General features: G+C 72.5%; 107 protein-coding genes (3 of these 107 running past the window's edge). 50 read left to right on the top strand and 57 right to left on the bottom strand.

Annotated features, from left to right (window positions below; translation table 11 throughout):
* Positions 1-242, top strand: partial view of an alpha/beta hydrolase gene (locus NE235_RS01765; protein WP_252798872.1) — the 3' end only. It extends 649 nt beyond the left edge of the window; the window shows 242 of its 891 coding nt (coding positions 650-891); the start codon falls outside the window, past its left edge; the stop codon is at positions 240-242.
* Between the two features lie 100 nt (positions 243-342).
* On the opposite strand, the gene NE235_RS01760 is transcribed toward NE235_RS01765, so the two are convergent.
* Both NE235_RS01760 and NE235_RS01755 read right to left on the bottom strand, forming a co-directional pair.
* Positions 343-894, bottom strand: a complete 552-nt coding sequence (locus NE235_RS01760; RefSeq protein WP_252798871.1) for a methylated-DNA--[protein]-cysteine S-methyltransferase — start codon at positions 892-894, stop codon at positions 343-345.
* 27 nt (positions 895-921) lie between these two features.
* Positions 922-2,391, bottom strand: a complete 1,470-nt coding sequence (locus NE235_RS01755) for an AlkA N-terminal domain-containing protein (RefSeq protein WP_252798870.1) — start codon at positions 2,389-2,391, stop codon at positions 922-924.
* Positions 2,392-2,564: 173 nt separating this feature from the next.
* On the opposite strand from NE235_RS01755, the gene NE235_RS01750 reads away from it, so the two are divergent.
* Positions 2,565-3,293 (top strand): DedA family protein, encoded by a 729-nt coding sequence (locus NE235_RS01750; protein ID WP_252798869.1) that lies wholly within the window; start codon positions 2,565-2,567, stop codon positions 3,291-3,293.
* Positions 3,294-3,297: 4 nt separating this feature from the next.
* Here NE235_RS01750 and NE235_RS01745 read toward each other — a convergent pair whose 3' ends face one another.
* Positions 3,298-3,798 (bottom strand): universal stress protein, encoded by a 501-nt coding sequence (locus NE235_RS01745; RefSeq protein ID WP_252798868.1) that lies wholly within the window; start codon positions 3,796-3,798, stop codon positions 3,298-3,300.
* 6 nt (positions 3,799-3,804) lie between these two features.
* A complete protein-coding gene (locus NE235_RS01740) occupies positions 3,805-5,118 on the bottom strand; it encodes an SLC13 family permease (RefSeq protein ID WP_252798867.1) in 1,314 nt (437 codons plus the stop codon).
* Positions 5,119-5,174: 56 nt separating this feature from the next.
* Here NE235_RS01740 and NE235_RS01735 point away from each other — a divergent pair, with 56 nt between their 5' ends.
* Entirely contained in the window at positions 5,175-5,942 is a 768-nt protein-coding gene (locus NE235_RS01735) for an SDR family NAD(P)-dependent oxidoreductase (protein ID WP_252798866.1), read from the top strand.
* Between the two features lie 27 nt (positions 5,943-5,969).
* Here the strand turns inward: NE235_RS01735 and NE235_RS01730 are convergent, their stop codons facing one another.
* Positions 5,970-6,536, bottom strand: coding sequence for a TetR/AcrR family transcriptional regulator (locus NE235_RS01730; protein WP_252798865.1), 567 nt, complete (start codon positions 6,534-6,536; stop codon positions 5,970-5,972).
* A 100-nt stretch (positions 6,537-6,636) separates the two neighbouring features.
* Between NE235_RS01730 and NE235_RS01725 the strand changes: the two genes are divergently transcribed.
* Positions 6,637-7,521, top strand: a complete 885-nt coding sequence (locus NE235_RS01725; RefSeq protein ID WP_252798864.1) for an SDR family NAD(P)-dependent oxidoreductase — start codon at positions 6,637-6,639, stop codon at positions 7,519-7,521.
* A gap of 24 nt (positions 7,522-7,545) precedes the next feature.
* Here NE235_RS01725 and NE235_RS01720 read toward each other — a convergent pair whose 3' ends face one another.
* Entirely contained in the window at positions 7,546-8,307 is a 762-nt protein-coding gene (locus NE235_RS01720) for an SDR family oxidoreductase (RefSeq protein ID WP_252798863.1), read from the bottom strand.
* A gap of 153 nt (positions 8,308-8,460) precedes the next feature.
* Here NE235_RS01720 and NE235_RS01715 point away from each other — a divergent pair, with 153 nt between their 5' ends.
* Positions 8,461-9,333 (top strand): helix-turn-helix transcriptional regulator, encoded by an 873-nt coding sequence (locus tag NE235_RS01715; RefSeq protein WP_252798862.1) that lies wholly within the window; start codon positions 8,461-8,463, stop codon positions 9,331-9,333.
* Between the two features lie 78 nt (positions 9,334-9,411).
* On the opposite strand, the gene NE235_RS01710 is transcribed toward NE235_RS01715, so the two are convergent.
* Positions 9,412-10,377, bottom strand: coding sequence for a helix-turn-helix transcriptional regulator (locus NE235_RS01710; RefSeq protein WP_252798861.1), 966 nt, complete (start codon positions 10,375-10,377; stop codon positions 9,412-9,414).
* 175 nt (positions 10,378-10,552) lie between these two features.
* Between NE235_RS01710 and NE235_RS01705 the strand changes: the two genes are divergently transcribed.
* Together NE235_RS01705 and NE235_RS01700 are read left to right on the top strand one after the other, a co-directional pair.
* Positions 10,553-11,002 carry a carboxymuconolactone decarboxylase family protein gene (locus NE235_RS01705; RefSeq protein ID WP_252798860.1) on the top strand — a complete coding sequence of 150 codons (450 nt, stop codon included), beginning with the start codon at positions 10,553-10,555 and terminating at the stop codon, positions 11,000-11,002.
* A gap of 169 nt (positions 11,003-11,171) precedes the next feature.
* Positions 11,172-11,777, top strand: coding sequence for a YdeI/OmpD-associated family protein (locus tag NE235_RS01700; protein WP_252798859.1), 606 nt, complete (start codon positions 11,172-11,174; stop codon positions 11,775-11,777).
* Between the two features lie 106 nt (positions 11,778-11,883).
* On the opposite strand, the gene NE235_RS01695 is transcribed toward NE235_RS01700, so the two are convergent.
* From NE235_RS01695 to NE235_RS01680, 4 genes are all read right to left on the bottom strand, one after another.
* A complete protein-coding gene (locus NE235_RS01695) occupies positions 11,884-13,017 on the bottom strand; it encodes a PucR family transcriptional regulator (protein ID WP_252798858.1) in 1,134 nt (377 codons plus the stop codon).
* A gap of 67 nt (positions 13,018-13,084) precedes the next feature.
* Positions 13,085-14,278 carry a YncE family protein gene (locus NE235_RS01690; RefSeq protein ID WP_252798857.1) on the bottom strand — a complete coding sequence of 398 codons (1,194 nt, stop codon included), beginning with the start codon at positions 14,276-14,278 and terminating at the stop codon, positions 13,085-13,087.
* A gap of 127 nt (positions 14,279-14,405) precedes the next feature.
* Complete coding sequence (locus NE235_RS01685) at positions 14,406-14,822, bottom strand: ATP-binding protein (protein ID WP_252798856.1); 417 nt, start codon at positions 14,820-14,822, stop codon at positions 14,406-14,408.
* Positions 14,819-15,070, bottom strand: a complete 252-nt coding sequence (locus NE235_RS01680) for a hypothetical protein (protein WP_252798855.1) — start codon at positions 15,068-15,070, stop codon at positions 14,819-14,821. The genes NE235_RS01685 and NE235_RS01680 overlap by 4 nt, the downstream gene beginning before the upstream one ends.
* Before the next feature lie 159 nt (positions 15,071-15,229).
* Here NE235_RS01680 and NE235_RS01675 point away from each other — a divergent pair, with 159 nt between their 5' ends.
* The 3 genes from NE235_RS01675 (at position 15,230) to NE235_RS01665 (ending at position 17,080) form a co-directional block, all read left to right on the top strand.
* Positions 15,230-16,084, top strand: a complete 855-nt coding sequence (locus NE235_RS01675) for a helix-turn-helix domain-containing protein (RefSeq protein WP_252798854.1) — start codon at positions 15,230-15,232, stop codon at positions 16,082-16,084.
* On the top strand, positions 16,081-16,266 hold the full coding sequence (locus NE235_RS01670) for a DUF397 domain-containing protein (RefSeq protein ID WP_252798853.1): 186 nt from the start codon (positions 16,081-16,083) through the stop codon (positions 16,264-16,266). The genes NE235_RS01675 and NE235_RS01670 overlap by 4 nt, the downstream gene beginning before the upstream one ends.
* A gap of 238 nt (positions 16,267-16,504) precedes the next feature.
* On the top strand, positions 16,505-17,080 hold the full coding sequence (locus NE235_RS01665; protein ID WP_252798852.1) for an AAA family ATPase: 576 nt from the start codon (positions 16,505-16,507) through the stop codon (positions 17,078-17,080).
* Between the two features lie 222 nt (positions 17,081-17,302).
* Here NE235_RS01665 and NE235_RS01660 read toward each other — a convergent pair whose 3' ends face one another.
* From NE235_RS01660 to NE235_RS01650, 3 genes are all read right to left on the bottom strand, one after another.
* Positions 17,303-17,866, bottom strand: coding sequence for a dihydrofolate reductase family protein (locus NE235_RS01660; protein ID WP_252798851.1), 564 nt, complete (start codon positions 17,864-17,866; stop codon positions 17,303-17,305).
* Positions 17,867-17,984: 118 nt separating this feature from the next.
* Positions 17,985-18,779, bottom strand: a complete 795-nt coding sequence (locus tag NE235_RS01655; RefSeq protein WP_252798850.1) for an ATP-grasp domain-containing protein — start codon at positions 18,777-18,779, stop codon at positions 17,985-17,987.
* Positions 18,776-19,405: a TetR/AcrR family transcriptional regulator gene (locus NE235_RS01650; RefSeq protein ID WP_252798849.1), complete on the bottom strand. Its 630-nt coding sequence runs from the start codon at positions 19,403-19,405 to the stop codon at positions 18,776-18,778. The genes NE235_RS01655 and NE235_RS01650 overlap by 4 nt, the downstream gene beginning before the upstream one ends.
* A gap of 150 nt (positions 19,406-19,555) precedes the next feature.
* Here NE235_RS01650 and NE235_RS01645 point away from each other — a divergent pair, with 150 nt between their 5' ends.
* Positions 19,556-20,500 (top strand): alpha/beta fold hydrolase, encoded by a 945-nt coding sequence (locus NE235_RS01645; protein ID WP_252798848.1) that lies wholly within the window; start codon positions 19,556-19,558, stop codon positions 20,498-20,500.
* Positions 20,501-20,616: 116 nt separating this feature from the next.
* On the opposite strand, the gene NE235_RS01640 is transcribed toward NE235_RS01645, so the two are convergent.
* On the bottom strand, positions 20,617-20,886 hold the full coding sequence (locus NE235_RS01640; protein WP_252798847.1) for a helix-turn-helix domain-containing protein: 270 nt from the start codon (positions 20,884-20,886) through the stop codon (positions 20,617-20,619).
* Positions 20,887-20,975: 89 nt separating this feature from the next.
* On the opposite strand from NE235_RS01640, the gene map reads away from it, so the two are divergent.
* Positions 20,976-21,794, top strand: coding sequence for a type I methionyl aminopeptidase (gene map / locus NE235_RS01635; protein ID WP_252798846.1), 819 nt, complete (start codon positions 20,976-20,978; stop codon positions 21,792-21,794).
* Between the two features lie 23 nt (positions 21,795-21,817).
* Here the strand turns inward: map and NE235_RS01630 are convergent, their stop codons facing one another.
* The gene (locus NE235_RS01630; RefSeq protein ID WP_252798845.1) at positions 21,818-22,771 is read right to left on the bottom strand and encodes a helix-turn-helix domain-containing protein; all 954 of its coding nucleotides are present in this window, start codon (positions 22,769-22,771) and stop codon (positions 21,818-21,820) included.
* A 109-nt stretch (positions 22,772-22,880) separates the two neighbouring features.
* On the opposite strand from NE235_RS01630, the gene NE235_RS01625 reads away from it, so the two are divergent.
* Entirely contained in the window at positions 22,881-23,912 is a 1,032-nt protein-coding gene (locus tag NE235_RS01625) for a saccharopine dehydrogenase family protein (protein WP_252798844.1), read from the top strand.
* A 33-nt stretch (positions 23,913-23,945) separates the two neighbouring features.
* Here NE235_RS01625 and NE235_RS01620 read toward each other — a convergent pair whose 3' ends face one another.
* Together NE235_RS01620 and NE235_RS01615 are read right to left on the bottom strand one after the other, a co-directional pair.
* Positions 23,946-24,275: an STAS domain-containing protein gene (locus NE235_RS01620; RefSeq protein WP_252798843.1), complete on the bottom strand. Its 330-nt coding sequence runs from the start codon at positions 24,273-24,275 to the stop codon at positions 23,946-23,948.
* A complete protein-coding gene (locus tag NE235_RS01615) occupies positions 24,275-28,486 on the bottom strand; it encodes a SpoIIE family protein phosphatase (RefSeq protein ID WP_252798842.1) in 4,212 nt (1,403 codons plus the stop codon). The genes NE235_RS01620 and NE235_RS01615 overlap by 1 nt, the downstream gene beginning before the upstream one ends.
* Positions 28,487-28,657: 171 nt before the next feature.
* Here NE235_RS01615 and NE235_RS01610 point away from each other — a divergent pair, with 171 nt between their 5' ends.
* The 4 genes from NE235_RS01610 (at position 28,658) to NE235_RS01595 (ending at position 31,699) form a co-directional block, all read left to right on the top strand.
* Positions 28,658-28,840 carry a hypothetical protein gene (locus tag NE235_RS01610; RefSeq protein WP_252798841.1) on the top strand — a complete coding sequence of 61 codons (183 nt, stop codon included), beginning with the start codon at positions 28,658-28,660 and terminating at the stop codon, positions 28,838-28,840.
* Positions 28,837-29,184 (top strand): STAS domain-containing protein, encoded by a 348-nt coding sequence (locus tag NE235_RS01605; protein ID WP_252798840.1) that lies wholly within the window; start codon positions 28,837-28,839, stop codon positions 29,182-29,184. The genes NE235_RS01610 and NE235_RS01605 overlap by 4 nt, the downstream gene beginning before the upstream one ends.
* Before the next feature lie 77 nt (positions 29,185-29,261).
* Complete coding sequence (locus NE235_RS01600; RefSeq protein ID WP_252798839.1) at positions 29,262-29,855, top strand: TetR/AcrR family transcriptional regulator; 594 nt, start codon at positions 29,262-29,264, stop codon at positions 29,853-29,855.
* Positions 29,852-31,699 (top strand): alpha/beta fold hydrolase, encoded by a 1,848-nt coding sequence (locus NE235_RS01595; RefSeq protein WP_252798838.1) that lies wholly within the window; start codon positions 29,852-29,854, stop codon positions 31,697-31,699. The genes NE235_RS01600 and NE235_RS01595 overlap by 4 nt, the downstream gene beginning before the upstream one ends.
* A 43-nt stretch (positions 31,700-31,742) precedes the next feature.
* Here the strand turns inward: NE235_RS01595 and NE235_RS01590 are convergent, their stop codons facing one another.
* The 3 genes from NE235_RS01590 to NE235_RS01580 all read right to left on the bottom strand — a co-directional run bounded on the left by NE235_RS01590 (position 31,743) and on the right by NE235_RS01580 (position 34,784).
* A complete protein-coding gene (locus NE235_RS01590; RefSeq protein ID WP_252798837.1) occupies positions 31,743-32,297 on the bottom strand; it encodes a carboxymuconolactone decarboxylase family protein in 555 nt (184 codons plus the stop codon).
* 257 nt (positions 32,298-32,554) lie between these two features.
* Entirely contained in the window at positions 32,555-33,499 is a 945-nt protein-coding gene (locus tag NE235_RS01585) for an MBL fold metallo-hydrolase (RefSeq protein ID WP_252798836.1), read from the bottom strand.
* A gap of 19 nt (positions 33,500-33,518) precedes the next feature.
* Positions 33,519-34,784, bottom strand: a complete 1,266-nt coding sequence (locus tag NE235_RS01580; protein ID WP_252798835.1) for an MFS transporter — start codon at positions 34,782-34,784, stop codon at positions 33,519-33,521.
* Positions 34,785-34,916: 132 nt separating this feature from the next.
* Between NE235_RS01580 and NE235_RS01575 the strand changes: the two genes are divergently transcribed.
* The 3 genes from NE235_RS01575 (at position 34,917) to NE235_RS01565 (ending at position 37,123) form a co-directional block, all read left to right on the top strand.
* On the top strand, positions 34,917-35,126 hold the full coding sequence (locus NE235_RS01575) for a hypothetical protein (RefSeq protein WP_252798834.1): 210 nt from the start codon (positions 34,917-34,919) through the stop codon (positions 35,124-35,126).
* On the top strand, positions 35,113-36,492 hold the full coding sequence (locus NE235_RS01570; protein ID WP_252798833.1) for an amidase: 1,380 nt from the start codon (positions 35,113-35,115) through the stop codon (positions 36,490-36,492). Before NE235_RS01575 ends, NE235_RS01570 begins: the two co-directional genes overlap by 14 nt.
* A 79-nt stretch (positions 36,493-36,571) precedes the next feature.
* A complete protein-coding gene (locus NE235_RS01565) occupies positions 36,572-37,123 on the top strand; it encodes a TetR/AcrR family transcriptional regulator (protein ID WP_252798832.1) in 552 nt (183 codons plus the stop codon).
* On the opposite strand, the gene NE235_RS38550 is transcribed toward NE235_RS01565, so the two are convergent.
* Positions 37,032-37,511 (bottom strand): FAD-dependent oxidoreductase, encoded by a 480-nt coding sequence (locus tag NE235_RS38550; protein ID WP_406567523.1) that lies wholly within the window; start codon positions 37,509-37,511, stop codon positions 37,032-37,034. The two genes, NE235_RS01565 and NE235_RS38550, sit on opposite strands and share 92 nt — an antisense overlap.
* 943 nt (positions 37,512-38,454) lie before the next feature.
* Here NE235_RS38550 and NE235_RS01560 point away from each other — a divergent pair.
* Complete coding sequence (locus NE235_RS01560) at positions 38,455-38,619, top strand: hypothetical protein (protein ID WP_252798831.1); 165 nt, start codon at positions 38,455-38,457, stop codon at positions 38,617-38,619.
* Positions 38,620-38,870: 251 nt separating this feature from the next.
* Here the strand turns inward: NE235_RS01560 and NE235_RS01555 are convergent, their stop codons facing one another.
* The 3 genes from NE235_RS01555 to abc-f form a co-directional block, all read right to left on the bottom strand.
* Positions 38,871-40,007, bottom strand: a complete 1,137-nt coding sequence (locus tag NE235_RS01555) for an epoxide hydrolase family protein (RefSeq protein ID WP_252798830.1) — start codon at positions 40,005-40,007, stop codon at positions 38,871-38,873.
* A gap of 121 nt (positions 40,008-40,128) precedes the next feature.
* Positions 40,129-41,010 (bottom strand): arylamine N-acetyltransferase family protein, encoded by an 882-nt coding sequence (locus NE235_RS01550; RefSeq protein ID WP_252798829.1) that lies wholly within the window; start codon positions 41,008-41,010, stop codon positions 40,129-40,131.
* Positions 41,011-41,211: 201 nt separating this feature from the next.
* A complete protein-coding gene (abc-f, locus tag NE235_RS01545; protein ID WP_406567522.1) occupies positions 41,212-42,822 on the bottom strand; it encodes a ribosomal protection-like ABC-F family protein in 1,611 nt (536 codons plus the stop codon).
* Between the two features lie 132 nt (positions 42,823-42,954).
* On the opposite strand from abc-f, the gene NE235_RS01540 reads away from it, so the two are divergent.
* Entirely contained in the window at positions 42,955-43,557 is a 603-nt protein-coding gene (locus NE235_RS01540; RefSeq protein WP_252798827.1) for a TetR/AcrR family transcriptional regulator, read from the top strand.
* Between the two features lie 32 nt (positions 43,558-43,589).
* Here NE235_RS01540 and NE235_RS01535 read toward each other — a convergent pair whose 3' ends face one another.
* Positions 43,590-44,225: a TetR/AcrR family transcriptional regulator gene (locus NE235_RS01535; protein WP_252798826.1), complete on the bottom strand. Its 636-nt coding sequence runs from the start codon at positions 44,223-44,225 to the stop codon at positions 43,590-43,592.
* Positions 44,226-44,297: 72 nt separating this feature from the next.
* On the opposite strand from NE235_RS01535, the gene NE235_RS01530 reads away from it, so the two are divergent.
* Both NE235_RS01530 and NE235_RS01525 read left to right on the top strand, forming a co-directional pair.
* Positions 44,298-45,230, top strand: a complete 933-nt coding sequence (locus tag NE235_RS01530) for an ATP-binding cassette domain-containing protein (protein WP_252798825.1) — start codon at positions 44,298-44,300, stop codon at positions 45,228-45,230.
* Complete coding sequence (locus tag NE235_RS01525; protein WP_252798824.1) at positions 45,220-45,957, top strand: ABC transporter permease; 738 nt, start codon at positions 45,220-45,222, stop codon at positions 45,955-45,957. The genes NE235_RS01530 and NE235_RS01525 overlap by 11 nt, the downstream gene beginning before the upstream one ends.
* Here NE235_RS01525 and NE235_RS01520 read toward each other — a convergent pair.
* On the bottom strand, positions 45,938-46,915 hold the full coding sequence (locus NE235_RS01520) for an EamA family transporter (protein WP_252798823.1): 978 nt from the start codon (positions 46,913-46,915) through the stop codon (positions 45,938-45,940). The genes NE235_RS01525 and NE235_RS01520 overlap by 20 nt on opposite strands.
* Before the next feature lie 91 nt (positions 46,916-47,006).
* Between NE235_RS01520 and NE235_RS01515 the strand changes: the two genes are divergently transcribed.
* From NE235_RS01515 to NE235_RS01505, 3 genes are all read left to right on the top strand, one after another.
* Entirely contained in the window at positions 47,007-49,799 is a 2,793-nt protein-coding gene (locus NE235_RS01515) for a hypothetical protein (protein ID WP_252798822.1), read from the top strand.
* 309 nt (positions 49,800-50,108) lie between these two features.
* Complete coding sequence (locus tag NE235_RS01510; protein WP_252798821.1) at positions 50,109-50,888, top strand: alpha/beta fold hydrolase; 780 nt, start codon at positions 50,109-50,111, stop codon at positions 50,886-50,888.
* A gap of 648 nt (positions 50,889-51,536) precedes the next feature.
* Positions 51,537-52,292, top strand: a complete 756-nt coding sequence (locus tag NE235_RS01505) for a nuclease-related domain-containing protein (protein ID WP_252798820.1) — start codon at positions 51,537-51,539, stop codon at positions 52,290-52,292.
* A gap of 45 nt (positions 52,293-52,337) precedes the next feature.
* Here NE235_RS01505 and NE235_RS01500 read toward each other — a convergent pair whose 3' ends face one another.
* From NE235_RS01500 to NE235_RS01490, 3 genes are all read right to left on the bottom strand, one after another.
* Entirely contained in the window at positions 52,338-53,537 is a 1,200-nt protein-coding gene (locus NE235_RS01500) for an acyltransferase family protein (protein ID WP_252798819.1), read from the bottom strand.
* 109 nt (positions 53,538-53,646) lie between these two features.
* A complete protein-coding gene (locus NE235_RS01495) occupies positions 53,647-54,435 on the bottom strand; it encodes a methylated-DNA--[protein]-cysteine S-methyltransferase (RefSeq protein WP_252798818.1) in 789 nt (262 codons plus the stop codon).
* Entirely contained in the window at positions 54,432-54,998 is a 567-nt protein-coding gene (locus NE235_RS01490; RefSeq protein WP_252798817.1) for an RNA polymerase sigma factor, read from the bottom strand. The genes NE235_RS01495 and NE235_RS01490 overlap by 4 nt, the downstream gene beginning before the upstream one ends.
* A 178-nt stretch (positions 54,999-55,176) precedes the next feature.
* Between NE235_RS01490 and NE235_RS01485 the strand changes: the two genes are divergently transcribed.
* Positions 55,177-55,629: an ester cyclase gene (locus tag NE235_RS01485; protein WP_252798816.1), complete on the top strand. Its 453-nt coding sequence runs from the start codon at positions 55,177-55,179 to the stop codon at positions 55,627-55,629.
* Between the two features lie 250 nt (positions 55,630-55,879).
* On the opposite strand, the gene NE235_RS01480 is transcribed toward NE235_RS01485, so the two are convergent.
* The gene (locus NE235_RS01480) at positions 55,880-56,083 is read right to left on the bottom strand and encodes a DUF3040 domain-containing protein (protein ID WP_252798815.1); all 204 of its coding nucleotides are present in this window, start codon (positions 56,081-56,083) and stop codon (positions 55,880-55,882) included.
* A 128-nt stretch (positions 56,084-56,211) separates the two neighbouring features.
* Complete coding sequence (locus tag NE235_RS01475; protein WP_252798814.1) at positions 56,212-57,777, bottom strand: glycoside hydrolase family 10 protein; 1,566 nt, start codon at positions 57,775-57,777, stop codon at positions 56,212-56,214.
* Between the two features lie 76 nt (positions 57,778-57,853).
* On the opposite strand from NE235_RS01475, the gene NE235_RS01470 reads away from it, so the two are divergent.
* Positions 57,854-58,957 (top strand): site-2 protease family protein, encoded by a 1,104-nt coding sequence (locus NE235_RS01470; RefSeq protein ID WP_252798813.1) that lies wholly within the window; start codon positions 57,854-57,856, stop codon positions 58,955-58,957.
* Here the strand turns inward: NE235_RS01470 and NE235_RS01465 are convergent.
* Positions 58,902-59,858, bottom strand: coding sequence for a DMT family transporter (locus NE235_RS01465; protein ID WP_252798812.1), 957 nt, complete (start codon positions 59,856-59,858; stop codon positions 58,902-58,904). The genes NE235_RS01470 and NE235_RS01465 overlap by 56 nt on opposite strands.
* 103 nt (positions 59,859-59,961) lie before the next feature.
* Between NE235_RS01465 and NE235_RS01460 the strand changes: the two genes are divergently transcribed.
* The 4 genes from NE235_RS01460 (at position 59,962) to NE235_RS01445 (ending at position 64,643) form a co-directional block, all read left to right on the top strand.
* Complete coding sequence (locus NE235_RS01460; protein ID WP_252798811.1) at positions 59,962-60,852, top strand: LysR family transcriptional regulator; 891 nt, start codon at positions 59,962-59,964, stop codon at positions 60,850-60,852.
* Positions 60,853-60,862: 10 nt separating this feature from the next.
* Positions 60,863-61,870 carry an Rv2578c family radical SAM protein gene (locus tag NE235_RS01455; RefSeq protein ID WP_252798810.1) on the top strand — a complete coding sequence of 336 codons (1,008 nt, stop codon included), beginning with the start codon at positions 60,863-60,865 and terminating at the stop codon, positions 61,868-61,870.
* 373 nt (positions 61,871-62,243) lie between these two features.
* Positions 62,244-63,584, top strand: coding sequence for a glycosyl hydrolase family 8 (locus NE235_RS01450; RefSeq protein ID WP_252798809.1), 1,341 nt, complete (start codon positions 62,244-62,246; stop codon positions 63,582-63,584).
* 198 nt (positions 63,585-63,782) lie between these two features.
* On the top strand, positions 63,783-64,643 hold the full coding sequence (locus NE235_RS01445) for an aldo/keto reductase (protein ID WP_252798808.1): 861 nt from the start codon (positions 63,783-63,785) through the stop codon (positions 64,641-64,643).
* A gap of 106 nt (positions 64,644-64,749) precedes the next feature.
* Here NE235_RS01445 and NE235_RS01440 read toward each other — a convergent pair whose 3' ends face one another.
* On the bottom strand, positions 64,750-65,664 hold the full coding sequence (locus NE235_RS01440) for a Gfo/Idh/MocA family protein (RefSeq protein WP_252798807.1): 915 nt from the start codon (positions 65,662-65,664) through the stop codon (positions 64,750-64,752).
* Between the two features lie 204 nt (positions 65,665-65,868).
* Between NE235_RS01440 and NE235_RS01435 the strand changes: the two genes are divergently transcribed.
* Complete coding sequence (locus NE235_RS01435) at positions 65,869-67,845, top strand: putative Ig domain-containing protein (RefSeq protein ID WP_252798806.1); 1,977 nt, start codon at positions 65,869-65,871, stop codon at positions 67,843-67,845.
* Between the two features lie 85 nt (positions 67,846-67,930).
* Here the strand turns inward: NE235_RS01435 and NE235_RS01430 are convergent, their stop codons facing one another.
* Together NE235_RS01430 and NE235_RS01425 are read right to left on the bottom strand one after the other, a co-directional pair.
* Positions 67,931-68,758, bottom strand: a complete 828-nt coding sequence (locus tag NE235_RS01430) for a YceI family protein (protein WP_252798805.1) — start codon at positions 68,756-68,758, stop codon at positions 67,931-67,933.
* Positions 68,755-71,148, bottom strand: a complete 2,394-nt coding sequence (locus tag NE235_RS01425; RefSeq protein ID WP_252798804.1) for an MFS transporter — start codon at positions 71,146-71,148, stop codon at positions 68,755-68,757. Before NE235_RS01425 ends, NE235_RS01430 begins: the two co-directional genes overlap by 4 nt.
* Positions 71,149-71,654: 506 nt before the next feature.
* Between NE235_RS01425 and NE235_RS01420 the strand changes: the two genes are divergently transcribed.
* Together NE235_RS01420 and NE235_RS01415 are read left to right on the top strand one after the other, a co-directional pair.
* Positions 71,655-73,337, top strand: a complete 1,683-nt coding sequence (locus NE235_RS01420; protein WP_252798803.1) for a hypothetical protein — start codon at positions 71,655-71,657, stop codon at positions 73,335-73,337.
* Between the two features lie 183 nt (positions 73,338-73,520).
* Positions 73,521-74,651: a sulfite oxidase gene (locus NE235_RS01415; RefSeq protein ID WP_252798802.1), complete on the top strand. Its 1,131-nt coding sequence runs from the start codon at positions 73,521-73,523 to the stop codon at positions 74,649-74,651.
* Here the strand turns inward: NE235_RS01415 and NE235_RS01410 are convergent.
* The gene (locus NE235_RS01410; protein ID WP_252798801.1) at positions 74,645-76,249 is read right to left on the bottom strand and encodes an FAD-dependent oxidoreductase; all 1,605 of its coding nucleotides are present in this window, start codon (positions 76,247-76,249) and stop codon (positions 74,645-74,647) included. The genes NE235_RS01415 and NE235_RS01410 overlap by 7 nt on opposite strands.
* Before the next feature lie 178 nt (positions 76,250-76,427).
* Here NE235_RS01410 and NE235_RS01405 point away from each other — a divergent pair, with 178 nt between their 5' ends.
* Positions 76,428-77,195: an alpha/beta hydrolase gene (locus tag NE235_RS01405; RefSeq protein ID WP_252798800.1), complete on the top strand. Its 768-nt coding sequence runs from the start codon at positions 76,428-76,430 to the stop codon at positions 77,193-77,195.
* On the opposite strand, the gene NE235_RS01400 is transcribed toward NE235_RS01405, so the two are convergent.
* Complete coding sequence (locus NE235_RS01400; RefSeq protein ID WP_252798799.1) at positions 77,185-79,995, bottom strand: FAD-binding and (Fe-S)-binding domain-containing protein; 2,811 nt, start codon at positions 79,993-79,995, stop codon at positions 77,185-77,187. The genes NE235_RS01405 and NE235_RS01400 overlap by 11 nt on opposite strands.
* A gap of 601 nt (positions 79,996-80,596) precedes the next feature.
* Between NE235_RS01400 and NE235_RS01395 the strand changes: the two genes are divergently transcribed.
* The 3 genes from NE235_RS01395 (at position 80,597) to NE235_RS01385 (ending at position 85,100) form a co-directional block, all read left to right on the top strand.
* On the top strand, positions 80,597-82,279 hold the full coding sequence (locus NE235_RS01395; protein ID WP_252798798.1) for a phosphodiester glycosidase family protein: 1,683 nt from the start codon (positions 80,597-80,599) through the stop codon (positions 82,277-82,279).
* A gap of 186 nt (positions 82,280-82,465) precedes the next feature.
* Positions 82,466-83,890 carry a serine/threonine-protein kinase gene (locus NE235_RS01390; protein ID WP_252798797.1) on the top strand — a complete coding sequence of 475 codons (1,425 nt, stop codon included), beginning with the start codon at positions 82,466-82,468 and terminating at the stop codon, positions 83,888-83,890.
* Between the two features lie 145 nt (positions 83,891-84,035).
* Entirely contained in the window at positions 84,036-85,100 is a 1,065-nt protein-coding gene (locus tag NE235_RS01385) for an ABC transporter permease (protein ID WP_252798796.1), read from the top strand.
* A gap of 17 nt (positions 85,101-85,117) precedes the next feature.
* Here NE235_RS01385 and NE235_RS01380 read toward each other — a convergent pair whose 3' ends face one another.
* The 4 genes from NE235_RS01380 to NE235_RS01365 form a co-directional block, all read right to left on the bottom strand.
* Positions 85,118-85,588 (bottom strand): MarR family winged helix-turn-helix transcriptional regulator, encoded by a 471-nt coding sequence (locus tag NE235_RS01380; RefSeq protein WP_252798795.1) that lies wholly within the window; start codon positions 85,586-85,588, stop codon positions 85,118-85,120.
* A gap of 118 nt (positions 85,589-85,706) precedes the next feature.
* On the bottom strand, positions 85,707-87,167 hold the full coding sequence (locus tag NE235_RS01375) for an MFS transporter (RefSeq protein WP_252798794.1): 1,461 nt from the start codon (positions 87,165-87,167) through the stop codon (positions 85,707-85,709).
* Positions 87,168-87,295: 128 nt separating this feature from the next.
* Positions 87,296-88,240: a DUF523 and DUF1722 domain-containing protein gene (locus NE235_RS01370; RefSeq protein WP_252798793.1), complete on the bottom strand. Its 945-nt coding sequence runs from the start codon at positions 88,238-88,240 to the stop codon at positions 87,296-87,298.
* Between the two features lie 200 nt (positions 88,241-88,440).
* A complete protein-coding gene (locus tag NE235_RS01365; protein ID WP_252798792.1) occupies positions 88,441-88,992 on the bottom strand; it encodes a TetR/AcrR family transcriptional regulator in 552 nt (183 codons plus the stop codon).
* Between the two features lie 93 nt (positions 88,993-89,085).
* Between NE235_RS01365 and NE235_RS01360 the strand changes: the two genes are divergently transcribed.
* Positions 89,086-89,826, top strand: a complete 741-nt coding sequence (locus NE235_RS01360; protein ID WP_252798791.1) for an SDR family oxidoreductase — start codon at positions 89,086-89,088, stop codon at positions 89,824-89,826.
* 30 nt (positions 89,827-89,856) lie between these two features.
* Here the strand turns inward: NE235_RS01360 and NE235_RS01355 are convergent, their stop codons facing one another.
* From NE235_RS01355 to NE235_RS01305, 11 genes are all read right to left on the bottom strand, one after another.
* Positions 89,857-92,442, bottom strand: a complete 2,586-nt coding sequence (locus NE235_RS01355) for an ATP-binding protein (protein WP_252798790.1) — start codon at positions 92,440-92,442, stop codon at positions 89,857-89,859.
* A 184-nt stretch (positions 92,443-92,626) separates the two neighbouring features.
* Complete coding sequence (locus NE235_RS01350) at positions 92,627-93,073, bottom strand: gas vesicle protein K (RefSeq protein WP_252798789.1); 447 nt, start codon at positions 93,071-93,073, stop codon at positions 92,627-92,629.
* Complete coding sequence (locus tag NE235_RS01345) at positions 93,070-93,318, bottom strand: gas vesicle protein (protein WP_252798788.1); 249 nt, start codon at positions 93,316-93,318, stop codon at positions 93,070-93,072. Before NE235_RS01345 ends, NE235_RS01350 begins: the two co-directional genes overlap by 4 nt.
* Positions 93,315-94,106 (bottom strand): GvpL/GvpF family gas vesicle protein, encoded by a 792-nt coding sequence (locus NE235_RS01340; protein WP_252798787.1) that lies wholly within the window; start codon positions 94,104-94,106, stop codon positions 93,315-93,317. The genes NE235_RS01345 and NE235_RS01340 overlap by 4 nt, the downstream gene beginning before the upstream one ends.
* The gene (locus NE235_RS01335; protein ID WP_252798786.1) at positions 94,099-94,581 is read right to left on the bottom strand and encodes a gas vesicle protein; all 483 of its coding nucleotides are present in this window, start codon (positions 94,579-94,581) and stop codon (positions 94,099-94,101) included. The genes NE235_RS01340 and NE235_RS01335 overlap by 8 nt, the downstream gene beginning before the upstream one ends.
* On the bottom strand, positions 94,578-95,015 hold the full coding sequence (gene gvpO / locus NE235_RS38025) for a gas vesicle protein GvpO (protein WP_252798785.1): 438 nt from the start codon (positions 95,013-95,015) through the stop codon (positions 94,578-94,580). Before gvpO ends, NE235_RS01335 begins: the two co-directional genes overlap by 4 nt.
* Before the next feature lie 34 nt (positions 95,016-95,049).
* Positions 95,050-95,292 (bottom strand): gas vesicle protein GvpG, encoded by a 243-nt coding sequence (locus NE235_RS01325; protein WP_252798784.1) that lies wholly within the window; start codon positions 95,290-95,292, stop codon positions 95,050-95,052.
* Between the two features lie 3 nt (positions 95,293-95,295).
* Positions 95,296-96,081, bottom strand: a complete 786-nt coding sequence (locus NE235_RS01320) for a GvpL/GvpF family gas vesicle protein (protein WP_252798783.1) — start codon at positions 96,079-96,081, stop codon at positions 95,296-95,298.
* A gap of 1 nt (position 96,082) precedes the next feature.
* On the bottom strand, positions 96,083-96,484 hold the full coding sequence (gene gvpJ, locus NE235_RS01315) for a gas vesicle protein GvpJ (RefSeq protein WP_252798782.1): 402 nt from the start codon (positions 96,482-96,484) through the stop codon (positions 96,083-96,085).
* A 23-nt stretch (positions 96,485-96,507) separates the two neighbouring features.
* A complete protein-coding gene (locus NE235_RS01310; RefSeq protein ID WP_252798781.1) occupies positions 96,508-97,800 on the bottom strand; it encodes an SRPBCC family protein in 1,293 nt (430 codons plus the stop codon).
* Between the two features lie 6 nt (positions 97,801-97,806).
* The gene (locus NE235_RS01305) at positions 97,807-98,514 is read right to left on the bottom strand and encodes a hypothetical protein (RefSeq protein ID WP_252798780.1); all 708 of its coding nucleotides are present in this window, start codon (positions 98,512-98,514) and stop codon (positions 97,807-97,809) included.
* A gap of 458 nt (positions 98,515-98,972) precedes the next feature.
* Between NE235_RS01305 and NE235_RS01300 the strand changes: the two genes are divergently transcribed.
* From NE235_RS01300 to NE235_RS01270, 7 genes are all read left to right on the top strand, one after another.
* Entirely contained in the window at positions 98,973-99,605 is a 633-nt protein-coding gene (locus NE235_RS01300; protein WP_252798779.1) for an Hsp20/alpha crystallin family protein, read from the top strand.
* A gap of 363 nt (positions 99,606-99,968) precedes the next feature.
* On the top strand, positions 99,969-101,384 hold the full coding sequence (locus tag NE235_RS01295; RefSeq protein WP_252798778.1) for a PP2C family protein-serine/threonine phosphatase: 1,416 nt from the start codon (positions 99,969-99,971) through the stop codon (positions 101,382-101,384).
* 324 nt (positions 101,385-101,708) lie between these two features.
* On the top strand, positions 101,709-102,362 hold the full coding sequence (locus NE235_RS01290; RefSeq protein ID WP_252798777.1) for a class I SAM-dependent methyltransferase: 654 nt from the start codon (positions 101,709-101,711) through the stop codon (positions 102,360-102,362).
* 210 nt (positions 102,363-102,572) lie between these two features.
* The gene (locus NE235_RS01285; protein ID WP_252798776.1) at positions 102,573-103,160 is read left to right on the top strand and encodes an ATP-binding cassette domain-containing protein; all 588 of its coding nucleotides are present in this window, start codon (positions 102,573-102,575) and stop codon (positions 103,158-103,160) included.
* Positions 103,150-104,382, top strand: coding sequence for an ABC transporter substrate-binding protein (locus NE235_RS01280; RefSeq protein WP_252798775.1), 1,233 nt, complete (start codon positions 103,150-103,152; stop codon positions 104,380-104,382). The genes NE235_RS01285 and NE235_RS01280 overlap by 11 nt, the downstream gene beginning before the upstream one ends.
* The gene (locus NE235_RS01275) at positions 104,379-106,037 is read left to right on the top strand and encodes an ABC transporter permease subunit (protein WP_252798774.1); all 1,659 of its coding nucleotides are present in this window, start codon (positions 104,379-104,381) and stop codon (positions 106,035-106,037) included. Before NE235_RS01280 ends, NE235_RS01275 begins: the two co-directional genes overlap by 4 nt.
* Positions 106,034-108,064: a hypothetical protein gene (locus NE235_RS01270; RefSeq protein ID WP_252798773.1), complete on the top strand. Its 2,031-nt coding sequence runs from the start codon at positions 106,034-106,036 to the stop codon at positions 108,062-108,064. Before NE235_RS01275 ends, NE235_RS01270 begins: the two co-directional genes overlap by 4 nt.
* 49 nt (positions 108,065-108,113) lie before the next feature.
* On the opposite strand, the gene NE235_RS01265 is transcribed toward NE235_RS01270, so the two are convergent.
* The gene (locus tag NE235_RS01265; protein ID WP_252798772.1) at positions 108,114-108,701 is read right to left on the bottom strand and encodes a hypothetical protein; all 588 of its coding nucleotides are present in this window, start codon (positions 108,699-108,701) and stop codon (positions 108,114-108,116) included.
* 970 nt (positions 108,702-109,671) lie between these two features.
* The gene (locus NE235_RS01260; RefSeq protein ID WP_252798771.1) at positions 109,672-109,866 is read right to left on the bottom strand and encodes a CsbD family protein; all 195 of its coding nucleotides are present in this window, start codon (positions 109,864-109,866) and stop codon (positions 109,672-109,674) included.
* 147 nt (positions 109,867-110,013) lie between these two features.
* Here NE235_RS01260 and NE235_RS01255 point away from each other — a divergent pair, with 147 nt between their 5' ends.
* Positions 110,014-110,661: a spermine/spermidine synthase domain-containing protein gene (locus tag NE235_RS01255; RefSeq protein ID WP_252798770.1), complete on the top strand. Its 648-nt coding sequence runs from the start codon at positions 110,014-110,016 to the stop codon at positions 110,659-110,661.
* 76 nt (positions 110,662-110,737) lie between these two features.
* Here NE235_RS01255 and NE235_RS01250 read toward each other — a convergent pair whose 3' ends face one another.
* Complete coding sequence (locus NE235_RS01250) at positions 110,738-111,055, bottom strand: ArsR/SmtB family transcription factor (protein ID WP_252798769.1); 318 nt, start codon at positions 111,053-111,055, stop codon at positions 110,738-110,740.
* Between the two features lie 155 nt (positions 111,056-111,210).
* Here NE235_RS01250 and NE235_RS01245 point away from each other — a divergent pair, with 155 nt between their 5' ends.
* Positions 111,211-112,156 carry the 5' portion of a zinc-dependent alcohol dehydrogenase family protein gene (locus tag NE235_RS01245; protein ID WP_252798768.1) on the top strand. The gene runs 89 nt beyond the window's last position, so the window shows 946 of its 1,035 coding nt (coding positions 1-946); the start codon lies at positions 111,211-111,213; the stop codon falls past the right edge of the window.
* Positions 112,135-112,156 carry the end of a MarR family winged helix-turn-helix transcriptional regulator gene (locus NE235_RS01240; RefSeq protein WP_252798767.1) on the bottom strand. Its footprint extends 569 nt past the window's final position, so only the last 22 of its 591 coding nucleotides appear in the window; its start codon lies beyond the right edge, outside the window; its stop codon occupies positions 112,135-112,137. The two genes, NE235_RS01245 and NE235_RS01240, sit on opposite strands and share 111 nt — an antisense overlap.

Raw genomic sequence — 112,156 nt, 5'->3', positions numbered from 1 at the left:
GCCCGCTGTTCGCGGACCTGCACGGCCTGCCGACCACGTTGATCCAGGTCGGTTCTGACGAGGTGCTGCTGGACGACTCCACCCGGCTTGCGGCAAGGCTCGTGGCCGCCGACGTGTCGGTGACGCTGGACGTCACCGCGCAGGCGACGCACGTCTTCCAGTCATTCGCCGCCTCGTGGGACGAGGCCGACGCGGCGATGACCCGCGCGGCCACGTTCGTCCGCACGACGCTCGGGCCGTGAGTGGCAAGCCACCCGCCCGACGACGGCCGAGGTGGCCGCCGGATGCCCGCCACCCCCATCCGAACGGTGGGCGGCGGTAACTTACGCCCGCACCGGCTCGCTAGCGCCCTTGGCCGTTCGGTCGTTGGTCAAGGGCTGCGTCCGGGACGGGCAGCGGCGCCATCGGCGCGGCGCCGGCGCGCCGTTCGAAGGCCAGCAGGTGCCGTTTGCGGTGCAGGCCGCCGCCGTAGCCGGTGAGGTCGCCGGTGGAGCCGACGACGCGGTGGCACGGCAGGATGATGCCGATGGGGTTCTTGCCGTTGGCCAGCCCGACGGCGCGGGCGGCGGTGGGCCGGCCGATCCGCTCGGCCAGTTCCCCGTACGAGACGGTTCCCCCGAAGGGGATCTCCCGCAGCGCCGCCCACACCCGCCGCTGGAACGCCGTGCCGGCCGGCGCGAGCGGCAGGTCGAAGACGGTGCGCCGGCCGGCGAAGTACTCCTCCAGCTGGCCGATCGCCGCCCCGAACGGCGCGGGGTCGCGCTCGCCGAAGGTGTGCTGCTCCGGCCGGTACCGCTGCCGGTCCATGTACAGGCCGGTCAGCGCGCCGCCGGCCGCGACGAGGGTCAGCGGGCCGACCGGACTGTCCATCACCGTGTGGACGCGGGGGGACATCGAGCTCCTCTCAGGTCAGGTCTCAGCTCAGGCGGGCATCCGGTTGACGGCGTGCTCACCGGTCGCCCACAGGTACTGCACCGCGTACGCCCGCCAGGGGCGCCAGGCGGCGGCGTGCCGGGTCAGGGCCGCGGGGGTCGCCGGCAGGCCGAGCGCGCGCGCCGCCCCGCGCACTCCCAGGTCGGTCGGGGTGAAGGCGTCCGGGTCACCGAGGGCACGCATCGCGATGGTCTCGACGGTCCAGGGTCCCAGCCCGGGCAGCTCCGCCAGCAGCGCGCGGGCCCGTCCCCAGTCGCTGCCGATGCCCAGGTCGATCTCCCCGCCGGCCAGCGCGCCGATCAGCGTGGTCAGCGTCGTACGGCGGGCGCGGGGAAACGCCAGCGTCTCGGGGTCCAGGCTCGCGAGCGCGTCCGCGCCGGGGAACAGGTGGGTCAGGCCGCCCTCGGGGTCGTCGACGGGTTCGCCGTGGGCGGTGACCAGCCGGGCCGCGTGCGTACGGGCCGCCGCGGTCGACACCTGCTGGCCGAGGACGGCGCGTACGGCGAACTCGGCCGGGTCGACGGTGCGCGGCACCCGGCGGCCGGGTTCCTTGTCCACGTGCGGGGCCAGCACCGGGTCGGCGCGCAGCAGGTCGTCGACGGCGACCGGGTCGGCGTCCAGGTCCAGCAGCCACCGGCACCGGCTGATCGCGATGGACAGATCCCGCAGGTCGGCCAGGTGCAGCCGGCAGGCGATGTGGTCCGGGGTGGGCCGCAGCGCGACGACGCCGTGCCCGTGGGGCAGGCGCAGGGTGCGGCGGTACGCGCCGTCGCGCCACTCCTCGACGCCGGGCACCCCGGTCGCCGCCAGGTGACCGAACAGGTTGTCCGGGCACAGCGGCGCGCGGAACGGCAGCCGGACCGACAGGGCCCCGGACGCGGCGGCGGGATGCCCGCGGGAGACACGGTCGCGCAGTTCGGTGGGGGACATCGCGAACACCTGCCGCACCGTGTCGTTGAACGCGCGGACGCTGGCGAAGCCGGAGGCGAACGCCACATCGCTCATCGGCAGCGAACTCGTCTCGATCAGCAGGCGGGCGGTCTGGGCGCGCTGCGCGCGGGCGAGCGCGAGCGGGCCAGCACCGAGTTCGGCGCGCAGCTGGCGTTCGACCTGGCGGGTGCTGTAGCCGAGCCGGGCGGCCAGGCCCGGCACGCCCTCCCGGTCGATCACGCCGTCAGCGATGAGCCGCATCGCGCGGGCGACCAGGTCCGCGCGTTCGTTCCACTGCGGGGAGCCGGGGCTGGCGTCCGGGCGGCACCGCTTGCACGCCCGGAATCCGGCCTGCTGGGCGGCCGCGGCGCTGGGGAAGAACCGCATGTTCTGCGGCTTGGGCGGCACCACCGGGCAACTGGGCCGGCAGTAGATGCCGGTGGTCAGCACCGCGGTGAAGAACCATCCGTCGAATCGGGCGTCCTTGGACTGCACGGCCCGTACGCAGCGCTCCACGTCCTCATGCATGCGACAAGCATCCCCGGTGCGCAGCGCGTCGCGCTCGCAGAATTGCGACATCATCGTGCGGCCGCCCGGGTCCGGACGCCGGCGGCCGCAGCACGGGGACCTCACCATCAACGATCTGATGAGGGGGTTGCGCGCACGCGGGGATCTCCCCGGGCGCCGACTACCATCTGAGGATGCCGACCACGGGGGCACGCCCGCGCCCCGCCCTGCCCTGGACCGGGCGGCCCGGGCGCGCCGACCTCATCTGCTGGGCCGGGATCGCGTTGAGCGGCCTGTACGCCCTGGCCCTCATCCCGCTGCGCCCGGTGCTCATCGGCCGGAACCCGGTGCTGCTGGAGCTGCTCACCGGCAGCATGACCTCGATCGTCACCGCGGGGGCGTTCGCCCGCGTCGGCGAGGCGCCCCTGGTCCTCGCGGTGGCCGCCGCCGTCCCCGGCATGATCATGTTCGACCCGTTCTTCTGGTGGGCGGGCCGCAGGTGGGGGCGCGGCATGCTCACGCTCGTGGCCGGGCAGGGCGGCCGGGGCGACCGGATGATCGCGCGGGCCGAGCGCCTCGGTCACCGGCTCGGCTGGATCGGCGTCGTCATCGCCTACTACCTACCCGTCCCGACCGCGCTGCTGTTCGTCATGGCGGGCTGGACGGGGATGCGCCTGGTGACGTTCGTGCTGCTCGACACGGTCGCCGCGCTGCTGTGGATCGGCATGCTCATCGGCCTGGGCTACTTCCTCGGCCAGGACGCCGTCGACGTCGCCAAGGCGATCTCCCACTACGGCACGTGGGCCTCGATCGCCCTGGTCGCCGGTGTGCTGGTCGTCCGCGGCCTGCGCGGCCGCCGCGCCGCCGGGTCCGCTCCGGCCGCCGAGCCGGCGGACCGCGCGGAGGCCGCCGCGGACCGCTGATCCCTCAGCGCGGCGCCGGAGGCGCTGGAGGATGAGGCGGCAGGGAGTCCAGGCCCGGTGGCGGCTCGGGCCACACCAGCAGCACCCGGCAGGGCGCGTGGTCGACGACGAACCGCGTCGGCGGGGCGAGGCTGCGCGGTCCGAGCCGGTCGCGGGCGCCGTCGCGGGCGCAGATGAGCAGGTCGGCGTCCTCCGCGGCCCGTACGACCTCGTGTTCGAGGCGGCCCCGCCGGGGCTGCCGGGCCGCGTCCCGGCCGAGCCGCGCGGCGGCGGCCTCCAGCAGGTCGGCCGCGGCGGCCTGCGAGAGCGCCTCGAGCCGGACGCCGGGGTCGCGATCGCGGCGGCCCCGTCCGAGCAGGCCGGTGTAGGCGTGGTGGGCGGTCGCGGCGACCTTCTCGTCCGTCACGTGCAGTAGCGTCAGGCCGGCCCCGGCGGGCGCCAGGTCCCGGGCGGCGTCGACGGCGGCCTCCCAGGTGCCCTCCGCGACCCAGACGATCACCTTCACGCCCGATCACCCTCCGATCGTCGCCAGCACTCCCCACAGTGCCACGGTCGCGGCCACCAGCGTGGCCGGGACGGTCACCAGGCCCAGCCGGGTGAACTCCCCCAGCCCCGGCTCGGCGTTGTGCTCGCGCAGAATCCGCCGCCACAGCAACGTCGCGAGGGAACCGACGTACGTGAGGTTCGGCCCGAGGTTCACGCCGATCAGCACCGCGAGCACCGGCCCCGGCCCCTCGGCGGCCACCAGCGGCAGCAGGGCCAGCACGGCGGGCAGATTGTTGATCAGGTTGGCCAGCAGCGCCGCCAGGGCGGCCACCGCCAGCAGCGCGAGCAGGCCCGACCCGTGCGGCAGGACCCGGCCGGCCACATGGTCCAGGCCGTTCACCACCACCGCCTTGACGACCACGCCCAGCGCCAGCACGAACAGGCAGAACAGCGGACCGGCCGACGTCACCACCTCGCGGACGGTGGTCCGCCGCCGCCGCAGTGCCCGGGCCGCCAGCACCAGCGCGCCGCCCAGCGCCGCCCACGCCGGGTTCACCTCCGCGAAGGAGGTCACCACGAACCCCGCCAGCGTCAGGCCCAGCACCACGACCGTGAACACCGGCACGCGCGGCCGCCCGACCGGCCGCTCCCGGCCCGCGGCGACGGCCAGATCGGCGCGGAAGAACCAGCGCAGCACCGCGTACTCCACCGCGATGACCACCAGCCACGGCACCGCCATCAACCCGGCGAACCGCGCGAACGACAGCCCGCTGGCCGCGAACGCCAGCAGGTTCGTCAGGTTCGACACCGGCAGCAGCAGCGACGCGGAATTGGCCAGGTGGGTGCAGGCGTACACGTACGGGCGGGGCCGTACCCCGACCCGCGCGGCGGTCGCGAACACCACCGGCGTCAGCAGCACGACCGTGGCGTCCAGGCTCAGCACCGCCGTGACCAGTGACGCGACGGCGAACACCCCGGCCAGCAGCCGCACCGGCCGCCCGTGGCAGGCGCGCGCCACCAGGTCCCCGGCCGCCGTGAACAACCCCTCGTCGTCGCACAGCTGCGCCAGCGCCAGCACGGCCGCCAGGAACCCGATCACCGGCAGCAGCGTGCGCGTCTGCGCCCACGCCTGCGCCGGGGACACCGCGCCCACGGCGATCGCCGCCCCGGCGGCGGGCACCGCCGCCACGGCCTCCGGTAGCCCGCGCGGCCGGGCGACGGCGAACACCAGCACCGCCAGCAGCAGGACGACCGCGAGGGTCTCGGCGACGACGGTATGCAGCGCGGCCTCCCGAAGACGAACGGCACGGCCCGCACCGGAACCGTCTCCGCAGGCCACCAGCATCTCACCTGGTGATCACCGGGTCCGGCCAGGGCCCGGTAGCGTTGCGCCCCGTGACGACCTACCTGGAGGACCTGTTCTCCCTCGACGGCCGTGTCGCGTTGGTCACCGGCGGCAGCTCGGGCATCGGCCACGCCATCGCCACCGCCCTGAGCCGCGCCGGCGCGCGGGTCGTTCTCATCGCCCGCCGCGAGCCCGGACTCCGCGACACCGCCGCCGAGCTGGAGGCCCACGGCCGCCCCGCCGCGTACGTCACGGCCGACCTGGCCGAGCGCGCCGAGGTGCGCCGGGCGGCGGACGAGGCGGTCGCGCCGTTCGGCGAGCCCGACATCCTCGTCAACTGCGCGGGGATCAACCTGCGGCCTCCGATGGACGAGCTCGACGAGGCGGCCTGGGACGCGACGATCGCCGTGAACCTCGACGCGCCGTACCTGCTGGGCCGCAGGTTCGGGCCGGGGATGGCACGCCGGGGACATGGCCGGATCATCAACATCGCCTCCCAGCAGTCCTTCCGCGCCTTCGCCAACAGCGGCGCCTACGGTGCGTCCAAGGGCGGGCTGGTCGCGCTGACCCGCTCCCAGGCCGAGGCGTGGTCTCCCCACGGCGTGTGCGTCAACGCGCTGGTGCCCGGTTTCGTCGTCACGCCGCTGGTCACCCATGTCCCCGCCGACCGGCAGGAGGCGATGGCCGAGCGCACCCTCATCGGCCGTAACGGCCTGCCGGGCGACTTCGCCGGCGCGGCGGTGTTCCTCGCGAGCGCCGCGTCCGCCTACGTCACCGGCCAGGCCCTCTTCGTCGACGGCGGCTTCTCCGCCCACTGACGGGCGTACGCGGCGCGGCGGCCGGGGTCAGGACAGGAGGGCGGCGACCGCGTCGACGACGACCTGCCGCCGGGCCGCGGTCGAGTGGCCGGCGACGACCGCGTCGAACTCGGGCACGTTGGAGCTCCAGAAACCCGACAGGTGGATGACCAGCCCGAGCAGCACGTCCGCCGGGAAGTGCGCCGGCAGCACTCCCCTGGCCTGCGCGTCGGCGACGGCCTGGACCTTGGCCTCGTTGCTCGCCAGCACGACGGACAGCAGGTCACCGGTGCCGGCGCGCTCGAGCCGGTACCAGGTGGCGATCCGCTGCACCCACGGGCGCCGCTCGTAGGAGTCGAACAGCCGGCCCGCGTACTCCGGGAGGTTCTCCGCGTCGATCGGCACCGCGTCGACGGTCTCCCGGCACATGGCGTCGAAGACGGCGTCGAACAGCCCGTCCTTGCTGCCGAAGTAGTGGTAGATCTGCGCCTTGTTGCTCTGGGCGGCGGCCGCGATCCGCTCGACCCGCCCGCCCGCGATGCCGTAGGCCGCGAACTCCTCCCGGGCCGCCTTCAGCAATCGTCTCCGGGTGGCCTCCGCGTCTCTGCTTCCCACGAGCGCCATCCTAACTGAACGTTTAGTTGACAAGCGCGCCGGAGCGGGCTTGGCTGTAACTAATCAAACGGTTAGTTAGTTCGCTTTGTCGGGAGACCTGATGTCCTCGTCCTCTGTTCCGTCCCTCGTCTTCCTCGTCAGCGGGGCCTCACGTGGCCTCGGCCGCGAGATCGTACGCGCCGCCCTCACCGCCGGGCACCGCGTCGTCGCCGGAGCCCGGCAGACGTCCGCGCTGGACGACCTCGCCGCCGAGCACGGCGAGCGGCTCACCGTCGTCCCCCTCGACGTCACCGATGACCGGGCCGCCGAGGCCGCGGTGGCCACCGCCGCCGACCGGTACGGCCGGCTGGACGTCCTGGTCAACAACGCCGGCTACGCCAACGTCGCCTCGATCGAGGACGCCGACTTCGACGACTTCCGCGCCCAGGTCGACACCAACCTGTTCGGCGTCGTCCGGCTGACCCGCGCGGCGCTCCCGCTGATGCGGGAGCAGCGCGCCGGGCACATCATCCAGGTCTCCTCCGTCGGCGGCCGGCTGGCCACCCCGGGCCTGGGCGCCTACCAGACCGCCAAGTGGGCCGTCGGCGGCTTCTCGTCGGTGCTCGCCGGCGAGGTCGCGCCCCTCGGCATCAAGGTGACCGTCCTGGAACCGGGCGGCATGCGCACCGACTGGGCCGGGTCGTCGATGCGGATCGACCCGATCCGTCCCGAGTACGCCGAGACCGTGGGCCGCATGGCCGCCATGCACGGTGACGGGCGGGTCACCATGGCCAGTGACCCCGCCAAGGTCGCGCGGCTGGTGCTCGAGGTCGTCGCGCTGGAGGAGCCGCCGCTGCGGCTGCTCGTCGGCCCGGACGCCTACGCCTACGCCACACGGGCCGGCCGTGACCTGCTGGCCGAGGACGAGCGCCGGCGTCACCTGAGCGAGTCGACGACGGCCGACGACGCCACGGCCCGCCACCTGGACCCGCTCGCCCGGCACTGAGCACGACCGGAGCGGACGGCCCGCCTACCGACGGCCCGGGAGGCTCGCGAGCGCCTGCGACCGCTGGGCGACCAGCTCGTCGTAGGTGCCGTCGCGCTCGGCCCACCGGTGCATCAGCACACCCTTGACGAGGATCTCCCGCGGAGTGGGATCGGCCCGGAGCAGGTCCATCACCTCGGTGGCGAACTCGCCCAGGTCGAGCGCGCGCGGGTTGAGCTTCGCCTGCTCCGGCGTGGTGGCGACGGCCGGGGGAACGAGTTCGGACACCTCGACGCCGGTGCCGTCCAGTTGCGCGCGCAGCGCCTCGGAGTAGGCGTGCACGGCGGCCTTGGAGGCGGCGTAGGTCGGCATGAGCGGGAACGGCAGGAATCCGATGCCCGAGGAGACCGTGATGATCGTGCCGGCGCCGCGCCCGATCAGGTGCGGGGTGAACGCGTCGATGACGCGGATGGTACCGAGGAGATTGGTGTCGATCGTCTCCTGCGCGGCGCTGAAGTGCGCGGGATCACGCAGGTCCTCGGGGACCCCGGTCCCGGACATCGTCACGACCGTGTCGAGGCCCGGGTGGTCCCGCAGGATCGTGTCGCGGGCGCGGTCGACGCTGCCCTGGTCGGTCACGTCGATGGGAACGGTGGCGAACCCCTCGGCCGCGAGCTCGTCGAGCAGGTCGGTCCGCCTGCCGCCGACGATGACGGCGCTGCCGGCCGCGGCGAAGCGGCGGGCGAGTTCCCGGCCGATTCCCGAGGTGGCGCCGGCGATGAAGACGGTGCGATCGGTGATGTCCACTGCTGACTCCTGGTGAATTCCTGTGGGTGACGCCCTCAGTCAGGGTGACGCCCTCAGTGTTCGCCCGATCTCCGGCCGGAGGCAGTACCCCCGCCTTCCCGGGTCCTGTCAGGGCCCCCTCAGCCACGGGAACCCTGAACTACGCTGCGGAACATGAGCGACGACCGCGCCAACCCGCTCGGCGACTACCTCCGCGCCCGGCGGGCACTGGTCACCCCGGAGCAGGCCGGGCTCCCGGCGGGCGCGAATCGCCGTGTCCCCGGGCTCCGCCGCGAAGAGGTCGCCATGCTCGCGGGCATCAGCGCCGACTACTACCTGCGGCTGGAACGCGGCCGCGACAAGAACCCCTCACCACAGGTCCTCGAATCCCTCGCGCGGGTCCTGCGCCTCGACGAACTCGAGCAGGAGTACCTCCTCGGCCTGGCCGCCGCGCGCCCGAGACCACCGCGGCGCCGCAGGCCCGAACGCGTGCCCGCACGGCTGCACCAGCTCCTGGCGAGCGTGCAGGTCCCCGCGTTCGTGGAAGGACGCGCGTTCGACGTACTCGCCTCCAACCGGCTCGCGGTCGCGCTCTCCCCGCGCCTCCAGCCCGGCTACAACCGGCTCCGATCGTTGCTCCTCGACCCGGAGGAGCAGGCGTTCCACCAGGACTGGGCACGCTCCGCGGAAGGCTTCATCGCCGCCTTCCGCAAGTCCATCGGCGACGACATCGACGACCCGCGGTTCGTGGAACTGGTCGGCGAGCTCGCCCTGTCCAGCGAGCGGTTCCGTACTCTGTGGGCACGCCACGACGTCCGCGGCCTCGACGGCGGCACCACCACCGTGAACCACCCCGTCGTCGGCGAGCTGCACCTGCACCGGGACAAGCTCCCCGTGGACGACCTGCTCCTGGTCCTCTACTACGCCGACCAGGGCAGCGAGAGCGATGAGAAGCTACGCCTCCTCGCCTCCATGGCCGAGACCGCCCACCTCGGGGCCCCGGTCGCCCTGGCCGAAGAACCAACGGACATCGCCGGCCCGCGCTGACGCGGGATCTCGGCATCCGTCTTCCCCGTCGTCTCGGTCCGGCCGAGGACGACGCGGTGATGCCTCATGGTGGCCGTGTCAGCCATCGGCGGGTGTTCGGTTGTCCTCGAGGAGTTGCCGTGTGCGGGTGAGGAACGCCTGGCGGACCTCCTCTGGGTGCAGGATCCGGAGTGGCCGGCCGAGGCTGAGCAGGTAGCGGGCCAGGCCGTCGGCGTCCGGCCCGCCGATGTCGATGATCGTGGCGTCATCGCCGTCCGGGTGGTGGACGCCGACCGTGGGGGGTACCAGCCTACGGGCCTCATCGGCCGGTACGGCCAGGCGGACGGTCACCCGCACCGGGTAGGGCCTCAGCGCGATGCCCGTGCCGACCATCTGTGCCGGATCTGGCGGGTCGGGCAGGGCAGTGGCCTGCCCGGTGGCCGTGGCATCGATGATGCGATCGGTACGGAAGGTGCGCCAGTCCTGCCGCGTCAGGTCGTAGGCGAGGAGATACCAGCGGCGGCCGGTGTAGATGAGCCGGTAGGGGTCCACTCGGCGGGTGGACGTCGTTCCGGCCCCGTCGCGGTAGGTCAACCGGGTGCGTTCGCCTCGCCGGCACGCGGTGGCCAGGTCGAGCAGCAGCGCGGGGGAGATCTGGCCGTCGTCGGGTCGTACGGTGTGGGTGAACGCGGCGTCCAGCTCGCCGAGCCGGTCGGCGATCCTGGCCGGCAGCACCTGGCGAAGTTTCAGCAGCGCCGACAGGGCTGCCTGATCGCTGCCGGAGACTCCGCTGAAGGCGGCGGTGCGCAGCCCGACAGCGACCGCGAGGGCCTCCTCCTCGTCGAGGATCAGCGGCGGAATGCTGGTTCCGGACCCGAGGTGGTAGCCGCCCCATGGGCCCATCTCCGATTCGATGCCGTAGCCGAGTTCACGAAGCCGGGCGATGTCCCGGCGCACCGTCCGTTCGGTGACATCCAGCTGGGCGGAAAGCTCAGCGCACGTCCAGGACCGCCGCGTCGACAGCAAAGACAGCAGACGCAGCAGCCGCGCCGAGGTGTTGACCACGGCTGACAGTCTGCTCGATGACCAGGACCGTTTCTGACCGGGTCATACCGTAACGTCGCCGGCGCGGCCGAGAACTCCTCGGCCGAAGAGTCCATCACCACGACGATGACCTCCACCAAGGCGCGTTAGATGACGGGCCTGGGTGGGCGCACGTGACCGACGAGGAGCAGGACCCATGGAAGCACGCATGAAGAGCCTGGCGAGTCCGGACCTGATCACAGGGATCCAGCATCTCCACAAGGCGATTCACGCCGGGGGCGTCGACCCGCTCGTGCTCGAGTTGGTCCATCTGCGGGCCAGCCAGATCAACGGCTGCAGCCCGTGTGTGTTCGCCGGCGTCCAGTCGGCGAAGAAGCTCGGAGAGACCGAGGAGCGGCTGCACAGCGTGGTCACCTGGCGCGAGACCCCGTTCTTCACCGAGGAGGAGCGGGCGGCGCTCGCGCTGGCCGAGGCCGCCACCCGGATCCAGGACGGCGCGCCGGGCGTGACCGACGAGATCTGGGACGCCGCCGCCACCTACTTCGACGAGACCCAGATGTCCGCGATCATCCTGAACATCGCAATCACCAACTTCTTCAACCGGATCAACCACACGATCCGGGAGCAGGCCGGCAAGACCTGGTGAAAGCGGGCGGGCGTCATTCGTCCAGAGGCCGCGGGGGCGACGTGACGAAGGACGTGGTCGGCCGGCTCCACCGCTGACCGATCCCGCGCCACTTCCGGCAGGTCCCCGCCCTGGGCTCCCCCCTTCGGGTGACCGCCGACGACCATCCTCCAATGATCATCAGGGGTACATGACGATGAGCGACGAACTACCGGAACTGACCGTCACCGATGCCCAAGCCTGGCGGGAGTGGCTCAGCAGGCACCACGACAGCTCGGCAGGGGTGTGGCTGGTCCTCGCCAAGAAGAACACGACCCGGCCCACCAGCCTGACCTATGACCAGGCACTCGACGAAGCCCTGTGCCACGGCTGGATCGATAGCCGGCTACGACGGCGGGATGAGATCACCTTCTGCCAGCGCTTCACCCCTCGCGGAGGGAGAAGTCCCTGGTCAGCGCGGAACGTTTCCATCGTCACCCGTCTGATCAGCGAGGGCCGGATGCATCCGGCCGGAATGACCGAGGTCGAACGCGCCAAGGCCGACGGCCGCTGGGACACGGCCTACGCGGGACAAGCCGACATCGAAGTACCAGCCGACCTGGCCGCCGCATTGGCCGCGAACCCCCAGGCACAAGCGATGTTCGACATCCTCACCTCCCAGAACCGCTACGCCGTTCTCTTCCGGATCGCGAACGCCAAACGCGCCGAGACCCGAGCCCGCCGTATCACCCAGTTCGTTGACATGCTCGCCCGCGGCGAGACGATCCACCCGCAAAAGCGCGCCCTCGGCAGTTGAATGCGGGCCCACTCCTCGGTGCTGACGCCGAAGAAGCCGACGTTCTCGCCGTGGGCCGGGGAGATGGGGGCCGGTAGTTCATCCGGCACATCCCGGCCGCCGGGCCTCAGCCCCGCGGCTCCGGGAACCGGCCGAGCCACGCCTGCAGCGCCCACCGCCACCGCAGCGCGCCGGTGAGGGCCTCCCCCGGCGGGACCGGATCGGCGAAGCCCGTCAGCGCCGCCAGGCGGCGCAGCCGGTGCTTGACCGTGTTCGGATGCACATGCAACGCGGCGGCGGTCTGGTCGGCGCGGCCCCCATGGTCCAGGTACACCACGGCCGTCTCCGCCAGCAGCCGGTGGAACCCGTCCTCCGGATCCAGACCGGCCAGCTGCTCACGGGCCAGCAGGTCACCCAGCGCCGGGTGGGCGTCCAGCGCCACCGGAACCGCCAGCGCCGTCAGCTCCCACACCCCCTCCAGCCCCCGCCGCCGCGCCGAGGCCAGCGCGCTGCGGCCCAGCCGGTACACCTCGGCCAGCTCCCCCGGCCGTACCGCCGGCCCGGCCACCACGAGCGTCGCGGCGGCACCCGGCGGCCGGGTCGTCACCGCGCACAACCGCCCGTCCACCAGCCCTGACACCCCGTCGGCCAGGCCCAGCGCGGCCTCGACCCGCCGCGCCTCCCGCGGATCGCCGACATCGGTGAGCAGGCAGTGGTAACGCCGCCGCACGTCCAGGCCCGCGTCGACGGCACACGACACCGGCCCGCCGCCCAGCAGGTCCCGCAGCGCCTGCACCCGCGCGGCGTGCGCGGAGTGCGCCAGGCTCAGCTCCGTCTCCCGGAACGCGTGGATCAGCCGGTTCTGCAGCCCGTTCGCGTACGCGTCGAGCTCCATGAGCTCATCGATCAGCCCGTCGAGGGACACCCCCGCCGACCGGGCCTCGTTCAGCAGCCGCGTCATCACATGCGAGCGCGCCGCCTGGAACCCGTCCAGCAGCGCCGCCAGCGGCACCCCCTGCAGCGCCCGGTCGGTGGCCAGCCGGTCCGCGACCCGCGCGTCGTCCTCGTTCAGCCCCGACTCGTCGATGAACGCCGCCGACACCACCGCCAGCAGCGCCGCGATGTGCCGCCGGACCTCCTGCACCGGCAGCGCCGCGATCGGCGGGGACTGCGCGCGGGCCGCCGCCACGACCGCCTCCAGCGTCCGCGGGTCGGCGCGCATCTTCTCCATGAGGCGGCGGAGCACGGCGCGTTCGGTCATCGTCGTCTCCCGGTACGGCGCTGGGCGGCACGAGAGAAGATCTCCCGTGCCGCCCAGTGTGGACCGATCAGCCCGCCGGCGTGAGGGCCGCGATCGCCTCCGGCGCCGCCTGCCCGATCCGCTCCCGCTGCGGGAACGTCCCGACCGGCACCCGCGCGACCTCCGTCGCCGTCGCGTAGTCCACCACCGACACGGCGTTCGCCTTGCTCAGCGACACGAAGCAGCGTGTGCCGTCGACGCTGCTGGTCCCCCAGTACGGCAGGCTGTCCGTCGGGTAGTTCACGAACCCCTTCGTCGACAGGTCCGCGGTGTCGACGATCGCGGTGTAGTCGTCGATCGTTCCCACGTCGCACAGCTTCGCGCCGTCACCGGACAGCGCCAGGCCGTGGTGCGCGGAGTTCTGCGGGTAGTCGTCCGGCTTCAGCGCCTTACCGTGCGCGCTGTAGGGCATCGTGACCGTCGCGACGGTCTTCGACCGCGCCAGGTCGTACTTGATGAAGCCGTTCAGGTAGGACTGCTGGGCGTAGAAGGTGTTGCCGTCCGGCGCGATGAGGTTCGGCCGGATGCCGTGCGGGAGGTTCCAGGTCTTGACGACCTTGAGCGTGGCCGCGTCGACCTTCGTCAGCCGGAAACTCCCCTTGAGCAGCTCCAGCGCCTGCGGCAGCGACGTCACCCCGATGCTGGAGTTGTAGATGTACTTCCCGTCGGCGGTGTAGTCGTTCTGATGCGGGTACGTCCCCGTGCCGAACCTGCCGGTCACCGCCCCGGTCGCGGTGTCCAGCACCTCGGCGACCTGCGCCGTCGTCGCGGAGATGACGTACCTCCTGCCGTCCGGGGACAGCGCCGCGTGGTCGGCGTGGAAGCCGTCCAGCCGGGTGTGCCACAGCTGCCGCCCCGACACCAGGTCGAACGCCGCCGCGTCGTCGAGGTTGCCGCGCGACACGTACAGCGTCCTGCCGTCCGGGGACAGCTGCACGTCGTCGACGAACCGGTCACCACCCTCGATGCCCTTGACCGTCTCGTACCCGGCCCGCTGGATCGGGTCCATCTCGTCGAGCCGCTGCTGCAGATCCCCGATCACGTTGAACGACCCGAGATTCTGGTACGTGCGCCCGTCGATGAAGCTGACACTGCCGGACTGGCTGTTGCCGACCAACAACACGTCCCGCAGCCCGGCCGCACCGGCCGAACCCGCCGGAACGGACAGTGCCGCGGCCGTCGCCGCGCAGACCACCAGGGCTTTGACTCTCCTGCCGGACATCTCGTCTCCTCACGAACCGCCGTCGCCCGAAACGGGAGTGCGCCTAAGTCTGAGTACGAGGCGCGCCCCCGCACAGATCGCCGCCGCCAACGTCGCGAGGCCCCGATGTCGCCCATCGACAACCGGCTCACCCGCCGGGGAACTCGGCCCAGACGACCGTACGGTCCCCGTCCTCCCGGTAGCCCCACCGCCGCGCCAGCGCGTCGACGATCCGCATCCCGCGCCCGCTCTCCCCGCCGCCCTCCGCTTCGAGCCGCGGGCGCGCCCCGCCGGCGCCGTCGTCGGTGACCTCCAGCCGGTACGCGCCCCGGTCGGCGAGCAGCACCACCATCACCCGCCCTCCCTGGCCCCCCGACGCGGTGTGCGCGACGGCGTTGCAGACCGTCTCGCTGCCCACCGTGACCAGGTCGTCCAGGACCGGATGGCCGCAGGGCAGCAGGTCCCGCAGGAACGCGCGGGCGTACGCGACGGACCGCCGCCGCCCCGGCAGCGTGATCTGGCCCAGCACGACCGGCCCCTCGGTCGCCTCCCCCACCTCGGTCACGCCGCGACCGCCGCCGCGATCCGCCGGGCCGCCTCCGGCACCGACGCGGCGTCCAGCTCGGTGCCGCGCCACAGCAGCCGCCACCGGTCCGGCCGCGGCACCGCCAGCACCGCCTCCTTGCGGCCGCCCCGGCCCAGCACCCACAGCACCGCCTCACCGCGCCCGGGTACGACCAGCAGCGACGTCACGGGGGTGCCGCGCAGCTCCCACGCCAGCCGGACCAGTAGCGCGTACCGTGTGTTCGACATCTGCACCCGAAGGCTCCCTTCTCGTGTCGGACACTTACGGTCACCACCGGCCGCGGCATGCCGCAACATCCACTGACCTGGGACGAACTTTCACCGGGCGAACATTCTCCCCAGCGCGTTCCGCATACAGAGGAACACCGTGAGTGACATGGTGGGCGCATGCCCTCCCGGAACGTCCCGTCCGTACGCCTGCGCCGCATCGGCTCGGCGCTGCGCAAGGCCCGCGAGGACAGCGGGCTGACCATCGACACCGCCTGCCGCCGCTATGGCCGCTCCAAGAGCTGGCTCAGCACCCTGGAGAACGGCCTGCACTCCATCGACCCCCAGGAGCTCGCCGACCTGCTGGACTTCTACGGAGTCCCCGCCGGCCCCCTCCGCGAGTCCCTCCTCCACCTCGCCACCCGCGACCCCAGCAGAAACTGGGTGCGCGTACGAGAGGGCCGAATCTCCGCCGCCGCCCTGGACCTCGCCAGCCTTGAGGAGGATGCGGAACTCATTCGTACGTTTCAGCCGTCCCTGGTGCCCGGCCTCCTGCAGACCCCTGAATATTCGCGAGCACTCATGGCGGTGGGGCCGACCCGGCCACCGCGCAATACCAGGGCGCTAGTGGCTTTCCGCCTAGCGCGGCAGGAGGTTCTGGCGCGACCAAATCCGCCTCGTTACTTAACCGTCATAAGCGAATCAGTGCTTCACCACCCGGTGGGAGGGCGTGGCCTTATGCGGGCTCAGCTGTGCCGTCTTGCTGAGGCCGCGCGAGCCGGTCAGGTGGCTCTGCATGTGCTGCCGAACTCCGCTTCCGCCCATCTCTGGATGGCTGGGCCGTTCCATCTGCTGTCTCTGCGGCCTCCCGGATGCCTCACGGTGTCAGTCGTTGATCAGTTCACCAAGAGTCTCTTCATCGAGGACGAGGCGGAGATCGCCCTACACGAGGAAATCTTCTCTCTGCTTCTGGACGTTTCAATGGAGCAAGACGCTTCTCTAGAGCTAATCGAACGGCTAGCGTCCGCATTATGAGCACTCCTGAGCCGACGAACGCCACATGGCGCAAGAGCCCTCACAGCGGCGGCAACGAGGGCAGTTGTGTCGAGGTCGCCGGTGTGTGGCGGAAGAGCAGCCGCAGCGGTGGTGACGAAGGTGAGTGTGTCGAGGTTGCCGCGTGGCCGGCCTGGCCACGCGGCAGTAGCACCCGCCAGTGATCACGGCGTCGTGACCTCGCAGGCGGGTGCCTTAGCCGCCGGTGTTGCCAGGTCGATGACCGGTTCGCCGGGTTTGGCGTGTCACTGACGGCGTCGGAGTGGCCGTATCGACGGCACGGACGCACGGTTCGAGGTCCGGCCAGGCGAGTCTCCACGCGCCGGTCGTGGATCGCCCGGGATGTCCTCTGCCGCGCCGCGTTCCAGCGCCCGCCGGAGGGTGCGGATGCGACGATGCGGTATGACCGAACCGACTCTGACCGTGGTGAGCGGAGCGCCCGGGACCGGGAAGACCACTCTGGCGCATCGGCTCGCCCGGGAGCTGGGTTGCCCCGCGGTCGTCCGTGACGAGATCAAGCAGGGCATGGTGCTGGCCGCTCCGGGATACGACCCGTCCGGGGACGACCCGCTCAACCTGCCGGCCTCCGTCGTGTTCTTCGACGTGCTGAGGACCTTGCTGACGGGCGGGGTGACCGTGGTCGCCGAGGCGGCCTTCCAGGACCGGGTCTGGCGCCCGAGACTGGAACCCCTCGCCGGGCTCGCCGACATTCGCGTCATCCGCTGCACCACCGCGGCCGCCACCGCCCACGACCGGATCGCCCGGCGCGTCGACGCCGATCCCCATCGGTCCGCGCATGGAGACCGCGAGCTCCTCGCGGCGATCGCCGGCGGGCGGCGCTCCATCGATTCCTTCGTCCCGATCTCCCTGGAGGTTCCCACGCTGACCGTGGACACCGGTGACGGCTATCGTCCGGGCATCCCGGAGATCGTCGCCTTCGCCCGAGGGGTGGTCCGGGATGCCCGCAGACCCTCCTGAGCGGTCCGCGGCCCGCCGACCCAGGAGCCCTGACGGCAGCGGCCCGCAGAGCGCCTCCATCCGGAATCCGCAGTCCGGCCACTGCTACGCCCTGCGAGGGTCCGATCCCGGAACATGTCCGGCACGGTCACCCGGTATGTGAAGTTCGACCGATCGGCCATTGATTCCGGGACCGCGGCGAGCCATATGATTCAGCGGCTGCGCGTGCTGGTTGCCCCCGCCCTAGCGGGCCACGCGGTAGCGGAGGTAGATGACCTTTGAGCTGAAGGTACGGGTCTCGACGAGTTCGAGATCCACCCGGCGCTCGTGCTGTGGGAAGAACGGTATGCCCCCGCCGACCAGCACCGGGTAGACCCTGACCCGGTACTCGTCGATCAGGCCCAGCGCGGCCGCCTCGGCGGCGAGGGTCGCGCCACCGATCGCGATGTCGCCCGTCCCCGGTTCGGCTCGCAGCCGCTCGATCTCCTCCGCCAGGCCGCCGGCGGCGAGGCGGGCATTGCCCTGCACGGCCGGCAGCGTGGAGGAGAACACCACCTTCGGGAGCGGCTTCCAGAGCGCGGTCCACTCGAGCATCGAGTCGTCGAGCGATGGATCCTGGTCGGCGGTCTCCCAGTACAGCATCGTCTCGTACAACCGTCGTCCCATCAGGTGGACGCCGACCCCGCGTATCTCGTCGATGGCGAAGCGGAAGACCTCCTCGTCGGGCGCCGTCCAGTCGAAGCCGCCGTCCGGCCCGACGATGTAGCCGTCGAGTGAGACGCTCATCGAAAAGGTCACGCTGCGCATGAAGAGTCCTCCTCCGTAACGGGTTCGACGGTACGACCGCCGGACGCCGCGAAACTCATCGCGGTTCGCGCACGTCCGGCCGGGCGGTACGGCCGGCGTACCGCCCGGCCGGGCCGGCTCATGAGCCGCGGCCGGTCCGGGGCCGGGCGGAGGATCGTACGAAGGGCCGGTCGGCGGCGCGTAGGTCGCGGGCGGGTCCGGCGGCCCGCAGGACGACGTCCAGGACGCGGCCGGCGTCCGCGGCGTAGGCGTTGCTGAACCAGGCCTCGTTGGCCTCGACGACGGCGAACCGGCCGCTGCCGACGAGGGTCCCGATGTCGATGACCACGGCGCTGGGGACCCCGTCGGCCAGGTGGTCCAGCAGTTCGGCGCCGAAGCCGAGCGCGGGGTGGCCCGGCGGCAGCGGTGCGCTGTCGAGCATTCCGGCGACCGCGTAGCGGCTCGCGGCGCGCACCCGGCCGTCCAGGACGTGGAGCCGGTACTCCTCGGCGAAGGCGACCGGCTCGGCGGACAGCACGGGCAGGTCGGCGGGAAGTCCCGCGGGCAGAGCGGTGCCGTCCGGGCGCACCGCGGCGGGGAACGACTTGCCGGCGGCCGGCTTGACGAACCGGGGGACGCGGTGCCGCCGGGCCCGCCCCAGAGTGGTCAGCTCGACGTGCCGGCCGGTGAAGTACGGCGGCAGGGCCGCGAGCAGATCCGGAGGCGGGTCCAGCAGCGCCGTGTCCAGCGCGGACGCCACCGCGTCGGCGAAGCGCTCGCCGCCGTACAGGTGGGCGCGCCCTTTGAGGGCGGCCGGGATCGGAGGACCGGGCAGGGTGCGCACGTCCATCCCCCGCCACGCGGCGGCCTCCGCCAGGAGCCGGGCCGTGGTGGTCGCGCGCGGCGGCAGTAGGAACGACCGGCGGGTGCTCATCCGGCGTCGCCTGACGTGGCCGGCCGGTCGTGCCCGGCCGCCGCATGGGCGAGGGTGTCCGCCACGGTCGTGCAGGCGAGCCGTGCCACGGCGCGCAGTTCGGGGTCCGGGGTGCCGGCGCGGCTGAGCACGGCCAGCGACTGGTTGACGGCGACGACGAACGTGGCCAGGTCGTCGAGCACGCCGGGGGCGGCCGGGGAGTCCGCCAGTGCCGCGCGTACTCGCCGGCGCTGGGCGTCGAGCAGGGCGCGCACGCAGGCGCCGCTGCCCTCGTCGAGCATCGGCGCCTGCGCGGCGGACTGGGCGATGAGGCAGCCCGAGGGGACCGACGGATCGGCGATGCGGGCCAGGACGACGTCGAAGAACGCCTCGACCGCGCGTACCGGGTCACCGGGGTGTCCCGTGAGCGCCTGCTCGTACCGGGTGCCGTAGGTTTCGGCGTAGCGGTCGAGGCACTGGCGGAAGAGCGCGTCCTTGCCGCCGAAGGTGTTGTAGAGCGAGCCGCGGCCCAGGCCGGTGGCGATGCCCAGGGCGTCCAGCGAGGCGTCCGCGTACCCGCGCTGCCAGAACACGCGCATCGCCTGCTCCAGCGCCGTGCCGACGTCGAACTGCTTGCGGCCGGACATCTCGCACCTCCCGCCTCATGTGGGCGTGGTGGATCCTATCCCCTTCTTGGACTGGTCGGTACAGGAATCTTTGACCGATCAGTACAAGATGGTCTAGCGTAACGGCTCCGCCTCCCCGGCCCGGGGAGGGCGATGGTGAAAGGGACCCCCATGAGCTCGTCCGCGACCCATCTGCCCGCGCCCGACGGCCCCGGTTCCGCCTTCCGGGCGCCGGGCCTTCCGCCCGGCTTCAGGGACGTGTTCACCAGCCGGTACGTCGACACCGGGGAGCTGCGCCTGCACGCGGTCACCGGAGGCGAAGGGCCCGCCCTGCTGCTCCTGGCCGGCTGGCCGCAGACCTGGTACGCCTGGCGCCTCCTGATGCCGGCGCTGGCCCGGGACTTCCGGGTCGTCGCGGTCGACCCGCGCGGAGTCGGGCTGTCGGACAAACCCGTGGACGGATACGACACCGGCACCCTCGCCGCCGACATGGTGGCGCTGATGGCCGGGCTCGGGCACCGGCGGTTCGCCATGGTCGGCCACGACATCGGGATGTGGACCGCCTACGCCGTGGCCGCCGATCACCCGGACCGGCTCGACCGTCTGGCCGTCGCCGAGGCCGTGATCCCGGGATTGTCCCCGTCACCGTCGCTGTTCGGCGGCGCGGAGGCCAACGACCGGCTCTGGCACTTCGCCTTCAACCGCCTCGCCGAGGTGAACGAACAACTCGTCAGGGGACGGGAGGATCTCTACTTCGGCCACCAGTTCGCCGCCAAGGCCGCGCGGAGGCTGCCCGACCACGCCGTCAGGCACTACGTCGACGTCCTCGCGTCGGACCCGGAGGCGCTGCGTGCCAGCTTCGCGTGCTACCGCGCGCTCGACACGACCATCGCCCAGAACCGGCGGCGCGGGACACGACGGCTCACCCTGCCCGTCCTGACGATCGCGGGAGCGGAGAACTCCGGCGAGCTCGTCGGCGACACCATGAGGCTCGCCGCCGACGACGTGACGAGCCTGGTCATTCCCGGCTGCGGTCACTATCCCCCCGAAGAGGCCCCCGAGGCGATGCTGACGGCGCTGACCGCCTTCCTGGCCCCGTACCGCGATCACTCCTAGGGGTGGACGCGGACCGGGGGCCGCTCCCGCGTGTCAGGCGGAGGTGAGGCGGGTCCGCGTCGAGGCCCCGGCGAGCGGAGCGGTCCGGACGGTACGCCCGGGACGGGCGGCCGTCGCTACGAGACGACCTCCAGCGGCAGGTCGCTGCCGCGCCAGGTGGCCGCCAGCTCCTCGACCGGCACGTTGAGCGCCTCGCCGAGGCAGACGATCGTGCCGAATCCGGGGGACGGCAGCCGTCCCGTCTCGATCTTGCGCAGGGTCTCCGGTGAGATGCCGGCCGCGTGCGCGACCTCCGCCAGGTCGCGTCCCGCTCGCGCGTGGCGCAGCAGGGCGCCGAGACGTCTGCCGGCTTCGATCTGCTCCGGGGTGAGCGGTTGGCGGACCATGCCCCCAGGATAGGGCTGGTATTACTATACCGGCAAGTGTTAGAGTTTCCGGTATTACTATACCGGAAACTCTGTGACGCGAGGTAACCGTGATCGACCTGAAGACGCCTGCGGAGATCGAACGCATGCATGTGACCGGGCGTTTCGTCGCCGAGGTCCTCACCGAGGTCGGCCGGCTCGCCGACGTGGGGGTCAACCTCCTGGACCTGGAACACCACGTGCGCGGCATGATCAAACGGCGTGGGGCGGAGTCGTGCTACTGGGACTACGCGCCGTCCTTCGGGCGCGGCCCGTTCCGCAACGTCATCTGCCTGTCCGTCAACGACGCCGTCCTGCACGGCCTGCCGCACGACTACATTCTGCGCGACGGGGACGTCCTCAGCGCCGACCTCGCGGTGACCATCGACGGCTGGGCGGCCGACTCGGCGCGCACGATCATCGTCGGCACCCCCGCCGAGGAGGACCTGCGGCTCATCCGCGCCACCGAGGATGCACTGGAGGCCGCGATCCAGGTGGCACGCCCGGGCAACCGCCTCGGTGACATCTCCGCGACCATCGGGGCGGTGGCCGCCGACTACGGATACCCGGTCAACACCGAGTTCGGCGGCCACGGCATCGGCCGCACCATGCACGAGGAGCTCCACGTCCCCAACAAGGGCCGGGCCGGCCGCGGCATGAAGCTCCAGCCGGGACTGACCCTCGCACTCGAACCCTGGCTGGCGCGCACCACCGACCGGATCGTCTACGACCCCGACGGCTGGACCATCCGGTCGGCCGACGGCTCACGCACCGCCCACTCCGAGCACACGATCGCCATCACCGAGGACGCCCCGCTGGTGCTCACCCGGCGCGAAGCGGAGAACCCGGCGACGCGGACCGGAACCGCGCAGGCCACGGAGAACGCCTGATCATTCAGCCGGCCTGCTGATCCTCACGGGCCGGTGCCGGGCCGCGCGCGGAAGGTGCGGCGGTAGGTGTCCGGAGGCACGCCGACCGTGCGGTTGAAGTGCCGGCGCAGCGTCGTGGCGGTGCCCATGCCGGTGGCCGCCGCGATCGCCTCGACACTGTCATCGGTGGTCTCCAACAGTTCCTGGGCGTAGCGGATCCGCTGCGTGAGCAGCCACTGCAGCGGCGTCGTACCGGTCACCGCCCGGAACTGACGGCCCAGGTTCCGCGCGCTCATCCGCGCCCGGCGCGCCAGGTCCTCCACGGTCAGCGGCTGATCCAGCCGCTCGATCACCCAGGGGAACAACTCGCCCAGGGGGTGACCGTCCGGCGCCGGCACCGGGGCGGTGACGAACTGGGCCTGCCCGCCGTCCCGGTGCGGCGGCACGACCAGCCGCCGGGCCACCGCGTTCGCGACCGACGAACCGTGGTCGCGGCGGACCAGGTGCAGGCACAGGTCCATCGCGGCGGCCTTCCCCGCCGAGGTCAGCACGCTGCCGTTGTCCACGTACAGAACGTCCGGATCCACCTCCACCCGCGGATGGCGGGCGGCCAGGACATCGGTGTGCGTCCAGTGCGTCGTCGCGCGCCGCCCGTCCAGCAGCCCGGCGGCGGCCAGCACGAACGCGCCCGTGCACAGGGACGCCACCCGCGCGCCGGCCTCATGCGCCGCGCGCACCGCCTCCACCAGGGCGGCGGGCGGGTCCTCATCGACGTCCGCCCAGCCCGGGACGATCACGGTGTCGGCGTGCGGGAGCCGGTCCAGCCCCTCGTCGGGCTCCACCCGGAACCGCCCCGCCCGCACGGCGCCCGGCCCGCAGACGACGAAGTCGTACCAGGAACCGGCCAGGCCGGCAGGGCCGTTCCCGAACACCTCGTACGCCAGGGACAGCTCGAAGTGCAGCATCCCATCGGTGACGGCCAGCGCAACCCTATGCATGTCCGGAATTGTACGGGTGATGGCGTTCCGGACACTCGTGGGGAGACGCCCGTCCCCGCCAGGATGTCCACACCAGACCACAAAGGACCATCCGCGTACGGGAGAGATCATGGGAGCAGGGCCCACGGTGACGGTGTTCGGCGCGTACGGGCACACCGGGCGATTCGTGGTGACGCGGCTACGGGAACGCGGGTTCGTCCCGGTTCTGTCCGGCCGCGACGCCCTCCAGCTGAAGACACTGGCCGAAGCGGAGGACGGACTGGAGTACCGCCCCGCGTCGGTCGGCGACCCCGCCTCCCTCGACCGCGCCCTGGCCGGCGCGGCGGCCGTCATCAACTGCGCCGGGCCGTTCGCCGACACGGCCGCACCCGTGATCGAGGCGGCCCTGCGCGCCGCAATCCCCTACGTCGACGTGGCGGCCGAGATCGAGGCCAACGCCGACACCTTCGCGCACTTCACCGACCGCGCCCGCGCCGCCGGAGCCGTGATCGTCCCCGCGATGGCCTTCTACGGCGGCCTCGGTGACCTGCTGGCCACCGCCGCGATGGGCGACTGGACGACGGCCGACGAGGCCCACATCGCCTACGGGCTGAGCGGCTGGCACCCCACCGCCGGGACGCGCGCCTCCGGCACCGTCTCCCGGCGGCGGCGCGACGGCCGTCGCGTCCGTTACGCAGGCGGGCGGCTGGAGTACCGCCACGACGACCCGCCCACCCTGGAATGGCCCTTCCCCGGCCCGATGGGCCCCCGCGCCGTCATCGGGGAGTTCTCCATGGCCGACGTCGTCACCATCCCCAGCCACCTGCCCATCCCCGACGTGCGCACCTACATGACCGTCGAGGCCGCCAAGGACATCGCCGACCCCGACACGCCCGCACCCGCCGCGGTCGACGAGCAGGGACGATCCGCGCAGACCTTCCTCGTCGACGTCGTCGTACGCTCCGGCGGCCGGGAACGGCGCGCCGTGGCACGAGGCCGCGACATCTACGCCGTCACCGCGCCCCTCGTCGTCGAGGCCGTCGACCGGATCCTCACGGGACGGACCAGGGCGACCGGTGTCGCCTCCGCCGGCGAGATCTTCGACGCGCCCGAGTTCCTGCGCGCCCTGTCCCCCCACATCTCCCTGGACCTGCGCGCGTAAGCCGGCGGGCCGCCCACCCGGCGCGGGACCGGCTCAGGACGCCGGGTCCGCCGGGTCCGCCGGGTCCAGGCCCCGGACCGTCGTCAGGTCGGTGAGCCCGCAGATCGTCAGGACCGGCCCGAGCAGCGGCGTCGCGATCACCTCGATACGGTCGGCGTAGGACAGCAGGATGCTCAGCCCCGCACTGTCGAGGTACTCCACCTCGGTCAGATCCACGATCAGCGGCCCTCCCGAGTCCCCCAGCGCGGACGTCACGGCACTGGCGAGATCGGCGCTGTTGCTCATGTCGATCTCACCGGCGGCGTTCAGGACGGGCGTGCCGTCCGCTCGACGGGCCGGGGTCAAGGTCAGCGGGGTTGTCATCAGGCGATCCTGGTCTGCATGTCGACGGTGGTGCCGTCGGGGCCGGGGGTGACGGTGACGTGCTGCATCATGGCGCGCATCAAGGCGAACCCGCGGCCACGATGGGCGTTGGCCTCGGGTTCGGGAGTCTTCCAGCGGCCGCTGTCGGTGATGGTCAGGCGCATCCGATCCACCAGCGCCTCGGCACGCATGTACACGACGTCACCGGGCGCGTCACGGTGACCGTGCTCGATCGCGTTCGCGCACGCCTCACCCGCGGCGACCAGCACGTTCTGCACCATCTGCGGCGGCAGGTCGCACTTGGTGAGCCAGCTGCGCAGCGCCCTGCGGACCGGCGCCAACTGCGTCGCCTCCGCGGGGAAGGTCATCTCCAGCGGAGCCGGATGCCGGTACAGCAACAGGGCGACGTCATCGTCATACCCCCCGGCGGGCGCCAGCCGCGTCATCACCTGACTGGCCAGCACGTCGATCCCGGTGTCCCGGCCCTCCTGCACCGCCTCACCGGCCATGCCGATGCCCTCGGTCAACGGCCGGCGGCGGCGTTCCACCAGACCGTCGGTGTACAGCAGCAGCGTCGCGCGGGCCGGCAGGACATGCCCGGCGTACGGCCGCGCGCTGCCGGGACGCACGGCCAGGGGCGCGGACCGGCCGCCCTCGAGCAGGTGCAGCGCGCCGTCGGGGTACACGACGATGCCGGGCGGATGCCCGGCGCTGGAGTAGGCCAGGTGACCGGTCTGCGGGTCGAGGATCCCGCAGAACACGGTCGTGCACATCGCGCCGGGGACCCCGGCGGCGAAATGGTCCAGCGCGGTGAGGACCTGATCGGGCTGGGGATCCTGCAGCAGCAGCGCCCGGCAGGCGCTGCGCAGCTGCCCCATGACCGTCGCGGCCTGCAGGCCACGCCCGACACAGTCACCGACGACGATGCCGATCCGCCCGTCCTGCAGCGGCACCGTGTCGTACCAGTCACCACCGACCTCCAGGGGACGAGCCGCGGGCTCGTAGCGGACCGCGAACCCCTCCGGCAGGTCGGCCGGGCCGAGGATGGAACGCTGCAGGGCGATCGCGGTCTCCCGCTGCTGGTCGATCTGGTGCGCGCGGACCAGGCCCTGCGCGAGGTGACCGGCCAGCAGCGACAACAGCGTCTGATCCTGGCCGGTGAACGGGCGGTGACCGTCCAGGTCCAGCCACAGCACCATCGGGCCATGCGGGTGCTCGAGGCCGACACCCGCGGCCGTACCGGCGGCGTTCGTCGCCGGCGCCAGGGACGGGCCCTCCCGCAGCCCCGCCAGCGCGGCCCGATGCTGCTCCGTCAGCGCCTCCCAGGCGACGTCCCCGCCCGTCGCGGTCACCACCGGCGCGCCACCCGCGCCCGGGAAGACGACGGCCAGGGCACGGCCGGCACGCCAGAGCGCCCGCACCTCCTCCAGCGCACCGGTCAGCGCCTGATCGAGGCTCGCCGCCTGCGACAGGCGCAGGCTCAGCGCCGCCACCGCCGTCTCCCGCTGAATGGCATAGTGCTCGGCCGTGACGTCACGGAAGGTGCCCACGGTCGCGCGCTGCCCGGTGTCGAGGTCCTGAACCTGGTTGAACGCGACACTGATCCACATCCGGTGCCCGTCCCGGTGCGTCACCGGCACCGTGTAGATGCCGCGCTCCTCCGACACCACCCCCGCGAACGCCTCCGCCACCAGCCGGTGGGCCTCCGGATCGTCCTCCGCGTCGGGCCACCACGGGTGGATCGGCGCGTACGGCAGGCCCTCGGCATCGAACCCCAGGATCTCGGTGAACGCCGCGTTGATCTCCACGACGGCGCCCTGCTCGTCGCAGACGAAGAACGCCTCCTGCAAAGACTCGACCAGGGCCGTACGCCAGCGGGCGTGATGGTTGCGCAGGCGGGCCAGCTCGACGTTCGCCCGCACCCGCGCCAGCAGCTCCGCCGCGGAGAACGGCTTGACCAGATAGTCGTCCGCGCCGGCCTCCAGACCCTCGATCGAGGCCTCCTGCCCCGCACGCGCGGACAACAGCAGCACCGGGACGCTCGCGGTCCGTGGATCCTCACGCAGCGCGGCGACCAGCTGCAGCCCGTCCAGGCGCGGCATCATCACGTCACTGACGACCAGGTCCGGGGCGTCGGCCCGCGCGGCCTCCAGCGCGGCCTGCCCGTCCTCGACCGCGGTGACCTCGTGCCCGGCGCCGCGCAGCAGACGCGTGAGGTACTCCCGCATGTCGGCGTTGTCGTCGGCGACCAGCACCCGCGCCGGCATGCCACGGCCCGGCAGCCCGCCCGCCGTCTCCTCACCGGTGCCGTGCCCGACCTCCTCGGAGGCCGGCGGCGCCGCGCCGTCGTCCCGCGAGTCCGAGGGCAGCCAGCGCAGAGCCTCGTGGAGGAACGGGTCGGCGGTGGCCGGCACCGTCGCCGTCGCGTCCCCGGCGATGAGGGCGTCGGACGGCAGATGAGCGTGCCCGAACGGCAGCCGCACGGTGAACGTGGTACCCCGGCCCTCGGCGGAGGCCGCGCCGATCGTGCCGCCGTGCAGGCCGACCAGCTCCCTGACCAGCGCCAGCCCGATACCGCTGCCCTCGTTCGACCGCGAACGGGCCTTCTCGATCCGGTGGAAACGCTCGAACAGCCGCGGGATCTCCTGGGCGGGCACGCCGATCCCCGTATCGGCGACCATGACGACCGCGTGATCGTCCTCCACGCCCACCCGCACCCGGATCGAACCGTCGAAGGTGAACTTCAGCGCGTTGCTCAGCAGATTGAAGACCACCTTCTCCCACATGCTCCGGTCCACGTACACCGGCTCGGGCAGCGGGACACAGTCCACCGTGAAGTCCAGCCCCGCCTTCTCGATCGCGGAACGGAACACACTCGCCAGCTCGGCGGTCACCGCCGCCAGGTCCACCGGCTCGTACCGGGCCCGCATCCGGCCCGCCTCGATACGCGAGAAGTCCAAGAGCGTGTTGACCAGCTTGCCCAGCCGCAACCCGTTACGCCGGATGACCTCCAGCTCCTCACGGACCTGCGGGTCGGCGGCACCCAGCCTGCCGCGCAGCTCGTCGACCGGACCCATGATCAGTGTCAGCGGGGTACGGAACTCATGACTGATGTTGGAGAAGAACGCCGTCTTCGCACGGTCGAGCTCGGCCAGCTCCTCCGCCCGCCGCTGCTGCGCCTGATAGCTACGGGCACTGGCGATACCCGCCGCGACATGCCCGGCGGCCAGCTCGATGAACCCCCGATAACCCTCGTCCAGCGGACGGTACCGGTTCAACGCGGCGACCAGGAAACCGTACGGCGCGCTGCCCTGCTGCAGCAGCGGCACCACCAGCGCGTGCGCCGGCGGCTCCGGCCAGCCCCCGGCCGGCAGCCCGGTGAACGGGGCACCATCGAGGGCCACCAGCGCCGACTCCCCCCGCGCCAGCGCCGCCGCCGGCCACACACCACCCGCGTCATCGACCGGAACCGTCGCCGGCGCGGCCGGATGCCCGGCCCCGATCCCCGTCGCCGCCGCCAACCGCGCGGACCCCTCATCGCCGAACAGGTACACCAGCGTGAACGGCAGATCCCGCAGGTTCCCCCCGAGCTGACGGCCGGCGAACGCCAGCATCTCCTGCTCGGTGCGGACCACACTCGGATCCGAGCCCAGATCACGCAGCGTCGCCATGCGGCGCTCGCCGATGACCCGCTCGGTCTCCTCACTGACCACGCACAGCATGCCCACCACCGCACCCGCGTCGTCACGCAGCGGACTGTAGGAGAACGTGTGGTAACTCTCCTCCGGGTACCCCGAACGCTCCAGGAACAGCAGCAGCGCCTCGTCCCAGGTCGCCTCCCCCGTGGTCAGCACCGTGCCGATCCGCGGGCCGATGTCGTCCCAGATCTCCGCCCACACCTCATGCGCCGGCCGGCCCAGCGCCCAGGGGTACTTACGGCCCAGCGTGTCCCGCCGGTAGGCCGCGTTACAGAAGAACGTCAGCTCCGGACCCCACGCCATCCACATCGAGAACCGCGACGACAACAGGATGCTGACCGCGGTCCGCAGACTCTGCGGCCAGCCCTCCGGCGGACCGAGCGGCGTCGCCGCCCAATCCACCACGGCCAGATCCCGCCCGACCTCCCCGTCGACGAAGAACACGTCGGCCCCCGCCGCCACGGGCCCGGACCCGGCGTCCTCCACCGGCCCGGTGGGCCCCCCATCGCTCATCGCCTTCTCCCTCGCCACGACCCCGTGCCGGCGGATCCTGCCACAGCCCCCGCCGGGACCTGAGGCGGGGGACACTCCGGCGGCTTCCGTAGGATAGGCCAACCAACCCCCGGCCGTTTCGTCCGGATCTTCTGCCCGGGACGCATTCACACAGGTAGGAGAGCGACACCGATGGACACCGCACCCGCCACGGCGTCGCGCGACCGCGACACCGACGAGCGGCGGCGACCGGCCGCGGTCCACCGCTACCAGGCCCTGAACGTCGACGACGGCGCCCTGAACCGCATCACCGCCCTGCTGGCCCTCTCCGTGCCCGACCGTCCCACCACCGTCCCCGTACAGGAGAACCGGTGACCGACCGCGTCCTGACCGCCACCACCCACGCCCACCCGGCCGGCCCGACCGTGGTCACCGTCACGGGCGAGCTCGACTACTACACCGCCGCGCACCTCCGGCAGGCCCTGCAGGAGACCGCCTTCGCCGCCGAAGGCGTCATCATCGACCTGACCGACCTGACCTACTGCGACTCCACCGGCATCACCGTGCTGGTCACCGCGTACCACCGCGCGCAGGCGAGCAAGGCCCCCCTCGCGCTGGTCGGCCTCAACCCCGACCTGAACCGCGTCTTCGGCATCGTCGGGCTCCACGACGTCTTCACCTCCTACCCCACGGTCGACGAGGCGGTCGCCGCGCTGTAACCCGTCCCGGCCCACGCACAGGCCCTCCGTGCCCGGCCGGCGGCCACAAAATATGTAGACTGGTCTATTATCGCCGCATGGCCGGAACCAAGGGAGCCGAGACCAGCGCACGGCTGGTCGAATCGATGCTCGAACTCATCCAGCGCCACGGATACAGCGGCACAGGGCTCAACGCCGTGGTCGAACACGCCGGCGCGCCTAAAGGATCGCTGTACTTCCACTTCCCCCAGGGCAAGGAGGCCCTCGGAGAGCAGGCCGTCGGACTCGCCGCCGCCCGCTTCGGCACCCTCCTCAGCGACTCCGCACTACCGTCGGCGACACCGGGCGAGGTCGTCCGCCACGTCATCGACGTGCTCGCCGGAATGCTCACCGACAGCGACTTCACACTCGGATGCCCCGTCTCCGTGGTGACCCTCGAGATGGGAACGCACAGTCAGCGGCTCCGGGACGCCTGCGCGGACGCCTTCGAGTCCTGGATCGCGCCCCTGACCGAGTACCTGGTCGCCCACGGCCGGCCACGCCCCGCCGCCCGCTCCACGGCGACGGCCGCCGTCAGCATGGTCGAGGGCGCGATGATCGTGTCGCGCGCCCAGCGCTCGGCCGAACCACTGCGCTGCGCCGCCGAGACCCTCGCCACCCTCCTCGACCAGAGCACTAAGGCCGCGTCATGAACGCCGTGAACACGAACACGCCGAACACGAACGCCGCGGACCGGCACGCGCTGGTCTTCGGCGCGACCGGCTTCATCGGACGCCACCTGGTCCTCGCGCTCGGCCGCGCCGGCGTCCGGGTGAGCACGGCCACCCGGAACCCCGCCTCCCACCGGCGGCTCACCCGATGGCTGCACGAGCACGGACACGACACGACCCCGGCCGACCTCCGCACCGACTTCACCGACCCCGCACTGATCCAAGGCGACCACCAGGACGTCACCGAGATCTACAACTGCGCCGGCGCCTACCGCTTCGGGATGTCGGCGGACGAGGCCCGCCACGCCAACGTCGACAGCGTCCGCGCGATCGTCGCCTTCGCGGCCCGGCTGCCACACCTGCGCCGCCTCGTCCACGTCTCGGGATACCGCGTGGGCGGACAGGACCCCGCCCCATGGAACGAACAGCGCAGACGGGAGACCTACCAGGCCCTCGGCGCGTACGAGGCGTCGAAGGTCGAAGCGGACGCCGTCTTCCAGGCGGAGGCGAACCGGCTGAACGTCCCCTGGTCCATCGTCAACCCCGCCAGCGTCATCGGCGACAGCGCCACCGGCGAGTCCGACCAGTACCTCGGGCTCGCCTCCACGCTGAAGGACCTCTGGCACGGCTCCCTCGCAGCGGTACCCGGCAACGCGCGGACGTTCGTACCCGTCATCGCCGTCGACCACCTCGCCCGGTTCATGACCCTCCTCCCACTGGACGACGACGCCGAGCACACCGCGTACTGGCTGCTGGACGACGACACCCCCGCCCTGCCCTCCCTGCTCGCCCTCGTCGCCGAGCACTACCGGGTCACAACACCCCGCGCACGGATCCCGGTGGCCCTGCTCAAGCGCCTGCCACCACGACTCACCAAGGCCGACCCGGAGACCCTGACATTCCTGTCCGAAGACCGCTACCCCACCACCTCGGCGCACGCCTTCGCCGCCCGCCACGGGCTGACCATGCCGGACACCGCCCCGACGATCCACCGCTGGGCCGACCACCTGGCCGCGCACCGCTTCGGAGACGCCCCCACCGGCGACCGCCGATTCATCACGACCGGCGGCGTACGGACCTTCGAACTCGGCGAACCGGGCACACCCACGGTGGTGCTCCCGGGCCTCCCGGTCAACGCCGACACCTGGGCGCCGGTCATCACGGCCATGGACCACGCCCGCGCCGTCGACCTGCCCGGGCTGGGAATGAGCGCGGGACACCACGGCGACTGGCCGGCCTGGCTCACCGCGCTGGTGACCGAGACCGGCGCCCGCCACCTGGTAGGCCACTCCATCGGCGCCGCGGCCGCCGTCGAAGCCGCCGCCGCCCATCCCGGCACGGTCGAGCGGCTCACCCTCGTAGCACCGTTCTTCCTGCAGGCACGCCCCGCCCGCCCGGCCCGCTGGACGCCGCTGACCCGCTGGTACCTGAGCCGCGTCACCCCCGAAGCGCTGACCGACCGGCTCACCGGGGGCACGGCGCCCGCGACCGCGCTCCGCTCGAGCGTGACCGATCTGCGCCGCGGCGCGGCGGCCACCACGGCCGCCCGGCTCCTGGCCGCCACCGCGCAGCCGCGATGGCGTGAGGAGCTCCAGGCCACGCTGCGACGGTACCCAGGACGCGTGCACATCATCGTGGGCTCGGACGATCCGCTTACCCCCGAAGGGCGAGCCCTGGTGGACACGCTTCCCCGGGTCACCGTGACGACCATCCCCGGCGCGGGCCACCACCCGCAGCTGACCCACCCGGACGATTTGGCCCGGGCCGTCCGCGAACACGCCACCTCCCCGACCACGCCTGGCGGCCTGAAGATCACGAACGCCTGAGGACGCTCGCCGGTGTGAAGAGCCTGAACCGGCCCGGGCCGGTTCAGGCGGCGTGCCCGCTCCACGCGAACGGCTGGAGCGGCTCATCCAGCGGAGCGTCCGTCATCCGGTTGGCCAGAGTCGACATCGTGTACGCGCCGATGCCGAGGACGACCTCCAGGGCGTTCTGCCGCGTGTAGCCATGACCGAGGAAGTCCCGCATGTCCTGCGGGGAGACCGCGCCCGAGGTGGCGAGCACCGCCAGCGTGAAGCACCGCATCGCCTCCAGCCGCGCGTCCTCCAGCGGGCGGCTCTCGCGCAGCGCCGCGATGAGGCCGGGGTCCGCGCCGAGGGAGGTCAGCTTGGCCGAGTGCAGGGCGACACAGGCGTGACAGCCGTTCCGGGTGGCCATCGTCATGACCAGCACCTCCCGGGCGAGCGGGTGGAGGGAAGTGCTCTCGAACAGGCCGTTCGCCCGCAGGAAACCGTCCAGCAACTGCGGCGAGGTGGCGAGCCGGGTGACGGCCGCGGGCAGGTAGCCGAAGTTCTTCGCGACGGCCTCCATGGAACGGCGGGCCGCGGGCGGCGCGGACTCGATCGTGTGGTCGACGAACGTCATGAAGGATCACTCCTCAGATAGACAATGCGGTTGTCTAGACCGTAAACCAGGTTGACGGTTGCAAACACCTGGAATCGCACGGCACGTTCTCGTTCCATTGCTCCCCACGGGCCGTCCCCACCTTGCACGTGAACACCGGTGACGGCTACGAGCCGGGCCTCCCGGAGATCGTCGCCTTCGCCGGAGCAGGGAGCCCGGGACGGCCCCGGACTCCCGGCTCTGCGCCAGGGGCGCAGCCCGCGTGAGCGATGCCCGTTTCAGTGCACGCCCTGGTCGGTGCGGCCATGGACCGGGGGGACCGGTATCAGGCGGTGGCCGTCCTCGTGGCCGACCACGCGACCGGCGGTAGGCGGTGGGAAGTGGGTGCCGAGGACCAGGGTGTTCGTGCCCGCGAGCGCGTCGAGCAGGGAGCGGCGGGTGGCCTCGGCCTGTTCCGGGTCGATGTCGACGCAGCTGCCGATGGCGGGGTGGGCGAACTGGACGGGGTGGTGGACGCAGTCGCCCGTGATCAGCGCCGTTTCGCCGTGACTGCTCAGCTGCACGGAGATGTGACCGGGGGTGTGGCCAGGCGTGGACAGCAGGCGCAGGCCGGGGGCGACCTCGGCACCGTCGGCGGGTACGTCGACGAGGTCGAGCATCCCCGCGTCATCGACCGGGTGCACCGAGTCGCGGAACATCTGTCGTCGCGGCTCGTCCATGTCGTAACCGGCCCAGAACTCCCACTCGACCCGGGAGGCGACATAGCGGGCGCGGGGGAAGGTGGGTACCCATACGCCTTGCTCTTCGCGGGTGTTCCAGCCGACGTGGTCGGTGTGCAGATGGGTGAGGATGACCAGGTCCACGGACTCCGGGGAGAAGCCCGCGTCACTGAGGCGCGCGAGGTAGTCGGTCCTCAGGTCGTGCCACGCCGGGTTCGCCCGCGTCTTGCCGTTGCCGATGCCGGTGTCCACGAGGACGCGGAGCCCGCCCACCGAGAAGGCGAAACTGTGGCTGTCGATGCGCAGGATGCCCCGGTCGTCGGCGAAGTGGGGACGCAGCCAGTTCTGGCGTGTGACCACGTCCGGGATGGCGTCGGGCAGCAGCCAAGGGCCGGTCGCGGGCGGCAGCGGGATCTCGTCGACACGGTGGACGGTGATGTCGCCCACAGCCCATGAGGCGGTGGTGGCGGCGTCGTTGGATTCCTTGAGCGGTGGTGTCCGCATGCTCTGTCGGTTCCTTCTTTCATCGGGATTCATCGATCGGGCTCCGTCGTGAGACCGTGAGCGCCGCCACCGCCACGATGGCGAGGAGGGCGGCCGCCGCGGCGTAAGTGTGGGATGCCGTCCCCAGCCCGTACCGTCCAGCGGCGGCACCCGCGGCGATGGCGGGAAGGCTCATCGACAGGTAGCTGAGCACGTAGTAGGCGGCCAGGGTCGCGGCGCGGTCTCGTTCGGAGAGCGCGGTGAGCGTGATGCGCAACGCCCCTTGGGACACGGCGCCGAAGGCGATGCCGGCCATGGCCGCCCCACCGAACAGGGCGGGCAGGCCGCCACCGTGCAGACTTCCGACAGTCAGCGCCGCGGCGGGTACGACGGCCGCGCATCCGGCCGTCGCCGCGACGGCCGGCGCCGTACGCCGCACCGTCCACACGGTGAACGCCGCCATGGCGGTGACGGTGAAGAAGATCATGCCGCCGGCCGCCCCGGGGCCGCCGGGGGACACCAGGCGGACCAGCGCCGGCCCGAGAGAGGAGTAGAAGCCGCCCAGCGCCCAGACCGCGGCGATCCCGGCGCCCGTGAGCCGCAGGGCGCGGCGGGCCGAGGACGGGACGGACAGGTGCGGGCGCAGAGAGCGCCACGCGCCGGCGTGCCGGTGGGCCGTCTCCGTGGTGAACGCGACCGCGACGGCCTGGGCGGCGAACAACGCCGCCAGCAGCACGTACACGGTCACCGTGGGATCCGGCGCGAGGCGGATCAGAAGCGTCGAGGCGAGCACGCCGACGGCCATGCCCGCTACGGGGGCGATGCCGTTGGTCAGGGCGGACCTGCCCGGGCGCGCGGGATCTTCAAGGTCGAGCAGGGCGGCGCCCGCCGCACTGGTGGCCGCGGCCGTGGCCGCTCCCTGCAGGATCCGGGCGGCGATCAGCGCGTTGGAACCGCCCGCTGCGGCGAGCAGCGCCATGGCCGCGGCCGCCAGCACCAGCGCACCCCCCAGGACGGGACGCCGCCCCAGGTGGTCGGAGAGCGCTCCGGTGATCAGCAGGACCAGCAGCAACGTCAGGGAGTAGGCGCTGAACACCAGCGTGATGGTCAGGGCGGACAGACCCCACTGATGCTGGTAGTGGGGGTAGAGCGGCGTCGGCGCGCTGGACGCGGCCAGGAGGGCGACCAGGATCGAGGTGTCCAGGACGAAGGACGCGCGGTGCGCCCGCCGGGTACGGTTCGCCCGTCGGGTGCGGACCGGTGAGCCGCCGCACCGTGCAAGCGCGCCTGGTGAGGCGCTGGACATGAGACTCCTCCACGAGACACAAAAGCTAAGCGTTTGCGTTAGGTCACGTTAATTCCTATCGTGGGCTAACGCAAACGCTTAGCTTTTGGTGGAGCATCGCATCCCGCTCCGGCTTGAACAGGAGGAACCTTCGTGTCCGCCACTGAACTGACGCCGCCAGAGGCCGCCCGATGGGCTGCCCGCGCCGGGCTCCCCCTGGCGGGCGACCGCCACAGCCAGGTCGCGGTCATCGCCGACCACATCCACTCGGTCGTCTCGGTCCTGCAGGAACTGGATTTCGGAGACACCCCGCCCGCCGCCGCGTACGGGATGGGAGAGGAGAACCACGATGCAGCCGTATGAGCTGTCCCTCGCCGCCGCCGCGGACGCGATACGAACTCGGCGCGTGTCCCCTGTCGAGCTGGTGGACTCGGTGCTCGACCGCATCGAGCAGGTGGAGCCGCGCCTGCGGGCATACGTCACGGTGACGGCGGAACGGGCACGCCGATCCGCACGCGAGGCCGAACGCGACGCCGCGGCCGGTCGCCTCCGTAGCCCGCTCCACGGGATCCCGGTGGGGCTGAAGGACCTGATCGACGTCGCCGACACGGCGACCACGGCGAGTTCCCGCGTACGAGCCGGTCACCGCGCGGAGACCGACAGTGCGGTCGCCGCGCGCCTTACGGCGGCCGGCGCCGTCCTGGTCGGCAAGACCCACACCCACGAGTTCGCCTACGGACTCACCACGCCACAGACGCACAACGCCTGGGACCGGGACCGGATCGCCGGCGGCTCCAGCGGCGGATCGGCCGTCGCCGTGGCGGCGGGTACCGCGACCTTCGCCCTGGGAACCGACACCGGTGGTTCGATCCGGGTGCCGGCCGCGCTGAACGGAGTGGTCGGCCTCAAGCCGACGTACGGCCTCGTTCCCCGACGCGGCGTGACATCACTGTCCTGGTCCCTGGATCACGTCGGCCCCATCACGCGCACCGTCGAGGACGCGGCCCTCGTACTGCCCATCCTGACCGGGCATGATCCTCGCGACCCCGCCGGCCTGCCGGACCGTCGGCCGCCCTCCGAGGGCGATCTGTCGGGACTGCGCGTCGGTGTGCCGCGCAACTACTACTTCGACCGCGTCGCCCCCGACGTCGAGGCCGCGGTCCGGCGCGCCATCGACCGGCTCGAGACCCTCGGTGCACGGCTCGTCGAGGTCGAGATTCCGATGACCCGCTACATCCAGGCGATCCAGTGGGGACTGATGGTTCCCGAGGCCACCGCCTACCACGAGAGGACCCTGCGGGAGGCCGCCGGACTGTACGCGGCGGACGTCCGCGTCCTCCTCGAAGCGGGCGCGCTGATGACCGCCGGGGACTACCTGCGCGCCCAGCGGGCCCGGACGCTCATGCGGCGGACGTGGACGCGGATGCTGCAGGAGGTCGACGTGATCGCCGCGCCCGCGGTGCCGGCGACCGCGGTACGGGCCGGCGAAGAATCCCTCACCTGGCCCGATGGCACGGTCGAGAGTGTCTCCGACGCCTACGTGCGCCTCTCGGCCCCGGCCAACATCACCGGGGTGCCCTCACTCTCCCTGCCGGTCGGCCACGACCGGCAGGGGATGCCGATCGGCATGCAGGTGCTCGGACGGCCCTTCGGAGAGGCCGCGCTCTTGCGCGTGGGCCACGCGTACGAACGGACCGAGCCCGCCCGCGAACTCGCGCCGGTGGCGTGAGGTCGCCCGTGCGCCGGCCGCCCTCCACCGGCCGGCGCCGCACACTTAGAAGCTACGTCTTTGCTTTAGAGTGGAAGACATGAGTCGCACGATGGTGCGTCCCGGCGGGCGCAGCGCCAGGGTCCAGCACGCGGTGCACACCGCCGTACGCGAACTCGAGGCCGAAGTGGGCCGCGACGCGCTGACGGTGCCACTGGTCGCCGCACGCGCCGGTGTCACTCCGTCGACGATCTATCGTCGCTGGCGGGACCTGCAGCAGTTGCTGTCGGACGTGGCGGTCGAGCGCCTGCGGCCCGACGCGGCACCGGAGGACCGGGGAGATCTGGCGTCGGATCTTGAGGCCTGGGCCGAGCAGTTCCTCGACGAGATGGCCTCTCCCCCGGGCCGTGCCTACATCCGCGACGCCCTGCTCGGCGATCCGGACGGCAGCAATGCCGGCCAGTGCTCGGCATACGCCGCCGAGCAGGTCGGCGTGGTCCTGGCCCGCGCGGCCGAACGCGGGGAGAAGGCCCCGGACGTCGAGTCGGTCATCGACCACGTCATCGCACCGATGATGTACCGCATCCTGTTCCGCCCCGGTCGGCTGGACGCCTCGTACGCGCGGCGGCTCGTGGCGGACCTCCTCGCGTAGACGGCCCGCTCAAGGGGCTAGGGAGGTTCGGTTCTAGCGCCGCGATCTCGCTGCGCCCCACCCAGCGTCGGCCTGGACCCAGTCCTGCGCCCTTCCCAGGGAGTTTCGAGACATCGCCCCATGCCAGTGAGCCCGTCCAGCGCACCCTCACCCCGGGCAGCTCTCCTTCAAGGCGCCGGTAGTCGGCCAGGACCATCCCACGCAGGTCCTCGGCCCCGCCGGGCCAATCACCGCCCGAGCCGCCGATCCACGCAAACGAATCGCCGGTCACTCCCGCTGCCGATGACGGTACCCGGTCGATCAAGGTCACCGGCAGACCCCGAGTCGCCAAGTGGTAGGCCACCGAGGCACCTACGATTCCCGCACCCACGACGGCAATTGGTGACATGCGCTCCTCTTCCCATACGGGGCCTACTCCTGCTCGGGAGGCGTGAACCACTCACTTAGCGGAACGAACGGCACGCGCAAGTCCCTCTTCCCAGGGCGTCATGTCGTCTTCGAGATTTCCGAAGCCGATCTGTGCATCCGCGGCTGTGCCGTGCAGCTCGGACCCCACCCGACGGTCGTTGCCCCTTTCCGGCTTACTTGGCCTGCCCCCTTACCCCCGGTGGGCGGTTGCTGTCGAAGCCGCGGTTTCTCTTTGTTGAGGGTGTATGAAGTACTTCTATGAGTTAGTTTTGCATTAAGCGACGACCTTTACGCAGTAAGGCTAGGGAAGTGCTGAAGGATCGTGTTCACCGACCCGCCTCTCGGCTCAGCGTGAAGGGCACGTCGGGGTCCGGTTAAGACCAGGATGACCCGTCCCCCGCAGGGGACCATCCATGGATGTGAGCCATACACCCGGCACCGGGGCCTCCCCTCCCCCAGACGCCGTGGTCGCCGCCGGAGTCGTCGACCGGCCCGGGGTCCGTCCCTGAGACGGCCGCGCGCCGGCGGTCCCCCAAATGATCAGCCGCGTCGAGGCCGGTGGTCACGGCCCGGAACTCCTGAAAGCCCGGCGAGCCGCAAGGTAGGCCGCTGGTGATCGATGCTGGGGAGCTACGTCAATCCACGCGCCGAACAGCCCGTCCAAGGGCATGTTCGGTCGCCGGATATCCGGTTTCCCCGAGGGGTGCGGGCCTCGGTTCGGGGATGTCGGGGAATCTTCTGATCCCGACACTGTCAAGTGTCGGCTCAGCCGCTGCCCAGCGCAGTCCACCCGGCGATAGGCCGGGTCGCATAAGACGACGCATAAGACGACTGTGAAGGTCCCGGCTACAGCCGTTCCACGACGAGTGTCGGCCGAAAGACCGGGTGCGGACGGTCGGCGCGGTGGTGTGTTATCCGGGGGTATGGCGATCGAGTTGGGCAAGCCGGGCGTCAACGGGTTGAGCGAAACTGTGGGCGTCCTGCGGCAGTGGCAGTACGACGGCGCGCCGTGGCAACTGCATCCGGGGGATCTAGGCTGGTTCTGGCGGTTCGGTGCGGAGGCGACGGCCGCGGCGGTCCGGACGTGAAGCCGGGACGGACGGATTCTCGCCATCGGGCTACTAGATGGCTACGGCACGACGATCACCATCGCCGCAGCGGCCGCACTCCAGGAGTTGGGTTCGTCGAGCGCGCTCGCGTACACCCCGAGCTCCGATGTCGGCGCCGTCGCCACCTACGAATCAGCCGGTTTCCAACCACTCCCCGAGATCCGGGACCAATACCGGAACGCCAAGGCCGAGGATCTTCGTCCGTGAGGTCCCCCTGCTGGGCACGAACGTCAGCGGAGGGTGCGGAAGAAGGCCCGGATGTCGTCGACGAGCGGGCCGGGGGCCTGGAGGGAGGCGAAGTGGCCGCCGGTGTCGAACTCCGACCAGTGTGTGATGGTGTTGGACAGCTCCGCCAGCCGGCGGATCGCCCGGTCGCCGAGGAACGTGGCGACCCCGGTCGGCACGCCTGAGGGAGCGGGGCGGCCCCAGCCGTCCGCCATCAGCTCGCGGTACAGCCGTGCGGCGGAGGCCGCGGTCGAGGTAAGCCACAGCGCGGTGACGTCGGTCAGCACCGCATCCCGGTCGGCGAGCGGCTGCCGGGTCCGGGTCGGATCATGGTCGACGAACCATTCGAGGTTCCAGGCCAGCTGGCCCACCGGCGAGTCGTTGAGCGCGTACGCGACGGTCTGCGGACGCGTCGCCATCTGCGTGGCGTAGCCCGAGTGGGCGTACCACCATGCCTGGTTCGCCCGCGCCTGCTCGCGTTCGTCGTCCGAGAGCAGGTCCAGTTCCTGCGGACCGGTGGCAGTCGAGGCGTTGACCAGCGCGTTGACGTGAACACCGATGACGGCGTCCGGGGCGACCCGGCCGAGTTCCGGCGAGACGATCGAGCCGAAATCGCCACCTTGGGCGCCGTAACGGTCATAACCGAGGCGCCGCATCAGCTCGGCCCAGGCCCGCGCGACGCGGTTGCTCCCCCACCGCTTCTCCCGGGTGGGCCCGGAGAACGCGAACCCGGGCACGGACGGTGCCACGACGTGGAACGCGTCGGCGGGGTCCGCGCCGTGAGAGCGCGGATCGGTGAGCGGGCCGATGATGTCGAGGAAGTCACAGACCGTGCTGGGCCAGCCATGGGTGATGATCAATGGCAGGGCGCCGGGCTCAGGGGAGCGGGCGTGCAGGAAATGCACGTTCTGCCCGTCGATGGTCGTGGTGAACTGCGGGATCTCGTTCAGGCGGGCCTCGTGTACCCGCCAGTCGTATTCGTCGGTCCAGTACGCGACCAGGTCGCGCAGGTAGGAGCGGGCGACGCCGTAGTCCCATCCCACGCCGGGGAGTTCGTCGGGCCAGCGCGTCTGGCCCAGCCGGTCGCGCAGATCATCGAGGTCCTCCTGCGGGACTTCGACGCTGAACGGGGTGATCTCCATGTGCTTCTCCTGTGTCCGCCGTCGCGGGGAGCCGGGGGGCTCACCGAAGGGCCAAGCTAGGGAGCACTCAGGTCAGATCCTGACCGCTTTACGGGCCGGGAACCACCGACGGCCCGCCGGCTTATTTCTCCGGCTCCGCCGGAGTCGCGGATGACCTGCGGCCGGTGGCCCACACCTCGTCGGCACGGCGGACCCGCGCCCAGAGGGTCTCCCGGTCGGCGTCGTCCAGGTCGGTGAGCCTCAGGCCGAACACGTCACCGAGCACGGCGTACCACTCGCGCTTCGACTCCAGGACCCGCCGGTGGTCCGCGGCGTCACCGACGCGCCGCAGCACGCACCCGGTGAGGACGTCGGCGCCGCCGGCGTCCCGGCGCATGACCGTGCAGGTCCGCACATACCCCGACTCCGGCGACGTCGACAGGTGCTGATGCCGCTCGAGGAAGTCCTCCACCCGCGCCGGCCGCATGCCGAAGTCCATGCCGGTGAAGGCGCCGGAGGGGTCGTGGTCGAGCCGCCATCCTCCGGGCGCGACATCCGAACGCCGGAGGCGGAAACGGAACGGCCCTTGGACGTACTCCCCCTCGCGCAGGGGCAGCGGCTGGTGCAGCCCGTCGCCGAGACCGGCGTCGACGAGCCAGACACCCGACGGGCAGTCTTCGGCCGGAAGGCCGCGTACGGTCAGCGCCAGGTGGTTGGCCAGTGCCGGGCCCGGCGGCTCTGCGGCCCGCCGCGCCTGCACGCCCGCCCGGCGCCAGGTCACCTCGTAGCCCAGCGCGCGCAGCAGAAGGGCGAACGCGCCGTTCAGGTGGTAGCAGTAACCACCGCGGCCCGCCGCGATCCGTGCGGCGGACTCGTAGGGGTCGATCGAGGTGAGCCGGCCGAGCTGGACGTCGAGCGCCTCATAGGCGACGCGCTCGACCTGAGCGGCGTGCAGTGCGCGCAGGGCGGTGACGCTCGGCGGACCCGGATCGACCAGGTCGAGTCTTCGGAGATATGCGGACACGTGGAGACCGGCCATCTCGTACCTCCGCCGCGGATCTTATCGCTATGGGTACGACAATCGGCCACTGCCTTTACAAAGTAAGTTACTGCCATCGTCGACGGGCTCCGGGCGGGAACGATCACCTGGACCGACGAGGAGCTGCGCACGGTGGCCTCGTCACGACAGGACGTCCCCGACTCCGGACCCTGAACGTCCCGCCGGTCACCCGGCGATACGTCCCTCACGCATCTCCAGCCGCGCGCCGGGGAAGCGGTCCCGCAGCGTCCGGTCGTGAGAGACGACGACCAGCGCACCCCGGTAGTCGGCGAGTGCCGTCTCCAGCTCCTCGACCAGGACGAGGGACAGATGGTTGGTCGGCTCGTCGAGCAGCAGGAGATCGTGCTCCGCCGCCAGCAGCCGGGCCAGGGCCAGCCGCCGCCGCTGGCCGACCGACAACCCGCCGACCGGCGTGTCCAGGGCCTCCGGGCGGAACAGGCCGTACGCAAGCAGCCGCTCGCGGTGCTCGTCCGGGTGACCGGGCCGGCTGTCGGCGAACACCGCCAGCGCGGACCGGCGCGGATCGGCGAAGCCGACCTCCTGCGGCAGGTACCCCACCCGGCCGCGCCGCAGCACCGTCCCGGAATCGGGTTCCTCTCCGGCGAGTACGCGGAGCAGGGTGGACTTGCCCGCGCCATTCGGGCCGTGGACCAGCAGGTGGTCACCGGCCGTCACGGTGAGGGAGACCCCGCGCAGCCGGTCGCCGACCGTCGCCTCACGCAGTTCGGCGAGCGTTCCTTCGCCCGCTCCCCCGCCGAACAGCCCATCGAACCGCAACGGGTCGGGCGGCCTGGGCACCGGGTTCGCCCGCAGCTGCCGGAGGCGCTCCTGCGCCTGACGCACCCGGCCGGCGACCGAGCTCTGGACGCGCCCGGCGTCCCGGTCGTAGGCGGGTTTATTGCGGTCCTTCATGGGCCGGCCGGGCGCGACCCTGCGGGCGGTGGTCGCCGCGTGCGTCTCGACGCGTTCGACCTCCTCGCACCAGGCCGCGTATGCCTGCTCCCAGCGGACACGGGCGGCCGCCTTCGCGGCGAGGAACCCGGAGTACCCGCCGCCGAAGCGCGTCACGGCCCCGTCCTCGACCTCGTAGATCACGGTCGCGACGCGGTCGAGGAAGAGCCGGTCGTGGGAGACCACGACGACCGTGCCGTGGTGGGCGCGGAGCCGGTCCTCCAGCCAGGTCATCGCCGGCTCGTCGAGATGGTTGGTGGGCTCGTCGAGCAGCAGGATCTCCGGGGACGCCGCCAGCACGCAGGCCAGCGCGAGCCGGGCCTCCTCGCCGCCGGACAGAGTGCCGAGCGGACGGTCCCGCTCCACGTGGGCGAGACCGAGCCCGTGGATCGCCTTGTCGACGCGGGCGTCGGCCTCGTAACCGCCCCGGGCCTCGTACGACGCCCGCAGCGCGGCGTACTCGGCGAACCGGTCCTCGGTGAGGTCGGCCTCGAGTTCGCGCATCCGGCGCTCCACCGCGCGCAGGTCGGCGAGGGCCGCGTCGATGGCCTGCTGGACGGTGTCCCCGGGCGGCACGATCCTCGTCTGCCCGAGGTGACCGGCGCCACCGTCGGCCATGACGGTCACGTCGCCGTCGTCCGGCGCTTCGACGCCGGCCATCAGCCGCAGCAGCGTCGACTTGCCGGAGCCGTTCTCCCCGACGAGCCCGGCACGCTCCCCGGGCCGTACGGAGAACGAGACATCATCGAGGACGCGGTGATCACCGTAGGACTTTGCGACGTTCCGCAGGGTGAGCTGAGTTGACAAAACGGACCTCCGATACACGGCGTGAGCGGGATTTCGCGGTGTTCGGGGTCAGGCCCATGGCGACTGCTCTCCTCTGCGGGGGACTTATCGCAACTTGTGTTGCGTTAGGATGATGACAGACCAGTGTTCCCGAGCGCAACGGGATTTCCGATGACGATCACCGATGGCCTCGGCCGGCGACCGGGCGGCCGGAGCGCCCGTGTCCGTGCCGCCGTCCGGGCGGCCACCCTGAGCGAGCTCGCCGAGAAGGGGTACGCCGCACTGACGGTCGACGGCGTCGCCGCCCGCTCCGGGGTGCACAAGACCACCGTCTACCGGCGCTGGGGCGGCGTCGAGGGCCTGATCGCGGACGCACTGGAGATGGCGAGCGAGGAGCCCTGGCCGATCCCCGACACCGGTTCGGCGGAAGAGGACCTGCGCGCCCTCACCCGTCTGGTGGTGACCGGTTTCACCGATCCGGACGACGGCCCGGTCTCGGCCGCGTTCATCGCCGCCGCCATGCAGGACTCCGCCGCCGCCGTGGCGCTCGCCGGCTTCTTCGCCTCCCGGCACGAGCAGGCCGCGCGGATCGTGACCCGCGCCGTCGCCCGGGGCGAACTGCCGGCCGGCACCGACCCGGCCGAGGTCGTACGGGCGGCGGTGGCGCCCATCTACTACCGGCTGTTCGTCAGCCGGGAGCCGGTCGACGCGGCGGTCGCCGACCGGGCCGCGAACGCCGCCCTGGCCGCCGCCCGCGCGGGGGCTCTCGGCTGAGTCCCGCCGTGCCCAGGCGGCGGCACACGGGCTCAGCGCGGGTAGTCGCCGATGCCGGACCTGAGCAGGTCGAAGCCCTGGTCGACGGCGGCCCGTACGGCGGGGAGGATCGCCGCGTGGCTCTCGCCGGCGCGGCGGCGCCGGAGGTACTCCATCGAGATGGTCTGGGTCAGCGCGACGACCTGCGCGGCGACCAACCTCGGGGTGGGGTCGTCGGGGTCGGCGTCGGTCTCCTCCGCCAGGACCTGCGCGAGGTGGTCCCTGCGCAGGTCGGACATCTCGCGCATCCGCGCCCGCAGCGACGGGCTCTCGAGCACCATGCGGGAGAAGTCCTCCGCGCCACTGTTGGTGCCGTACCGCCAGTCGCCCTCGTCCAGAGCCTCGTGGAAGTCACGGCGCAGCGCCTCGACGACCGGCTCCCCCGCGCGCCGGGAGGCGACGACCCGGCCGAGGCTCTGGACGGCGAAGTCCTGCCGGTCGAAGAACAGGTCCTCTTTCGTCTTGAAGTAGTTGAAGACCGTGTTGACGGACACGTCGGCGGCCTCGGCGACGTCGGCGACCGTGGTGCGGTCGAAGCCGCGCAGCATGAACAGCCCCATGGCGACGTCGGCGATGCGCTGCCGCGTCTCGCGCTTCTTGCGCTCCCGGAGCCCGAGCTCTTCCGCCATGGTGTCCATGGTATTCGAAATGGTGTGACTCAAAGTTTGGTGTGACACCAAGATTATGGTTAGCCTGCCTCCATGGATCACGTCATCGAGGCGCGTGGCCTCGCCAAGTCCTTCGCCGGCGCCGAAGCCGTCCGCGGCGTCGACCTGACCGTCCGGGCCGGAGAGATCGTCGGCTTCCTCGGGCCCAACGGCGCGGGCAAGACGACGACCCTCCGGATGCTCACGACCCTGCTGCGGCCCACCGCCGGCACCGCGACCGTGGCCGGGCACGACCTGATCGCCGACCCGGCCGGCGTACGGCGCGGGATCGGCTACGTCGCGCAGGGCGGCAGCACCAATCCGTCCTGCACCGCCCTGCGGGAACTGGTGCTGCAGGCCCGGCTGTACCGCGTGCCGGACGCGCCCGCCCGATCCCGCGACCTCCTGGCGGAGTTCGACCTCGCCGACCGGCCGATCGGGTCGATGTCCGGCGGGCAGAAACGGCGCCTGGACATCGCCCTCGGCGTCGTGCACCGGCCCGCGGTCGTCTTCCTCGACGAGCCGACCACCGGCCTGGACCCGCAGAGCCGCAGCGCCCTGTGGGACCACGTCCGGCGGCTCCGCGAACGGCACGGCACGACCGTCTTCCTGACCACCCACTACCTCGAGGAGGCGGACGCGCTGTGCGACCGCGTCCTCATCATCGACCAGGGGCGTGTCATCGAGGAGGGATCACCCAGGGAGCTGAAGGCCCGGCTGGGCGGAGACGTCGTCACCATCGAGATCTCCGGGGACGTGCCGCACGCCCGGTCGGCGCTCGCCGGTCTCGCCGCCGTACGCGAGGTGCGCGTCACCGGGCGCACGCTGCGGCTGACCGTCGCCCCCGGGGACCGCATCCTCATCGAGCTCACCCGGGCCCTGGACGCGGCCGGCGTCGAGCCGCTGTCGATCCGGCACACCCGGCCGACCCTCGACGACGTGTTCCTGGCCCTCACCGACCGGAAGGCGGCCGCTCATGCCGCGTGACACCTGGCTCCTCTTCCGCCACCAGCTCCGGCTCACGCTCGGGGGCTGGCTCGGCCTGCTCTTCGGCGTGCTGCAGCCCGTCCTCAACCTGGTCCTGTTCGGGCCGCTGCTCGGGTCCTACCTCGGGCACGACAGCTGGCAGATCTTCGTCCCGGGCGTGCTGATCCAGCTCTCGCTGCTCAGCCCCGGCCTGGCCGGCTTCGGCATCGTCTTCGACGCCCGGTTCGGCGTCCTCGAACGGCTGCGCGTCACGCCGGCCTCCCGCCTGGCACTCTTGCTGGGCCGGGTGCTCACCAACACCGTCGTGCTCCTCGGCCAGGCGGCGCTGGTCATCGCGGTCGGCACGGCGTTCGGGTTCCGCGTCCCGGTCACCGGGCTGCTCATCGGCCTGACGCTGCTCCTGCCGCTGGCCGCCGGCCTGGCCGCACTGTCCTACGCGTTCGCGCTGGCCCTCCGGCGGCAGGAGCTGTTCGCGCCGCTGTCCAGCACCTTCGTGGTGCCCCTGCTACTGCTGTCCGGCGCGCTCCTGCCGATGTCCACGGCGCCGGGCTGGCTCGACGCCGCGTCCCGCGCGACACCGTTCCGGTACGGCGCCGACGCGCTGCGCGCGGCGTTCGCCGGCCACTACACGTCGGGGACGCTGACGGCCGGGCTGGCCGTCTCGGCCGCGTTCGCGGTGGCCGCGCTGGCGATCGGCACCCGGACCTTCACCCGTCAGAACTCGTGACGCCGGCGGCCTCCAGGTAGGGCACCGGCTCCACCACCGGCCCGCCCGGGGCGACCGACCGCTGGGCGACGAACGCGCCGGCCAGCACGATCGCCCCGCCGGCGAGCTGCGGGACGCCCAGCCGCTCGCCGAGCGCGATCCAGGCGCACAGCGCCGCCGACACCGTCTCGATGTACGCGACGGCGCCCGCGACCGGAGCGGACAGGCGCTGCACGGCGGCGACGCCGGTGAGGTACGCCGTGACCGTGCTGATCAGGACGATCCAGACGACGAGGAGCCAGCCCGGCGTCAGGCGGTCGCCGAAACGTACGCCCGTGGTCAGCAGGTGCCACGGGATCCGCCATGGCGGCGCGGCCACCGCGAGCAGGACCACGCCGACGGTCGATCCGGCGGCGGTCATGACCAGGGGGTCGACGTCATCCCCGACCTTGTCGATGAGCAGGAAGTAGGCGGCCTGGCAGGCGGCCGCGCCGAGCCCGGCGAGCAGCCCCAGAGGGTCGATGCCGAGACCCGACCAGACCTCCACGACGCAGGCGAGGCCGACCAGCGCGATTCCCACGCCGATCGACGCGCTCCGGGGCACGCTCCGCCCCTGGACGAAGCGCATCCATCCGACGACCAGCACGGGACCGGTGAACTCCAGGAGAATCGCCACCCCGACGGGGAGGCGGGAGGCCGCCAGGAAGTACAGCGACTGGCAGCCCGCGATCCCCATCACCCCGTACAGCAGGAGGAGCGGCCAGCGCCCGCGCACCGCGCGCCCGGCGGCACGCCCGCGCAGCAGCAGGGCGAGCGGCACGAGGACCAGGGTGGTGCCGGCGATCCGCGTCCATGACGCCTGCAACGGCGAATAACCCGCGGTGATCAGCGCCTTCCCGAAAGGCCCTGACGTGCCGAACGTGATCGCCGACACGATCCCGAGACCGAGCCCCGACGCCCTGAGCCGCGCGCCGTCCACGCGCCCACCCCCTCCCAATTTAAGGAGCAAAGCTACAGGACGGTCATTACGCGCCGCAATGACGTTCGAAACGACCCACTACGATCGCAACGTGACTTGGCAGGCCCCGGCCGCACCCCCGAGCGACCCGTTCGCGGCCATCGAGACAGACGTGCGCGGCATCACCTCCTCCCCGTGGTGGATGGGCGCGCCGCCACACGCGCGCGCCGAGGCCATCACGTCACGAATGCTGGCCGGGGCCGGTGAATGGTGGCTGTTCGGAGCATGGGGCCGCTGGTACCGCTGCGGCCTGGACGGCAACTGGCACCTCTGCCCGCCCCCGTTCGACCCCGCCGCGCGGCAGGCGGTGATGCCGGCGCCGCCGGGCGCGGGCCGCCCACCGGTCCCGCCCTCGATCCTGACCACCGGGCCGGACCTCACCCCCGGTCCGCTGGCCGCCGACGGCCTGTTCGGCGCGCCGCCCTCCCCGACCGTGCTCGGCCGGCTTCAGCAGACCGTGGCGGCCGCGTCGAGCGCCAACCCCGCCCAGTTCCCCCTGCAGGATCCGCACTTCGTGCCCGGCACCCCGAGCCCGGTCGCGGTGTCCTTCTTCGCCGTCCTCTGGTGCGCGGGCGCTCCGGTCGCCCTGGACGACCACCCGCTCCTCGGCCTGTACGGCCGCCATCTGATCCCCGCCGGGCCGGGCCCGCGCTGGTTCCTGCCTCCCGCGCTCCCGCTGTTCGTCGGCGCCTACACCGAACGTCTGCGGGCCGGCGACCCGATGGGCGCCTCCTACATCGCCCGCGCCCTCTGGGAGACCGCCGAGGCCCTGCGCGGCGAACCCTCCTTCCGGCCACGCGCCGACGCGCTCGCCACGATCGCCGCCAACACCCTGCGGATGGTCCCGAGCGACCACGCCGCCGTACGCTATGGCGACCCGGCGATCGTGCAGGAATGGCTGCGCCGCTGCCCTCCCGAACTACGGGTGACGCTGCTGCGGGAGACGGCGCCGGGCGACCACTTCCGGCTCGCCTGCTACGACCTCGCCGCGATGGCGGCCGCGCTCCCCGCCGCCGCGAGCGGGCCGGCCGAGGCCCGGCGGGTCGCGTTCGCGCTGCTGGCCGCCGACCTCGACGCCGCGCCCGGTGCCATGGCCGCGGTCCTCCCCTGGCTGGATCCCGAAGCGGTCCGCACCCTGCAGTCGCTCGGGCAGCCGGGCCACCCGCTCCGGGAGCTGTGGCCGGTCGACGGCACGCTGCCCGCCGCGGTCGCGGGCGCGGACCCGCAGATCCTGCGGACCCTGCTGGCCGCGTCGTACACCACCGCGCTGTCCTGGTCCCGGCTGGCGAACATCATGCCGCCCCGGCCCGGGTTCACCGTCCCGGCGGCGCTGATGAAGGCGATCGACGCCGGGCCCGAGCCGGAGCCCGGGGAGGGCCTCACCCCGTGGGAGATCATCGAGGCCGCCCGCGCGCACCTCGCCGAGCAGCGCAAGGCCGACACCGCTCCCCCGCCGCAGCCGGCGACGGCGGCCTGGCCGTCCTCCGAGCCGCTCCCCTCCGTTCCCTCCTCGAACCCCGGCTCCGCCCCCACGTCGATCCCCGGCACCCCGGCAGGCACCGGCCCGACGTCCCAGCCAGGCCTGGGAGCACCCACGTCCCAGCCGGGCACGGCAGCGCCGGCCTCTCAGCCGGGCCTGGGTGGGCCCACATTCCAGCCCGGGGGCGGGGCACCGGCGTCCGGCCCGGGGTTCCCGGCCGGCGACTCGTCGTCCGTGCCTCCCGCGTCCGACCTCGACCCTTTCGAGGGCACCAGAGCGTGGGGTGGTGGGCCCGTCGCGCCCCTGGCGGACCCGGGCACCCCGGCGAGCACCGGCTCCGCCGGACCGTCCTCCGATCCCGGCGGCGCCTCATCTGCCGCCTCCCCGTACGAAGGGTGGACTCCCGGGGCCACCGCCGTGACACCCGAGCCCGCCGCGCCCTTCTCCACGGCTCCGCCCACCGCCCTCACGCCTGAACCCGGAATCCCGCCGACCTCGGTCGTCCCGGGCGATCCGGCGGCCGGAGGCGGCACCCCGCCGCCGTTCCCGGATCCGGCGGCCGGAGGAGAAACGGCATCGCCGCTCACGAACCCGGTCACCGGAGGAGGAGCGGCATCGCCGTCGGACCCGGCGGCCGACGGGTCCGACGACGGACCGCGGCTCGTGGAGGCGCACGGCATCACGTTCCTGCCGGGGCCCGACGACATCGAGCGGCTGCTGACGGAACTGCGCCGGCGCGGCACCTGGGCCCTCAGCCTGCGCGGTCAGGAGGTCTCCAGCGCGTCCGCGCCGGCGGTGCTGCTGGTCGGCGAGCTGTCCTGCGGCCAGCGCCGCCTCACTCGCATGATCGCCCGCGCGCTGGCCGAAGTCGGTGTGGGAAGCGGCGAGGTCCACACGCTCATGGCCGACGAACTGGCCGAGATCGATCCGCGGCGGCTGCGCGAGCGCATCGCCGAGTACAGCGGCCACACGCTGCTGATCGAAGGACTGGACACCGTCGTCCTCGACGACGACCGTGGCGCGGCATACGCCTCGGCGCTGTACCGGGCGCGGGTCGAAGGGGTCAGCGAGACGATCCTCGCGGCGACCTGCGCGCCGGGCCGGCTACGCGAGTTGACCGACGCCATCCCGGAGCTGATCACCGACTTCCGCGTCGTACGGCTGCCCGATCTGTCCGATCCGAAGCTTCGCGTCCGCCTCGCGGCGCTGCTGGCCGGGGAACGCCGCCTGAAGCTGGCATCGGAGGCATGGCAGGTGGCCGACTCACCAACGCCCGGCTCGTCGAGGCGTACCTGGACCGTGCCTGCAACCACCACCTCGGCCAGGCGGGCGAGACCCAGATCTTCCAGGGGCAGAACACCCTGACCCTCTCCATGGAGGACTTCCAGGGCGTCGCCGCGGAACTCGAGCCCTGAGCGTGCGGCGGCCGGTGCCGGGCGGGTCACCGCATCCGGCTCCGGCCACGACGGCCACGGCGGCCAGGCCGGCGGGACGAACGCCCCGACGGCGATGCCGGTGAACGAACACAGCCGGGCCACCACCAGCGGGGCCAGGGGCGGGGCTCTCAACGCCGCCTGGACGCCGGTCTCCGGCTGAAACGCCGGGGCCGCTCGGGCCGGGGACGTGAGCGCCGTCATAGTGACCAAGCGGTAACTTCGGGTCTACCCTCGCCGCGTGGACATCGTCTTCGAACGGCGGGGTGACGGCCCGCCCCTGCTGCTCATGCACGGCATCGGCCACCGCTGGCAGGCCTGGGAGCCGGTCATCGACCGGCTCGCCAAGGAACGCGACGTCATCGCGGTCGACCTGCCCGGATTCGGCGCCTCGCCACCCCTTCCCCCCGGCACTCCGTACACCCTCGACAGCGTGGTCAACGTGCTACGCGAGTTCATCGACCGGCTCGGCCTCGACCGCCCGCACGTCGCCGGCAACTCCCTCGGCGGGCTGTTCGCGCTCGAGGCCGCCGACCGGGGACTCGCCCGATCGGTGACCGCGCTGTCCCCCGCCGGGTTCTACACGCCGCTCGAACTGCGGTACGCCGGACTCGTGCTGCGCGCGTCGCGGTTCGGCGCCGGGCTGCCCGCCTCGACCATGCGCCGGCTGGCGAACACGCCGCGGATGCGCCGTCTCATGTTCGGCATGATCTACGGGCGGCCGGAACTCATCGGCGTCGACACCCTGCTGGCCGACGCGGCCGCGCTGCGCGGCGCGGTGGGCTTCGAACCGACCCTGCGGGCCGGTCGCAGGACCACGTTCCGCGGCAGGCTGCGGGACGTCCCGGTGACCATCGCGTGGGGCACGCGGGACCGTCTTCTGCGGGCGAGCCAGGCCGTACGCGCCCAGCAGACGCTGCCGCACGCGCGGTTCGTCTGGCTCCGGGGATGTGGGCACGTCCCGATGGGCGACGACCCCGAACTCGTCGCCCGCGTGCTCCTCGATGGCAGTTCCGGATGATCGGCGACCGGCCGATTCGGTGATCACCGGCCTCCGCGGCGGCCGGGCCGCGCGGAGGCCGGTGCGGTCCTCCCGGCGCGGCTCGGGGGCTTCCCATCCGGACGTCCGAGAGTGACGATGAGGGGGTGACCCGCCCTCCGGCGCGGCCCGCCGGCCGGAGGACGGGCGGCCCGGCACCGCTGTGGGCGCGAGCGCTCACCGAACGGCTGGCGGTCGGCACGTTGACCGGCCAGCGGATTTCGCCGTAATGGCCCGCAGCGGCCTGCCGGCCCGCCTTCTCGGCCCCTCGTGCCACGCCACCGGCCCTCCACCCCCAGCCTCGGTGCCGGGCGATGAGGTCCGGCCATAATCAGCATCCGCGCCAATATTCGGCGTGCGCCCATCTCGATATCGCTGCATTCGCCGGGGTCCGCGGCGCTATGCTGACGTCTTCATTGTGGACCGCACCCCTCGGTCACCGGACCGAATTCCGCGCCTCTGCGCAGGCTCCGCCCGCGATGCAACCCGCAGTGCAGGTTGCACGGCAATTCCACACGCAGATCTCGACAGAATCTCCGTTTGTTACTTTTGGGTGTAACCAGCTCACCCCCCATGCCCATTTCGCGGGAATCACGGGATAATAAACTCCCCGAGCGAAAGGGTCGCGTCATGTTCGGTCGGTCGATCTATGTTCCGGAGAACCCGGCGCTGATCGGCGGGTCCCCCCAGGCGGTGCACGAGCAGCTGTGGGCGCAGGGCAAGCGCCGCCGGCTTCAAGTGCGTGGTGCGCTCGCCGCGCTCGGCCTGGTGATCGGCACGGTACTTGTTGATGTCTGGTTCGGGCTGCTGGCCGCGGTGGCGGTCGCCGCGGTCGACGCTCTGTACTACCTGCGTCAGCGGATGGCGTCCAGCGTCTGGCGCAAGGGCCAGCGGGGCGAACGGCGTACGTCCACCCTCCTGCGCCTGACCCTCGGCTGGCGCGGATACCGCGTCCTGCAGGGAAGGAACGTTCCAGAACACGGCCAGATCGACCACCTGGTGATCGGGCCGACCGGCGTCATGATGGTCGACAACCAGGCCGTCGCTCCGGACACCGATATCGCCTCCTACCAGGGCACGCTGTACGTCGACGAGCGATCCGGCGCCAAGATGGTCGCCGCGTTGCGTGCGCGGGCCGACGCCACCGCCGCCCTGCTCGCCGAGCGTCTCGGCGGTGAGGTCGCCGTGGAGGCCGTGGCCGTCATTCACGGCGGTCGCCTCGCCCGTGGTCTCGTCGAGGCCGAGGGCGTGACCCTCCTCCGCATGCATCGCCTGCCCGGGTGGGTCCGGGGCCAGCGCACCCGTTTCTCGCCCGAGCAGGTGGCGACCATCGCCGAGGCGGCACACCGGCTGCCGATCAGCCGGCAGGCGATCATCGTCCGCTGATCCGCGGCCGGCCGGCGTTCCGGTGTCACCGGGCAGCTCTCCTGATCACTCGGCTCCGCTGACCGCGCGGGGGTCCTCTCTCCGCCCGAGCGGGGACTCCCCTCGCTCCCGCCGGCTGCGAGACGGCGGGCGCCCGGTGGAACCCGTGCGGAAGAGCCAGTCCAGGCGGGGTTCCACGGCCCACCGGAACATCCGGCGCGCCAGGTCCCCGGAGAGGAGCACGGCGAGGAGCACGCAGCCGCCCGTCACCAGCACGACCTGCCGGCCGGAGATGCCGTAGTACCAGTCCTGGTACGACAGGTACAGCGTGAAGAACCCGTGGAGCAGGTAGGCGTACATCGTCGCCGAGCCGAGCCGGGTGAACCAGGTGCGCCGCGCGGGCACCACCGCGAGGAACGCCACCGTGAGGATCAGCGCGGCGGCCATCGTGGCGATCCGGAACCCGACGCCGGCCGAAGCGCCCACCCCGAGCTGGCCGAAGCTGCGCCGCCAGTGCACCCACTCCGGGTCGACGCTCAGCGCGAGCACGTAGGCGGTGAGACCTCCGAGGAGGAGCACCGCCGCGCCCGCGACTCGTACGGCGCGGCGGTGCAGGACCGCGAAGTGCCGCGGTCGCAGGGCCAGGCCGAGCACGAAGAAGGGCAGGAACGACAGCACCTGGGCGGCGTTGAGCATGCTCGGCAGGGTGACGAACCCGGCGAGCATCGAGATCAGCACCGCCACGATGACGGGCAGGCGGATCTGCTGCCACAGCGGCGTGGACAGCCGCCACAGCAGCAGGGCGGGCAGGAACCAGGTCAGGTAGTAGGGCTCCAGCGGATCCCAGCCGACGTGGCGGCCGGACAGCAGCGCGGCCCAGAGGGGATACGCGACGCTGAACAGCACGTACGGCACCACGATGGCGGCGATGAGCTTGCGGGTACGGCCGCGGGTGGTCGGGAAGCCGCGTGAGAAGTACCCGCACATGACGATGAAGGCCGGCAGGTGGAAGGCGTAGATGAACGTCTGCGCCGCCTCCAGGATCCGGCCGCCGACGTTCGCGCCGCGGAGCGGCTCCCAGGCATGGCCGATGACGACCAGGACGACGGCGAGGAACTTCGCGTTGTCGAAGTAGGGATCCCGATCGGCACGGGCGGGCTCGGCACGGGCAGGTTCGGTACGGGCGGGCGCGGTATCAGCGGGTTCGGTACGGCCGGATGCGGGGCGGCGGGTGACAAGGCGGACGAGGTCGGTGTGGATCCTCAAAACGGCGGAACCTCGGTCGGAGACGACGGCTTGCCAGGTCAGTCAACAGGACGTCCCTGAACGGATGTGCAAAGGGCCCTGAACGCACCGTGGCCGGTGAGGCGGGCGCTCAGGGCGCGGCGCCCCCCGGCCGGCAGTGCCGGCACGGCCGGTATCCGGCGCGTTCGGCCTGTCCCAGGGTACGAAAGCCATGCCAATGCGCCGGTGTGATCCGGCGCGCGTCGCGGCAACTCGGGTAGCACACGACGCCGGTGGTGTCGCTGCCCACGAAGTAGACGTTCTTGGCCGCCAGAGTGCCGACCTCGTCGAGATTGACGTGCTCCATGCGCAGCAGCCGTTCCTTGGCCGGCATGCCGAAGACGTACTGCCCGATCAGGCCGTCGGAACGGGTCACCCGGTGACAGGGGATCAGCAACGGCACCGGGTTCCTCCCCAGGGCGGTGCCGACCGCCCGGACCGCCTTCGGCCGGCCGATCCGCTCGGCGATCCAGGCGTACGGCCGGATCTCACCACGCGGGATCGTCGCGGCCGCGCGCAGGACCGCCGCCTCGAAGGGACGCAGTCCGCGCAGGTCCAGGTGGAGCCCTTCGGCGCGCCCCGTCCGCAGCGCCCGCACCAGGGCCGGGGGCGGGCTGCCGCCCGGCAGCAGCGGCCGCGCGAACCGGCTCCGGAACGACGCGGCGAACTCGTCCTCGTCCTGCTCGGCGCGCAGGTAGGCGACGCCCTGGTCGGTCATCGCGACGTAGACGTCACCGATCGCGGCGTCGACCCGCACCCAGCGGGCCGCCACCCGGTCGAGCAGGCCCGCCGGCGCGCCGGTGGCCAGTGCGCCGAGGCCGGCGATCAGCGGATCCCGCCGGTCGGAGGGCTCCGGGTCGTAAGACTCAACGGTGCTCATCGTGAACTCCCCGGGTAGAGCAGGCGGAGTCGCTTGAGACCCCGCGAGATGTGGGACTTGACCGTGCCCTCGGGGGCTCCGAGGATCGTCGCGATCTCCGCGATCGGCAGGTCCGCGACGTGCCGCAGCACGACGGCGAGGCGCTGCTCCTCGGGGAGCTCGCCGAGCAGCGCGGCCAGCTCGCGACCGGTCTCGGATCGCTCGGCGGCCTGCTCGGTGGGCTCCGCCGGATCGGCCGCCTCCGGTGCGGCCTCCAGCGGCGCCGGAGGCGGGTGCCGGGCGGCCGAGCGCGCGGTGTTGCGCCAGAGGTTCGCCACGATGGTCATGAGCCACGGGCGTGGCCGCAGGCTCTCGATGCGCTGCGGCTCGTAACCGGCGAGCGCGCGATAGGCGCGCAGGAACGCCTCCGCCGTCAGGTCCTCCGCGTCCGCCCACCGCCCGCACAGCCGCAGCGCCGCGGAGAAGACGAGGTCACGGTATGCGTCGAAGAGCGCGACGAAGCCGGTGTCGAGGTCCTCCGTGAGCGCGGCGACGATCGGGAGGCGGGTATCGGTGTCGGTCACGTCGATAGAACACCGGCCGAGGTCGCCGGGTTGCGGGCCATCACGTTCGTCCTGTCGTCTTCGATGAACAGTCGTACGATACCGCCGCCTACCTTTACAATGTAGATCCATTATGGGGGCCGACGCGCCACCGGTCGCAGTTCGCCGCTATTCGCCCGATCCGCAGGACGGAGAGACCGTGACCAGCACCACCGTGCGTGAGGCCCGTGAGGCCCTGATCCGCACTCATTTCGAGTCCGAGACCGCCCAGGATTTCGACGTCACGCTGGCGACGATGAGTCACCCCCGCTACGAGATCATCCCCACCGGCGAGGTGTTCGACGGCCCGGAGGAGGTGATGGGCTACTACCACCGCTCCCGTGCGGCCTTCCCCGACCAGCGGCACGACAACGTCCGCCTGCGCCATGCCGACGACGCCGTCATCGCGGAGTTCGACCTGCTCGGCACGCACCTGGGCGAGGCGTACGGGATTCCGCCCACCGGCCGCACCTTCCGATGCCCGATGGTGGCGTTCTTCTTCTTCGACGGGCCGGACGGCGACCGGATCATCTGCGAGCGGGTCTACTTCGACATCGCGACCATCGCCACCCAGCTCGGCGTCATGCCCGGCCCGTTCGGCGGCTCCTCATAGCGGCGCCGGCCGCGAGACCCGTACGAAGAGCCGTGCCGGGGAGGTGCCGGGTCGCCGGTGGGATCGGTTAGGCTGGTGGGGCCGGTGTGGCATGTGTCCCCGGGCCGCACCTACCGCCTTCGCGGAATACCGTCCGGCCATCTGGCCGGGGCAGGAGCCGCGTTGTGCCTTTCGCCGAGAGGCGACCACCACACCGGCCCAAGCGTGGCACCGCCCCCGCGGGATCCTCCCGCGGGGGCGGCTTCGTTCGTCAGACCGGCACGGTGACCACGGCCGCGGCCACCAATGAGGCGATCACGAGCACGGCGGTCGCGATCGCCACGACGGCGCGGATGCGCCGCCGCCTGCGCAGGCGCCCGAAGTTGGACAGCCGGTCGGCCAGGCGGGGGTCCTCCTGACCGAGTTGAGATGCGATCTCGGTGAGGATTCGCTCCTCCTCCATCGAGAGCGCCATGCCGCACCTCCAGGGGGTCACAGATTTCCAGGAATCATCCCCTGTTTGTTCTGCCTGGGAAACCTCAAAAAGCCAGCGAGCCTCGGCCTTTGCGGCCGAATACCACGTGGTCTCCGTAAAAGCGCTGGTCAGCCGCCTTGGGCGGTCATATGGGCACCCCGGGTAGGAGAACTCTCCCGGTGCCGCCCGTCCAGCGCCGTCACGTAGTAGGTGTAGACCTGGCCGGATTCGGCGGTGTGGTCGGTGATCCGGGTCGTCGCGCCCGGCACCACCATGAGGAGGTGACGGGCCTCCGGGGCGGCACACGCCGGCCCCTCCGCCGCCGAACGGTAGACGGCGTACGCCGCGGCGCCGACGCCCTGCCAGGTCAGCCGCCGGTCCTTGGCCACCAGGCCGCTGGGCGCCGACAGCAGGGCGGCGGGCGTCCGCGGGCTCACCGGGGCGAGCGCCGGACGGCCGAAGTGGTCCTTCGCGAGCCGGGACGCGAAACCGCGGCGGTCCTGCCGCAGATCGGTGGCGCTGAAGATCGCCTCCCCGGTCACCTCGGGGTGCTTCGCGTCGATCGCCAGGTGGCGGGAGAGCTCGGCCGCCTTGTCCCACGGGCCGCCGTGCCCGACCTGGTACGCCGCCTGCCCGATGATCAGCTGCACGTGCGTGCCCGCCACCTGCCTGGCCCACCACGCCACGAGCGTCCGGTAGTCCGCGGCACCGAACCCGATCGGCCAGTACAGCTGAGGGACGACATAGTCGATCCAGTCGTTCTTCACCCACCTGCGGGTGTCGGCGTAGATGTCGTCGTAGCTCTGCAGCGCGTGGGTCGCCGAGCCGTTCGGGTCGTCGGACCTGTTGCGCCAGACCCCGAACGGGCTGATGCCGAACCTCACCCACGGTTTCGCCTGGTGGATGCGGGCCGACAGGGCCTGGACGAGCAGGTCGACGTTGTGCCGCCGCCAGTCGGCGCGGCTCTTGAAGCCGGCGCCGTACCTCGTGAACGTCGCCTTGTCCGGGAACTCCTTGCCCGGCAGCGGATAGGGGTAGAAGTAGTCGTCGAAGTGGACGCCGTCGACGTCGTACCTCCGCACGACGTCGAGGACGACCTTCGACACGAGGTCGCGGACCTCGGGCAGGCCGGGGTCGTACCAGAGCGCGTCGCCGTAGCGGTACACCCGGTCGGGATGGACCCGGGCCGGGTTGTTCGGAGCCAGGCTCTTACGATTGGGCCCGGTGCTCACCCGGTAGGGATTGAACCAGGCGTGGAACTCCAGCCCCCGCTTGTGCGCCTCGTCGACCAGGAACCGCAGCGGGTCGTATCCCGGGGCCTTGCCCTGCTTCCCCGTGAGGTACCGCGACCACGGCTCGTACGGGGACGGGTAGAAGGCGTCCGCCGACGGCCGGATCTGCACGTAGACGGTGTTGAGGTTCCGGCGTACGGCCAGGTCCAGGAGGGCGCGGTACTCCGCCTGCTGCTTCGCCACCGGCAGGCCCGGCCTGCTCGGCCAGTCGCCGTTGCCCACCGACACGATCCACATGGCCCGGGTCTGCCGCCCGGCGTCCGAACGGGCCGTCGTGACCTGACCGCACTCGGCCGACTGCGCGGCGGGGGGCCGGGTGCGGTCCGGGTGACCGCCGCATCCGGCCATGGCGACCATCGCCGCCGCGGCGGCGGCGCTCCTCCTGACGATGGACAACCCCACGACAGGGCATTCTGCCCGAGACTCCGGAGTGCTTTGGCGGGTATCCCTTACTCAGTGACGACAAAAGGCGGCGGCTATGAACGACACCCTCCGGCTCGGCCGGATCGGCGGCGTACGCGTCGGCGTCAACTGGACCGTGCTGGTGATCTTCGCGCTCATCACGTACGGCCTGGCCGGCGTGCAACTGCCGCACACGTACAAGGGCCTGCCTCCGCTGGTCTACGCGCTGGGCGGGCTGCTCACCGCCACCGCCTTCCTGGCCTCGCTGCTCGCCCACGAGCTGGCGCACGCGCTCGTCGCCCGCCGGAACGGCCTCACGGTCACGGGGATCACGCTATGGCTGCTCGGCGGGGTCTCCCGGTTCGAGGGCGAGCCGGCCACGCCGGGCGCCGAGGTGCGCATCGCCGGGTCCGGACCACTCGTCAGCGCGCTGCTGGCGGCGGTCTTCGGCACCGCGTCGGCGATCCTCTTCCTGGCGAAGGCCGACGGCCTGGCGACCGGCTGCCTCACCTGGCTCGCCCTGATCAACGGGCTCCTGGCGGCCTTCAACCTGATCCCCGCCGCTCCCCTGGACGGCGGACGGCTCGTGCACGCCCTGCTGTGGCGGAGGTCCGGCGACCGGCTGAAGGCGACCCTGTACACGACCCAGGTCGGCCGGGCGTTCGGCTGGGTCACGATGCTCAGCGGGTTCTACATCGCGATGTGGAGCGCGGACGGCCTGTGGCTCACGCTCGTCGGCTGGTTCCTCATCACGGCCGCCGGTCTCGAGGCGGGGCAGGCCAGGGTCCGGGCGAGACTCGACGGCATCCCGATCCGCCGCATCATGACGCCCGACCCGTTCACCGTGCCGAGCACCATGCCGGTCGCCGAGTTCCTGCGCGAGATGCTGCCCCGCCATCGGCACTCGGCCTACCCGGTCGTCGACGACGGCGTCGTCCGCGGCGTCGTGACCACCGAGCGGATCCGCCGTGAACCGCCCGACACCCCCGTCGGCACCCTCGTGGAGGACGCGGAGCACACGACCGCCGAGACCCCGCTGACCGAACTGCTGGCGAAGCTCGCCCGCACGCGCCTTCTCGTCTTCGACGGCGACCGCCTGATCGGCATCGTGACCCCCCACGACCTCACCCGCGAGCTCGAACACCTGACCCGCGAGGCTCCCGGCTTCCCGGCGCGCTGACGGCCGCCGGTCCCCGGCCGGGCGAGCGGGCCACGATGACCCCGGCGACGATCAGCAGGCCGCCGGCGAGGGTGTTCCAGCCGAGCGGTTCGGCCAGCAGCACCGCCCCCAGCAGCGTGGACCACAGCGGAGTCAGGTACGTCACGGTCGAGGCGACCGTCGGACCTGCCGCCCGGATCACCCCGAGGTTGATGATGTACGCCAGCCCGGTCCCGACGGCGCCGAGCACGGCCAGCGCGACGGCCGCCCCCGGCCCGGGCCAGGACGGCGGGCCGGCCACCACCGGCGCGACGAGGGCGAGTTCGGCGGTCGCGCAGAGGATCTGCAGCGCCGAGAGCGCGACGGCCGACTCCGCTCCCCCGGCGAAGAAGCGCCGGGTGTAGGTGAAGCCCGCGCCGTAACACGCGGTCGCCCCCAGGCAGGCCAGGCTGCCGGCCGGCGTGCCGCCGTCGAGCCCCCGCCAGATCCCCAGGACCAGGAGCACGCCGCAGAACCCCGTCACCAGCCCCATCGCCCGGCGGTACGTCGGCCGCTCGCCGGGGATCACGGCGACGGCGAACAGCAGCGTCGTCAGGGGCGTGGTGGCGTTCCACACCCCGGCCACGACCGAGCTCACCCGCGTCTCCGCGTACGAGAACAGCGCGAACGGCACGGAGTTCAGCAGAGCCGCCACGACGATGGCATGCGCCCACATCCGCGTGCCACGGGGCACGGGCACGCGCCGCGCGGCGCAGACCGCGCCCAGTGCCGCCAGCCCGAACAGGCACCGCCACAGGGCGACCCACAGCGGCGCGACGCCCGCCTCGATCGCCACTTTGATCAGAGCGAAGCTCGAACCCCAGATCACCGACAGGATCACGAACCCGGGGGCCCAGTCCGCCGGCCCTCTACGCCGCTCCATCCGTCCTCCCTCACACCGCGAACACCGATCCGGGACGTGATCATGCGCGGCGGTGCGATGATGAGTCCAACAAGTGGCCGCACCCTCTCCATGAAGAGAACTCATGAGCGTCAACCTGAGCCAGTTGCGGGCGTTCGTCGCCGTCCTGGACCACGGAGGCTTCGGCGCAGCCGCCGCCGAGCTCGGGGTGAGCCAGTCGGCGGTGTCCCACTCCGTCGCGGCGCTCGAGCGCACCCTCGGCGGGGCCGTGCTCGCCCGGCACGGCCACCCGCGTCCCACCGCCTTCGGGGACCTCGTCCTCGGTCACGCCCGCGCCGCGCTCGCGGCGGCGGCGGCCATCGCCGACCTCGCCGCTCAGCGCGACGGACTGCCGGCCGGCACCGTCCGGCTCGCCGCGCCGACGACGGTCTGCCAGGGGCTGCTCCCCCGGCTGATCCCGCAGTGGAAGGACCGGCTGCCCCGCGTCGACGTGGCCCTGTTCGAGGGCGAGGACGACGAGGTCGCCGACTGGCTGGCCCGCAGCACGGTCGACCTGGCCGTCCTCGTCGACCCGCCACCGGGACCGGGCGTCCTCCTCGCCGAGGACGCCTTCCACGCCCTTCTCCGCGACGACCACCCCCTCGCCGGAGAGCCGGACGTCGGCCCGGCCGACCTCGAGGACGACGACTTCCTGCTGTCCTGCGGAGGATGCGAACGGCACATCCGCGAGCTGTACCGGCGGGCGGGCACGACGCTCTCCCCCACCCACCGCATCCGCGACATGGGCACCCTGCTGGCCATGGTGCGGGCGGGGATCGGCGTCACGATCGTCCCCGCCCTCACCGCCGCGATGCTCGCCCCCGGGCTGGTGCTGGTGCCCGTACGTCCCGCGATCGGCCGGCGGCTCGTCCTCACCGGCCCGGCCGACCGCCCCTGGCACCCCGCCGCCATCGCCCTCATCGACACGACCGCCACGACACCCACCACCCGAGCCTTGATCGAACACATGTTCTAAGGTGGGTTCCATGCGTTGGGATGCGTTGTCGCTGGACGGCGAGGATCCGGGACTGTTCGGCAGCCCGGTCACGGTCGACACGCCGGAGTTCCGCGGGATCACCTTCCACGAGATACGAGCCAAGTCGATCATCAACGCGGTCCCCGCCGCCTCGCGCGTCCCCTTCCGCTGGACGATCAACCCCTATCGGGGATGCAGCCATGCGTGTGTCTACTGTTATGCCAGGAACACTCATAAGTATCTGGATTTCGACACTGGGCGGGATTTCGACTCGCAGATCGTGGTGAAGGTCAACGCGCCGGAGCTCGTACGCCGGGAGCTCGCCGCGCCGAAGTGGGCCGGAGAGCACATCGCGATGGGCACCAACGTCGACTGTTACCAGCGGGCGGAGGGCCGCTACCGGCTGATGCCGGGCATCATCGAGGCGCTGCGGGACGCGGCGAATCCCTTCTCGATCCTTACCAAGGGCTCGCTGATCCTGCGCGACCTACCGCTGCTGGAGGAGGCCGCCGACCGCACGGAGGTCAGCGCGGCCGTGTCCGTCGGCTTCGTCGACAAGGAACTGTGGCGGCTGCTCGAACCCGGCACCCCCAGTCCGCTCAAACGCCTCGAGGTCTGCGCGACGCTGAACGAGCACGGCATCGGCTGCGGTGTCCTGATGAGCCCGATCATTCCCTACCTCACCGACAGCCCGCGCCGGTTGGAGGCGGCCGTGCGCCGGATCGCCGAGACCGGTGCCACCTCCGTCTCCGCGATCGTCCTGCACCTGCGCCCCGGCGCCCGCGAGTGGTTCACCCGCTGGCTCCGCGAACACCACCCCGAGCTCGTCGCACCGTACGAGCGCCTGTACGGCGGCGGCGCCTACGCGCCGAAGGACTATCAGCACCGCATCGCCCGGCGCGTCAGGGACCTCGCCGACGAGTACGGCATCCGCGGAGGCCGGAACCTCCGCCACCCGCGCACGCCCCCACCCGCGGCCCCGTACTCCGCCGAACCCGAACAGCTCACCATCCTGTGATCGGCCCGGGCACCGGCCGGGTTCCCATAGGCGCGATGCTCGCCGAACCGCCGAAGGCCGTCCTGTCCGGCGCCTCCGTCCATGACGGGACGCACGCGCGCCTGCGCGCGGCCGCGGCCCGGTATCTCGCCCAGCGCCGGAACCGCGGTCCCCTCTCGCCAGGTCGCTCCTTTCCGGTCAGTTATTACGGACTACGGATTAACTGACCGGAAGTTACGTCGAAATTAGACCTTGACCCGGACTATTTCCGGCGCTTAACGTCCTCGGCACGGGGAACGCGGCGCGCGCGCACCCGGCCGAAGGCCACCCCCGGGGTGGCCTTCGGCCGACATTCGTCCCCGACCGGATTCACGTCGACGCAGAGAGGTGTTGCGTGCGCAAGAAAGCGAAGCTGGGCCTGGCCGTCCTGTCGGCCCTCGCCCTCCTGACCACCCCCGCGACGGCTTCGGCCGCGGAGAGCTCATCCGCGGCGGACAACCCGCCCGCGGGAGTGGGCAACAGCCACGCCGGAGCCGCCCACACCGGCGTGTACCCCAACGTGTTCGTCAAGGCCGGGATCTCCCGGCGGGCGGTCGAGGCCCGGGTGAACGCCACCTGGCAGCAGCTCTTCCACGGCGACCCGGGCTCGGACGCCACCCACCGCGGCGACGGCCAGACGATCTACTACCAGCTCACGCCGGACATGGCCTACGTCGAGGACATCGGCAACCAGGACGTCCGCAGCGAGGGCATGGGCTACGCGATGATGATCGCGGTACAGCTCGGCCACAAGCAGGAGTTCGACTCTCTGTGGAACTTCGCCAAGACGAAGATGCAGCTCCAGAGCGGTAAGGAGAAGTACTTCTTCGCCTGGCACACCGACACGACCGGCAAGATCCTCAGCACGGGCGTCGCCCCGGACGGCGACCAGTGGATCGCCGCCGCGCTCGCCTTCGCCGAGGGCCGCTGGGGCAACGGCGACGGGATCTACGACTACGGCACCGAGGCCCGGCAGATCGTCCACGCCATGTGGCACCAGTCCGACAACGGCGGCGTCGACATGTTCGACCGGAAGTACTACCTGCCGCTGTTCACCCCGCCGGCGACGTTCCTGTACTACACCGACCCGTCCTACGCGCTGCCCGCCTTCTACAAGGTCTTCGGCGCGATCGACAAGGACGACAAGGACCTGTGGGACAAGGCGTACGACGCGGGAGAGAAGCTCCTGCAGACCGCCCACGACCCGCGGACCGGCCTGACCCCGGACTACGCCAACTTCGACGGCACGCCGTACCTGGGCCGGGGCGAGACCCCGACCGACAACTCCTACACCCACAACTTCCAGGAAGACGCCTGGCGGGCCATCGCCAACGTGAACGTGGACGCCGCCTGGTTCGGCACGAAGCCGTGGCAGAAGGAGTACTCCAACACCCTGGAGAACTTCTTCGAGGGCCAGGGCGTGACGACCTACGTCAGCCGGTACCACCTCGACGGCACGCCGCTGTCGTCGGGCCAGAACACCTACGAGCCCGCCCACGCGCAGGGCCTGGTCGCGATGAACTCGACGTCGGCCATCACGGCGACGGACAGCGTCCGGCGGGAGTTCGTCCGGGACTTCTGGAACACCGAGATCCCGTCCGGCTACGCCCGCTACTACGACGGGATGCTCTACATGCTGGGACTGCTGTACGACAGCGGGAAGTTCCGGATCTGGGCGTCGCCCGCCGAGCACTGAGCCCGGCGGAGCACTCAGCCCGGCGGAGCACTGAGCCCGGCGGAGCACTCAGCCCGGCCGGGCGCTGAGCCGGCCGGGCGCTGAGCTCCTGGACACCAGGGACGACGGCCCGCGCGGTAGCGTGTACGGCACCGCGCGGGCCGTTCCCCGACGAGGCGTCGGCGCAGGACACCCGCCTGGATCGAGAAGGGGTCGCAGGTGCCGATCGAGACGGCGGAGTTCGGGCGTACCGGCCATACCAGCACACGTGTGATCTTCGGCGCCGCGGCACTGGCCGCGGTGTCCCAGAGCATCGCGGATCGGACCCTGGACGTCCTTCTCGAGTACGACGTGAACCACATCGACGTGGCCGCCTCCTACGGCGAGGCCGAGGTGCGCCTCCGCCCGCTCCTGCGGCGGGAACCCGACCGGTTCTTCCTGGCGACCAAGACCGGCGAGCGTACGGCGTCCGGCGCGCGCGAGGAGCTGCACCGGTCGCTGGACCGCCTCGGTGTGGACCACGTCGACCTGTGGCAGCTGCACGCCCTGGCCGACCCGATCGAGTGGGACATCGCCCTCAGCCCCGGCGGGGCGATCGAGGCGGCGCTCGCGGCCCGGGAGGAGGGGCTCGTGCGGTGGATCGGCGTGACCGGTCACGGGACGCAGATCGCGGCCACCCACCGGCGAAGCCTGGAGAGGTTCGACTTCGACTCGGTCCTGCTGCCGTACAACTACGTCACCATGCGCAACCCGTACTACGCCGACAACTTCGAGGCGCTGTACCGGACGTGCCAGGAGCGGCGGGTGGCGGTGCAGACGATCAAGTCGATCGCGCTGCGCCCGTGGATGGGCCGCCCGCACACCCGGGCGACCTGGTACGAGCCGCTCGAGCGGCAGGACGACATCGACCTCGCCGTCTGGTGGGCGCTCAGCCGGCCCGGTGTCTTCGTCAACAGCGTCGGTGACGTCGATCTGCTCCCCCGCGTCCTCGACGCCGCCTCCCGCTTCGGCGAGGCGCCCGGCGACGCCGCGATGGACGCGCTGGTCGAGCGGTCCCAGGCCGAGCCGCTGTTCGTCTGACCCGCCGCGGACCGGCGTGGCCCGCGCTCCCCGTGACCGGCGGCCGCGCGGGTGACGGTCCGGTCCGCGGACCGGCGCCGTCGAGGACGGGCAGGAGGCAGCCGCGTTAGGAGGCGTCCCGTTCGGCCGGCCGATCGCCTTCTGAGGCGTCCGGCGAGAGCCGGCGGGCCGCCTCGGCCAGGATCTCGACGACACGCAGGCCGAACGCCGCGTCGCAGTCGTGCCCGCGCCCCGTGCGCGCCGCGTCGAGCAGAGTGCCGATCATCCGGTCGAGCGCCGTCACCGGTGTGTCCTCGCTCGCGGGCATCGCGGTGACGCCGTGGTCGCCGCGCAGCTCGGCCGTCGATCCCGTGGCCGCGCCCGGCGCGGTGAGGGTCAGGGTGGCGGTGCTCGACGCGCCGCCGTCGTGCCGCAGGACGAGGTGCACCGTGTCGCCCGGACCGGTCGTCGCCGCGGCCACCCGGTGCACGTCGCCGAGCACGGGAAGCAGCACGGACAGGGCGTGCGGGCCGACGTCCCACAGTGCTCCCTTCTCACGGCGCCACGGCGAGTCCGCGAACGGCCCGCCGTCCAGCGCGCCGATCCAGGCCGCGTGGGCGGTGAACCAGCCACCGCGCCGGGACTGCTCGGCGATCCACTGACGCGGCCCATCCGCGAAGCGCGCGGTGAAGAACACCGCCGAGGCGACACCCGTCTCCCGCACCGCGGCCACGACGGCGCGCGCGCCGGCCACGTCGATCGCCAGCGGCTTGTCCAGCAGCAGGTGACGGCCGGCCCGTGCGGCGCGTACGGCCAGCGGCGCCTGGACGGCCGGCGGGAGCGCGATCGCGATCGCGTCGGTGTCCGCGATCAGGGCGTCCACGTCGTCGTACGGGCGGGTGCCGAAGCGCTCGGCCAGGGCACCGGCCGCCTCGGGCCGCCGCCCCCAGACACCGGTGAAGTCCACGTCCGCATGACCTCGCAGCGCCGGGGCGTACGCGAGTTCCGCCCACGGGCCCGTTCCCAGGAGTCCGATACGCACCGTCTCATTCTCCTTCCACAGCACCGCGGCTCGGTCCCGTCGCGGCCGGAACCGGACATCGTTCGCCAAGAGACCGTAAAGCCGCATTGACCGGTACGTGACCGCAAACCTATGTTCCGCGCAGCACCACCACCCGTGGTGCCACGGGCCGGAAGCGGTCGATCCCACCGCGCACCCGGCCTCCCGCCGGACAAGGGAGCAAGGATGTCACCCCCCACCCGAGCTCGTCGTCTGTGGCACGCCGCCCTCACCCTCGTCGCCGCACTCACGCTGCCCCTCGCCGTCCTCACCGCCGCGACCGCGCCGGCGAACGCCGCCCCCGCCGCGCCCGGACCGCACCACGTCTCCCCGGTGAAGCGGGCGTGCGCCGAGCCCACCCGTCGCGGCCAGATGGCCTGCCTCACCCTGGTGCGCACCGACGTGACCGCACGCCAGGGGATCCAGCCGAACCTGGCCCCGTCCGGATTCGGCCCGTCCGACCTGCAGAGCGCGTACGCGCTGCCGTCCTCCTCGTACGGATCCGGGCAGACGGTCGCGATCATCGACGCCTACGACGACCCGAAGGCCGAATCCGACCTGGCGACGTACCGCTCCCAGTACGGACTGCCCGCCTGCACCACCGCGAACGGCTGTTTCAAGAAGGTCAACGAGAACGGCGGCAGCACCCTCCCCTCCGCCGACTCCGGCTGGGCCGAAGAAGAGTCCCTCGACCTGGACATGGTCTCGGCGGTCTGCCCCAACTGCCACATCCTGCTGGTCGAGGCGAGCCAGCCGAGCATGGAGGACCTGGGCACCGCGGTGAACACCGCGGTGAGCCTCGGCGCCAAGTTCGTGTCGAACAGCTACGGCGGCGACGAGGACGGCACCGACACGAGCAGCGACGCCTCCTACTTCGACCACCCAGGTGTCGCGATCACCGTGTCATCGGGCGACGACGGATACGGGACCGAGTACCCGGCGGCGTCGCAGTACGTCACCGCGGTGGGCGGGACGTCGCTGTCCCGGGCGTCGAACGCGCGCGGCTGGAGCGAGTCGACCTGGTCCGGCGCGGGTTCGGGCTGCTCCTCCTACGACCCGAAGCCGTCCTGGCAGAAGGACTCCGGCTGCGCCAAGCGGACCGTGGCGGACGTCTCCGCCGTCGCCGACCCGAACACCGGCCTTGCCGTCTACGACAGCTACCAGACCGGCGGGTGGCTCGTCGTCGGCGGCACCAGCGCGTCCGCGCCGATCATCGCCGGCGTCTACGCGCTGGGCGGGTCGCCCGCGTCGGGCACGTACCCGGCGTCCTATCCGTACGCCCACACGAGCGCGCTGAACGACGTCACGTCCGGGCGCAACGGCTCGTGCAGCCCGTCCTACCTCTGCACCGCCGCCTCCGGCTACGACGGGCCGACCGGGCTGGGCACCCCGAACGGGGCGACGGCCTTCCAGAGCGGATCCACCGGCGGCAACACGGTCACGGTGACCAGCCCGGGCAACCAGACGAGCACGGTCGGCACGGCGGTCAGCCTGCAGATCCACGCGACGGACTCCGCGTCGGGCCAGACCCTGACCTACAGCGCGACAGGCCTGCCCGCCGGGCTGTCGATCAACTCCGCCACCGGCCTGATCTCCGGGACGCCGACCGCGGCGGGCACCTCGAACGTCACCGTCACCGCCAAGGACTCGACCGGAGCCGCCGGCTCGGCGTCCTTCACCTGGACCGTCAACACGGTCGGCGGCGGATGCTCCTCCTCCGGCAACAAGGTGAGCAACGGCGGGTTCGAGAGCGGCACCTCACCGTGGACGACCACCTCCGGCGTCGTGTCCGCCAACGGCAGCGGTGAGTCCGCGCACTCCGGCACCCACTTCGCATGGCTCGACGGGTACGGCACCACCCACACCGACAGCGCCACCCAGTCGGTGACGATCCCGTCCGGCTGCACGGCCTCGCTCAGCTTCTGGCTGCACATCGACACGAGCGAAGCCGGCAGCACCGTCTACGACAAGCTGACGGTCAAGGTCGGCAGCACCACCCTGGCCACCTACAGCAACGTCGACGCCGCGTCCGGATACACGCAGAAGACCTTCGACGTGTCGTCCTACGCGGGCCAGACCGTGACCCTGTCGTTCAGCGGCACCGAGGACTCGGGCCTGCAGACGAGCTTCACCATCGACGACGTCGCCATCAACGCGTCCTGACCACTCGTCCACCGGGGCCCCGCGCATCCAGGGCGCGGGCCCCTCGCCTTCGGCCCGTCCCGTCGTCCGGCGGGACGGGCCGCCCTCACACCGGCGGCGGGGACGTGCCGGGCACCGCCTGGACGTCCAGGACGACGCGGAGGGTCGTGCCGATGGCGCCGATTCCGGCCGCCACCATCTGGTTGAAGGTCATCGCGAAGTCCTCGCGGCGCAGTTCGGTGGTGGCGCGGAAGGCGGCGCGGACGCCGCCCCACAGGTCCGGTCCGGTGCCGAGGTAGGTCAGGTCCAGGTCCACCGGACGGCGGACGCCCTTCAACGTCAGCTCGCCGCGCACGACCCACCGGTCGCCGCCGGCCGGAACGGCGTGCGTACCGGCGTAGGTGATGACCGGGAACCGCTCGACGTCGAGAAAGTCACCGCCCCGCAGGTGCTCGTCGCGCAGGGAGTTGGCGGTGTCGATGGAGGCGGCCTTGATCTCGGCGTCGACGCGGGAGCCCTCGACGGGCCGGGCGATGTCGATGCGGCCCCCGAACTCCCCGAAGCGCCCGTGGATGCTCGACAGGCCCAGGTGCCGGACGCTGACCAGGATGCTGGAGTGGGCCGGGTCGATCGACCACGGGCCGGGCGGCGGCGGATCGGTGCCGGCCTGGCGGTCCAGCACGACCGTGCCGAGCTCGGCGGCGCCCGCCGCGCCCACCCGCGCGGTCGAGGCCGACGGGGCGTACCCGATGGCCGTGACGATCGCGGTGTAGCGGCCGGCGGGCAGCGGCCCGGTGCGGACGACGCCCTCGGGGTCGGCCTCGGCGCGGCAGACCTGGCGCCCGGTCATGTCGGCGACCGTGACGACCGCGTGCGGCACCGCCCAGCCGTCCGTGGTGCGGACCCGCGCCCGCAGGCCCCTGTCCTCCGTCATGCCCGCTCCTCCGTCGGATGGCGCAGGGTCAGGCCGAGCGGCTCCGAGCCGTTCTCACCCGCCTGGACCGCCAGGGCGACCGGCGGATACCCGGTGGCGATCACGGTGTACGGGCCGGGGTCGAGGTCTTCGAAGGCGTACGCGCCGTCGGGGCCGGTCGTGGCCGTGGCGACCACGTCGCCGGCGGCGTCGACGAGCGTGACCCGCGCGTCGGCGAGCAGGAGGTCGTCGCTGCCGGCGCGCACCGTGCCGTGCACGCGCGCGCCGGCGGGCAGCTCCACCTCACACCGCGTGGTGCCGCCCGGGCCGACCTCGACGGGCAGCGCCGCCGGCCGGTGGCCGCCCGCGCTGACCGCCACGACGTACGTGCCCGCGACCAGGTCCTCGAAGACGAACCCGCCGCCGTCGCCGGTCTCGGCCGAGCCGATCACCTCACCGTGGGCGTCGGTCACCACGACGACCGCCCCGGCGACCGGTCTGCCGGTCACCGCGGCGCGTACGGCACCCGAGAGGCTCGCGGTGCCGGACAGCGTCACGTCGTGGTCGACGAGGTCGTCGCCGAGGACGACGGTGGCCGCCCGCGGCTGGTGCCCGTCGGCCGCGGTGATCAGCATGTACGGCCCGCCGCCCGGCGCGCGCAGCGCGTAGGCGCCGTCGGGGCCGGTCACGGCCCGGTCGACCTGGCGTCCGCCGAGGTCGATGAGGGTGAGCGCGGCACCGGTCACCGGGCCGCCGTCGGCGCCGCGTACCCGGCCCCGGACCCGCGGGCCGCTGGGCCCGCCCGGCCCCGCGGCCGACGCCACCGGGGCGTACGCCAGGCGGGTCTCGCCCTGGGGTCCCTCGTCGGGCGGTGCCTCGGCGTACGTCCCGACGACGGCGAGCTCACGGGGCGGCTCGGCTTCGGCGCCGCTCGCCTCACGCGGGAGGTCCGTGGTGGCCCGGGCGGGGGCGGTACGCGGCTCGCCCCGGCCGGTGACGAGTGCCGCGACGATGATCGCCGCCAGGCCGATGGCGCCCATCGCCCACCAGAGGGCGACCTGGAAGCCGTGCACGAGCCCGGCCGCGGCGAGGGCGGGCGTGGGACGGCCGGCCGCGTGCGCCGCGATGTAGCCCGTCGCCGCGGTGGTGCCGACGGTGTTGAGCAGCGCGGTGCCGAGCGAGCCGCCGACCTGCTGGGAGGTGTTGACCATCGCGGAGGCGACGCCCGCATCCCGTGCGTCCACCCCGAGGGTGGCCAGGTTCATGGCGGGCATCATGGTCGTGCCCAGCCCGATGCCGAGCAGCACCTGCGAGGGCAGCACCAGGGCGGCGTAGGCGCTGTCGACGCGGAGGCCGAGGAGCAGGGCGATGCCGCCCTCCGCGACGAGCAGGCCGGGGACCATCAGCAGGCGCGCCGGCACGTGGTTCATCAGCCGGGCGGCGATCTGCGTCGAACCGGTGATCATCCCGGCGGTGAGCGGCAGGAACGCCAGGCCGGTCCGGACCGGCGAGTAGTGCTTGACCGTCTGCAGGTAGTACGTCATGAACAGGAAGAGGCCGAACATGCCGATCACCGACAGGCCGACCGCGAGGTAGGCGCCGCCGCGGTTACGGTCGAGGATGACGCGCAGGGGCAACAGCGGGGCCTTCGTCAGCGCCTCCACCACGACGAACGCCACGATCAGCACGCAGGCTCCGGCCAGCAGGCCGACGACACCGCGGTCGCTCCACCCCTCCGACTCCGCGCGGGTGAAGCCGTACACGAGCGCGACCAGCCCGCCGGTGACGAGGACGACGCCGGGGACGTCGAGGCGCGCGCCGTCGTGCGGGGCGGGGTCGCGGACGAACGCCAGCGCGCCGACGAGCCCGATGACGGCGATCGGCACGTTGACGTACAGCGCCCAGCGCCAGTTCAGGTACTCGGTGAGCAGGCCGCCGAGGATCAGCCCGATCGCGGCGCCGCCGCCGGCGATCGCGCCGTAGATGCCGAACGCCTTGGCCCGCTCCTTCGCGACGGTGAACGTCACCGCCAGCAGTGATAACGCCGACGGCGCGAGCAGCGCGCCGAACGCGCCCTGCAGCGCGCGGGCTCCCAGCAGCATCGCCTCATCGACCGCGGCGCCGCCGACGGCCGACGCGCCCGCGAACCCGAGCAGGCCGATGAGGAAGGCGCGCCTGCGGCCGATCAGGTCGCCGACCCGGCCGCCGAACAGCAGCAGCCCGCCGAACGCGAGGGTGTAGGCGGTGATGATCCACTGCCGGTTCGCATCCGAGATGTCCAGCGCCCGCTGCGCCGACGGGAGCGCGATGTTCACGATGGTCGCGTCCAGGACGACCATCAGCTGGGCGAGGGCGATGAAGATGAGGGCGATCCAGCGACGGGGAACGAGAGTAGAGGCGGTCGTCGACATGAGGAGAGGTCTCCTAGTGCGGTGTCGGGCGGGCCTGCCGGCGATCGGAGATCGTTGGACCGGGCGTGGGAGGCGTCGTCGAACGTCGCCGCCCCCTCGCCGCCCCGGAACGATCTCACATTATGTATCTGTTCCGACACTGAGGGTACATCACTGCTTAGCAGTGACAAAAGACCGCATCCGGCCGTATCCCGCTCCGTGACCGTTCACCTCTCGGCGGCGCCGTGCGCCTGCCGGGTGTCCGGGCCGAGCTCTGCCGCCGGCCCGACCGGCCTCCGTTCCGGCTCCGTTATCCGAGGAATCCGTTCCGGCCGAAATAGCGCCGGAAGGGGCGGAACACGCCGGAGAGCGGGATGATCCACTCCTCCCGGCAGCGCGATACGGCAGGATCAGGGCGTGCCGGACGGAGGCCGACGCGGGGGCCAGGGACGCCGGCGTGGAGGATGGAACAGTGGGCGGGCGTTGCGGCTGAGGCCGGGGGAGGAAGCAGAGCAGTGAGGACATCCATGCGTCCGCGTCCGAGCGGCGTCCCGGACGGGACCGGCCGGAGCCTCGGCCGCGTGGCCACCATGCCCCCGCCGGTCCGGGACGAGTCGTGGATCCGCCGATGCCTCGCCGCGCCGGTGCGCCACCCGTGGACGGTGACGCTGGTGCTCGGCGCTCTCGTCATCGCCCTCGACCTCCGGGGCCCGGACCTGCCGGCGCAGTACTTCCGGACCTGGGTGGCGCGCACCGCGGGCCCGGTGGCGTTCAACAACCAGTGGTACGACGGGCACAGCCTGCCGGGCTACAGCGTGCTGTTCCCGCCGATCGCCGCGGTCCTGGGCGCGCGGATCACCGGCCTGCTCGCCTGCACGGTGATCACTTGGGCCGCCTGCCGGCTCCTGCCCGGCCCGCGCGACGGCGCGCAGATCTTCTTCCGCCTGGCGCTCGCCATCGGCATCGTCGGTGAGCTGATCATCGGTCAGCTGCCCTTCGCCCTCGGGCTGGCCTTCGGGCTGGCCGCGCTGCTCGCCGCGCTCGAGGGCCTGCCCGTGCTGGTGTTCATGATGGCTGCCTGCTGTTCGCTGTCGAGTCCGCTCGCGGGGCTGTTCCTGCTGCTCGCGGGCCTGAGCTGGGCCCCTCAGGCGGGCTGGCGACGGGTCGCCCCGCTCGGTTCGGCCGCCCTGGGCATGCTGGTGTCCTTCGTGACCGGTGGCGGCAGCGGCCGGTTCCCCTTCCCGCTGGTCAACCTCCTCGGTGTCCTGCTGTTCAGCGCGCTGACCCTGGCCATCGCGCCCCGGAGCAGCACCCTGATCCGGCGCTTCGCGGTGATCTACGGCACGCTCAGCGCCGTCCTCTTCGTGGTGCCCAACCCGGTCGGGGCGAACATCGCGCGGCTGGGCAGCACCCTCGCGCTGCCGGCGGCGGGATACCTGCTGCTCCGCTACGGCCGGCGGCTGGTGCTGGCGCTGCTGGTCGTACCGCTGCTCAGCTGGCAGCTGGTTCCCGTGGCGACCGCCCTGGCGAACTCGGCCGGGGACCCGTCGTCCAGCGCCTCGTACTACGCCGGTCTGCGGTCGTTCCTGGCCACCCGGAACCCCGCGGGGGGCCGGCTCGAGGTCCCGTTCACCCGGGAGCACTGGGAGACCATGTTCCTCGCCCAGCGGTTCCCCCTCGCCCGTGGCTGGGAGCGGCAGCTCGACCTCCGCTACTCCCCCGCGCTCTACCGGCCGCTGACCGCGGAGGGCTACCGCGCCTGGCTGAACGCCAACGCCGTCGGCCTGGTCGCGCTGCCCGACGTGCCGCTCGACCGGGGCGGCCTCTCCGAGGCCGCTCTGCTGGCCGATCCGCCCTCCTACCTGCACGAGGTCTGGCACGACGCGCACTGGAAGGTCTGGGAGGTGGCCGACGCGGTGCCGCTCGCCTCGGGTCCCGCCACGCTGCGCACGCTCGAGGTCTCGTCGTTCATCCTGGACTTCCCGACGGCCGGCACGGAGACGGTCCGCATCCACGCCAACGATATGTGGGGTGTCGCCGACGGCGGCGCGGCCTGTCTCACGACCACGCCCGACGGCTGGTTCCAGGTGACGGCCCTGCGGCCCGGCCCGGTCCGCGTCCACGCCACCGTCCGCAACATCATCGACCGCGACGCCCACCCCGAGTGCGCCTTCGCCGAGTCTCCCGACCCGGCGATGTCCGGCGGCTGAGCGCGGCCCGCGCCGAACCCCGAACGCGCGCCGCACCGCGCCGAACACGGTCCCGCGCCGCCCTGCCCCCGTCCTGCCCCGTCCTGTCCTGCCCCGGCCCGGCAAAGAACTCCGGGCACGAACTTGGCTCCGCTCGGAGAGGCGGCGCGGGTGGCGGCCGTCCGCGTGGGTAGCGCTCGGGACATGGGGCCGTGGGGGAAACGGGACGACATGCTGGTGCACCGGCGTGATCCGTTCAACGCGGAGCCGCCGCGCCACGCCCTGGCCCGCCGCCCGCTCACCGGTTGTGAGAGCTTCTATAGCCGTAACCACGGCCCGGTCCCGCGCATCGACGCCCGCGCCTGGCGGCTGCGCGTGGACGGCCTGGTGGACCGTCCCCTCACCCTGTCGCTGGGCGACCTGCGCGAGCGGTTCGCCGAGCGGGAGATCCTCGCCACCGTGCAGTGCGCGGGGAACCGCCGGGCGGGACTGCTCGAGGTCCGGGACATCCCCGGTGAGGACCCGTGGGGGCCCTGCGCCATCTCCACCGCCCGCTGGACCGGCGTGCTGCTGGCCGACGTGCTCGCCGCCGCCGGCGTACGGCCCGGCGCCCGCCACGTCGCCTTCGCCGCGCCCGACGTCTCGCCACTGGCGGACCCGCCGCAGCCCTTCGGCGGCTCTATCCCGCTGGTCAAGGCGACCTCCGGCGAGGTCCTCCTCGCCTGGGGGATGGACGGCCGGCCCCTGCCCGACGTGCACGGAGCGCCCCTGCGGATGATCGTCCCCGGGTGGATCGGGGCGCGCAGCGTCAAGTGGCTGGAGCGCGTCACCGCGCAGGCCGACCCGTCGGGCAACTACTTCCAGGCCGTCGCCTACCGCATCCTGCCGCCGGACGCGGACCCCACCCGTACGGGGCCGGGGGCGGGCATCTCGCTCGGTCCGGTCGCCGTCACCTGCGCCATCCTGGCGCCCGACGGCGGCACACCGCTTCCCCCGGGCCCGACGGAGATCACCGGTTACGCGTACGCCGGTGAGGACCGCACCGTGGCCCGGCTCGACGTCTCCCTGGACGGCGGACGCACCTGGACCCAGGCGGAGCTCGACCCGCCGCCGAGCCCCTGGACGTGGCAGGAGTGGCGTATCACCGTCGACCTGCCGGGTGGTGACACCGTCGTCACCGCCCGGGCCTGGGACTCCACCGGGATGACGCAGCCGGAGTCGCCCGCCGCGCTGTGGAATCCGAAGGGCTACGCCAACAACTCCTGGGACCGGGTCCGCCTGACCACGACCGGGTCCCCTCCGGCCCCCGGCCCGACCGGGCCGGGAGATCAGTAGCCGTGGACCCCGTCCGGCCAGTGCAGCTCCACACCGGACCGCTCGAGCCGCGTCTGGTAGTCCGACAGCAGGTCCTGCTTCTCGCGGACGGCGTACGGCGTCGCGGACCGCTCCATGCAGAACGCCACGAGGGCGCCCGCGGCCTCGCCGATGTTCCACTCGACGGGGTGCAGACGGTAGGCGCCGTTGCTGATGTGCGTGGTGCCGATGTTCTTGGCCGCGGCCACGAGGTTGCGCACGCGCCGGGGGATCAGGGCGCCGAGCGGGATCTCGAACGGCGAGCAGCCCACGTCGATGTAGTTGTCGCCGCCGGTCGAGGGGTGCAGATCGATCCGATACATGCCGACGCCGACCGAATCGCCGTAGTGGACCGCGCCCTTGTCGCCGCGTACGGCCAGGGACAGGTCCTGCTCGGGCACGGTGTACAGCGCGCGGATGCGGCGCGACTCGCGGATGTAGGGGGCCTGGGCGAGGCCGTCGGTGCCGCCGGTGACGTCGCCGCGCAGCCGCAGCCCGGGATACCCGGTGCCGCCGTCCGGCCGCGGCGCCTCCGTCTGCATCCAGTACAGCGCGGAACGGGACAGCTCGCGCGCGGCGGCCACGTGCCGGTCGGCGTCCGGCACATCGATGATCGAGCCGTCGAAGTAGTCGATCATCGGCCAGTTCACGAGCGTGATGTCGCTGGTGTACGCGCCGTCCTCGAACAGGCCGCGCGCGGCGATCCGGCGGAACGACCACAGGTCCAGGTCACCGCCGAAGCGCTGCTGGTCGCCCAGGACGGCCATCGGGTCGCCTTCGGGGTTGGGGGTGAAGGTCCGTTCGACCGGCTCGAGCGTGCGCGGGATCGGGGCCGACCACGACAGCAGGCGGTCGCCCCAGAAGTCCGGCTGGTACGCGCGCCAGTAGTCGTAGGTCTTCGGCCGCTCGATCGTGTGGTCGCCGTCGACGTGGTCCATGGCGAAGCAGACCGAGATGGCCTGCATGTTCTGCGGCTGGGCCTCCGCCGGGGCGCTGGGCTCGCCGGTGTCCGCCTGCGACTCGAATCCCGTGACGTACTCCGTGCCGGTCAGCGGCAGCAGCTCGCCGGTCTCGGTGGCGTCGAGGACGAACCGCGCGGACACGCTCGTCCGCTCGCCGGTGTCCCGGTGGGCGAAGGTGACGGCGGTGACGAGGTCGCCCTCGGTGTCCGCGGCGACCGGCCGGTACGGCTGCAGCACGCGCAGCCTGCCGGAGCCGCGGTAGGGGGCGAGCATCGCCTCGATGACCGCCACGGCGACGCGGGGCTCGTGGCAGAGGCGGCTGACCCAGCCCGCGCCGGGATTGAGCTCGCCCCAGTCCCGGGCACGGCCGGTCAGCGGGTAGTGGTTCCGGTAGTAGTCGCGGATCCCGTCGCGCAGTGCCCGGTAGCCGGCCGTGACGCCGAAACGCTCGACCCAGCTGTGCTCGTCCGGGGGCACGGCCTGGCTGGTGAGCTGGCCGCCGAGCCAGTCGTACTCCTCGGTCAGGACGACCGAGGCGCCGGACCTGACCAGTGCGAGTGCGGCGGCGACCCCGCCCAGACCTCCGCCCACGACGAGGGCATCGGTATGAAACTCCATGAGGGGAAAGAACTCCTATGAACGGCCGCCCGTGGAATGAAGGACGCCATGGGGACGAGATGTCCGGCGCTCGGGGCGGGGAATGTCATCCAGAGATGACGTTTACAACGCTCAGCGTCACCTGTGGTATTCCCGGACCGTCACCATCGGTTACCGACGCCGACCTGAGGTGATCGAGATGTCCTTCACCGCCGAGCCCGCCGAGCCCCATCCGCAGCCGGAGGAGGGCTTCCACCACGGACGCCTGGCGGTCCGTCTCTGCGATCCGGTGACGACATCGGACCGCACCGGACTGCTGCGGTTCGACGGGCCCTCGGGGGAGCTCCTCGCCATGGCGTACGTCCCACCGCCCGCGGACGGGCGACCGTACCCGCTCGTTCTCCTTCTGCACGGCGCCGGCGGGTCCGCGCGCCAGGGCCTGGACCTGATGCTGCCCGCCGCCGACGAGCACCGGCTCCTGCTCGTGGCGCCCAAGTCGGCCGCGGGCACCTGGGACCTCATCGTCGACGGCTTCGGCGCGGACGTGCTGCGGATCGACCGGGTGCTGGAGGAGATCTTCGACCTCTACCCGGTCGACCGCGCGATCGCCGGCGGCTTCTCCGACGGCGCCTCGTACGCCCTGTCGATCGGGCTGACCAACGGTGACCTGTTCGACGCCGTGGTCGCCTTCTCCCCCGGGTTCGCGACGCCGCTGGTCACGCACGGGACCCCGCGCGTGTTCGTCTCGCACGGGACGGGCGACGGGGTCCTGCGGATCGACGCCTGCAGCCGGCGGCTGGTCCCCGGGCTTCAGGCCCGGGGGTACCAGGTCACGTACGAGGAGTTCGACGGCGGCCACGAGGTCCCCGGGCCGGTCGTCGACCGCGCGGTGTCCTGGATGCTCTCCGGCGGCGCCCCTGAGTCCGGCCGTGGCCCTGAGTCCGACGATGGCCCGGTCAGGTGGTGACCTGGTCGAGGACCTCCAGCAGGTGGTGGTAGGTCTCGCCGGTCGCGCGGGACAGGCCGATCTCGCAGGTCCGGTTGACCGAGGCGTGGGCCGCGAAGTCACCGCGGGCCACCGACTCCGCCTCCGCGCGGGTCGCCGAGGCGGTCAGCTCCGGGTGGAGCATGCCGCGGTCACCGGCGAAGGCGCAGCACTGCCAGCCCTCCGGGACGACGACCTCGTCGGCGACCGCCTCGGCGATGCGGGCGATGTCGCGGTCCAGGCCGAGCCGCGTCGAGGAGCAGGTCGGGTGCAGGGCCAGTGAGGGCAGGCGGCGGGCGGCGGGCAGGCGGGGCAGGACGTGCTCGGCGACGAAACTGACCGCGTCCAGCACCTCGACGGCCGGTCCGGCGGTGGCGGCGAGCCGCCGGAATCCCTCCGTGCAGGACGCGGCGTCGCTGATCACCGGGATCCGGCCGCCGTCGGTGGCGGCCAGCAGGGCCGTGCGCACCTTGCCGCGCATGACCTCGTACCCCTGGGTGAACCCCTTGGACGACCACGGGGTGCCGCAGCACAGGTTCGCGATGTCCCCGGGGACGTGCAGGCGCAGGCCCGCCCGTTCGGTGAGGCGCCGCAGCGCGGTCATGACACCCGGGCCGCCCTCGGCGGGGGCGAACATGGTGTTCAGGCAGGACGGCACGTAGACGGCGTCGGCGTCCGGCAGCGGCGCGGGCCGCCGGGGCTCGCCGCCGCGCGGCAGGTCGCGGCTCCACTCCGGGACGGTGTCCGGGGCGCCGATCCTGCGGGCCGCCCGGCCCGCCGCCTCGACGAGTCCGGGCGGGGCGGCGGCCGCGATGTCGAGCGCCGTGTCCATGGCGCGGGTCACCGCGCCCCAGTGGCCGGCGGCGGTCTTCCAACCGGCCTGGGCGACGCGGCCGTGGTCCTGCGCGCGCAGGCGTTTGGTGAGGTCCCCGGTGTTGATGAGCACGGGGCAGGCGGTGGCGCACATGCCGTCGACGGCGCACGTCTCGACGGCGTCGTACGCGTACTCCGCCTCCAGCCGCCGGGCCAGCTCGTGGTCGCCCGCGGCGCGGGCGGCGGCCAGCTCACGGCGCAGCACGATGCGCTGGCGCGGCGTCGTGGTGAGGTCGCGACTGGGGCAGACGGGTTCGCAGTAGCCGCACTCGACGCACCGGTCGACCTCGGGTTCGACGGTGACGGCGGACTTGAGGTCCCGCAGGTGCGCCCGCGGGTCGTCGGTCAGCACGACCCCGGGGTTCAGCGTGTCACCCGGGTCGCACAGTCGCTTGACCTCCCGCATCACCGCGTACAGCTCGTCGCCGTACTGGCGTCGTACGAAGGGGGCCATGACGCGGCCGGTGCCGTGCTCGGCCTTGAGCGTGCCGCCCCGGCCGAGGACGGCGTCGACCATGTCCTCGGTGAAGTCGGCGTACCGCCGCAGGTCGGTGCCGAAGTGCTCGTTGAGCGTGAAGTGCAGGTTGCCGTCCTTGGCGTGCCCGAAGACGACGCTGCGTTCGTACCGGTACCTGGCGAACAGCTCCGCGAGGTCGTCGCACAGGTCGGCCAGCGCGGGCACGGGGACGGCGACGTCCTCCAGCAGCGCCGTCGTGCCGCTGGGGCGGGCGCCGGCGACGGAGGCGTACAGGCCCTTACGGATGTGCCACAGCGCCGCGCGGCCCTTGGCGTCCCCGCTGAGCCGTGCCGGAGCGGCCAGGTCGAAGGCGCCGAACAGCCGCGCCGCCGCGCGCTCGCGGTCGGCGAGGACCTCGGGATCCGACTCCTGCCACTCCACCAGCAGCGCCGCGTGGTCCTCCACGGTGAGCGTGCGCAGGACGTCCTCGGCCTTCGGGTCCTCCTGGGCGACGAGCAGGGACTCGGCGTCGAGCAGTTCCACGGCCGCCGGGCCCGCCGCGACGATCTCGGGCACGGCGGCCATCGCCGTCCGCAGCGCGGGGAAGACGAGCAGGCCCGTCGCCGCGAGCCGGTGCGCCGGCACCGTCCGCAGAACCGCCTCGGCGACGAAGGCGAGCGTGCCCTCGCTGCCGACGACGAGGTGGGCGAGGATCTGCGCGGGCGTGTCGTGGTCGAGAAGGCTGTTCAGCCCATAGCCCATGGTGTTCTTCAGGGCGAACTGGGCCTTGATCCGGCGGGCCGACTCGGGGTTGCCGCGGACCCGATCCCGCAGGCGTTCCAGGCCCGCCGCCAGGTCGGGTTCGAGGGCGCGCAGGCGGGCGTCGGCGTCCGGCGCGCCGGTGTCGAGGACGGTCCCGCTGGGCAGCACGAGGACCATCGACTCGAGGGTCTCGTACGTGTTGGCGTGGGTTCCGCAGGTCATGCCGCTGGAGTTGTTGGCGACGACCCCGCCGATCGTGCAGGCCGCCTCGCTGGCCGGGTCGGGCCCGAGCCTGCGCCCGTACGCGGCGAGCCGGGCGTTGACCTGCCGCAGCACGGCGCCCGGCTGCACCCGGACACGGGCGCCGCCGTCGAGTACCTCGATGCCGCGGAAGTGCCGCCGGGTGTCCACGAGCAGGTGGTCGGTGACCGCCTGCCCGCTCAGGCTGGTGCCGCCGGACCGGAAGGTCAGCGGCAGACCGGCGCGCATCAGCGCGCCGACCTGCTCCGCGCTGCGGGGCACGAGGACCGCCTGCGGGGTCAGCAGGTAGTGCGACGCGTCATGGGCCTGGCCGAGCCGGTCGCTCGCGCGGGAGCGGGTGATCCCCGGGACCGCGGCCTCGACCGCCGCCAGGACGGCGGGATCCGGCGCGGGCAGCCTCGGCGTTCCTTGGGTGCGGGTGACGCTCATACTTCCTTCGTCCGATGGGTGGTCGCCTACCGACGTGGGCGGAATGGGCCCGTTCGATCCGACTGTCCAGCATATGGGCGGCCGCCGGACCGGGGAGCCGACGAGTCCGTCGCCCCGCGCATCGGGCTTCCGATGAACCGGCCAAGAGGCTACAAAGCGCCGCAGGACGGTGAAGAAGTGGCTCTTGCCGGAGCCGAAAGAGCCGCGAAGGCAGGCGGCCCCGGACTCGTTCTTCGTGCCCCCGGCCTTGACCACCCCATTCTCAGGCCCCCCCTTCCGGCACCCGGGACCGTGGCCGGAACAGCGGCCGGGACAGTGGCCGCGCCCCGCCCCGGATGCCGGGTCAGCGTAAGGACGTCGACGCCATCTACATCCCGAGTGGCACGACGTATTGGGGCGCGTACTCCGGCACTCCGAAGGAGCGGCTGCAAGACTCCGGCGACGACACGCGTACGGGGCCGTCCCCTGACGTACCGCCGAGTTCGGCGTTCGGCCACTTTCCAGCCCTTTTGGAGCGCTTCAGGAGTCCGTAGAATGCCAACGCACTCGATCAAGGTCAGGTGATCATCTGACCAAGATCGGACGGGAGCGAGGAGGCGTCGTGAGGCACGGAGTTCGACGGGGATGGGCCGCGGGCGCCGCGGCCCTCACGCTGCTGGCGGCGACCGGGACGGCGGCGCGCGCGGCCACCCCCGGCGCGGCACCCGGAGCCGCCGAGGCCGGCCGTCCCGCCGGCGGCGCGGCGAGGCCGGGTTCACTGCCGCTCGGCCCCGGCGGCCTGGCCGAGACCCGCACCACCCGGGACGTGGCCCCGGGCGTCGCCCTCACGACCATCACGCGTGGCCGGGTGTCGCCCGACGACTACTGGACCATCGAGGTCGGCATCCCCACCTCCTCCGACATCCCGCCGTCACCCGACCCGGACGCCGTCACCGCGGTCCTCGGGACGCACGCGGCGGCCGACGCGGTAGTCGCCCAGCTCACGGCGGCCGGCTGGACCGGCCAGGCGCAGCCGGTGTCCACCCCGGCGTTCTCCGACGTCAGGGCGGGCGTGATCGGCTACCGGGTGCGGGTCGGGCGGTACGCCACCCAGGTCGCCGCGAACGCCGCCGCCGGACAGCTGAAGGCCGCGCGTTTCAAGCCGTCGGTGGTCTACACCGGCTTCGACGGCGACTCGACCACCGGGCCCTGGGTCGTCCGCGCCCTCACCATCGACGTCCACCGGTTCCGCGGCACCGTCGCCGAGTCCCACGACGCCACCCTCGCCGGCCGCCGGACGACCGCCCAGATCGCCCAGGACACCGGCGCCCTCGCCGCCGTGAACGGCGGGTTCTTCGTCATCTCCCCGAGCGACGGGGTGCCCGGCGACTCGGCCGGCATCGTCGTGGAGCACGGCAGGCTGCTGCACGACGCGACCAACGGCCGGGTGGCGGCGATCCTGCGGGACGGCGGCCGCCGGGTCGAGCTGAAGAAGCTGTGGACGAGCATCGAACTGGTCGACGAACACGGCCGCACGCACCGGGTCGAAGGACTCAACCGCACCCCCGGAGTGATCCGTGACTGCGGCGGCGACGCGGAGGACAGCCCGACGTCCCTCCCCCGGCACGACGTCACCTGCACGGACCCGAACGAGCTGGCGGTGTTCACGCCGGAGTTCGGCGGGCCGCTGCCGACCGGGCCCGGCACCGAGGCCGTGCTGGACGCCCACGGCACGGTCGTGTCCACCGGGCCGCGCACCACCACGTCGGTGCCCGCCGGGGGCCGGGTGATCGAGGCGATCGGGACCGAGGCGTCCTGGCTCGGCGAGCACGCGGTCGCCGGGCACCGGCTGCGCCTCCGTACGAAGGTCACGGGCCCCGGCGGGCGGCCGGTCGGCTTCGGGCCGGACGACTCGGTCGTCAACGGCGGCCCGCGGCTGGTCACCGGCGGCCGCGTCGCCATCGCCCCGCAGGCCGACGGGCTGGTCCACCCGGGCGACCCGTCCTTCTACTACGGCTGGGTCCTGCGCCGTAATCCCCGCACCATGATCGGCACGGATGGGAACGGGCGGCTGCTGCTCGTCGAGGCGGACGGCCGGCAGGCGTCCCTCAGCCAGGGCCTGTCCATCGCCGAGGCCGGGCAGGTGATGAAGAGCCTCGGCGCTGTCCAGGCGATGAACCTCGACGGCGGCGGCTCGACGACGATGGTCGTCGGCGGCCAGATGATCAACTCGCCGTCGGACGCCACCGGCCAGCGTCCCGTCGGCGACGCCGTCGTCGTCCTGCCGTCGCGCCGCCGGTCGTAGCTCCCATCGCGCCACCGGAGCCGCTCGCCGGTGACCGCGCGGCCCGCTCGTCTCGTCCGGCGGCGTACGACCCCGCGCCCCGGCCGGAACGCCGTACCCACTGTCAGATGAACACGGATGTCTTTACGATTGACCCTCGGCTCGGCTTTTCCTTATCGCCGCGGCGGGCGACCAGTGGGGAGATCGATGGTTCGGGAGGCGCAGCCGGGGCAGGCCATCGGCGGTCGCTACCGGCTCGACGAGGTGCTGGCGGCGGGCGGGTTCGGACGGGTCTGGCGAGCGTGGGACCAACTGCTGCGGGTCACGGTCGCCGTCAAGGAGGTGCTGCTGCACCCGGCGCTGCCGCCCGCCATGCGCGCCCAGTTCCTTGAGCGCGCCGAACGCGAGGCCCGCAACGCGGCGAGGCTCCGCGACCACCCGCACATCGTCACCGTCCACGATGTCGTGATCGACGGAGACGTCCCCTGGATCGTCATGCAGTTCGTCGCGGGCCACTCGCTGGAGGACCACGTCAAGCGGTACGGACCGCTCTCCGTGAACGAGACGGCACGGCTGGCCAAAGCACTCCTGAAGGCGCTCGGCGCGGCGCACGAGGCCGGGATCATCCACCGCGACGTCAAGCCCGCCAACGTCATGATGGCCGACAACGGCTCCATCCTGCTCACCGACTTCGGCATCGCCGTCGCGCGCGACGACCGGTCGCTCACCGCACCCGGGACCTTCATCGGCACGATGAACTACCTCGCCCCGGAGCGCGCCCGCGGCCTCGACGGGCAGGGACCGAGCGACCTGTTCTCCCTGGGCGCGACCCTCTACTACGCGCTCGAACGCGTCCCCCCGTTCCACCGCGACACCACGGACGAGACCCTGTCCGCGATCATCGCGGAGGATCCGCCGGCACCCGAACGCGCCGGGCGGCTGGAACCCCTCATCATGGCGCTGATGAGGAAGGCGCCGGACAGGCGCCCGTCCGTCGCCGACGCGTTCCGTCTGCTCGACCGCTCGAAGGCCGCCGGCAAGAGCGGAACGTCCGGGAAGAACACGAACCCGGGGAAGACCGCGAAGACGAAACGGCTGACCGTGCCCGCGTCTGCCCACTCCCCGGCGAAGAAGCCCAAGCCGGCGAAGCCACCGGCGAAGCCACCGGCGAAGAAGTCCAAGCCACCGGCGAAGGAACCCAGACCAGCGAAGCTCTCGCCGAAGAGCACCGGGCCCGCGAAGCCGGCGGCGAAGACCTCGGACACCCCGAAGCAGCAGACCACGCCCCAGGAACCAGAGGAATCGAACGACTCGAGCGGCTGGATCGTCGCCCTGTGCATCGCCGCCGTCGTGGCGGTCCTGCTCTACCACGGCGACCGCGGTTTCTCCGTCTGGGCCACCGAAAGGCTCAACCTCTCCGGCTCCGTATCGTCCGCCAAGGCCGGAGACTGCATTCACTACATCAAGCGCAAGGACACCTGGGTCAAGGCCACCTGCTGGGCCGCCGCCACCGAGTACAAGGTGATGACCCGCGGTATCGCCCTGACCCGGGTGTCCTCCACGTCCCGATGCAACGCCGCCTGGACCGAGGTGGACATCAACGTGTGGTACTTCTGCGTCACGGCGAAGTGAGACCGCGGTTCTCCGCTGCGCCTCCGCACCGTGCGGTGATCCGACCGCCGAGCGTACGACGGACGGTGATCACCATGACGTCGCCCACCCGGGCGCCGGCCCTCCCGGGGCCGCGTGCCGGGACGCCGTCGCTTAGCGTGGTGACATGTCCGAGACGCCGGTCCACGGCGCGCACGGCAGGCCGCCCACCCGCGCGGAGCGCTGGGCGGCGTTCAAACGGTCGCCGTTCCTGCCCGCGACCGTGCTGGTGCTGATCATCTCGGCCGCGGCCGGGCTGTTCGCGGGCTCCTACACCTACTCCATGGCGAACCCCACGCCGCACTCCATCCCGGCGGCGATCGTGGGGAACTACCAGCCGGCACGCGCCAAGGCGTTCGTCGGCGGGCTGGAGAAGGCGCTGAACGCCTCTGTGAAGATCTACCCGTACCGGAGCCGGGCGGAGGCCGCCGACGCGATGGACGCCCAGAAGGTGTTCGCGATCCTCGACTTCCGCGACTCCGGCCGGATCGTCACCGTCGACGTGGCCGGGGCGTCGGGCGCCTCGGTGGCGCAGCTTCTGGAGCAGACCACGCCGAGAGTGGGCCGTGCCACGGGCGTCTCGGTCACGGTCCGGGACATCAAGCCGCTGCAGCGCGGTGACCCGCGCGGCCTGGCCGTGTTCTACGTCTCGATCGCCGCGGTGATCCTCGGGTTCGTCGGCGCCGTCCAACTCAGCGCGCACGCGGCGGCGCTGGCGCCGCTCGAGCGGATCGCGTTCACGGTGGCGTACTCGGTGCTCGGCGGGTTCGTCATCGTGGCGATCGTGAACTGGCTCCTGGGCGCGCTGCGCCTGCCCTTCGGCGAGTCCTGGCCGATCCTGTCGTTCACGATGTTCACCTGCGGCATGGTGTTCACGATGTTCAAGACCCTGTTCGGGCGCTGGGCGATGCTGCCCACGTGGAGCCTGATGGTCCTGCTCGGCAACCCCTCCTCGGGCGGCGCGGTCTCCTGGGCCCTCCTGCCCTCGCCCCTCGGCACCATCGGCCGCTGGCTACCGCCGGGCGCCTCGGTCAACGCCCAGCACACCGCGATCTACTTCCGCCACCACCAGCATGTCTTCCCGTTCCTCGTCCTCGCGGGCTGGTCGCTCGTGTCCTGCGCGGTCTTCTGGACCTGGCGGCACCGCCACCCCGGAGGCCGCGGGAGAGAACCCGCTCCCGCGACGGGGTGACACTCCCCGGACCCCCGTCATCCGTCCTGCGGCGAGCGGAGCTCGGCCATGATCCGGTCGAGGGCCGCCAGGTCGCCGGGGTCGAGGGCAAGGAGGGAGCGCGGCGGCCGGGCCAGGATGCGTTCGGCCTCTTCGGCCGCCGCGACTCCGGCCGGGGTCAAGGTGACGATCTTGGAGCGGCGGTCGTCCGGGTGGACGCTGCGTTCGACGAACCCGCGCCGCTCCAGGTCGTCGACGACCAGGGTGGTGTACGGCTTCTCGGTGACGAGCCTGGCGGTCAGCTCCCGCATCGTGAGGGGGCCGGGCAGCAGCCGGCGCAGCGCCTTGGCGCGGAAGAAGCTCATGCCGAGCGTTTCGGCGACCTCCTTGCGCCGGTCCTCCTGCGCTAGAACGAACGAGGACATCGCCGCCCAGACGCGGGCGACCGCGTCCGGGTCGGCGGTGGCCGGTGCCGCCGTGTCGCGCGGCGTCCCGGGCGTGTCGTTCATGGGCTCTCCTTCGCCGGGAGAGCTGCCAGAGATGCCGCGCTCATTCGCTGCTCATCGCCGCTCACTCACTCGCTCGCTCCGCTCGTTCATGCGCCCTCCTCCGGAACGGGAGGCCGGCTCACGCGGGATCCGCCGTCTCGGTCGAGCCGTGGATGAGGCGCTCGGCCGTGCGCTCGGCGGTCCGCCGGGCCCAGCGGCCGGTGGTGAGGATACCGAGGGAGAGGATCGCGGCGCCGCATCCGGCGACGACCCACCAGCCGACGTGGCTGGCGGCCGGGAATCCCGTGCGCAGCGGCCCGCGCACGGCGGACATGGCCAAGGAGCCGATGACCGCGACGCCGAGGGACTGGCCGATCTGCCGGCTGGTGGACGCGACGGCGGCGGCGACCCCCGCCTGCGCGCGTGGCATCCCGGAGACGGCGGTGTTGGTGATCGGCGCGTTGAGCATGCCGAAGCCCAGGCCGAACAGCACGTACGCGACCATGAGCCGCCACAGCGGGGTGTGCGCGGACAGGCCGGTCAGCATCAGGGCGCACAGCCCGATGGCGGTGCCGGCGATGACCAGGGGCAGCCGTGGACCGGAACCGCCCACGATCCGCCCCGACAGCGGCGCGCACACCGCCGTCAGCCCGGCCATCGGCAGGGTCAGCAGGCCGGCGTGGAGCGCCGTACGGCCGAGCGCGTCCTGCAGGTACAGGGTGTTGAGGAACAGGAAGCCGCCCAGCGCGGCGAAACCGCAGATCGCGACGACGGTCGCTCCCGCGAACGGGGCGCTGCGGAAGAACCGCGGGTTGATCAGCGGTTCGGCGCGCCGCAGTTCGTACCCCACGAGGCAGGCCAGGGCGAGGGCGGCCCCGAGGAAGCAGGCCAGGGTCTGCGCGGAGGCCCATCCGGCGGACGGCGCCTCGATGAGGCCGTAGGTGAGCCCGGCGAGCAGCGCGCAGATGAGGATCTGGCCGGCCGGGTCCATCGGGCGGGCGCGCGGCGCGCGCGACTCGGGGACGAACAGCGCGCACAGGACGATCGCGAGCAGGCCCACGGGGATGTTGATCCAGAAGATCGCCTGCCAGCCGGCCGAGGCGACCAGCGCGCCGCCCACGACCGGGCCCATGGCCATGCTGAGGCCGACCACGCCGCCCCAGATCCCGATGGCCCGCGCGCGTTCCCGGGGATCGGTGAACGTGTTGGTGATGATGGACATGGCCACGGGGTTCATCATCGAGCCCCCGACGGCCTGGACGACGCGTGCGGCGATCAGCCAGCCCAGACTCGGGGACAGCGAGCACAGCAGCGACCCGAGCGTGAACAGCGCGAGGCCCGTCTGGAAGGTGCGGCGCCGCCCGACGCGGTCCGCCGTGGAGCCGGACAGCATGAGCAGCGCGGCGAGCACGACGGTGTAGGCGTCGATGATCCACTGCAGGCCGGAGACGGAGGCGTGCAGATCGTGCTGCATGGACGGCAGCGCGATGTTCACGATCGTGTTGTCCAGGCCGACGATGAACAGGCTCATGCAGCAGATCCCCAGGATGAGCCAGCGCCGGCGCCGGCCCGTCTCCTGGGGGTGTGTCACGCCACGCACCGCGACACCATCAGTTATAGACATATAACCATTATGCCTGCTAACCAATCCTCGTGGCAGGCGGAGGCCGACGGGCGCGACCGGAGGCGCGCGGCGTCCCCCGGACGGCGGGGAGCCCCGGGCGACGGTCAGAGGTGATGGCGCAGGTGAAGGGCCGCGGGAAAGGGCGCCAGGAAGGTCTGGTCGGCCGCCCAGGCGATGCCCTCTCCGCGGGCGTGGTGGCTCAGCAGCGCGACGGGAAGGCTGAGCGGGGCGCCGCCGAGCCGGTACTCCTCGATGCTCGCGACGATGTCGTGCCGCCGCGTGTCGTCGAGGACCTCGCTGATCAGGCCGAACACGTGCTGGAGCGCGTTCGCGTTGCGGCCCCGCGTGGCCTTGCGGGCCAGCGCGGCGTCGAACAGCTCACGGTACGCGGCCTCGGTCTCCTCGCGCGGCCGGTCGCCGGCCCGGGCGACGACCCGCCCCGCCAGCCGGTACCCGGCGGGGTCGTGCGCGAGGATCTGGACCTTGTGGCGGGTGTGGAAGGCGACCAGGTCACGCGGGCGCCAGTCGCCCTCGAAGAGCTCCCGCAGCCGGGCCCGGGCGAACACCCGCTCGACGAACGCCTCCCGGAGCCCCGCGTCGTTCAGCCGGCCCTCGTCCTCCACCGGGAGCAGCGGGTCCGCGTCGATCAGCCGCGCCGCGTAGACGCCGCGACCGCGCCGGTCGGCGGGCCGCCCGTCCGCGCCGTAGCGCGGGATGCCCCGGATGCCACAGCTCGGCGACCTGGCCTTGAACACCTGGCCGTCGAGGCCCGGGGCCAGCGGCAGCGCGGCCATCGCGGCGGTATGGTCGGCGGCCAGGCTCCGGCTGACCAGGCGGTCGTCGGCCGTCAGCCGCAGCGTCTCCCGCGGCGTCCCCAAGCCGATCTCCATCTCCGGGCAGAACGGCACCCAGTCGACGTAAGGCGCGAGCTCGTCGGTGAGGAAGCGGCAGCGGCTGTGCCCGCCGTTGTAGCGGACCGGATCGCCGAGCAGGCAGCTCGACACCCCGATCCGCGGCCGGCCGATCGCGTCACGCTCCTGCGCCGCCATACGCCCCACTGTATTCCGGCCGTCGCGCGGTCTCCTGTCGCGGCGCCGGGGCCGGCCGGGGCCAGGGCTCGACCGAGGGCCGGGGCTTGGCAGGGAGCCGGGACTCGACCGGGGCCGAGGCTTGGCAGGGGTTTCGCGGAGCACCGGTTCCGGGTGCGCCGGGGACGTGCGGACCGTGCCGTACGAGTGTCAGCGGCTTGTCATTCGCGGGAGCGCAGACCATCGAGGACGACGCCCAGCAGATGCCGGGCGCGAGTGTCCCATTCCTCCTCGTCGAGCCGGGTGAGATAGCCGATGAGCAGGATGACGTCGCGGGCGTCGACGTCGGGCCGGATGGCCCCGGTGGCCTTGCCGGCCTCCAGCAGCGCGGTCATCGCGTCGCCGATCGGGCCGAGACTGTGCGCGGAGAGGTCCTGCCACACCCCCACCTCGACGGCGGCGAACACCCCGCGTTTGACCCGCGCGTAGTCGGCCACGCGATCGAACCAGCGGGCCAGCGCGGTGACCGGGTCGTGCTCGGCGAGCAGGACCGGCGCGACCTCGACGAGCTCCTCGACTTCGTGCCGGTAGACCTCGGCGAGCAGGTCCTCCCGCGTCGGGAAGTGGCGGTAGAGGGTGCCCTGGCCGACCCCGGCCTGCCTGGCGATCGCGTTGAGCTTCAACTCGTCCGAGCTCGCGACGACGGCCCGCGCGACCTCGACGATCCGGGCGCGGTTCTCGGCGGCGTCGGCACGCAACCGGGGTGTGTTCATCTGCCCTCCGCAGGACGACGTGGACAACCGGACACGTGTCCGCTAGCGTATATAAACGGACACGTGTCCACAATAATCGGAAAGAGGCCACGAATGTCAGCCATCACCGGCAAGGTCGTCGCCATCACGGGGGCCAGCAGCGGCATCGGAGAGGCCACCGCGCGACTCATGGCCGAACGCGGCGCCGCCGTCGTCCTGGGTGCGCGCCGGAAGGACCGTCTCGACGAACTCGCGAAGGACATCCGCGACCAGGGTGGCCGCGCCGTCGCGTGCGCCATCGACGTCACTCGCCGCGAGGACCTGGAGCGGCTCGTCGACCGGGCCGTGACCGGGTTCGGCCGGCTCGACGTGCTGGTGGGCAACGCCGGCATCAGCAAGATCGGGCCCGTGGCGGACCTGGACGTCGACGGCTGGTCGGCGATGATCGACGTCAACGTGCGCGGCGTGCTCCACGGCATCGCGGCCGCACTGCCCGTGTTCCGCCGCCAGGGCCGCGGCCATCTCGTGACGACGGTGTCGACGGCCGGGCTGAAGATCACCCCCATCATGGCGGTCTACGCCGGAACCAAGAACGCCGTGCGCACCATCATGGAAGGCCTGCGGCAGGAGTCGACCGACGGCATGCTGCGCACGACCTCGATCTCGCCCGGCTACGTCAGCACCGAACTCGCCGACTCCATCGACGATCCCGTGGTACGCCAGGGCATCCGCGAGAACATGGCGGAGTTCGCCATCCCGCCGGAAGCCGTCGCCCGGGCCATCGCCTTCGCCGTGGAACAGCCCGACGACGTCGAGATCGGCGACATCACCATCCGCCCGACCATCCAGGACTAAGAGGTCCGGGGTCTCGATGCCCGGTGCCCGTCACGTACGGCCGGGAAGGTCTTCGAGGCGGGCCGCGACGTCCGCGCTCTCCGGTGAGCCCGCGGCCGCGAGCAGCGTCCGCGCCCGCGTCCACGCGTCCTCGGCGGCCGCCGCGTCGCCCGCGGCGAGCAGAACGGCGCCCAGTGCGTCCAGCGCCCGCCCCTCCCAGAGCGGGGTACGGATCTCCGCGCACATCCCGGCGGCCTCCCGGAGCAGGGCCGTGGCCCGCACGTGATCACGCTCCCCGGCGTGACACCGGCCCAGGACGGTCAGGATCCGCGCGCCGAGCAGGCGCTCGCCCGCCTCGCGGGCGAGCGTCAGCGCCTCGTGCAGCAAGGGCCGCGCCTCCTCGAACCGCCCGCGGTGCAGCAGGATCTCACCGAGCCCGCACCGCGCCGCCGCGCCGCCCTGCGGGTCCCGGATCCCGTCGGCGACGTCCGCGAGCCGGGTGAACACCCGCTCGGCCTCCTCCAGCTCGCGCCGTCCGAGGTGGAACTGGCCGATCTGGTTGAGGAGCTGCGGGTGGACGCTCTCCCCGTCGGCACCGCCGAGCAGCGACCGTGCGGCGTCGAGGTAGGGCCAGGCGAGATCGGGCCGGGCCAGCTCGAGGTGGATCTGGCTGATACAGCGCAGGCAGATCACCTCGGCGCCGTGGTCCGCCGCGCGCCGGAGCCCGGCGAGGGCCTCCTGATAGCGGGGCAGCGCCTGGTCGTAGCGGCCGCACATGTGGTCGACGTAGGCGGCGATGGTGAGGCACAGCGCGCGGCCGTGCTCCTCACGCACGCTCTCGAAGAGCTCGATCGCCGCGCTCAGGTGCTCCTCGGCCTGCGCGTACCGCTGGCGGGCGACGGCGAGGTGGGCGAGTCCCGTCAGGGCGAACGCCTCCCCCCGGCGATTCCCGGCGCGGCGGGTCGCGGTCAGGGCGGTCTCCGCCGTGACGCGCCACTCGTCGTGGTGGGCGACCGTCTCGAAGACGGACCACAGGCTGCACGCCAGGTCCCAGCACAGCTCGTCCAGTTCCAGGCGGGCCGCCTGGCCGACCGTGGCGAGCAGTGCGGGCCGCTCACTCTCGTACCAGGCCACCGGGTCGGCGCACAGCTCCGGGGGAGCCGGCCAGCGCGGGGCGGAGCCGTGCAGGACGGCGTAGTCGCCGCCGAACAGCCGCATGTGCGCCTGTTCGGCCAGCGCCAGCCAGCCGCCGAACGCCCGCGTCAGCGCGGCCAGCCGCTCGGACCGGTCGTCGTGGCGTTCGGCGAGTTCGCGCGCGTAGACCCGGACGAGATCGTGGAACCGGTAACGGATGGCGGGCCCGTCGACGCTCCGCACGTCGAGCAGCCGGGCGTCGAGGAGCTGGTCGAGCCCGCGCTCCGCCTGCCCGGGCGCGACGCCGAGGAGGGCGTCCGCGACCCAGGAGGCGAAGTCGGGTGCGTCGAGCAGGCCGAGGAGGCGGAACAGCCGTCGCGCGTCCGCGTCCAGCCCCGCGTAGCTCAGGGCCAGCCCGGCCCGCACGGCGAGGTCGCCGACGGCCAGCTCGTCGAGGCGGGAGCGCTCGTCGCGCAGCCGTCGTGTCAGGTCCGTCAGCCGCCAATGCGGCCGGGTCCGCAGCCGGGCGCCGCAGATCCGGACGGCCAAGGGAAGCCCGCCGCACAGCGCCGCGATCTCCAGGGCCGCGTCGGGCTCGGCGCCCACCCGCTCGGCGCCGGCGATGCGCCCGAGGAGCTCGACGGCCGGCCCGGAGGCGAACACCTCCAGGTCCATGTGGTGCACGCCCTCGAGACCGGCCAGGCGCCGCCGGCTGGTCAGCAGCACGGCGCAGGTCGGCGTCCCGGGGAGCAGCGGCCGTACCTGAGACTCGTCGGCCGCGTTGTCCAGCAGGACGAGGACCCGCCGGGAGGCCAGCAGGCTGCGGTACAGGGCGGCGCGCTCATCCAGCGTGTCGGGGATCTTCTGCCCGTCCACGCCGAGCGACCGGAGGAAACGGGCCAGCACGTCGGCGGGGTCGAGCGGCGTGTCGTAGGCGCGCAGGTCGACGTAGAGCCGGCCGTCGGGGAAGACGTTCTCGACCCCGTGCGCCACGTGCACCGCCAGGGTCGTCTTGCCGACGCCCGCCATGCCGGCGATCGAAGAGATCACGACGGCCTTGGCCTCTTCGTCGATGAGCAGCCGGGTCAGTTCCCGTACCGGGGCGTCGCGGCCGGAGAAGTCGCCGGCGTCGGGCGGGAGCTCCGCCGGCCGGGGTGCCGGGCCCGCTCCGGCCGGGTCGTCGGCGGGCCAGGCCGGGCCGGCGGCCTCGCTCTCGGCCACCGCGATCCGTTTGCGCGCCGCCAGCCACGGCACCGGGTCGATGCCGCACGCCCGGACGAAGACCTCGACGAACTCCTCACGGGGCAGGGTGTCGCGCTGCAGCGCCGTGGCGATCGTGCTGTACGGGAGAGGGACGCCTTGCAGCCCGCTCCGTTTCTCCACCTGCCGGTAGGTCAGCCCGGACCAGGCTCGCAGCCGCCGGAGCAACGCGGTGAACTCCTGCGCCGTCGAGGCTTCGCGCGGGTCCGGAAACGCATCGTTCTCAGCGTCCTGCGCCGCCAAGAGGTCTCCCTGCCATCGAGGGCCCACGGCCGGGGCCTGTGCTCGCGAGGATCCCCGGCTTCTTATTTGCCTGAGCTTGAAATTATTTACCTGATCTTGAAAATCTGCGCCAGGTAAGCCGGATTTCGGGCATCCGTCACCCTCCCTTGCGGCCCGGCGATCGAGGGTACGGCGGTCGCGCCGCTCAGTCCTGGTCTGTGGGGAGCAGGGTGCCGAGCGGGCCAAGGTCGAGGTTGAGGTCGGCCATCGACAGCCCGAACCGCTCGCACAGCTCCTCCATCGCCTCTTCCAGGCGCATGAGCGTCACGCCGATCTCTTCGACCTGCTCGTCGGACAGATCGCCCTGGTCGACCCGCCGGATGCACTGGCGCTCGACCAGCTGCCGCACGAGCTCCACCACGGTCAGCACCAGTTGCGCCAAGTCGCGCTGGACGGTCTCGGAGTCCGCCTCGATGCGCCGGCCCCCACGGCGCACCGGGGCGCCCGCGGCGGGCCGACCGGCGTCCGGCGGAGAACCCGCACCCACCGAAGGACGCACGCCCGCCGGAGAAGCCCCGCCCGCCGGAGGAGCGGTGTCCGCCAGAGGAGCCGCGCCCGGGTCGCGCGGCGGCGCGTGGAAGGGCTCGTTCACGACGGCACCGCCCCCGGGAGGTCATCGCGCCGCGGTGCGATGACGTCGTCGCCGCCGACCGAGCCGATCAGCACCCGCAGGGAGATCCGGACCAGGTCGACGTCGGCGATGGACAGGGTCAGGTCGCCGCTGATGACGACGCCGCCGGCCAGCAGCCGGTCGAGGAGGTCGACCAGCGCGACGCGCTGCGCCGGAACGCCGCCCCGTGCGGCCGGCGGGCGCTCGGCGGAACGGTCGACCGTCACGCGGCCCCTCCCGCTCCGGGTTCACTGATCGTGAAGGAGTACGGCGCCCACGGCCCGGTCAGCTGAACGTCCAGTTCCGGGTCGCGGAGCGCGGCGACCGCGGCGGCGAACTCCTCACCGCGCTCGTCGTCGACCAGGTAGGCGCCGTTCAGCACCATCCAGTCGTCCCGGCCGGACAGCTGCGGGTCCTGCGCCCGGTGGTGCCGGCGCGCGACCGCGATTCCGGTCAGGACCGAGTCGATCCGCTCGGCCCGCGAGGCCGCCCGGCGCCACGCCTCCTCGCGCGTCCGCAGGCTCGTCCGGCGGCGTTTCAGATACGCCGTCCCCGGGCGCCCGAACGCGCCCTCCGGCGCCTCGCCGGCCCCCGTGTCGTCCGGTTCCGCGTGCCGCGGGGCCGCGTAGACCTTCACCCCCCATTCCCGCCGCCCGGCCACCCGGGCGAGGACCTCGGTGAACTCCTCCGCGCGGTCGCGCAGAAGACGGCCGATCTGCTCGTCGGCCCGGTAGACGGTCACGAGCCGTACGGGTGCGACCGGGCCGGTCTCCGCCACCGCCTCGACGACCTGGTGGTGGGCCCGCGCCGTCGCCTCCAGCCACGTCAGATCCTCCAGGTTCCGCCTCAGCGCGGCCTCCCCGAACTGCGCGAGCGGCACCGTCCCGACGTACGCGACGAGCCCGGCCGCCGCGACCGTCCGGACCGGGGTGCCCAGCAGCCCGGTCAGGCCCGGCGGCAGGGGCGCCCCGGCGTCCCGGGCGATGGCGTACAGGTACGTCACGGTGTCAGTCACGGCGGCGCTCCGGATCGGCGTGGCGGCGTTCCGGTTCCTCGATGCGGCCGCGGTCCCGGCCGCGTTCCGGATCACGTTCCCGGCCGGGTCGCGACTCCGCACGCGGCTCCGCCGGCTCCGGGCGCGGCGCGTCCACGGCCCGGCGCCCGTGACGGCCCTCCTCCAGGTCCTCGACCCGCTCCCGCAGCCGGCGGTTCTCCTCCTCCAGTCCGCGGCGGTCGCCGGTCAGCCACGGGTCGTGCTCCCACCAGTCGATCCCCAGCTCGCGCGCGGTCTCGACCGACACGACCAGCAGCCGCAGCTTGATGGTGAGCAGCTCGATGTCGAGGAGGTTCACCTGGATGTCGCCGGCGATGACGATGCCCTTGTCCAGGACGCGCTCCAGGATGTCGCCGAGGTTGGCGCCCTCGCGCCCGCCACCCGGCCCGCCCCCGTACGGCGTGACGTAGCCGCCCCGCGGCCGCTCGGGCGTCATGACGCCTCGCTGCGGCCGCGTGGGTACCGCTGGATCCGCCGGTACGCGACGAGGCCGCCCTCCTCGTCGACCTCGACCTCGTACAGCGCCAGTGTGTCCGAGGAGGAGGGGACGCGACGGGCCTCGAGCAGTTCGACGCCGGCGACCCAGCCGTTGTCCGCCGGGTGGATCGCCACCACGCCCTCCGCGGTCCGGTTCGTGAGCGCGGTGATCTCCCGCAGCGCGGCGTGGGCCGCCTCCCCCGCGGACAGCCGCCTCCGCCCGGCCGTCGCCGCGCCGCCGCGCCCCGGCCGGGGCTCCGGTTCGTCCTCCTCGTAGCCGGTGGCCTCGTCCTCGGCGTACTCGGTCTCGTAGTCGGCGCCGTAGTCCTCGTCCACGTCGTCATCGAGCCGCCGACGCGCGCGTTCCGGCCGGTCTCTGCGGCTGACGGACACGGTTTCTCCCTTCCGGCGGGACGGCCGGGACCCGCTACGGGGCGCCGGTGGCCTGCCCGCCGATCAGCCGGCCGAGGATCTCCTGCTGCGCCTCGGCCTCTTCCTCCTCGGAGATGAGACCCGCCTGCCGCCGCCGCTCGATCTCCTCCAGCTGGGCGCGGATCGCCATCGGGCTGTTGAGCTGCTGGTCCACCTGCTGCTCGATGAGCTCGCCGAGCTTGATGACGCCCTGCACCGGAAGGAACGGCAACGTGAGGATCGACGAGACCAGGCCCATGGCTCAGGCCCCCGGACTCGGCGTGACGACGAAGTCGTACGGCGCCATCGGGCCGAGCAGGCGGAGGGTGACCCGGCCCTGCCACTCCTCGGCCACCTTCGCCACGGCCTTCTCGAACTCGGAGCGCCGGTCGGTCTCGACGAGGAAGGCCACCTGGACGGCGTCCTCGGGATGCGTCGGCCGGCGCGGGACGCTGGCCCGCGCGTACTCCCCGAGCGTCTGGGCGGCCCACTGGGTGTCGGCGTCCCGCTTGGCGGAGATCGCCTGGTTGATGAACTCGCCGAGCCGGATCCGGGCGTCGCGGGTGAGCTCCTCCGGGCGGTCGCGGATCTGCTCCAGCAGACCCGCGGCGTCCGGGTTCTCCGACATGATCTCCCGGAGCACGGCGCGCTCCTCGTAGCGTCCCTTCAGGGTGTACTCGACCCGTCCTTCGATCTCGTCCAAGGCCGCGAGGAACTGGTCGTGGTTGGCGGCCAGCAGTTCCCGCTCCACCGCCTCCCGGCTCGTGAGGACCGCGCCGAACCGCATCGGCAGGACGGGGACCTCCACGGCCGCGTCGTCCAGGAGCCGCTCGTGCGCGGTGAGGTCCTCCGGCCGGCCGATCGGGCCGCCCAGGTCGATGTCGCTGACGAGTGCCGCGATCTCCCCGTGGCGCACCAGGTCGACGTCGTAGTCCCGCAGTCCGCGGGCGTCGGGGGTCAGTTCCACGTCCCCCGGCAGGATGCCGTACACGTAACAGGCCGTGTCGCGCACCTTCTCGGCCGGGCGGGTCTGTCCAGGTGCCGTCATCTCACTCCTCCCCCGATCGGCGGCGCCGGCGCGGCACCGACCGCTCGGCGTCGTCCATCCCCACGAACTCGCGGAGCTTCTCGCCGACGCCCTCGATGGCGCCCCGGGTCTTATACTTCGCGCCGCCCTCCTGCAGGTCCCGCATCAGACCGGGGATCCCCTGTTCCTCGGTCTGCGTCAGGTCCAGGCGGTTGGCCGCCTCGGCGAACTGCAGGTACGTGTCGACGCTGGCGACGACGATGCGCGCGTCGATGGCCAGCACCTCGATGCCGACGAGCGACACCCGGACGTAGGCGTCGATGACGAGCCCCTTGTCCAGGATCGTGTCGATGACGTCGGCCAGGCCGCCGCCCGACGGGCGCCCGAGTCCACCTCCGCCCGCCGGCTGTACTGCCGTGGTCATGGTCCCCCCAGTGGTTCCGTCGGTCAGCCGCGGCGCTCGCGGCGTGCCTGGCGCTCGGCCCGGTCCCCTCGCCCGGTGTCGCCGCGCCGTCTGCCGGAGGTCACGGGCTCACGACGCCTGTGCTCCTCCTCGCCGGGTTCCTCTTCGCCCTCGTATTCGGGCTCCTCCTCGCCGGGTTCCTCCTCGCCCTCGTACTCCTCCGCGTACTCGCCCTCGCGCTCGTACTCCTCTTCGCGCCCGCGCTCCGGCTCTTCCTCCTCCTCGCGCGGGGTCCGCTCCGGCCGGCCCTCGCCCTTCTCCTCCTCGCGCACGGCGGTCTCGTGGTCCTTGACGACCTGACCGTCGCGGATCTCGCCTCGCCAGCCCTCGATCTGGTCGGGGCGCAGAACCGCCTGGGTCATGACATGCCGCCGGAAGTGCTTGAACTCCAGGCGCGCGCGGCGTCCCTGGGCGCGCCAGAGGTTCCCGGTGCGCTCGAACAGCCCCTGCGGGTGGTACTCCAGGACCAGCGCGATCCGGGTCATGTCCGGCCCGATCTCGCTGAAGGCCACGGCGCCGTCCACATATCCCTTCGCGCCCCGCGACCGCCAGACGATCCGCTTGTCGGGGATCTGCTCGATGATCGTCGACTCCCAGATGCGGTGCGACCAGAAGACCTGCGCCTTCCACTGGAGCTTCTCGTCGCTCTCCTGGTGGACGTTCTCGACCTTCTTCATGAAGGACGGGAAGTCCTCGAACTGCGTCCACTGGTCGTAGACGAGCCGGATCGGCGCGCCGACGTCGAGCGTCTCGACGATATTGATGACCTTGATCTTCTGCCCCTTGCCGCCCTTGTCGCCCTTGCCCAGCTTCTGCTGCAGCTTCGTCTTGGCGTACGCCTTGGCGGCGGCGAAGCCCGGAGCGAGCCGCTCCCGCAGCGACCCTTCCTTGCCTCCCCCGGCCAGGGCGGACAGCACCCCTCCGCCCGCGCCTTTGGCGAGGCCGGACAGCAGGCCGCCGCCCTCCCCCTTGGCGAGGCCGGACAGCAGGCCGCCCTTCCCCTTGGCCAGACCGGACAGGAGGCTCCCACCGGCGCCTCCCGTCAGAGCGGACAGCAGCCCGCCTCCCCCGCCTTCGGAGTAGTCGCCGAGCCGGTCCGTGGTGCCCTCGATCCGCTCGAGCAGGCGCGAAGCGGCGCGCGTCCCCATCGCTGCGATCAGTTTCTGCACCTCGCCGAGCAACCGGTCGGTGTGAAGGTCCTTGAGCAGGTCACCGCCGGGAAGCCGCTCAGTGGTCTGCTTCAGCGGATCGGTCACCGAGCGTGTCGTGTCCGTCATCGACGCTCACCTCCGCATCCGCCGGATCGGCGGCCGACCGCTCGGCGGAGCCTCCCGTCGCGGCCGGTCGGTCTCCTCGTCGTACTCGTCCTCCGGCTCCGCGGAGCGGGCGGCCGAGCGCCGCACGTCACGCGGCCGGCCCGCGCCCGCGCCCTCGTCCTCGGCGTGCCTCCGGGGGGCGCGCGGCCGCTCCTCCTCTTCGTCGAGGTCACGGCCGGCCGGCCGGCGGCGGAAGGCTGACGACGCCCTGCGGACGGCGGCGGGCCCGCGCCTCGGCCGTTGCCCGCCCTCCTCCTCGTAGCGCTCCTCCTCGTAGCGCTCCTCCTCGTAGCGCTCCTCCTCGTGGACGTCCCGGCCCGCGTAGGCTTCCTCGTCCTCCCGTTCCCGGGCGCCCCCGGGCGTCGGCGGCCGCAGGAGGGACTCGGTCCGCCGCTGAAGGCGGTCGCTGAGCGCGTCGATCTGGCTGCTCGCGGCGGTGACGGCCGCCGCCTTGCCGACCTCGACGAGGCGGCCGCGTACGGCATCGGTCAGGTTCTTCACCTCGGGTGAGGTGTTCAGCAGTTTCGTACCCTGCTTGACGAGGTTCGCCGGGTTCCTGGCGATGCGTCCCGAAGCGCCGGCCGCGGCGAGCGTGAGCGCGAGCCTCATCTTCCGCCGACGGCCCATGAGGTAACCGGCGCCGACGGCCAGGGCGATCCGCAATCCGTCCTTCATGATCGTGTCCCCCTTAGCGCCCGCAGCCGGAACGGGTGCCATGCCCCCATCCACCCTGACCGACCCGTCGGCTCCCGGCCGCCCTTACTGCCGATATCGCCGACTTCGAGCGTGAAAACGATCAATACGTAGGTTGTTACCGATCGCCCTACCCTCAGCGTCGTCTGCAAAACCCGGACGCCGACGGCCTCGACGGCGCCTCCACGGGCCCTGGAGGCCCTCGACCCGACACCCGGAGAAGAGGCGTGTGCGGGCCCGTCTTGAGGGTCGGGGGCGGCGGCGGAGCGGGCGCGGCGACCGGCCTTCAGCGGCCCGGCCGACGTGTCGTTCCGACATCGGCCGGGTACGGCGCTCGGTGAGGCCGTTGCGATGACCGCAGGTCACCGCGCCGACGGAACGGGGAGAGTGGACGCCGGCGAGGGCGCCCATATCGATCACTAACGGGGATTGTCATGACTATGCCGATGAGGCGGCGCGGCAGGGCCGGCCGGCTGCACGGAATGGAGCCGACCGGGCTGCTGCACCGGGATCCCTTCGCGGACGTCCAGGAACTGCTCAACCGGATGACCGGGCTCATCCAGCCGCCGATGGAAGCCGAGACCGAACGCCCGTGGGTACCCATCGCGGAGATCGACGAGACCGAGGACGGCTACGTCGTCCGCCTCGAGCTGCCGGGCATCCTGCCGGACGACGTCGACGTGAACATCCGGGACCGTGAGCTGTGCGTGAGCGGTGAGGTCAGGGAGGAGACCGAGGGCTCCAACGCGCTGCGCGTACGGGTCGGGCGCTTCCACTACCACGCGTCACTGCCGTCCGACGTCGACGCGGACAACGTCGAGGGCAAACTCGAAGAAGGCGTGCTCACCCTGCGCATCCCCAAGGCCCAGCGAGCCCATGGGCACCGCATCCCGATCACGGGCGCCCGCACGACGGGAATGCCGCTCGGCGGCGGGGAGACCGGCGGCATGCCGGCCGGGATGGAGACCACGGACATGCCGGCCGAAGGACGGGCCACCGGGATGCCGGCGGGAGGCACGCACGCCGGAGGCATGCCGGCCGGGGGCACGGACCCCGGAGCCATGCCCGAGTGAGGGCGTCCGGCCCGAGGGCCGACCCGTCCCGGCGGAGCGTCACCGCGTCCTGATCCGTCACGCCGCCCGCCGTCCACCGCCGCCCTCTCGGCCTCGAAAGTGGCCGAGGCGGACGGGCCGTGACGGCCGTTTCGGGCTGCGCGTGAATCGGCCGGCGGCCGGGCGTAGGGTCGGAGTCAGAGCAGGTCGGCGGGCCGGTGGCGTCACTGCGGCGGTCCCCCGGCCTGGAGACCTGTCGGCAGGAGTCGCCGGTGTCCGAACAGACCTTCCGCGATCGCCAGGACGCGGAACACGCGCCGGCCGATCCCCTCACCCGCCACCGCGGCCGCAACACGCCGATGCGGGGCGGCACCGGGTGACGGCATGAGCACCGGTGAGGCCGCCGGCCTGTCGGTGGGCGAGCGGATTCTGGCGGACATCCTGCGGGAGGCGCGGTGCAACCCGCCGAACCGGCTCGCCGAGGTGGTGCTGCACCAGGCCCGGCCGCTGGGCATCACGCGGGTCGTCGTGTACCTGGCCGACCTCCAGGAGACGGTGCTCGTGCCCCTGCCCTGCGCCGCGGATCCCGGCACGGACACCGGCCTCGGCGATGAGGTCGACGTCGACGTTCCAGGGGACGGTACGCCCGCGCCCGTGCGCGGCGTGGAACCGATCGGCCACCTGACGAGCCTCGGCGACTGTACGCCCGCGCCCGGGATGGTGCGGATCGAGGGCACGGTGGCCGGGCTGGCCTACCGGAGGCTGACCGTGGTGACGGCCGAGGAGGGCGACGCCCCGGGAGACCTGACCGGGGTCGACGCGCCGGTGCGGCGCCACCGGGTCTGGCTGCCGCTGGTGGACGGCACCGTACGGCTCGGTGTCCTGGAGCTGGCCCTCGACCGCCTCGGTGAACAGGTGCTGCAGCGATGTCACCTGCTCGCCGGAGTGGTGGCGCTCCTCGTGGCCAGCCACGGCATCCACAGCGACGCCTTCGCGCGGCTGCGCCGGCGCGAACGCATGGAGTTGTCGGCCGAGATGGTCTGGGCGTTCATGCCGGGCCACACGCTGGCCACCAAGGACGTCGTGATCTCCGCGGCGGCCGAACCCGCCTACCGGCTGGGCGGAGACGCCTACGACTTCTCCACGATGGACACCAGCGTCCACATGACGGTGCTGGACGCCGCCGGGCACGACCTGGTGGCCGGGCTGGTCGCGTCCGTGGGCCTGGCGTCCTGCCGCAGCACCCGGCGGGCCGGCGGCGGCCTCGCCGAGATCGCGACGGTCGCCGACCGGGCGATCCGCGAGCACAGTCCGGAATGGCGGTTCATGACCGGCCTGCTGCTGAACTTGGAGACGGAGACCGGGCGGCTGGAGTGGGTCAACTGCGGCCATCCGCCCCCACTGCTGATCCGCAAGGACAAAGTGATCAAAGAGCTCGCCCGGACCCCCGACCCGCCCATGGGGCTGCTGGAGGGCACGCGGCCGCGCACGCACCACGAGACCCTGCAGCCGGGCGACCGTCTGCTGTGCTACACCGACGGTGTGATCGAGGCGCGCACCCGCACCGGCGAGTTGTTCGGGGTGGAGCGCCTGGCCGACACCATCCTGCGGACGACCGCGGCCGGCATGTCCACGCCGGAGGCGCTGCGGCGCCTCGTCCACGGCCTCCTGGCCGAGCACGGCGCGCCGCTGGCCGACGACGCCACCATCATGCTCGCCGAGTGGCGGCCCACCACCCCTGGTGGCGCCATTCAGCTGACGCCCCAGACGACACTGCCCATGCAGCATCCCGAGCGTTAGCGGCCGCGCGCATCGAGCGCCGGGAATCGTCGCGCCGCCGTCATGACGACTCCCTCTTTCGAGAGGCGATTCCGGTGGGGTGGCGGCGTGGCTCGGCGGCACCGGGGCCGCGGGGTCCGGTGCCGCTGATCACCCCCTGCGCGCGTGCGCACGCGTCCAGCTCGCCGGGCTCTCGGCGTCCCGAGTTCCAGCGATTTGCGGAAACGGCAATAAAGGTTGCCGAACCATCGACGGGGCGAGGAGGCTCGTGGGCATGGACGACCAGGCGCTACGTGACCCTGGTCGCCCTGTCAGCACCACATCCACGGGAAAGGGAACCGTTCGATGAGTGGACACGACCGCCGGCTCACCGACGATGAGGCCGCGGCCACGTTCGAGCCGGCGAGCTGGGACGAGCGGTACTCCGGGCCGGAACAGGTCTTCAGCGGAAATCCCAACCCCCAGCTCGTCACCGAGGTGACCGGGTTGACACCGGGCACCGCGCTCGACGTCGGCTGTGGCGAGGGCGGCGACGCGATCTGGCTGGCGCGGCGAGGCTGGACGGTCACCGGCGCCGACTTCTCCGCCAACGGCCTGGCCCGCGCCGCCCGGCGCGCCGAGCAGGCCGGCGTCGCCGACCGCGTCGACTGGTGGCGGATCGACGCACGGGCCTTCGCGGCCGGAGGCCGGACCTACGACCTGGTCACCAGCCACTACCTGCACCCGCCGGGCGGCGGAATGGCCGAGGTCACCCGGCGGCTGGCCGAGGCCGTCGCGCCCGGCGGGCACCTGCTCATCGTCGGCCACGCGCCGTCCGAGGCGTTCACCCACCTGACGGCGAGCCACCGCGAAGCGATGTTCACCGCCGGGCAACTGCTGCCCGCGCTGCCGGAGGACTTCGACGTCCTCGTGGCCGAACAGCGCCCGCGCACGCTGACCCGTGACGGCGTCACGGTGGACGCTCACGACTCCACGCTGCTCGCCCGCCGCGCGTCCTGAGACGACCGGCCACGGACGCGCGACGGGCTCGGCTCCCGCGCGGGCGGCCGTACGCCGGGCCCCTGAGCGCCGCACCCTGTGACTTTCGGTCACGCAGGAAGTAGTGAAAGGCGCTTGCAAAGGGTTACCCCCTCCTTACAATCGCGTTATCGTGCCGGGGTCACCGAGGGTCCACGCGTCCAGCGCCGCACACGTCGAGGGAGACGAGTCGTGCCGAGCCTGCATCTGCATGCGCTCGTCTGGCCGGCCCACGGTGCGCGGTACCACCTCACCCTCACGGTTCCGTCCGGCAGGTCGGCCGTCATCGGCACGACTCCCGACCCGGGCACCGCGCTCGCCGACGTGGTGCTCGGGCTCGCACGGCCGCTCGCCGGCGCCGTCCGTCTGGACGGGCGGGACATCACCGATGCGCCGCCGGGAGAGCGCGGCATCACACTCGTGCCCGTCGGCGGCGGGCTGTTACCGCACCTGAACGTCGAGCGCAACGTCGCGTACGGCGGGGATCCCGCGCACGCCGCGGACCGGCTCCGCGACCTCCGGCTCACCGGCATGCGCAAGCGGCATCCGCACGAGCTCTCCCCCGCGCAGCGCCTGCGCGTGGCCGTGGCCCGCGCGCTGGGCCATCCGCGGAACCCTGGCGTCATCGTGTTCGAAGACCGCGCCGGGCAGGTCTCCTGCCGCCCCGCCGTGTCCGCCGCGCAGGCGTACGGCGCCACCGTCCTGGTGATCACCGATCGGGAGAGCGGCGCCCTCGCCGACGGCGCCGTACGGCCGGAGGAACTCCACGATGCGACGTAGGGAGGCGATGACGGGGCTGGCGCTGCTGACGCTCACGGCGGCGTGCGGGAGACCACGGGAGAGCGTCCGCGTCGTGGTGATCTGGAGCGGCTCGGAGCTCAGCCGGTTCCGCAGCGTCCTGGCTCCGTTCGTGCGGGGAGGTGTCGACGTCGGTGTGCGCTCCGCGGGCAACGATCTCGACGCGCTGATCGCCAACCGGGTGGCGCGCACCGCCGTCCCGGACGTCGCGCTGATCCAGAGTCCGGCGATGGTGGACGCCCACCGCGACCGGCTCACCCCCCTTCCTCCGGCGCGCGGGATCCCGGCGTCCTGGGCGGATCTGCTGGCCCGGGACGGAACCAACTACGGCGTGTGGTTCAAGGCCGCGCACAAGTCACTGGTCTGGTACCGGCGGGATCGACTGGGCGGCGATCAGGCGGCCACCTGGGACCAGTGGGTGGACCTGTGCCGGGCGATGGCGGCGTCCGGGCACCCGCCGCTGGCCCTCGGCGCGGCCGATGGCTGGGTGCTCACCGACTGGTTCGAGAACGCCCTGCTGAGTGTCGATCCCGAGGTCTATCGCGCCCTCGTCGGCGGCGCTCCGCTGTGGACCCATCCGCGGGTGCGGGAGGCCCTGCGCCGCGTCGGCGAGGTCTGGGCCATCCCCGGCGCCTTCCCCGGTGGTCCGCGTCGCGCGCTGCTGATCCAGTTCGATCAGGCCGTGCTGGACGTGTTCCGGCACGGGCGGGCGGCCATGCTGGTCGGGGCCGACTTCGACCATCCGGTCATCGAGCAGTTCGGGAGCGCGCCGGCGGGCTGGTTCCGGTTCCCCTGCCGGGAAGGGGAGAAGCGCTCGCTCATCGTCGGCGGCGACGCCGCCGTCCTGCTGAACCGCCACAGTGACGCGGGCCGCGAGCTCATCGCCTGGCTGGCCACCCCACGAGCGGCCGACATCTGGGCGCGAGCGGGCGGGTTCCTGTCGGTGAACCCCGCGGTGAAGGACTATCCCCCCGATCTGGCGGCGCTGGCCGACCAGGTACGCGCCGAGACCACGACGGGCCAGGGCCCGGCGTTCGATCTGTCCGATCAGCTCGGCGGGCGGCTCACCGGCTCCGACGGCCGCGGCACCTGGAAGATCTTCCAGGATTTCTTCGCCGGGGTCGCGATCCACCGGACGCCGCTGGACGTGGCGGTCACCCGGACGTGCGAGAGGCTCGCCGCGGAGCAGGAGGCGTCATCGTGACGGCGTTCCACGTCCGCCTCATCGAGGACACCCGTGCTCCGGTGCGCGGGCACCGCAGCCTGCCGTGGCGCGCCGTGGCGTATCTCCTGCCCGCCACCGCGCTCGTCGGCGCGGTCGTCGTGCTCCCGCTGGTCTGGGCCGTCGTGGTCAGCTTCGACGACGGCGGCCACGGCTATGGCGCGCTGTGGACCGATCACGGCATCAGGCACGCGATCGTCAACAGCCTGGTGTGGCTGGTCCTCGCACCGGTCGTCTGCGCGTTCGGGCTGTTCCTCGCCTGGCAGGCCCGCGGTGTCCGGCGCCTCGGTGTGCTGGCCGCGCCCATCGCGGTGTCGACGCTCGTGACCGCGGTCGCGTTCCGGCTGCTGTTCACCCCGGGCGGTCCTGCCGATGCGCTGGGCGGCCGGTTCCTCGGATCACCGGGGATCTGGCCGGTGCTCGGACTGGCGTTCGCCTGGCAGTGGGCCGGGCTGGCCGTCGTGGTGTTCCGGGCCGGGCTGGGCCGCGTTCCGCGCGACCTCACACGGATGGCCCAGGCGTTCGGGCACGGCCGCCGGCGACGATGGTCCACCGTGACGCTGCCCGCTCTGGTGCCCGCGGGCGCGCTCGTGCTCATCGTGGCGCTGCTCGCCGCCGCGCGGGTGTTCGAGCTGGTGCTGATCACCGCGCCCGGTTCGGAGCAGGCCGAGGTGGACGTCGCGGGCGTGCACTGGTGGCGGTGGCGGCTGGACGTCGCCGAGAGCACCTGGGCAGCGCTCAGCGTGGTCATGTTCCTGTGCGTCGCGGCGCTGGCGCTGGCCCTGCTGTGGGGACTCAGCCGGCAGTGGCCGAACCCTGTGGAGGAGCAGGAGGAGCCCCCGCCCGGCGTGCGCGGGCGGGTGGTCGCGGTCCTCGCGATCGCCGTCTGGCTCGTCCCGCCGGCGGTGGTGCTGCTCACCTCGCTGCACACGCCGGAGGCCGCCGCGAGCGGCGGGTGGTGGAGCGGCGGTTTCGGCTTCGGCTCCTACCGGGACGCCTTCGCCAGCGGTGAGCTGCTCGACGCCCTGTCGAACACCGCCGTGCGCTCGGTGGGCGCGGCCCTGCTGCTGGTCGTCATCGCCGTGCCGGCGGCGTACGCGCTCGCGCGAGGCGGACTGTCGCGCCGGACGGGACGGATCCTCATCGCGGTCACGACCGTGGTCGCGGTCGTGCCGCCGCAGACGGTGATCGTCGAGCTCGGGCGCGTGTTCGACGACCTGCGTCTGCTCGGCGCACCGACCGCCCTGACCCTGGTGCACACCGCGTTGGCGGTGCCGCTCGCAGTGCTGCTGCTGCGCGCCGCGTTCGTCTCCGCCCGCCCGGACCCGGACCGCGTCCGCCTGCTGGATCCGGATTCAGTGCTCTTCGCCGTCGCGCGGGAGAGCTGGCCGGCCGTACTGACCGTCGCGGTGCTCGAGTTCGTCCTCGTCTGGAACGATTTCGTGGTCGGTTTCCTCCTCGGCGGCCCGGAGGCCGGCCAGGTGACGTTCGTGCTGTACGACCAGACGCGCGAGTTCACGACCTCGTCCGGGGTGCTGGCGGCCGGAGCCGTCGTCTCCACGGTGATTCCGCTGACGCTGGTCCTCGGGACCGGGAAATGGCTGGTCCAGGGCTTCACCCAGGGGGTGCGACGATGACCTCCCGGGGCAGGTCGCGGTTCCAGCGGACCGCCGGATACGTCACCTTCGCGGGCGCGGTCGCGCTCAAGGCCGTGGGCGAGGTGGCCGCGAATCAACTGGGTGCGGTGGGAACCTGGGTGCCCTGGGTCGTCATCGGCGTGGGCATCCTGGTGTTCTCGGTGTCGCGACTGCTCCGGCCGTCTGAGCGCGGCCCGGACCCGATCCCGCAGGACCTCCCGCGGGTCGACGATCTCGTCGGCCGTGACTCCATCATGGAGACGGTCCTCGCCTGGGCGCACCGCCATGGAACGGTCGTGGTGCACGGGCCTCCCGGCATCGGAACCTCGTCGGTGGCCGTCGCGGCGGCCCGGCGGCTCGTCCCGAGCGAGGAGTCCCAGCGCTATGTGGACCTGAGCAGGCTGCGGCCGAACGGAACCGGCCTGTCGCGGATCCCACTGCTGCGCGACCGGAACCGGTGGGTGCGGATGCCGGTGCTGCGGATCCTCGGCCTGGACCTGCAGTTGTCCGGCGCCGACGCCACCCGGGCGGTCGTGGAGAAGCTGCGCGGCAGCGGGCTGGTGCTCGTGATCGACAACGTCCAGGACGTGAACGAGGTCCGGTGGATCGCCGAGGGCGTCCCCGGGGCCTTCGTGATCATCGCCGGGACGATCGGCCCCGACGAGCTGACCGGCGTTCCGGATGTGCCGGTCAGCGGCCTCGCCCCCGAGCACGCGCTCGAACTGCTGTGCCGGCAGGCCGGCGAACCACCGCGCGCGACGCCGAAGACCCTGCTGGACCGGCTCCGGCACCGGTGGCACTCCCCCGATACCGCACGCAACTCCATCCGAGCGCGGGCACAGGCCGATCCGGCCGCGGCCCGCGAGCTGGCCGAGCACTACCCGCTCGGGCACCCACGCGTCGCGATCCTGCTGGGACGCTGGCTGGCCCAGAACCCCGGCGAGACGTTCGCGGGGCTCCTGCGCGTGTTGAAGGACGGCGGCGAGATCCTCGAACTGCACGCCATCATGGCGATGGTCCTCACGCGGGCGCCCAGCGCCGCGCGGCGGCTGCTGTCACAACTCGTCGCCGCACCCGACGCGGAGTTCACCGACGCCGCCATCGCCGCGCTCGGCGGGATCTCGCTGCAGGAGGCGGACCGGCACCTGGCCGAGCTCAGCCGGAGGTTCCTCGTCCAGCGCAGCTCCTCCGGGGCCCGGGTGGTCCCGTCCGCCGTGAGCCTCGCCGATCCGGTTCCTCCCCGGGAGACCGCGCGGGTGCAGGTCAGACTCGCCGACTTCTACGCCGGCCTCGCCCAGGACAACGCCCGCATGCTCGGTGGCGAGCACGACCTCGACGCGACGCGGTGGTTCGCCGTCCATGACGTCACCCTGCTGGCCCTGCTCGGCGTGCCGAAGCCGCCGATGCGCGCGGCGGCCGGCCTCTGGGCGATCGCCGAGGCGCTGGACCGCTGGTTCTCCCGCGAGCAGCGTGACCGTGAGCGCGTGGACGTCGCCGAGGCGATGCTGGCCCGCGGGGCCGAGACCGGCGACGCCACCGCCCGAGCGGTCGCCTACATCCGCATGGCCGCGGTCGCGCGCGGCCGCGGGCGCGTCGACGAGGCACAGCGCCTGCTCACCGAGGCCGATGCCCTCGGGCATGGCCACGTGCCCTACTTCAGCCAGCTCAAGACGGAGTGGGCGGTGTGCCACGCCGACAACGGCGACCTCGACGCCGCCCGCAATGACCTGCGCCTGGCCCACCGGGCCCGGCCGAAACGCGACAGAGAGGGCCGGGCGATCGATCTGATCAATCTCGGTGCCATCGAGATCAAGGCGGAGCGGTACGACGCGGCCGTGGGCTACCTCGACCGGGCCGCGACTCTGGCCCAGGAGATCGGCGCCCCCGCACTCCAGGCGTACGCCCGCGAGCTGACCGGAGTCGCGTGGCACCGGCAGAACCACCACGGCGCGGCGGAGGACGCCTGGAGCGACGCCGAAATCCTGTACCGCTCGATCGGAGACGAGGAGGGCCGGGTCAGCCGGTGAATCCAGGACCCGGCAGATCCCCGCGAACGGCGTCGCCCGGTCACGGGGGTCACCTGTTCGTATGGCTCGCCCACAGCGCGTTGTGGCCGTCGTAGATCACCAGGTTGTAGTCGGTCTGGAGCACCAGCGTCGCGCCGTTGTGGCCGTACGTCCCCGACGCCCAGACCGCGTGTCTGCCGTTGACGTAGACGACCAGGTTGCCGTCGGTCTGGAACTCGGCGTACGCGCCGGCCTGATGCGTCCCGGTGGACCAGACGATTTTGCCGGTCGTGTCACGCAGTACGAGGTTGCCGCCCTTCTGCATGGTCAGCGCGAGGCGGTTCGTGCGCAGGGTCTTCCCCGGGTTGATGTCGTAGGTCGCGTGGACCTCGAGTGTGTACGGGTTCCCACCCGACGTCGGCTTCTCACTCGCCGGAACGCCCTTGTGGGCCGACTTGCTCGAGGAACCGCCCTTGCTGGCCGCTCCGACCGAGGAACCACCCTTGCTGGCTGTTTTACTCGACGAACCACCCTTATGGGCGGCATGGGCGCTAGGTGAAGGTTTGCCGGAGGTCTTGGAAGCGGCGCTCTTGCTGGCCCCCGGGGTGGGCGTCGCGTGCGCGGAGGGCTTCGAGGTCGGGGTCGCCGACGGGGACATGGAGGTGTACGCGCCCGGCGGAGGCTGCTGGCCGCCGCCGGCGACGTGTCCTTCGGCCGCTCTCCGGTCTCGCCGGCCTTCTCCCCCTCGGGAGTCGCGGTCTCGGCGGCCTTCTCCTCCTCGGTGGCGGGCCGGTCGACCTCCTGGGCCGGCTCGGCGCCGGTGGCCGGCGCCAGGTCTGCGGTTCCCTCGATGTCCGCCTTGGGCAACGCCACCGGCCGGCGGATACCCAGCGACTCCGAGCGCTCGCCGGGTCCTGACTTAGACAAGATCGCTCTCCTTAGGTCTGAATCAGATCGCGGGCGGCGCCGCGGCCGGCGGCGCGCCGACCACCTGCTGCGGGACGTCCCTCCCGCTGAGGACACCTGGCGGCGCGACGCCTCGCCGAGCCGTCCCTGCGCGGCCCGGCCGGCGTCGTCCAGGGCTCCGACCCGGTCGGTCCCCGGTCCGGCGTCCTCCCGCAGCTCACGATCCACCTCCGGTGACGAGATCGGTCGCGGTGAGAGATGGCCGGTCGTCCGTGTAGCTCCTCCACACGACGGCGCGGCGGTCCAAGGCGGACCCCTTGGCAAGGCGTACGAACCCCACCGCGTTCGGGTTCACCGGCAGACGACTCAATCTGAGCTGCGGCACTTTGGGGTGCTCACTCCGCTTCACGGATTCCCGGCCAGAGCCTCCGTTCGGCTCAGGCACACCTTGGTGAGCGCGTGATCAGGGAGCGCCGCCGCCACCATCCCTGAGGTGCTCATGCCGTACCTGGCGGGCGTCCGCGCTGTTCACAGGGCTGCACCATCAAGGGGTCGACGTGGCTGCCGCCGTCAGAGCCGACGCATGTGCCGGTGGCGGCATTGCGGAACATGAGATCGACGGAGGGTTCGCGTTCTCTTTCACGCAGCGGCGGCCGCACCGTCGGGGCCCGACATGCGAGGTTGCCGCCAGGGCACCTGGCGGCAACCTCCTTGTCGGTCTCTCACCGTTCGAAGGTGCGACGGACCTCCTTCGCGGCGTCCTTGGCCTGCTCGCCGGCCTGCTTGGCGCCGCCCTTCATCCGGTCCCTGCGCCCTTCGGACTCCAGGTACGGATCACGGGCTCCTCGGCCCGCGGCCTCCTTGCCGCGGCCCTTCGCCTTCTCCATCGTGTTCTTCAGCTTGTCCAGGAGACCCATCGGCTCCCCCTTCCGTACGAAGCTGTACGGGGCTGGTCATTCCCTTTCGTTGAGCACCTATTCGGCCCGCCGACCTCGAATGACGACTCTCCGTCACATTCCAATCACCGCCTCGGCCGGTGATCTTGCGGGGTAGGCTGGCGGCTCATGGAGGTCTGTGATCGGCGGACCGGCCCGCACGGCGAGCTGGTCCTACGCGGTGACGGCGAGCACTTCGAGATCATCAGCAACGGAGTGTTCCTGATGGACACCCGGGCCGGCGCGTCCGAGCGCCTCCTGGTGCGCGCCGCCCTGGAGCGGCTCGCCCGGCCGGCCCACGTGCTCATCGGCGGGCTGGGCGTGGGATTCTCCCTCGCCGAGGCCGTGCACTCGCCGGACACCCGCCGGGTGACGGTCGTCGAGCGGGAGCCGGCGGTGATCGGCTGGCACTCCGGACCGCTCCGGCCGTACTCCGAGGGCGCCCTCGACGACCCCCGCGTACGTGTCGAGTGCGCGGACCTCCTGGTCTGGCTGCGCACGCCGGGCAAGCCGTACGACGCGATCTGCCTGGACATCGACAACGGCCCGGAGTGGACGGTCAGCGACGGCAACACCGCGCTCTACGGCCCCGAGGGGCTGGACCTGCTGGCGGGCCGACTCCGGCCCGGCGGCGTCCTCGCGGTCTGGAGCGCCGCCGCCGTCACCGTGTTCGAGGATCGCCTGCGGGAGCGGTTCGCGCGCGTGTCCGCGCATCCGGTCGAGGTCGCGCGCGGCGAACCCGACGTCGTCTACCTCGCCTCGACCCGCGCGGCATAAGGCCGCTCCAGGATCTTCGAGCACGGCCGGGCACACCTCCCCGGCCGGCGGCCGTCCGCGGTTCCCAGGATCGGTGTCACGCGCCGCCGGTCCCCATCGTGTCCCGGTCCCGCTCCAGCGCGTCGAGCGAGCCGGACCACAGCCGGCGGTAGGGCGCCAGCCACGCGTCCACCTCGGCCAGCGGTTCGGGGCGCAGTTCGTACCACCGGCGCTGCGCCTCGGGACGCGCCGTGACCAGGCCCGCCTCGCGCAGGACCCGCAGGTGCTTCGAGGTGCCGGGCTGGGTAAGGCCGAGCGCCTCGGTCAGCTCTCCGACCAGGCGGGGACGCTCGAGCAGAAGGTCCAGGATGCGGCGACGGGCGGGTTCGGCCAGTACGTCAAAGGTCGCGCTCATCCAGGGAATATAACCGTCGCGCTATATTTCCGTCAACGAATGTGGCGTCCCTGCCTCGCCCGTGACGTGAATCCGCCCATGAGCTCGCCGACCCGCGCATTCCGTCCGCCGGCGGCGTCGGTACGGTGAGCCGGAGCCGAGAGAGGGGCGGACCGGTGCGAGCGGTGGCGTATGACGGGTTCGGGCGGATGCCCGAGGTACGGCAGGTGCCCGATCCCGAGCCGCCCCGCGCCGGGGTGGTGATCCGGGTGGAGGCGACCGGGCTGTGCCGCAGCGACTGGCACGGATGGATGGGCCACGATCCCGACATCACACGGTTTCCGCATGTGCCCGGGCACGAGCTGGCGGGCGTCGTCGCCGCGGCCGGCCCGGACGTCACGGGGTGGCGGGCCGGCGACCGGGTGACCGTGCCGTTCGTCTGCGCGTGCGGCCGGTGCGCGGCGTGCGCGGCCGGCGACCAGCAGGTGTGCGAGCGGCAGACGCAGCCCGGCTTCAGCCACTGGGGGTCGTTCGCGGAGTATGTCGCGATCGACAACGCCGACGTCAACCTCGTGTCCCTGCCCGGTGACCTGGCGTACGCGACGGCGGCCGCTCTGGGCTGCCGGTTCGCGACGGCCTTCCGGGCGGTCACCGCGCAAGGGCGCGTCGGGCCGGGCGAGTGGGTGGCGGTGCACGGCTGCGGCGGAGTCGGGCTGTCCGCCGTCATGATCGCCGCGGCGTGCGGGGCGCGGGTCGTCGCGGTCGACGTCTCCCCCGCCGCCCTGGATCTGGCCCGCCGTTTCGGCGCGGCCGCGTGCGTGCAGGGTCCCCACGGTGCGGCCGAGGCCGTCCGCGAGATCACCGGCGGCGGTGCGCACCTGTCACTGGACGCGCTCGGGAGCCCGGCGACCTGCGCGGCGTCGGTCGAGAGCCTGCGCCGCCGCGGACGTCACGTCCAGGTGGGGCTCCTGCCGCCGGCCGCCGGGCCCGCGATCGTGCCGATGCACCGGGTCATCGCCCTGGAACTGGAGATGCTCGGCAGCCACGGGATGGCCGCGCACGCCTACGGCCCGATGATGGCCATGGTCACGGCCGGCCTACTACGGCCGGACCTCCTCATCA

This window comes from Actinoallomurus spadix, from assembly GCF_024055725.1.
Lineage (GTDB): Bacteria > Actinomycetota > Actinomycetes > Streptosporangiales > Streptosporangiaceae > Actinoallomurus > Actinoallomurus spadix.
This window is presented reverse-complemented; position numbering and strand designations above follow the sequence as displayed.

What these genes read in the sequence shown, in the direction of transcription:
- NE235_RS01760 (WP_252798871.1), bottom strand. Translation starts at nt 894, where the DNA reads ATGTCCCCCCGCGTCCACACGGTGATGGACAGTCCGGTCGGCCCGCTG.
- NE235_RS01755 (WP_252798870.1), bottom strand. Translation starts at nt 2,391, where the DNA reads ATGCATGAGGACGTGGAGCGCTGCGTACGGGCCGTGCAGTCCAAGGAC.
- NE235_RS01750 (WP_252798869.1), top strand. Translation starts at nt 2,565, where the DNA reads ATGCCGACCACGGGGGCACGCCCGCGCCCCGCCCTGCCCTGGACCGGG.
- NE235_RS01725 (WP_252798864.1), top strand. Translation starts at nt 6,637, where the DNA reads ATGTCCTCGTCCTCTGTTCCGTCCCTCGTCTTCCTCGTCAGCGGGGCC.
- NE235_RS01715 (WP_252798862.1), top strand. Translation starts at nt 8,461, where the DNA reads ATGAGCGACGACCGCGCCAACCCGCTCGGCGACTACCTCCGCGCCCGG.
- NE235_RS01705 (WP_252798860.1), top strand. Translation starts at nt 10,553, where the DNA reads ATGGAAGCACGCATGAAGAGCCTGGCGAGTCCGGACCTGATCACAGGG.
- NE235_RS01700 (WP_252798859.1), top strand. Translation starts at nt 11,172, where the DNA reads ATGACGATGAGCGACGAACTACCGGAACTGACCGTCACCGATGCCCAA.
- NE235_RS01695 (WP_252798858.1), bottom strand. Translation starts at nt 13,017, where the DNA reads ATGACCGAACGCGCCGTGCTCCGCCGCCTCATGGAGAAGATGCGCGCC.
- NE235_RS01690 (WP_252798857.1), bottom strand. Translation starts at nt 14,278, where the DNA reads ATGTCCGGCAGGAGAGTCAAAGCCCTGGTGGTCTGCGCGGCGACGGCC.
- NE235_RS01680 (WP_252798855.1), bottom strand. Translation starts at nt 15,070, where the DNA reads ATGTCGAACACACGGTACGCGCTACTGGTCCGGCTGGCGTGGGAGCTG.
- NE235_RS01675 (WP_252798854.1), top strand. Translation starts at nt 15,230, where the DNA reads ATGCCCTCCCGGAACGTCCCGTCCGTACGCCTGCGCCGCATCGGCTCG.
- NE235_RS01670 (WP_252798853.1), top strand. Translation starts at nt 16,081, where the DNA reads ATGAGCACTCCTGAGCCGACGAACGCCACATGGCGCAAGAGCCCTCAC.
- NE235_RS01665 (WP_252798852.1), top strand. Translation starts at nt 16,505, where the DNA reads ATGACCGAACCGACTCTGACCGTGGTGAGCGGAGCGCCCGGGACCGGG.
- NE235_RS01660 (WP_252798851.1), bottom strand. Translation starts at nt 17,866, where the DNA reads ATGCGCAGCGTGACCTTTTCGATGAGCGTCTCACTCGACGGCTACATC.
- NE235_RS01655 (WP_252798850.1), bottom strand. Translation starts at nt 18,779, where the DNA reads ATGAGCACCCGCCGGTCGTTCCTACTGCCGCCGCGCGCGACCACCACG.
- NE235_RS01650 (WP_252798849.1), bottom strand. Translation starts at nt 19,405, where the DNA reads ATGTCCGGCCGCAAGCAGTTCGACGTCGGCACGGCGCTGGAGCAGGCG.
- NE235_RS01645 (WP_252798848.1), top strand. Translation starts at nt 19,556, where the DNA reads ATGAGCTCGTCCGCGACCCATCTGCCCGCGCCCGACGGCCCCGGTTCC.
- NE235_RS01640 (WP_252798847.1), bottom strand. Translation starts at nt 20,886, where the DNA reads ATGGTCCGCCAACCGCTCACCCCGGAGCAGATCGAAGCCGGCAGACGT.
- NE235_RS01630 (WP_252798845.1), bottom strand. Translation starts at nt 22,771, where the DNA reads ATGCATAGGGTTGCGCTGGCCGTCACCGATGGGATGCTGCACTTCGAG.
- NE235_RS01625 (WP_252798844.1), top strand. Translation starts at nt 22,881, where the DNA reads ATGGGAGCAGGGCCCACGGTGACGGTGTTCGGCGCGTACGGGCACACC.
- NE235_RS01620 (WP_252798843.1), bottom strand. Translation starts at nt 24,275, where the DNA reads ATGACAACCCCGCTGACCTTGACCCCGGCCCGTCGAGCGGACGGCACG.
- NE235_RS01615 (WP_252798842.1), bottom strand. Translation starts at nt 28,486, where the DNA reads ATGAGCGATGGGGGGCCCACCGGGCCGGTGGAGGACGCCGGGTCCGGG.
- NE235_RS01610 (WP_252798841.1), top strand. Translation starts at nt 28,658, where the DNA reads ATGGACACCGCACCCGCCACGGCGTCGCGCGACCGCGACACCGACGAG.
- NE235_RS01600 (WP_252798839.1), top strand. Translation starts at nt 29,262, where the DNA reads ATGGCCGGAACCAAGGGAGCCGAGACCAGCGCACGGCTGGTCGAATCG.
- NE235_RS01595 (WP_252798838.1), top strand. Translation starts at nt 29,852, where the DNA reads ATGAACGCCGTGAACACGAACACGCCGAACACGAACGCCGCGGACCGG.
- NE235_RS01590 (WP_252798837.1), bottom strand. Translation starts at nt 32,297, where the DNA reads ATGACGTTCGTCGACCACACGATCGAGTCCGCGCCGCCCGCGGCCCGC.
- NE235_RS01585 (WP_252798836.1), bottom strand. Translation starts at nt 33,499, where the DNA reads ATGCGGACACCACCGCTCAAGGAATCCAACGACGCCGCCACCACCGCC.
- NE235_RS01580 (WP_252798835.1), bottom strand. Translation starts at nt 34,784, where the DNA reads ATGTCCAGCGCCTCACCAGGCGCGCTTGCACGGTGCGGCGGCTCACCG.
- NE235_RS01570 (WP_252798833.1), top strand. Translation starts at nt 35,113, where the DNA reads ATGCAGCCGTATGAGCTGTCCCTCGCCGCCGCCGCGGACGCGATACGA.
- NE235_RS01565 (WP_252798832.1), top strand. Translation starts at nt 36,572, where the DNA reads ATGAGTCGCACGATGGTGCGTCCCGGCGGGCGCAGCGCCAGGGTCCAG.
- NE235_RS38550 (WP_406567523.1), bottom strand. Translation starts at nt 37,511, where the DNA reads ATGTCACCAATTGCCGTCGTGGGTGCGGGAATCGTAGGTGCCTCGGTG.
- NE235_RS01560 (WP_252798831.1), top strand. Translation starts at nt 38,455, where the DNA reads ATGGCGATCGAGTTGGGCAAGCCGGGCGTCAACGGGTTGAGCGAAACT.
- NE235_RS01555 (WP_252798830.1), bottom strand. Translation starts at nt 40,007, where the DNA reads ATGGAGATCACCCCGTTCAGCGTCGAAGTCCCGCAGGAGGACCTCGAT.
- NE235_RS01540 (WP_252798827.1), top strand. Translation starts at nt 42,955, where the DNA reads ATGACGATCACCGATGGCCTCGGCCGGCGACCGGGCGGCCGGAGCGCC.
- NE235_RS01535 (WP_252798826.1), bottom strand. Translation starts at nt 44,225, where the DNA reads ATGGCGGAAGAGCTCGGGCTCCGGGAGCGCAAGAAGCGCGAGACGCGG.
- NE235_RS01530 (WP_252798825.1), top strand. Translation starts at nt 44,298, where the DNA reads ATGGATCACGTCATCGAGGCGCGTGGCCTCGCCAAGTCCTTCGCCGGC.
- NE235_RS01525 (WP_252798824.1), top strand. Translation starts at nt 45,220, where the DNA reads ATGCCGCGTGACACCTGGCTCCTCTTCCGCCACCAGCTCCGGCTCACG.
- NE235_RS01505 (WP_252798820.1), top strand. Translation starts at nt 51,537, where the DNA reads ATGTTCGGTCGGTCGATCTATGTTCCGGAGAACCCGGCGCTGATCGGC.
- NE235_RS01495 (WP_252798818.1), bottom strand. Translation starts at nt 54,435, where the DNA reads ATGAGCACCGTTGAGTCTTACGACCCGGAGCCCTCCGACCGGCGGGAT.
- NE235_RS01480 (WP_252798815.1), bottom strand. Translation starts at nt 56,083, where the DNA reads ATGGCGCTCTCGATGGAGGAGGAGCGAATCCTCACCGAGATCGCATCT.
- NE235_RS01470 (WP_252798813.1), top strand. Translation starts at nt 57,854, where the DNA reads ATGAACGACACCCTCCGGCTCGGCCGGATCGGCGGCGTACGCGTCGGC.
- NE235_RS01465 (WP_252798812.1), bottom strand. Translation starts at nt 59,858, where the DNA reads ATGGAGCGGCGTAGAGGGCCGGCGGACTGGGCCCCCGGGTTCGTGATC.
- NE235_RS01460 (WP_252798811.1), top strand. Translation starts at nt 59,962, where the DNA reads ATGAGCGTCAACCTGAGCCAGTTGCGGGCGTTCGTCGCCGTCCTGGAC.
- NE235_RS01455 (WP_252798810.1), top strand. Translation starts at nt 60,863, where the DNA reads ATGCGTTGGGATGCGTTGTCGCTGGACGGCGAGGATCCGGGACTGTTC.
- NE235_RS01435 (WP_252798806.1), top strand. Translation starts at nt 65,869, where the DNA reads ATGTCACCCCCCACCCGAGCTCGTCGTCTGTGGCACGCCGCCCTCACC.
- NE235_RS01430 (WP_252798805.1), bottom strand. Translation starts at nt 68,758, where the DNA reads ATGACGGAGGACAGGGGCCTGCGGGCGCGGGTCCGCACCACGGACGGC.
- NE235_RS01425 (WP_252798804.1), bottom strand. Translation starts at nt 71,148, where the DNA reads ATGTCGACGACCGCCTCTACTCTCGTTCCCCGTCGCTGGATCGCCCTC.
- NE235_RS01420 (WP_252798803.1), top strand. Translation starts at nt 71,655, where the DNA reads ATGCGTCCGCGTCCGAGCGGCGTCCCGGACGGGACCGGCCGGAGCCTC.
- NE235_RS01415 (WP_252798802.1), top strand. Translation starts at nt 73,521, where the DNA reads ATGGGGCCGTGGGGGAAACGGGACGACATGCTGGTGCACCGGCGTGAT.
- NE235_RS01410 (WP_252798801.1), bottom strand. Translation starts at nt 76,249, where the DNA reads ATGGAGTTTCATACCGATGCCCTCGTCGTGGGCGGAGGTCTGGGCGGG.
- NE235_RS01405 (WP_252798800.1), top strand. Translation starts at nt 76,428, where the DNA reads ATGTCCTTCACCGCCGAGCCCGCCGAGCCCCATCCGCAGCCGGAGGAG.
- NE235_RS01400 (WP_252798799.1), bottom strand. Translation starts at nt 79,995, where the DNA reads ATGAGCGTCACCCGCACCCAAGGAACGCCGAGGCTGCCCGCGCCGGAT.
- NE235_RS01390 (WP_252798797.1), top strand. Translation starts at nt 82,466, where the DNA reads ATGGTTCGGGAGGCGCAGCCGGGGCAGGCCATCGGCGGTCGCTACCGG.
- NE235_RS01385 (WP_252798796.1), top strand. Translation starts at nt 84,036, where the DNA reads ATGTCCGAGACGCCGGTCCACGGCGCGCACGGCAGGCCGCCCACCCGC.
- NE235_RS01380 (WP_252798795.1), bottom strand. Translation starts at nt 85,588, where the DNA reads ATGAACGACACGCCCGGGACGCCGCGCGACACGGCGGCACCGGCCACC.
- NE235_RS01370 (WP_252798793.1), bottom strand. Translation starts at nt 88,240, where the DNA reads ATGGCGGCGCAGGAGCGTGACGCGATCGGCCGGCCGCGGATCGGGGTG.
- NE235_RS01365 (WP_252798792.1), bottom strand. Translation starts at nt 88,992, where the DNA reads ATGAACACACCCCGGTTGCGTGCCGACGCCGCCGAGAACCGCGCCCGG.
- NE235_RS01360 (WP_252798791.1), top strand. Translation starts at nt 89,086, where the DNA reads ATGTCAGCCATCACCGGCAAGGTCGTCGCCATCACGGGGGCCAGCAGC.
- NE235_RS01335 (WP_252798786.1), bottom strand. Translation starts at nt 94,581, where the DNA reads ATGACGCCCGAGCGGCCGCGGGGCGGCTACGTCACGCCGTACGGGGGC.
- NE235_RS01325 (WP_252798784.1), bottom strand. Translation starts at nt 95,292, where the DNA reads ATGGGCCTGGTCTCGTCGATCCTCACGTTGCCGTTCCTTCCGGTGCAG.
- NE235_RS01320 (WP_252798783.1), bottom strand. Translation starts at nt 96,081, where the DNA reads ATGACGGCACCTGGACAGACCCGCCCGGCCGAGAAGGTGCGCGACACG.
- gvpJ (WP_252798782.1), bottom strand. Translation starts at nt 96,484, where the DNA reads ATGACCACGGCAGTACAGCCGGCGGGCGGAGGTGGACTCGGGCGCCCG.
- NE235_RS01310 (WP_252798781.1), bottom strand. Translation starts at nt 97,800, where the DNA reads ATGACGGACACGACACGCTCGGTGACCGATCCGCTGAAGCAGACCACT.
- NE235_RS01305 (WP_252798780.1), bottom strand. Translation starts at nt 98,514, where the DNA reads ATGAAGGACGGATTGCGGATCGCCCTGGCCGTCGGCGCCGGTTACCTC.
- NE235_RS01300 (WP_252798779.1), top strand. Translation starts at nt 98,973, where the DNA reads ATGCCGATGAGGCGGCGCGGCAGGGCCGGCCGGCTGCACGGAATGGAG.
- NE235_RS01295 (WP_252798778.1), top strand. Translation starts at nt 99,969, where the DNA reads ATGAGCACCGGTGAGGCCGCCGGCCTGTCGGTGGGCGAGCGGATTCTG.
- NE235_RS01290 (WP_252798777.1), top strand. Translation starts at nt 101,709, where the DNA reads ATGAGTGGACACGACCGCCGGCTCACCGACGATGAGGCCGCGGCCACG.
- NE235_RS01280 (WP_252798775.1), top strand. Translation starts at nt 103,150, where the DNA reads ATGCGACGTAGGGAGGCGATGACGGGGCTGGCGCTGCTGACGCTCACG.
- NE235_RS01270 (WP_252798773.1), top strand. Translation starts at nt 106,034, where the DNA reads ATGACCTCCCGGGGCAGGTCGCGGTTCCAGCGGACCGCCGGATACGTC.
- NE235_RS01265 (WP_252798772.1), bottom strand. Translation starts at nt 108,701, where the DNA reads ATGTCCCCGTCGGCGACCCCGACCTCGAAGCCCTCCGCGCACGCGACG.
- NE235_RS01260 (WP_252798771.1), bottom strand. Translation starts at nt 109,866, where the DNA reads ATGGGTCTCCTGGACAAGCTGAAGAACACGATGGAGAAGGCGAAGGGC.
- NE235_RS01255 (WP_252798770.1), top strand. Translation starts at nt 110,014, where the DNA reads ATGGAGGTCTGTGATCGGCGGACCGGCCCGCACGGCGAGCTGGTCCTA.
- NE235_RS01250 (WP_252798769.1), bottom strand. Translation starts at nt 111,055, where the DNA reads ATGAGCGCGACCTTTGACGTACTGGCCGAACCCGCCCGTCGCCGCATC.